This is a genomic window from Ochrobactrum sp. SSR, assembly GCF_030067775.1.
Taxonomy (GTDB): domain Bacteria; phylum Pseudomonadota; class Alphaproteobacteria; order Rhizobiales; family Rhizobiaceae; genus Brucella; species Brucella teleogrylli.
In genome coordinates this window covers 865,873-965,000 of record NZ_CP125970.1, presented here as the reverse complement: position 1 = coordinate 965,000, position 99,128 = coordinate 865,873, and the positions used below count along the sequence as shown (strand labels likewise).

Here is a 99,128-nt window from a genome sequence, read left to right as displayed (position 1 = left end):
CAGTGGCTTAATTGAGTAAAGTGGAACAACTTGGAAAAGTTGGCTAAAGTGGGTGATAGCCCCGTACACGCAACACGAAATTAAGTCCTTGAGTAGGGCGGGACACGTGAAATCCTGTCTGAACATGGGTCGACCACGATCCAAGCCTAAGTACTCGTGCATGACCGATAGCGAACCAGTACCGTGAGGGAAAGGTGAAAAGCACCCCGACGAGGGGAGTGAAATAGTACCTGAAACCGAATGCCTACAAACAGTTGGAGCCCAAGGTTCGTCCTGGGTGACAGCGTACCTTTTGTATAATGGGTCAGCGACTTAGTCTGACGAGCAAGCTTAAGCCGGTAGGTGTAGGCGCAGCGAAAGCGAGTCTGAACAGGGCGTTCAGTTCGTCGGATTAGACCCGAAACCAAGTGATCTAGCCATGAGCAGGTTGAAGGTACGGTAACACGTACTGGAGGACCGAACCCATATCTGTTGCAATAGATCGGGATGACTTGTGGCTAGGGGTGAAAGGCCAATCAAACTTGGAGATAGCTGGTTCTCCGCGAAATCTATTTAGGTAGAGCGTCCAGCGAATACCCCCGGGGTAGAGCACTGAATGGGCTATGGGGACTCACCGTCTTACTGATCCTAATCAAACTCCGAATACCGGGGAGTACTACTGGGCAGACACACGGCGGGTGCTAACGTCCGTCGTGAAGAGGGCAACAACCCTGACCACCATCTAAGGTCCCTAAGTTATGGCTAAGTGGGAAAGGATGTGAGGATCCCAAAACAACCAGGATGTTGGCTTAGAAGCAGCCATCATTTAAAGAAAGCGTAACAGCTCACTGGTCTAAATAAGGGTCTTTGCGCCGAAAATGTACCGGGGCTAAAGCCATACACCGAAGCTGTGGATGCACGTATGTGCGTGGTAGCGGAGCGTTCCGTAAGCCTGTGAAGGGACAGTCGTGAGACATCCTGGAGGTATCGGAAGTGAGAATGCTGACATGAGTAACGATAAAGGGAGTGAGAGACTCCCTCGCCGAAAGTCCAAGGGTTCCTGCTTAAAGTTAATCTGAGCAGGGTTAGCCGGCCCCTAAGGCGAGGCCGAAAGGCGTAGTCGATGGGAACCACGTTAATATTCGTGGGCCTGCAGGTAGTGACGGATCGCGTGTGTTGTAAGGTCTTATTGGATTGATCTTGCAGCGAAGCGGTTCCAGGAAATAGCTCCTGCATATAGACCGTACCCTAAACCGACACTGGTGGACTGGTAGAGAATACCAAGGCGCTTGAGAGAACTGCGTTGAAGGAACTCGGCAAAATGCACGCGTAACTTCGGAAGAAGCGTGACCTCCATGAAGGCAACTTTGTGGGGGTGGCACAGACCAGGGGGTAGCGACTGTTTACCAAAAACACAGGGCTCTGCGAAGTCGCAAGACGACGTATAGGGTCTGACGCCTGCCCGGTGCTGGAAGGTTAAGAGGAGATGTGCAAGCATTGAATTGAAGCCCCAGTAAACGGCGGCCGTAACTATAACGGTCCTAAGGTAGCGAAATTCCTTGTCGGGTAAGTTCCGACCTGCACGAATGGCGTAACGACTTCCCCGCTGTCTCCAACGCAGACTCAGTGAAATTGAATTCCCCGTGAAGATGCGGGGTTCCTGCGGTTAGACGGAAAGACCCCGTGCACCTTTACTATAGCTTTACACTGGCATTCGTGTCGGCATGTGTAGGATAGGTGGTAGACTTTGAAGCAGTGGCGCCAGCCATTGTGGAGTCATCCTTGAAATACCACCCTTGCCTATATGGATGTCTAACTGCGGCCCGTTATCCGGGTCCAGGACCGTGTATGGTGGGTAGTTTGACTGGGGCGGTCGCCTCCTAAAGAGTAACGGAGGCGCGCGATGGTAGGCTCAGAACGGTCGGAAATCGTTCGTCGAGTGCAATGGCATAAGCCTGCCTGACTGCAAGACTGACAAGTCGAGCAGAGACGAAAGTCGGTCATAGTGATCCGGTGGTCCCGCGTGGAAGGGCCATCGCTCAACGGATAAAAGGTACGCCGGGGATAACAGGCTGATGACCCCCAAGAGTCCATATCGACGGGGTTGTTTGGCACCTCGATGTCGACTCATCGCATCCTGGGGCTGGAGCAGGTCCCAAGGGTATGGCTGTTCGCCATTTAAAGCGGTACGTGAGTTGGGTTCAGAACGTCGTGAGACAGTTCGGTCCCTATCTGCCGTGGGTGTAGGAATATTGATAGGATCTGTCCCTAGTACGAGAGGACCGGGATGGACGTATCTCTGGTGGACCTGTTGTCGTGCCAACGGCATAGCAGGGTAGCTATATACGGACGGGATAACCGCTGAAGGCATCTAAGCGGGAAACCCACCTAAAAACGAGTATTCCCTATCAGAGCCGTGGAAGACCACCACGTTGATAGGCCGGGTGTGGAAGTGCGGCAACGCATGCAGCTTACCGGTACTAATAGCTCGATCGACTTGATCACTCCCATTATCTGTATCCATCAAGCTTCGCTTGACGAATACCAGCTTTAACTTCTGTCCTCACGCTGTCGCGGCTAAAGCCGCTTCGCTCCGGACAGGGCGCCGGAAAACCGGCGGCACGCAGTCGCGTGCTTATTGTTTATCAGTGCTCTATAAGAGCGTTGATGCCATCAGCACGAAAGACAACCAGCTTCTCAATTTGTGTTCTTCGCCGACCTGGTGGTTATGGCGGAGCGGCTGCACCCGATCCCATTCCGAACTCGGCCGTGAAACGCTCCAGCGCCAATGGTACTTCATCTTAAGATGCGGGAGAGTAGGTCGCTGCCAGGTCTGCCAAGCACACAAATCAAAACATCTTCTCAAATCATACAAAACACTCCAAACATGCGATAATCGCCAAAAATACCGACTACAACAAATAAGTGAGACAGGCTCGGAGCAGCCCGTTCGGCCTAAAATCGATACTCAATCGATTTTTTAACGGCCTCACCTCATCAGGCTACGCCTGACTGCGCTCCCGGGCCATTGAGGTCTGCACTTAATAACGCGGGGTGGAGCAGCCCGGTAGCTCGTCAGGCTCATAACCTGAAGGCCGCAGGTTCAAATCCTGCCCCCGCAACCAAACTTCCTAAATCACTTCCAAAACCAGATCGCACCGGCGGAAAAACTGCCCCGTCCTGAACACACTGTCACGTCTCCACCCTTGCATCATAACCTGAAGGCTGAGGAGGACAAGGAATTAATCCAGCGAATCAATTCCACGACGAACGGCGCTAGCCTGACTCCGCAACCAAATCATCACACCAAAAGCCCCGCATAAAACTGCGGGGCTTTTGGTGTTTTAAGGGCGAGTGAAAGGAAGGGGAGGGCAGATTGCGACCAGGGAAGCGCGTTCTAAAGCTTGTCGCATTTATTCGGCCTCATACCCAGCAGCCTTAAAGAAGTTCTGGCATTCATTGATGGAGAAGAGACTGATGATATCGCCAAGTGCTTTTGAGATGGCGTCGAAGCTGCGTGCTGCTCGCTTTCTCAGAAGTGCCTTGAGTTTTGAGAAAGCCATTTCGATTGGGTTCAGGTCCGGCGAATAGGGCGGCAGGAAGAGAAACCAAGCGCCCTTTGCCTTGACCAGTTGCTCAGCCTTCCGGCTTTTGTGGAAGCCGACATTGTCGAGGATGACTATATCACCGGCTGACAGTGTCGGCACAAGCTGTGTCTCGATCCAGGTTTCGAAGATGCGGCTGTTCATCGGTGCATCGACGATCCATGGCGCGGTCAGGCTATGGCAGCGCAGTCCGGCAATGAAGGTCTGTGTCTTCCATTTTCCGAAGGGCGCATAGGCGGCAAAGCGCCTGCCTTTGGCAGACCATCCGGTGCGTTTTGTCAGGCGCGTATTCGTGGAAGTCTCATCGATAAAGATGAGACGCGACAAGGCCTTGTTGAAGAACCGCTTTCGGCGATTGATCCAAAGATCACGCGCCTTGGCGATCTCTGGTCTACGCTGCTCGCTTGCCTTGAGGCTTTTTTTATTACTCAGCCCAAGTCGGTGTAGAAATCGCCCGACCGTGGCGCGGTGGACTTCAATACCGCGCTCCGCGAGCGCAACGCACAGTTCGTCCAAAGTCGTTTCGCCACGGGCGGACATCTGCTCGCGGACCCAATCACCATGAGCCAAAAGCTTCACACTACCAGGCGGGTGGCCCTGCCTGGCGGCGGCCAGACAGCCGGATGACCGATACAGGATCATCATGTTGTTGACGAACCGAGGCGAAACACGGAAATGCCGAGCGGCTTCCCGGTGACTATTGCCCTCATTCACAAACGCAACGACACGCTCACGCAACTCAATCGGATGCGGCTTGCCCATGGTGCATCTCCTTCCATGAGACAAGTGAATCACAGATCAAGCCAAACGGGAATCCCAAATCCGGTTAACAGCGACATGCTTTAAAAGTCGTGCCGCCTAGCAGATCGTCGAAACCTCAGCCATCAGCCAGTCGCGGAAGAGCTGTAATGCATGGTTTAAGGCAATGGTCTCATGGCTGCAAATGAACTTGTAAGATTCCTTGGGCTGGAAGAATTTCTCCGATACGATGCCGAGACTGCCGCGCTGCACGTCGCTTTCGAGAAGCGGTCGATGAGAAAAGCCAATGCCTTGTCCCGACCGCGCCGCCGCCAGAAGCGTGTGCTGGTCGTCGAAAAACAGATTTGAGTTTGCGGCTATATCACCAATGCCGTGGTGCGATATCCATCGCTTCCAATCGCTCATGTCGCGGTAGTGTAGGCGCGGAATGTCGGGGTTTGTGAGAAGGTCTTCCGGGTTTGCCACGCCTTCGAGAAGAGAAGGGCTACAGACGGGAACGAGCTTTTCGGTCAACAGGTCGATGCTGTAGGCACCGGCAGGGGCGTTCAGGCAATATTTGATCTGCGCGTCTTCTCTGTCATGCGCAATGGAATCGATCTCGAGATTGTTCAGATGCAGCTGTATACCCGGGTTCTGTTTGAGGAATCCAGCAATGCGGCTGGCAATGACTTCCATAGAGAAGAAAGGCCCGGCGCGGACGCGGAGAATTTGCGCCCTGTTGTCCTGACCGATAAGGGCCGTCACAGCACCGATTTCGTCAAGGGCACGCCCACAAACTTCGGCCAGCAATGCGCCCTCTGCGGTAACGGTCACGCCACGAGGCCCGCGAATAAGCAACTGGCAGCCCAAGGCCTGTTCGAGAAGTTTGATCTGATGACTGACCGCGCCTTGGCTGACCGCAAGCTCTTCCGCCGCAGCGGTAAAGCTCTGGCAGTGCGCCACGGCTTCAAAAGCCCGCAACGCTTTCAAGCTTGGAAGTCTTCTCCGCCCGGCTCGTGAATTCATAGTCCCATTAAATTTTCTAATAACATTGAATAGTTCTTTTGCATTGATCGGCTGCGGGCACAAGCATAATCGTCAATCAATAAAAGCTGCCCAAGGGAGCATTCCCACCGGCTGATGATCTCAGGTGACGCTGATTTTCTGGGATCAGACATTGCCGGGCAAGGGCGAATAACAGGAGATCGGAACATGCATAAGCACGCCAAAATGGGAATTATTGCAGCGGTTGTCGCCGTGTTCGGTGCTTTCCCATCCTATGCCGAGGAAATCCGCATGGGAGCCGAGGGCGCTTATGCGCCGTTCAATTACCTCGATCCCAATGGGAAGCTGCAGGGCTTCGATATCGACGTCGGCGATGCGATCTGCGAGAAACTGAAAGCGGATTGCGTGTGGAGCGCCAATGAATGGAGCGGGATTATTCCTGCTCTTCAGGCGAAGAAATTTGATGTGATGGCGTCGTCGATGGCTATCACGGAATCGCGCATGCAGCAGGTCAATTTTTCCAATCCCTACTACTACAATACCATGCGGTTTGTTGCGTTGAAGGAACTTGGCCTGAAGGACGTGACGCCGGAAAGCGCCAAGGGGAAGGTCATAGGCACCCAGACCGGCTCTATCGCGGTCGATGTTTTGCAGCGCTTTTTCCCTGATAATGAGGTGAAGCTCTATCCGACGCTGGAAGAAGCTTTCCTCGACATTGAAAACGGTCGCGTGGACCTCGTGCTTGAATCCAAGTTCGCGCTCAGCAACTGGATTTCTAAGGGAGCGAGCTGCTGCGAGTTTGTCGGTAACGAGTTCCTGCTCGATGGCACATTGGGCGCTGGCATGGCCTTCCGCAAGGATGATGAGGAGCTGCGCGCGCGCGTCAACAAGGCGCTGGAAGAGATCATCCAGGACGGCACCTACGACAAGATCCGCGCCAAGTATTTTGACTTCGACATTCGGGAAAAGCCGAAATTCGCCAGCGAAATCTTCGCAAAATAGTTCGTTCCGAAAGGGCCCTGATCTGAAGCACCACATCAGATCGGGTGCCCGCCTTGTGCCATGCGCAAGGTTGCGGCGGCGCGATCATGCTTCAGCCGTTACATTCTCGACCAATCCAGACTGGTCTTCGCCGACATAGAGCATTTCCAGCAAAAGTGCGTAGCGGTTTTGCGTAGGATAATGCGTAAAAACAAATAGATAGAGCGGTTCCACGATTCCGTTTTCACCGGAACCGCTCTAAGAAAGGTCGATCCCGTGTCCTATCGCGTTGCGATCATCGAACTCATCAATGAAAGTAATACCTTCACGAAAAATCGCACGAGTATTGGCGATTTCCGTGCGTCCCACTATTTCAAGGGTGATGAGATTCCGGCCAATTTCCGCGGCACCGGCTCGGAGGTCGGCGGCGCGATAAAGGTCGCGGATGAAAAGGGATGGACACCTGTTTATATTACTGCCGCCCATGCGGAGCCGAATGGCGCGGTGCTGGAAAGCGCACGTCTGGAAATCACAGGCGAATGCCTGCGGCGGTTGAAGGAATGCGGACCGTTCAACGGTATCTTCGTCGCTCTGCATGGTGCCATGGTGACGGAAACGGATCAGGATGGCGACAGCCAGTTCCTGCGCGAAATCCGCTCGGTGGTTGGGTATGATGTACCGATTGCCATCACGCTCGATCTTCATGCGAATATTTTCGACGAACTGGCCGATCTGGCGCAGATCGCGGTTTCATTCCGAACCTATCCGCATGTCGATATGAATGAGGTTGGGGTTGAGGCTTGTTCGCTGCTGGATCGGGCGATGAAGGGCGAGATCGAACCTGCTCTCGCCATCGCCCGCCCGCCAATGCTGCTCGGTTGCGATGACGGTCGCACGACGGATAATGGCCCGATGTGCCGTCTGCTCGAAAGCGCGGACCGCGAAATGCAGCAGCCGGGCATCCTCAATGTGGCGATCAATGCCGGTTTCACCGATGCCGATGTTTGGGCGGCGGGACCAAGTGTTATTGTCACCTTCGATGCGAAAAGTGTTGAACGGCAGGCCGCTTTCGATGTTGCAGGCAAGATGTGTGATGAAATCTGGTCCTATAAGGATCAGTGGACGCAGCCGATGCCTCTTGATGCGTGCATCGCGCGATTGAAAGAGGCGCGCGGCGCCAAGGGCACGATTGTTGTTGCGGACTTCTCGGATAATCCCGGCTCGGGCGCTTATAGCGATTGCACCGCGCTGATTGCGGCGATGCTGGACGCCGGTGTGACCGATGCCGCCGCTGGCGCGCTGCTGGACCCCGAAGCGGTGGCCGAGATTGCAGCCAAGGCAGTGGGCGAGACCCTCACGGTGACGATTGGCGGCAAGTCTGATCCAACGGTCGGCGGTGGCCCGCTGACGGTGACGGGCCGTGTCATGGCGATCAGCGAAGGCAGCTTCGTTTTCGAAGGGCCGATGTTTACGGGTCTGCCCGGAACGACCGGAAAATCCGTGTGCCTGCGCGTGGAGGGGATCGACATCATGATCGTTTCCGAACGGATGCAGATGCTCGATCAGAACATCTTCCGGATTGTCGGTATCGAGCCGAAGGAAAAGGCAATTGTTGCGGTCAAGTCGATGCAGCATTTCAAGGGGGCTTTCGGCCCGATTGCGGCGCAGATCATCGTGACCGATGCTGGTGGGTTGAGTTCGCCGGATCTTTCGAGACGCACTTATTCGCGCCTGCGGCGTCCGGTTTTCCCACTGGATACACTCTCGTGAGTACATCAGTGAAAGTCCCAACTGAATCTGTTGGACTTTTGCCAGCGAACAGGGAATTTAGAGCATTTCCAGCAAAAGTGCGTAGCGCCTACGCTGGGAAATCAGTCCACTGGACTGATTTCTAATCCCGCTTCGATGCGTAGGATAGTGCGTAAAACAAATAGATTGAGCGGATCCACGATTCCGTTTTAATCGGAACCGCTCTAGAACCGTTTCGATCTGACGTAATCAATCATACCCACGGATGGAGTATCCGATGCAGACAGCGCCAATTTTCGCCGGATTAAAAATCGAGGCGGCTGAAATACGGGTTATCCGGTTGCCGCTGCTCGTGCCTTTCGTGATCTCCACCGGCACGATGACTGAAAAGGTGATACCGATCCTCACCCTGAAGGCGGAAGGTCTTGAAGGCTATGCCGAAGGCGTGATGGACCCCTTGCCGGATTATCTCGAAGAAACCATCTCCGGCTCGCTCTCATTCCTGCGCGATGTGCTGCTGCCGCAGATTGTTGGAAAGCGTTTCAACGGTCCGGCTGATCTTGCCGCCATTCTCGATCCGTGGCGCGGGCACAGGATGAGCAAGGCCATGGTCGAAATGGCCGTGTGGGACTTGTGGGCGAAAGCGCTGAACCTGCCATTGAGCGTTGCGCTTGGTGGCGTTCGCGATGCCATCGATGTTGGTGTCAGCCTTGGCATCGCCGATATTCCAACGACGATTGACCGCGTCGCGGCTTCGCTCGACGCCGGTTACAAGCGCGTGAAGCTCAAGATCAAGCGCGGCCATGATCTGGCGATGCTGCAAGCCGTGCGCGACCGCTTCCCGGACGCCAAGCTGACCGTTGACGCCAATACGGATTATCGCCTGTCGGACCTGCCGCTTTTGAAAGCCATGGACGCATTCGCGCTCGATTACATCGAGCAGCCGTTGGCGTTTGACGACATTACCGACCATGTGCATGTGCAGGAAAAACTGCTGACGGCCATTTGTCTCGATGAAAGCATTCGCTCTTCGGTCGATGCGCGCAAGGCGCTCGTCGCGCGTGCCTGCCGGGTCATCAACATCAAGGTCGGGCGCGTCGGTGGCCACAGCGCATCGCGGGCCATTCATGATGTCTGCGCGGCTTTCGATGTACCTGTATGGTGCGGCGGCATGCTGGAGGCAGGCATTGGACGTGCGCACAATATCCATCTTTCGACGCTGGTGAATTTCACCAAGCCGGGGGATACCTCGTCCGCCAGTCGCTATTTCCCGCGCGACATTGTCAATGAGCCGCTGGAAGCCGAAAACGGCCGCATGGCTGTGCCGAAAAACGGCCCGGGTATTGGTGTGACGCTCGACCGCGCCTTCCTCGATACGGTGACGAACCATCGCGAGGAATTCGCAGCATGAGCGAAATAGTCATCCGCGAACTCGCATCGCTGGCCGAGATGAAGGATTCGGAAACTGTGCAGCGGCTTGTCTGGGGCGACGACGATCCTGTCGATGCCTCCGATCTGTTGCTTGCTATCCAGCATGAAGGCGGGCTTGTCGCCGGTGCCTTCGATGGTGAGAAGATGCTGGGTTTCATCTTCGGTTTCCCGACTGCGACACCGGGCATCCAGCATTCGCATCGTCTGGCGGTTTTGCCGGAAGCGCGGGGCCTGAAGCTTGGTGCGCGCATGAAGTGGTTCCAGCGTGACTGGTGCCTTGCGCGCGGCGTGACCCATGTGCGCTGGACCTATGATCCCATTCGCGCGGTCAATGCCGGGTTGAATATTGCAAGCCTTGGCGCCACGTCGTCCACCTATCACATCGACTATTATGGTCCGATGGTCGGCATCAATGCGGGCCTTCCGTCGGATCGCATCGTAGCCGACTGGCACTTGGACGATCCGCGTGTCGAAGCCCGTTCCAAAGGGCAGGCGCCTGAATTTCCCGCCGATATTCGTCGCGTCGAATTTCCCGGCGATATCGACCAGCTGCTTGCGACAGATCCAGCGGCGGCCATGCAGGCGCGCCTGTCGCTTCGCGAGACGCTGCGCGCAGCCTTTGCCGAAGGGCAGCGCATTGTCGGCTTCGATCCCAAAATACCTGCCTATCTGCTGCGCTGAAGCCAGCCCGCGCGCCCTTTTAAAAGCCCGCATCCGAGCATCGGTTGCGGGCTGACTTTTCCGCGCGGCGCTACTTATTACATGGAGCGGACATCCCCCACGCTTGCGATGGTTTTTGAAAGGCAGAGCAAGCGCTCGCGTGTATGGTGAGTCCTCGACAGGATGCAGGCGGCGAAAGGAAAAGCGAATTGGCTCAGCATCGCGTAGTGATTGTCGGCGGCGGTTTTGCGGGTTTGCAGCTGGCGAAAGATCTGCAAAGTCCGGATACATCGATCACGATCATCGATCGCAGAAACCATCATCTTTTCCAGCCCTTGCTCTATCAGGTCGCGACGACTGTTCTTGCAACATCGGAAATCGCCTGGCCGATCCGCTCCGTCTTTCGCAATCGCGAAGAGGTTTCCACCCTGCTGGCTGAAGTGACGGGCGTGGACACGCAGGCGCGCAAGGTGCATCTCCGCGATGGGCACGCCGTTGATTATGACACGCTTGTGCTTGCGACCGGTGCGCGGCACGCTTATTTCGGACGCGACGAATGGGAGCCTTATGCACCGGGCCTGAAGGCGCTGGAAGATGCGACGACTATTCGCCGCCGTCTCCTGCTGGCTTTCGAACAGGCCGAGCTGGAGGCCGATCCCGAAGTTCGCAAAGCGCTGTTGACATTCAGCATCATCGGCGCCGGGCCGACCGGCGTGGAACTGGCGGGGATCATTGCGGAACTGGCCCACCGCACCTTGGTCAAGGAATTCCGCAATATCGATACATCCACAGCCCGCATCATACTCATTGAAGCCGGGCCGCGCATTCTGCCGGTTTTCCCGCCGTCGCTTTCGGAATATGCGGAGAAGTCGCTGACGAAAATGGGCGTGGAGGTCAGAACCGGAACGCCCGTCACTGCCTGCGATGCCAGGGGCATTTCCATCGGTGACGAACAGGTCGCGAGCCGCACCGTCATCTGGGCGGCGGGTGTGCAGGCTTCGAAAGCGGCTGAATGGGTGGGCGCCGAACAGGATCGCGCCGGGCGCGCCGTGGTCGAGCCGGACCTGACAGTGAAGGGCCATCCCGAAATCTTTATCGTCGGGGATACGGCTCTGGTCAAAACCGCTGATGGAAAGCCAGTGCCGGGCATTGCGCCTGCCGCCAAGCAGCAGGGCAAATATGTGGCGAAGGTGATCAAGGCGCGGTTTGCCAATCATGCCGCGCCCGGTTCCTTCCGTTACAAGCATCTTGGCAACCTTGCCACCATCGGTCCAAGTGCAGCCGTCATCGATTTCGGGTCGCTGCGGCTCAAAGGCTGGATTGCATGGTGGATATGGGGCCTCGCCCATATCTATTTTCTCATTGGCACGCGCAGCCGTCTGGCGGTGGCGCTCAGCTGGCTCTGGGTCTTCATTTCGGGGCAGCACTCAGCGCGTCTGATTACGCAGAAAGAAACGCTGAAAAATGAAGTGTAGGCGTGTCGCCCACGGCATGTTTACGCCAACGCGATAGTGAATTTCGTTTCGCTGGACACATGGTTGTGTGCGCCATTCTTAGAGCGCGGTTCGATCTGATTGAATCAGATCGAACCGCGCTCTAATTTTCTGTTATAACGCGCATCTTCTCCGATAACCGTTTCACACTTTTCGGGATGCGCTCTTAACGAGGAGATATGAGAATGCGCTTGATGATGGGAATGCTGCTGGCGGGTGTCAGTATTTTGGGTGGGGCGAACCTGGCGCAAGCCGAGGAAAGCGTGGAAGTTCTCCATTACTGGACCTCGGGCGGTGAGGCGGCAGCGCTTAATCTCTTGAAGGAAAATCTTCAGAAACAGGGTATTGGCTGGGTCGATATGCCGGTCGCCGGCGGTGCGGGCGAGGCTGCCATGACGACCTTGCGCGCCCGTGTGACGGCGGGCAATGCGCCTGCCGCCGTGCAGATGCAGGGTTTCGACATTCTGGATTGGGCGGAGCAGGGCGTGCTCGGCAATCTGGATGAAGTCGCCGACAAGGAAGGCTGGGACAAGGTCATCCCGCCTGCAATCCAGCGCTTCTCGAAATATGACGGCCACTGGATCGCCGCGCCGGTCAATGTGCATTCCACCAACTGGGCGTGGTACAACAAGGCCGCGCTCGACAAGGCAGGCGGAAAAGTGCCGCAGAACTGGGACGAGCTTGTCGCGCTGCTCGACAAGTTCAAGGAACAGGGGATCACGCCGATTGCCCATGGCGGCCAGCCCTGGCAGGAAGCGCTTATCTTCACAAGTGTCGTGATGTCGTTCGGGCCGGATTTCTACAAGAAGGCGCTGATCGATCTCGATCCGGAAGCGCTGAAGAGCGATACCATGAAGCAGGTCTTCGAGCGGATGGCGAAGCTGCGCACCTATGTGGACGACAACTTCTCCGGACGTGACTGGAATCTTGCCTCATCAATGGTCATCGACGACAAGGCGGGCGTGCAGTTCATGGGCGACTGGGCCAAGGGCGAGTTCACCAAGGCCGGAAAAAAGCCGGGCGCGGATTTCGTTTGCGGTCGTTTTCCGGGAACGGAAGGTTCCGTGGCTTTCAATGCCGATCAGTTCGCTGTCTTCGAAGTGGGTGAGGACAAGCGCAAGGCGCAACTTGCACTCGCAGCCGCTGTGGAAGACGTCAATTTCCAGTCGGCCTTCAATGTGGTGAAGGGCTCGGCACCGGCGCGCACGGATGTGCCGACCACGGCATTTGACGAATGCGGACAAAAGGCGATCAAGGATCTGGCCGCCGCCGACAAGAGCGGATCGCTGCTTGGTTCCTTCTCGCAGTCGCATGCACAGCCAACCGCGATCAAGAATGCGATGTTCGATGTCATCACCCGTCAGTTCAATGGCCAGCTGACGGCTGATCAGGCGGTTGAAGAGCTCAGCTCCGCCATCGACATGGCGAAATAAATAAAAAAGCCTCCACCGAAACCTTCGGGGGAGGCTTTTTCGTTAGAGCGGTTCCAGTTAAATTGGAATCGCTGGAGCCGCTCTATCCATTTGTTTTCACGCATTGTCCTACGCAAAACCGCTTCGCACTTTTGCTGGAAATGCTCTAGATCGGCTTTTATGCCAGATCGAAACGGTCGGCGTTCATCACCTTGGTCCAGGCGGCAACGAAGTCCTTCACGAACTTCTCCTTGCTGTCGTCCTGAGCATAGACTTCGGCATAGGCGCGAAGGATCGAATTCGAACCGAAAACGAGATCGACGCGCGTTGCGGTGAACTTCGGCGTGCCGGTCTTGCGGTCGCGGATTTCATACAGGCCTTCGCCGGTCGGAACCCACGTGTAGCGCATGTCGGTGAGCGTGGCGAAGAAATCCGTCGTCAACGCGCCGACCTTGTCGGTGAAGACGCCATGCGCCGTGCCGCCATGGTTGGTGCCGATGGCGCGCATGCCGCCGACAAGGACCGTCATTTCAGGGGCGGTGAGGCCCATGAGCTGGGCACGGTCGAGGAGCAGTTCCTCGGCGCTGACCACATAGTCCTGCTTCTGCCAGTTGCGGAAACCGTCTGCCAGCGGCTCGAGCGGAGCAAAGCTTTCGGCATCGGTCTGCTCGGCTGTCGCATCGCCACGTCCCGGTGCGAAAGGCACTTCAATGTCGAAACCGGCGGCCTTGGCTGCCTGTTCCACACCGTAATTGCCAGCCAGCACGATGACATCGGCCAGACTTGCGCCAGACGCCGCTGCAATCGGTTCCAGAACCGAGAGAACACGGGCCAGACGTTCCGGCTCGTTGCCTGCCCAATCCTTCTGCGGAGCCAGACGGATACGCGCGCCGTTTGCGCCGCCACGGAAATCCGAACCGCGATAGGTGCGGGCGCTGTCCCAGGCGGTGGAAACCAGATCGGACACGGAAAGGCCGGAAACGGCGATCTTGGCCTTGAGGTCCTTCACGTCGTAATCCGTGCGGCCAGCAGGAACCGGGTCCTGCCAGATCAGGTCTTCCGTCGGCGCGTCAGGCCCGATGTAACGGGTCTTCGGGCCCATGTCGCGATGGGTCAGCTTGAACCATGCGCGGGCAAAGGCATCCGAGAACGCGTCGAAGTCGTTCATGAAACGCTCGGAAATCGCGCGATAGATCGGGTCTACCTTCAGCGCCATATCAGCATCGGTCATCATCGGGTTCAGTCGGATTGACGGGTCTTCCACGTCAACCGGCTTGTCCTGCTCGGCAATCGAAATGGGCTCCCATTGCGATGCGCCAGCCGGGCTCTTGACCAGATGCCATTCATGCTTGAACAGCATTTCGAAGAAACCGTTGTCCCACTTGGTGGGTTCCGTGGTCCATGCGCCTTCGAGGCCCGAAACCACGGTATCACGACCGATGCCGCGACCCTTGGTATTCATCCAGCCCAGCCCCTGATATTCAGGCCCTGCATCTTCCGGATCGGGACTGAGGTTAGCCGGATCGCCATTGCCATGGGTCTTGCCGATCGTATGGCCGCCAGCTGTCAGCGCCACGGTTTCCTCGTCGTCCATACCCATGCGGGCAAAGGTTTCGCGCATCTGCGCTGCCGTTGCCAGCGGATCGGACTTACCGTTCACGCCTTCCGGGTTGACGTAGATGAGGCCCATTTGGACCGCCGCCAGCGGGTTGTCCAGCGTGCTCGGCTTGGTCACGTCACCGTAACGGCCATCGCTTGGCGCCAGCCATTCCTTTTCATTGCCCCAATAGGTGTCTTTTTCGGGCGCCCAGATATCTTCACGGCCAAAGGCGAAACCAAAGGTCTTAAGACCGGCGACATCATAGGCAATCGTACCGGCGAGCGCGATCAGGTCGGCCCAGGAGAGCCGGTTGCCGTACTTCTTCTTGATCGGCCACAGCAAACGGCGACCCTTATCGGTGTTGACGTTATCCGGCCAGGAATTGAGCGGCGCAAAACGCTGGTTACCGGTGCTGGCGCCACCGCGACCATCGGAGGTGCGGTAGGAACCGGCGGCGTGCCAAGTCACGCGAGCCATCATGCCGACATAGCTGCCCCAGTCGGCAGGCCACCACTCCTGACTATCGGTCATGAGCGCGCGCAGATCGGCCTTGAGGGCTTCCACGTCGAGCTTTTTCAGCTCTTCTTTATAGTTGAAGTCCTTGCCCAGCGGATTGGTCTTGCTGTCGTGCTGGTGCAGAATGTCGAGGTTCAGCGCATTGGGCCACCATTCCATGACAGAACTGCCAAGCGCGGTATTGCCGCCATGCATGACCGGACATTTTCCGGCCGATTTCGTCTTAACGTCCATGATTGCTCTCCGATGGCTTTCCCAAAGATGGCTTTCGCTAAATTGAACGAGCGGCTGACACTGGCATGCCAAAGCGTCCGCTTTATGAAGGCGGACACTCCGGGCCACAGTCAGTTTTGGTACGGTAATCAATGCTTCCGATAAATTCCAATTGTATATTCTAAAGGCTGCGATATGCTCAGCTTATGATTGGCCTCTCCATGAAACACCTTCGCTATTTCGACTCGCTGGCGCGATTGAGCCATTTCGGGCGCGCGGCAGCGGCCTGCTCCATCTCTCAACCCGCCTTATCCTTGCAGATCAAGGAACTGGAAGACCTGATCGGCGCGCCTCTGGTGGAGCGTGGTGGCAGACAAATCCGCCTGACCGGGCTCGGTGAGGAATTCGCGGAGAGGGTGCGCGGCATTCTGCGTTCGGTCGACGAACTGGAAGAGCTGGCGCGGGCAGCGCATGGCCCGTTCACGGGGCGCCTGCGTCTCGGCGTGATCCCGACGGTTGCGCCCTATCTTCTGCCGGAAGTGATCAAGACGCTCACCCAGCGTTATCCGGGGCTGGAACCACGCCCGCGTGAGGCCATCACCCAGAAACTGATCGAAGACCTTTTGGAAGCCAGACTGGACGCGGCGATTGTCGCCTTGCCGATTTCCGAGCCTGCCTTGCAGGAAGTGCCCCTCTTTGAAGAGGAATTCGTGCTGATGCGCCCGCTGGAAGATGCGGGCAAGCCGGTTCCCAGCGCCGAAAAACTGCATGAAATGCGGCTTCTTCTTCTGGAAGAAGGGCATTGTTTCCGCGATCAGGCGCTATCCTTCTGCAATATTGCGAATGCGCCGCCGCGTGAATTGATGGAAGGCAGTTCACTGTCCACGCTTGTGCAGATGGTGGGTGCTGGCATCGGCATTACGCTTGTGCCGGAGATGGCGGTCTATACGGAAACACTCGCCGCGAATGTCTGCATGTTCCGCCTTGCCGAACCGCGCCCGTCGCGGACCATCGGTCTGGTTTGGCGCAAAAGCAACCCGCTGTCGTCGCAACTCTCGCAGATCGCCGAGATCGTTCGGGAAGTCGGGCTGCGCAATCAGGACCGGATGCAGGCTTTGTTGAGCCAATGAACCACCCGTCTGCGTCGGATCGGGCCTATTCTCCCACAATTTCGCCGACAACTTTGCCCGCTACAGACGTGCAGCGAAGATAGACCCGGTTCACGGCAACGCCGGGCAGGGGCTTTTCAAGAGCGTCGCGGGCGTGAAAGCCGTTTGCGTTATTCATTATAAGCAACCTGCGGCTTTCCTGCGGGATGGAATAGCGAAATTTGTTTTCTGATATGGCATTCACCATGTCAGTGACGACGTCATGGGATTGGGTATGCTCCTCGCCCACCTTCCCGTCGAACTGGCCGCTCATATAAGTTGTAATCGAGCCGTTCTGGTCATGGCTGAAAATGGTTGCCTTGACGCGATGTTCTATGACCATCACGTCATTTTGCCCGTCTTCATAGACAGTCGGATTGAGCTTGAAATAATACGCATCCGATAAGCCTATTCTGTCCACAAGCGCTGCCAGACCATCGAGTTTGCAGGTCGGAACCCAATGAAAATAGCCGCGTTCCTCGAAATTAATGGCAATGTTATAGACTGATATGTAGTCGGGAACGGCCACCTCTGTGCCGGTAAGTGCACTGTCGGAATGAAACTCCAATCGGTTCGTTGGCGTTAGATCCTGTAATCCGGCGCGTTCAAGTCTTTCGAGACTGTCTGCGGAAGTGGTGAAGACGGAAAACGGCGTCTGGTTTCTCCCGTCGGTTAACGTCGGCATAAGCGCCTGGGTCAGCGAAACGGCCAGCAGCGCACCCGCAATGGCATCCAATGTCGCATCGTCAAGGATGGACGGTATATCGACCGCGACGATCCCGATTTCCGGGCAATCCAACTGATACTGCAAATCTTTGAGCAAGTTTGCGAAGACATGTGCGGCCTGGTCGGCCAGATCCGCCGCGAGTTCCTTGTCACGCAAATCCGCGAGCGAAATCATGATGCCGCTCTTGGTGAGATAGTGCTCACAAAAGTCGCTTGCGGCCTGGTGAGGCAGCGAAAAGATAACCGGAGTTTCAAAGTGTTTCGTCATGAGAGTTATCTTTCCAGCGGGAAAATTAGGGAGTGAACTACCCCCTAATCTCCATCCAGAAGTTAGTAACGGGCGTTCTTAGCAGAGATAATATTATTTCTTCTTATTGTTGCAGTCATAAACATAAAGAAAATCAATACATCTGAGTGTTGAAGAGAGTCCCTTCAATACATCTTCAAATGCAATTGATTGCTTGCTTACGGTGTTGTTTGGATTATGCATTGAACTTCTCCCAATTTTTAAAATGTGCCTTTTTATGAAGGTAGCTTATTATTGAAGTCATTTATTATTTCGCGAAATAGCAAAGGAGCGCTGGCAATTTTATATCAGAGATTGCTTTTTATAGTGTTGATTCTTGCGGGCGAGTTTTTTGGTTCGGCGAAAGGATTCTGCCATACTGCGCCAGTCCCGCCGACAAAGCCTACCATGGCACCACACGCCTGCTCGCGAAATTTTGACGTTTACGGAAACGTCAAACTGCGCTAGTTTTGAGTCCGAACTGGTCGGCTGCGACCCGAGAACGGGTTAAGGCTGGCCAGAATGCTGCAAAAATGGCAGGTTTTCGAGTGAGAACGGTCCTTTTTGTTGCAGCATGCAGGTTGTCACGGCGTTTTGCCAGTTAAGCAGACAGCATGCATGAAACGCGGTTTGGAGCTGGTATCCGTCCGTTACGGGCTGGCTCAGGTGATGAATTTGGAGGATTTTGATGCCGAGCTATCGCGCGCCCGTTGAAGATACGAATTTCGTGCTCAACGACGTTCTGAACTATCAGCGTTACAACAATCTGCCGGGCTTTGCCGACGCGTCGCCCGACGTGGTCGAGGCAATCCTGTCGGAAGGTGCAAAGCTCGCTGAAGGCACCCTGTTCCCTGTCAATCACAGCGGCGACCGCGAAGGCTGCAAGCGCGCTGCCGATGGCAGCGTCACCGCGCCGAAGGGTTTCAAGGAGGCCTTCGATCTTTACCGCGAAGGCGGCTGGCTCGGTCTCGCCGTGCCGGAGCAATATGGCGGCCAGGGTCTGCCTTATCTGCTGCACACCGCCGTCGGCGAATATATGTCCTCGGCCAATATGGCGCTCACCATGTATCCCGGTCTGACGCAGGGCGCGATTGCCGCGATCCTTGCCCATGGCACCGATGAGCAGAAGGACACCTATCTGCCGAAGATGGTGGAAGGCACCTGGACCGGCACGATGAACCTGACCGAACCGCATTGCGGCACGGATTTGGGTCTCCTGCGCACCAGCGCGGCGCCGCAGGGCGACGGCTCCTACAAGATTTCCGGCCAGAAGATTTTCATCTCGGCTGGCGAACATGACATGTCGGAAAACATCATCCATCTGGTGCTGGCCCGTATCGACGGCGCGCCGGAAGGTGTGAAGGGCATTTCGCTGTTCATCGTGCCGAAGTTCATTCTCGATGAAAACGGCAACCCGGGTGCGCGCAACGGCGTTTCCTGTGGGTCTATCGAAGAGAAGATGGGCATTCACGGCAACGCCACCTGCGTCATGAACTATGACGATGCGACCGGCTATCTGATCGGCGAGGCGCATAAGGGCCTGCGCGCCATGTTCACCATGATGAACGAAGCGCGTCTCGGCGTGGCGCTGCAGGGGCTTTCGATTGCCGAAACCGCCTATCAGAATGCCGCGATCTATGCCCGCGAGCGTAATCAGGGCCGCGCCCTTTCTGGCGCGAAAGAGCCGGAAAAGAAGGCTGACCCGATTATCGTGCATCCGGATATCCGTCGCAACCTGATGACGATCCGCGCTTTCAACGAAGCAGGCCGCGCGCTCATCCTGTGGACGGCGCTGAATTCCGACATCGCGCACCGTTCCGGTGATGAGGGTGAGCGTCAGGCCGCCGATGATCTGGTCGGCCTGTTGACGCCGGTGCTGAAAGGCGTTCTGACCGACAAGGGTTTTGAACATGCCGTCATGGCGCAGCAGGTGTTCGGCGGTCACGGCTATATCGAAGAACACGGCATGAGCCAGTATGTGCGCGATGCGCGCATTGCGATGATCTATGAGGGTGCGAACGGCATTCAGGCGCTCGATCTGGTCGGTCGCAAGCTGGCGCTGAATGGCGGTCGTGCGGTCACGACCTTCTTCAAGGAAGCGGGCGAGTTCTGCGAAGCCAATCGCGACAACGAGAAGCTGTCCTTCTTCACCAAGCATCTGAAGAAGGGGCTCAACGACCTTCAGGCCGCCACCATGTGGCTGATGCAGAACGCCATGGCGAAGCCCGACAATGCCGGTGCAGCCTCCAATGACTATATGCACCTTTTCGGTCTGGTTGCTCTGGGCCTGATGTGGGGCCGCATGGCCAAGGTCGCCGAGGAAAAGCTGGCGGCAGGTGAAGGCAACAAGGCTTACCTTGAAGCCAAGCTTGTCACTGCCCGGTACTATTTCGAGCGTATCATGCCGGAAAGTGCCGCCCATCTGGCGCGCATCCAGTCGGGTGCGGATAGCATGATGGCGCTGCCTGCGGATGCGTTCTGATTTTCTGCCGATATTTTAAAGGTTAGGCCGGGTTCTTCGGACCCGGCGGGAAGGAGAAAAAATGGCTGAGGCTTATATTTACGATCACGTGCGGACGCCGCGCGGGCGCGGCAAGAAGGACGGGTCCTTGCATGAAGTGCCTGCTGTGCGTCTGGGCGCAAAGGTTCTGGAATCCCTGCGCGACCGCAACAACATCGATACCGCCAAGGTCGATGACATTATTTTTGGCTGTGTCGATCCGGTTGGCGAAGCCGGTGCCGTCATTCCGCGCTCTGCCGCTTTTGAAGCCGGATACGACTTCAAGGCCCCGGGCATCCAGATTTCGCGCTTCTGCGCTTCGGGTCTCGATGCCATTAATCTGGCGGCTGCCAAGGTTGCCTTCGGCGCCGATGATCTGGTGATAGCGGGCGGCGTTGAAAGCATGTCGCGCGTGGGTATGGGCATGTCGGGCGGCGCCTGGTACATGGATCCATCGGTTGGCTTCCCGGGCTATTTCATGCCGCAGGGCGTTTCCGCCGATCTGATCGCCACGAAATACGGTTTCAGCCGCGACGACGTCGATGCCTATGCTGTCGAAAGCCAGAAGCGCGCCGGCAAGTCGTGGGAAAAGGGTTATTTCAAGAATTCGGTCATTTCGGTCAAGGATCAGAACGGCCTGACCATTCTCGACCATGACGAGCATATGCGCCCGACGACCGACATGCAGGCGCTGGGCCAGTTGAACCCGTCCTTCGTGATGCCGGGCGAAATGGGCGGCTTCAATGCTGTCGGCATTCAGGCGCATCCGGAAATCGAAACGGTCAATCACGTTCATCATGCCGGTAATTCGTCGGGTATCGTCGATGGCGCAGCGGGCGTTCTGGTTGGCTCCAAGAAGGCTGGCAAGGCGTTCGACATCAAGCCGCGCGCCCGTATCCGCGCTTTCGCCAATATCGGCTCCGACCCGGCGCTGATGCTGACCGGCCCGGTCGACGTGACGGAAAAACTGCTCAAGCAGGCAAAGCTGAAGATTTCGGATATCGACCTGTTCGAACTCAACGAAGCCTTCGCCGCTGTGGTGCTGCGCTATATGCAGGCCTTCGACATTCCGCACGACAAGATCAACGTCAATGGCGGCGCGATTGCCATGGGCCATCCGCTCGGCGCAACCGGCGCGATGATCCTCGGTACGGTGCTGGATGAGCTGGAACGCCGCGATCTCAACACCGCGCTGGTGACCTTGTGCATCGGTGCTGGCATGGGCACGGCGACGATCATCGAGCGCGTATAAGGGCGAGGGAGGTTTTTACGAATGGCTTACACGAATTTCAAAGTTGAGACCGACGCCGACGGCATTGCCCTCGTCACCTGGGACATGCCTGAAAAGTCGATGAATGTTTTCACCGTCGAGGCGATGCAGGAACTGAACGCCATCATCGATGCGGTGGTTGCCGATGACAAGATCAAGGGCGTGGTCATCACGTCCGGCAAGGAAAGCTTCTCCGGTGGCGCCGACCTGACCATGCTGGAAGGCATGTTCAAGGCGTTCCAGAAGCAGAAGGCCAAGGACCCGCAGGGCGCGGTTCAGTCCCTGTTCGACAATGTCGGCAAGATGAGCGGCCTGTTCCGCAAGCTTGAAACCTGCGGCAAGCCTTGGGTTTCGGCCATCAACGGCACCTGCATGGGCGGCGCGTTTGAAATGTCGCTCGCCTGCCATGCGCGGGTTGTGTCGGATGCTCCGGGCGTGAAGCTTGCGCTGCCTGAAGTGAAGGTCGGCCTGTTCCCGGGCGCTGGTGGAACGCAGCGCGTTCCGCGCCTAGCCAACCAGCAGGACGCGCTTCAGATGATGACGACCGGCTCCAGCCTGACGGCGCAGCGCGCCAAGGCGATGGGCCTCGTCACGGAAGTCGCCCCGGCGAAGAAGCTGGTCGAAACCGCCAAGAAGCTCATCAAGGGCGGCCTCAAGCCGGTTCAGCCTTGGGATGAAAAGGGCTTCAAGCTGCCGGGCGGCGCGATCTATTCGGCTGCCGGTGCCAATCTCTGGCCCGCCGCAACCGCCATTCTGCGCCGCGAAACATCGGGCAATTATCCGGCGGCGCTGGCTATTCTGAAGTCGGTTTATGAGGGCCTTCTGGTGCCGTTCGATACCGGCCTCAAGATAGAGCAGCGCTATTTCACCGAAATCCTCCAAACAACCGAAGCGGGCATGATGATCCGTTCGCTGTTCGTGTCGTTGCAGGAACTGAACAAGGGCGCACGCCGCCCTGCGGATGAAAAGCCGACCAAGCTCAAGAAAATCGGCGTCATTGGCGCTGGTTTCATGGGGGCGGGCATTGCTTATGTGACCGCCAAGGCGGGCATTCCGGTGGTGCTGATCGACCGCGATCAGGAAGCCGCCGACAAGGGTAAGGCGCATACCGCCGATCTCGTCACCAAGGAAATGCAGAAGGGCCGCGCTACTGAGGCCGACAAGGAAAAGCTTCTGTCGCTCATCACCGCGACGCCGGACTATGCCGAACTCGACGGTGCCGATCTGGTGATCGAAGCCGTGTTCGAGGACCGTGAAGTCAAGCGTGTCGCGACCGAGAAGGCCGAGGAAGTGCTGGAAGTCTTCGGCGATCTTCGCGTCCAACACTTCGACCCTGCCGATCAGCGGTCTTGCCAAGGTATCGAAGCGTCCGAAGAATTTCATCGGCATCCACTTCTTCTCGCCGGTCGACAAGATGATGCTGGTGGAAGTGATCCTCGGCAAGAAGACCTCGGACAAGGCTCTGGCCGTCGCGCTCGATTATGTCCGCGCGATCAAGAAGACGCCGATTGTCGTCAACGACACGCGCGGCTTCTACGTCAATCGCTGCGTGCTGCGCTATATGTCGGAAGCCTACAACATGCTGGTTGAAGGCGTTCCGGCGGCCATGATCGAAAATGCCGCCCGCATGGCCGGTATGCCGGTCGGCCCGCTGGCGCTCAACGACGAAACCGCCATCGACCTGTCGCAGAAGATCCTGAAAGCCACGCTTGCCGATCTGGGCGACAAGGCCGTTGATCCGCGCCATGTCGAGCTGGTGGACAGGCTCGTCAACGAGTTCGACCGCAAGGGCCGCAAGAATGGCAAGGGATTCTACGAATACCCGGCCAAGCCCGCCAAGAAGCATCTTTGGGCTGGTCTCAAGGATCTCTATCCGCAGCAGAACCCCGACAAGATCGACGTGAACGAGCTGAAGCAACGCTTCCTCGTCACCATCGCTCTCGAAGCTGCCCGCGTGATGGAAGAAGGCATTGTCACCGATCCGCGCGAAGCCGATGTCGGCTCGATCCTCGCCTTCGGTTTCGCGCCTTATACGGGCGGTACGCTGTCCTATATCGATGGCATGGGTGCGAAGAAATTCGTCAAGCTTGCCAAGGACTTGCAGAAGAAATACGGCCAGCAGTTCAAGGCGCCGAAGCTTCTGCTCGACCTGGCCGAGAATGGCGAAAGTTTCTATCAGCGTTTCAATCCCTACAAGAGCGAAACCAAAAAAGCGGCTTGATCCGTAATCTCTTAAAGTCTGGAAGGCGCGGTGTGAAAACATCGCGCCTTTTAATTTTCCGGCGTCCCTTTCGATCTCGTTAGGAAATTTTCCCTGTTATTTCATGCGTCTTGCGTAAAACACCAATTTTCGGTAGGTTCTGACAAAAGTTGGTAAGGGTATTAGGTTTAAAATCCTACGCGGCGCATTCTCACGGCCCGAGTTCGCCATGGGACGATGCCTGCCTGAAATTGGCGGATAACACATGTTTTCTCACGACAGCGTCTGGGCGGCGATAGACGCACTGGCAGAACGCCATTCCCTGAGTGCGTCGGGCCTTGCCCGCCGCGCTGGTCTTGATCCCACGACCTTCAACAAGTCGAAGCGTTACGCCGCCGACGGGCGCGCGCGCTGGCCCTCGACGGAATCGCTGGCCAAGGTGATGGAAGCCACCGGGGCAAGCTTTGAAGAACTCACCCGCCTGATCGGCGGCGGCGTTAATACGAACCAGGGTTTCGGCGAATATACGCAGGACGCGCAACCGATCCCGCTTCTCGGCATGGCGGAGGCTGGCACGGGCGGCTATTTCGACGATGCGGGTTTCCCGGCGGGGCAGGGCTGGGACATTGTAGAATTTCCAGTGGGTGCCAGCGAAGGTGTGTATGCGCTGGAAGTTTCGGGCGACAGCATGTTGCCCCTTTACCGTGACGGCGATACGTTGATTGTCGCGCCCAATGCGCCGGTGCGTCGCGGCGACCGCGTGGTGGTGCGAACCAAGGACGGAGAAGTCATGGCCAAGATACTCTATCGCCAGACACCACGGACAATCGAATTGCATTCGCTTAATCCAGAGCATTCAAACCGCAGCTTTGAGACCAAGGATGTGGAATGGATCGCCAGAATTCTATGGGCCAGCCAGTAATGGCGCAGTCGCATACGAGAAGCCATTCGCGCATGGTCTATGGCAGTCTCGCCGGTTTGACCGGCGCGCTGTTGGCCGCTGCTTTCATCGCTCCGTTTTATGGCGCTCTGGATGGGCCCGTGCCGGTGATCGCTGCGGATAGCGGCACGACCGCGCCGACCGGCAGTTCGGGCAACGGCATCGTCGTCGAACAATTCGATTATGACGAGCCGGGTACCAAAACGGATGGTCAGCAGAACGCGCAATCCGCTCCTGAGACCACGCCGCAGCCGGGCAATTCCAGCGATGAGGCAAACGGGCTTCAGCGCGAAGCGCCGCGACCGCCGCTCAGCGATCTCGGTCTTGCGGCGACACCAAAGCCGCCGGAGCCGGTCGCTCCGGCTGAGCCGGTTGCGCCAACCCCTGCCGTGCCTGTCGGGGAGGGCGAGGACATGCAGCTGTTGCAGCGGCCAGTCGCGGTTGCCGCCGGGCGGCTCGAAAGTCAGGGACGCATGATCGATTTGCAGGGCATCGAGGTTTTGCCGGTCGAGCAGACCTGCCAGACCACATCCGGCCAGAACTGGCCATGCGGTATGCAGGCGCGGACGGCCTTCCGCCAGTGGCTGCGCTCGCGCGCCATCATGTGCCGCCTGCCGCAGAACGATAGCGGTGCCGCCATTGCGACCGGGTGCAAGCTTGGCAATGACGATGCCGCTGAGTGGCTGGTGACGAATGGCTGGGCCAGGGCGACGCCAGACGGTTCCTATGCTGATGCGGGACGCAAGGCGGAAGAAGCGCGCCTTGGCATTTTCGGAGACAAGCCGGATGCGTCCTTGCAAAGTCTGGAGCCTGATCCGGGCAACAGTCTCAGCAATCCATCGCCGCTGGCACCTGAGCCAGAGCCGCAACCCTCTGCGCCGTCTCCGCAGCAGGGTGAATTTCCGCCAGCGCCTGTTGCGCCAGCACCAACACCTGCAAACTAGGCTTCGGCTGCTGCCTTCGGGCTTCTGCCTGATACTGATTTCAGCGGAACGGTGATCACCACGAGGCAAGCGATCACCAGTACGACGCCGAGCCAGCCCATGGCTGGGAGACGTTCTCCCACAATAACTACGGCCAGCAGCGCGGCGACGACAGGCTCGACGAGTGTGATCGTCGTCGCCATGCTGACAGGAACCCGCGCAAGGCCGATGCCAAAGCAGACATAACCGAGGAACATCGGCACCGCCGCCATATAGATGCCGACGGCGGCATTGTTCCAAGAGGCGAGGAAGGGCGCGCCGGTCATCAGCAGCACCGGCATCAGCAACAGGCCGCCAATGCCGAATGTCGCGCCCATCGCGACCGATGAATGGATGCCGCGCAGGATCAGGCCGCGCGCAGTCCATGAATAGAGCGCATAGGTGAAGCCTCCAATCAGGCCAAGTCCAATGCCGATCAGCACAGAGTTGCCCGTCTGCACACCACTATGCGCCGATCCCTCGGCTATGGATATGAGGATCATGCCGAGCAGTCCGATCAGGGCACCCCACAGCCATTGTCGGGACAATCGGGAACCATCGAATACATATTCGATCAGGGCGGAAAGCAGCGGCGCGGACCCGAGTGTGACGACGGTCCCGATGGTGACCCCAGCCATACGCATCGAGGCGTAGAAGGCGAGGGGATAGATGGCGACGGCCAGTCCGCCGAGAACGAGGTTGCGCCAGTTTCTGGCCAGTTGCGGCCGTGCACGGATGATGCCGGGTCCGGCGAGAAGCGCCTGCATCAGCCCGCCGACGCCCATGGCCGCAGCGCCGATTGCCGCAGAACCCACCTCCGGGGCAAATGTTGCGGCTGTGCCAGTCGTCCCCCAGACGGCAGAGGAAAACAAAATGGCGGCGACGCCAATCGCATAATTGCGCGATGATGTGTTCACAATGCCCCCAACATGTCCGATGCCATAGCCCCCGCCTCCTGAATGCAGGCGCTGTTCCCCTCAAGTCCGGCGCGCGACATTGCCCCTTCCAGCAGAAAAGACAGTTGCCGCGCCAATGCAGCCGCTCTCTCAGGCGCGTCGGGCAGCAGTTCCGCCAGATGGCCCGCCAGCAGCGCTTCGACCTCGCGCTTGTGGTGTTTCACTGCCTGGCGCCCAATATCGCCGACCATCAATTCGGCAGCAGCATTCAGCAGCCCGCAGCCGCGAAAGCCGTGCTCATAGGCAAATTCAGCATGGTCCTGATAGGCGTCGAAAACCGCGAGAACCTTTTCCAGCGGTGTGACAGCTTTTTGCAGCCGCGCATCATAGAGGCCCAGCCATTCGGCATGGCGCACTTCCAGATACTGGTTCACCAGATCGGCTTTGGACGCAAAATTATTATAGAGGCTCTTCTTGGCGACGCCCGCTTTTTCAACGATGGCGTCAATGCCGGTGCCGCCGATGCCTTGATCGTAAAACAGCACGGCAGCAGCATTCAAAAGCTTTTCGCGCGCGCTTTCCGTGGAAGCCGGAAATGGTGTTTGAACGGACTTCATCGCAGTAATCCTTGTGATAGGTATACCGTTCTACCTACTACGAGATGCAGAGTCAATCGGAGCAAATGTGCCAGCGTTTCGGGCGCAAAAAAGCCCCGCGCCGGGTGGCTGCGGGGCTTGTCGTTTTGTTCGGCTATTGAGCGGCTCAGACCAGTTCGCCAGCCAGCGCCTTTTTGATCAGGGCGCGGGTTTCCTCGATGCCGTAAAGCGCGACGAAGGAGCCGAAGCGTGGGCCACGCTCCTGTCCGATCAGCACTTCATAGAGCATCTGGAAGAAGGAAACCGACACGCCGGGGCCGCCTTCCGGGCTCTTCTTGGTGTGATCCTGATAGCGTTCGATGGCGCGGGCGACGTCCAGAATGGCGTTCTGGATATCGTTGCCATCGGTCCCGGCAGGCAGGGTCGCAAGCTTGGCGTCCAGCGCTTCCAGTGCGCCGCGTTCCACGTCGTCCGGCGCACGGAACTGCTTGGTCGGCTTGACGAAATCGTTGAAGTAACGGATCGCGTAACCAACCAGCGCATCCAGTTCCGGATTGTTTTCCGGCGTGACGCCCGGCGCGTGGCGCGAGATGAAGCCCCACAGAACCGACGGGCTTTCCGCATTTGATGCGCTGACCAGATTGAGCATCAGCGCGAAGGTCACCGGCAGGTCAACCTTTGGCGGGTTGCCATAATGAATATGCCAGACCGGATTGTTCAGCCGGTCCTTCCACTCTTGACGGTTATAGGCCGACAGATAGGTGAAATATTCGTCCACCGCCTTCGGGATGACATCGAAGTAAAGGCGCTTTGCGGTCTTCGGCTTCTGGAAATTGTAAAGCGCAAGGCTTTCGGTCGGCGCATAGGCCAGCCATTCGTCAATCGAGATGCCGTTGCCCTTGGACTTGGAAATCTTCTGGCCAAGTTGGTCGAGGAACAACTCGTAAACGAAATGTTCCGGCGCGCGTCCGCCGAGAATTTCGCAAATGCGGTCGTATACGCCCGCATTGGTCTGGTGATCCTTGCCGAACATTTCGAAATCGACGCCGAGTGCCGCCCAGCGCATACCAAAATCCGGCTTCCACTGCAGCTTTACCTTGCCGCCGGTGACGGAAAGCGTGGTTTCGACGCCGTCTTCATCGTCGAATGTGATCGTGCCAGCCTTGGCGTCCACGCTCTTCATCGGCACGTAAAGCACGCGGCCCGACTTGGGCGAGATCGGCAGGAACGGGCTATAGGTCGCCTGACGCTCTTCGCCGAGCGTCGGCAGCATGACTTTCATAATGTCGTCATAGCGTTCGACGGCGTTGAGCAGCACCGCATCAAACTTGCCGGACTTGTAGTAATCTGTCGCGCTGGCGAATTCGTAGTCGAAGCCGAAAGTGTCGAGGAAGCGGCAGAGCATAGCATTGTTATGCTCGGCAAAGCTCTTATATTCGCCGCCGAACGGGTTCGGCACCGACGAAAGCGGCATTTGCAGATAAGGCTCAAGTGCTGCCTTGTCCGGCACATTGTCTGGAATCTTGCGCATGCCGTCGAGATCGTCGGAGAAGCAGATCAGGCGCGTCTTCACCTTGTCTTCGGTCAGAATACGGAAGGCATGGCGCACCATCGAGGTGCGCGCCACTTCGCCGAATGTGCCGATATGCGGCAGACCCGACGGGCCATAGCCGGTTTCGAAAATCACTGTGTCCGGCAGGCCGGTCTTGGCATAGCGCTTGAGGATTTTCTTCGCTTCTTCAAAGGGCCAGGCTTTCGCGTCCGCAGCCGCCGCGGTCAGTTCCGGGGTCAGCGTAATTTCGGGCAGACGATGCGAAGTCATGGTTTTGTCCTGATATCCTGTGAAGGGCGTTATTCTTGAAAAACGGTGCACGCATCCGTGCCTATGCTCTATGGCGCGACAACCCCGTGCCGTCAACGGCTGGTGCGGAATTTCCTTGCCTAACCGCGGGAGGCTTCCTAACTTTCCGGCAAATTGTAACCGGAAAAGCTGATTCCGATCATGGTGTCGCTGAGGAGTACCCGATGAAGAAAATCTCGCCGCAGGATGCACTCGTCTACATCATGATCACGACGTCGGCTGCCGACACGACGATGACCGACGCGGAACTGGAGTCCATCGGCAATGTGGTGACGCGCCTTCCGGTGTTCCGTGGCTTCGATACGGCGGAACTGCCGCGTCTTGCCAATGAATGCTACGCGCTGCTGGCCTATGAAGACGGTCTGGAAAAGATCCTCGACCTTGCGCATGAAGCGCTGCCTGAAAAGCTTTATGACACGGCCTATGCGCTGGCGGTGGAAGTGGCGGCTGCCGATCTCCATGTCGAGCAGGAAGAGCTGGAATTCCTCCAGATGCTGCGCGACCGCTGGACGCTGGACGAGCTGACGGTTGCCGCCATCGAGCGCAGCGCACGGGTGCGTTTCCGCAAGCTCTGAATAGTTTGCGTCACGCAATAAAAACGCCGGTCCGAAACAATTGGACCGGCGCTTTCTTTTGCGGGATAGGCTTACCAGGCAGGCTGAACCGAACCCTTGAAGGTTTCTTCGATGAAGGTCTTCACTTCCGGGCTGTGATAGGAGGTGATCAGTTCCTTGACCCAGTCGGCGTCCTTGTCGGCGGTGCGCACGGCAATGACGTTGAAGTAGGGCGCCTTTTCGCCTTCGCGGATCAGCGGGTCCTTGGCCGGGTTAAGACCGGCCTCCATGGCATAGTTCGTGTTGATGACAGCCGCCTCGACATCTTCCAGCGAGCGCGGCAGCTGTGCGGCATCAAGCTCGACGAATTTCAGGTTCTTGGGGTTTTCGGTCACGTCGATGACGCTGGCGCGTAAGCCCTTGGCCGGATCGATCTTGATGAGACCGTTATCGGCCAGCACCAGAAGCGCACGCGCGCCATTGGTCGGGTCGTTGGGGATCGCCACCGTCGCGCCATCGGCAAGTTCGGAGATGTTCTTCAGCTTCTTCGAATACATGCCCATCGGGAAGTTGACGGACTGTGCCACGCTGACAATATCGAATTTGCGGTCGGCAACCTGATTATCGAGATAGGGCTGGTGCTGGAATGAATTGGCTTCCAGCGCGCCATCGGCCAGCGCCATATTTGGAATGACGTAATCGGAAAATTCCTGAATATCGATTTCCAGACCCTTGGTGGCAGCGACTTCCTTCACCTTTTCCATGATCTGGGCATGCGGGCCGGGCGTGACGCCGACGCGTATGGTTTTTGCCATCGCCGATCCGGCTGTGCAGACGGCGAGAATAAGGGCGGCGGTTAGCAGCTTACGCATCGGAACTCCTGAGATAATTGGTATGCGACCTGGGGAGGATGATTTCATCAGGTCCGGTTCATAAAGCATTTCCAGCAAAAGTGAAAAGCGGCGGCCGACCTGTCATGCACAAAAAAGCGGGCGGGGAAAACCCGCCCGCCTGTCCGGTTTCACGCTATCAGCACACGACCGGAAGCCGTCGCGCCTTGCGTCGTTCCAAAGCCGCGCGCATCACATGGGCGGCTTCTGAGAAAGTTGCGTTTTCTTTCCAGCGTTCCGCATGAACCAGTGTCGACGGAACGATATCCTTCAATGCTTCCAGCGTGTGGCGCGGCACCATGTCGGTGCAGTTCCACAGGCGACGGAAGACAACGCTGATACGTGTAATCTTGCCATTGACCTGAACAACCGGCTCTGCCGTTTCCAGTGTCCAATCTTCATAAGCATCGACCGCATCTTGAAATGCGTGATGTAGATAGATCGGTGCGTGACCGTCATGAAGCGGGGGCAGCAAACTAGACATTTCTGTTTCCTCTCTTCCAATGTGGTTCAGCTTCAAAACTTGCAGCCGGATTTATCTATCGGGCCTGCAAGTGGGCGAAACAGGAGCGGGGGTAAACTCCTGTGGTCATGTGCTGGCCATATTCGGTTCTCTCTTCACGAAATACGACAACACATAATTAACCATGATCTATGCAAAGGCGCCCCTTTGGCAAGGGGAGAATTTCTTAAGATGGCAATTTTGTAAAAAATTAATTCAGCAGTATTCTGCAAAATACTGAACAATCAGTGAGCATATTATTGGATTATACTACGTTTATCTGTTGGTCAAAATTTCCCAAAAAAGGAAATGATTTTCAATATTTATTGTCGTGGTGACAGGTTTTGACCCTGTCATTCGGCCGTGGCTGCGATAGAAATAAGCCGATGGGAATAAAAATGCAGGGCAGGTGGGGTTATGTCTCGGTTCATTGCGTCGCGAAGAGGTTTTCTGGTCGGCTCGACCTTTCTGGCCGCATCGGTGGCGTGGCCGAAATGGGCGCAGGCGCAGAACAGTGCAGAAAAGGGCGGACGACTTGTAGTGGCGGCGGATTCCGAACCGCGTAATCTCAACCCGGCTATCGTCGCCTCCAATGGCGTGTTTTTCGTTGCAAGCAAGATCGTCGAGCCCTTGGCCGAAGCCTCTTTCGACGGCGAAAACGGCTTGAGCCCGCGACTGGCCACGGCCTGGGAAGGCTCGGCTGACGGGCTGACTGTGACGTTCCGCCTGCGTGAAGGCGTCACGTGGCATGACGGTACGCCGTTTACGGCGGCGGACGTGGCCTTCTCCGCACTGGAAGTCTGGAAGCCGCTGCAAAATCTTGGCCGCGTCGTGTTCAAGGCGCTGGATAAGGTGGAAACACCGGACGATCATACCGCCGTCTTTCATTTCTCGGAGCCGACGCCGTTTCAGCTCGTGCGCAACGCTCTGCCAGCGCTGACCGCGGTTCTGCCGAAACATGTTTTCGCGGGCACCGATATTGCGGCCAATCCGGCCAATGAAAAGCTCATTGGCACCGGACCGTTCAAATATGCCGAGCACAAGACCGGCGAATATTATCGACTGGTCCGGAACGACGCCTATTGGGGCGAGGGCGAACCTCATCTCGATGAGATCATCTATCGTGTTCTGCCGGACCGGGCTGCCGCAGCCGGAGCGCTTGAAGCGGAAGAGATTGATCTGGCGGCTTTCTCCGCCGTGCCGCTGGCCGACCTCGACCGCATTTCGAAAGTGCCGGGGCTAGCGGTTATTTCCAAGGGCTATGAGGCGCTGACCTATCAGCTTGTCGTGGAAATCAATCATCGTCGCAAGGAACTGGCGGACCTGAAGGTTCGTCAGGCGATTGCCCATGCGATCGACCGCGATTTCGTGGTCAAGACCATCTTCCTTGGCTACGCCAAAACCTCGACCGGCCCCGTGCCGCGCTATGACAACCAGTTTTATACGCGTGATGTGCCGTCCTATCCGTTCGATGTGGCCAAGGCGAATGAGCTTCTGGACGAAGCGGGTTACAAGCGCGGCGGGGGCGGAACGCGCTTTGCGCTGAAGCTTCTGCCCGCGCCCTATTTCAACGAGACCAGACAGTTTGGCGATTATCTGCGTCAGGCTCTGGCTGCGATTGGTATCGATGCGCGCATCGTCAACAATGACGCGGCGGCGCATCAAAAGGCGGTCTATACCGATCACGATTTTGACCTTGCCATTGCGCCGACCGTCTATCGCGGCGATCCGGCCATCTCCACCACCATTCTGGTGGAAAGTGGCATTCCGGCGGGTGTGCCGTTCTCCAATCAGGGCGGCTATACCAATGCCGAACTGGACGCCCTGATCGCCGCCGCAGCACGCGAGATCGATGAGACGAAACGCACGGCGCTTTATCACGAGTTCCAGCAAAAAGTGGAAGCGGATCTGCCGCTGATCAATGTTGCCGAATGGGGTTTCATCACGGTTGCCAATGAGCGGGTGAAGAATATTTCCAACAATCCGCGCTGGGCGGTTTCCAACTGGGCCGATACCTGGGTTGAACCGCGATAGAGCATTTCCAGCAAAAGTGCGTAGCGTCTACGCAGGGAAATCAGTCCACTGGACTGATTTCTGATCCTGCTTCGATGCGCGGGATAATGCTTAAAACAAATAGCTAGAGCGGTTCCACGATTCCGTTTTAACCGGAACCGCGATAGACGGTGACGAAGCTTCGTGTTGATTGTATCGTCGCGACGTGGCGCAGATTCTAACCCTTCTCCGGAAACGTCTGATCGGCAGCATCCTTGTGCTGCTGATTGTCGTTGTCGGCTGCTTTCTGATGCTGGAACTGGCGCCGGGCGATGCGGTGGACGCCTATGCCGTCAGCTTCGGCGGTGATGCGGCGCAGATTGCGGAAATGCGTGCCCGCTGGGGGCTGGACCAGTCGGTCTGGTATCGGCTTGCCGCCTATCTTGCCTCTCTCTTGCAGGGCAATCTTGGCTGGTCGGTCAGTTTCAACCGCCCTATCCTCGGCGTCATTCTGGAACGGCTGCCCAATACGCTGCTGCTTATGGGTGCGGCGACGGCACTGTCCTTTGCCATCGGTACACTGCTTGGGCTTGTCGCCGGATCAAGGCCGGGCAGTTTGCGCGACCGGTTTCTGTCGGTTACCTCTCTGGTGCTCTACGCCATTCCGGGTTTCTGGCTGGCGCTGGTGCTGGTCATCCTGTTTTCGATCCGGCTGCGCTGGTTACCGTCGAGTGGCATCGAAACCATTGCATCCGGCAAGCAAGGACTGGCGCGGGCAGGCGACATAGCGCGCCATCTGGTGCTGCCGGTCATGTCGCTGGCGCTGATTTATCTGGCGCTTTATCTGCGGGTCATGCGCGCCGCGATGGCCGACATATGGCGGATGGATTTTGTGCGAGCCTTGCGGGCGCGCGGCATTTCGCGACCACGCATTGTGTTGCGCCATGTGGCGCGCAACGCGTTGTTGCCGCTCGTTACCCTGCTCGGATTGCAAGCGGCCAGCATGTTGGGCGGCAGCGTGGTGATCGAAAGCGTCTTTGCGGTTCCCGGTCTCGGACGACTGGCGCAGGAGGCCGTTGCAAGCCGCGATACGCCCTTGCTTCTGGGCGTCATTCTCACAAGCGCGATCATGGTGATCATGGTCAATTTGCTTGTCGATCTTCTCTATGTCTGGCTCGATCCGCGTATTGCCCAAAGGCCGACAGGAAAGGCCAGCGCATGACGGTTTTTCTGCGCAGTCTCAAGACGGGCGAGGGTCTGGCAGGTTCGCTTATCCTGACGATCCTCGTCGCAGCAGCACTTTTCGCGCCGCTGCTCTTTCCTGGTGATCCGCTGCGGATTGTCGCGTCTCCCTTGCTGGCACCGTTCGAAAACAGCGCCTTTCCGCTTGGCACGGACCGGCTTGGGCGCGATGTGCTGGCCGAACTTTTCCACGGCGGGCGCACCTCGCTGGTTGTCGGGCTTGCGGCGGCTGTGGCCTCCATCCTCGTCGGCAGCACGGTCGGCGTGCTGGCGGGTTTTGCAGGCGGGATCGTCGATGAAGTCCTGATGCGGGTTACAGAGGCGTTCCAGACTGTGCCGGGCTTTTTGCTGGCGCTGGCGCTGGTTAGTCTTGCCGGGCCGTCATTGCCGGTTCTGGTCGCCGCAATCGTACTCTCAAGCTGGACGCAGGCTGCACGGCTGACGCGCGGGCAGGTGCTGTCCATCCGCGAGCGCGACTATGTGGCCTCGGCGCGGGTCATAGGCATGCATCCGCTGGAGATCGCCTTTCGCCAGATATTGCCCAACGCCCTGCCGCCGGTTCTGGCGCTGGTGCCGGTGATCGTCGCTTCGGCTATATTGATCGAGGCCGCACTGTCCTTTCTCGGCCTTGGCGATCCGAACCGTGTCACATGGGGCGGCATGATTGCGGAAGGCCGCACGGTTCTGCGCTCTGCACCGTGGCTTTCCATTGTGCCGGGACTGGCATTGGCGTTGACCGTCGTTGGCGTCTATCTGGCGGGCGAGGGCGTGACTGCCGCCGCGGCACGGCGCGAGGTGCAATCGTGAGCCTGCTCGTGAAACTGGATAACCTCTCGGTCACCTATGGGCGCGAAACGGCGCTGGGCAACGTTCAGCTCGATATAGAGGCGGGCAAAACGCTTGCCATTATCGGCGAAAGCGGCTCCGGAAAAAGCACCCTGGCGCTGGCGCTTGCAGGCCTTCTGCCTGCCAATGCGCGAGTATCAGGGCGGATCGACTGGGCCGATGGGCCGATGAAGCCGGGACGCGATATCGGCTTTGTCTTTCAGGACCCGGCATCAAGCTTCGATCCGCTGATGAGCATCGGCGCGCAATTGGTCGAAACCATTCGCGCGCATGAAAAGCTGGATTGCCACACCGCGAGGATGCGGGCGCTCGCACTGCTTGAGCGCGTGCATATCCCCGATGCGGAGGATAGTTTTCACCGCTACCCGCATCAGTTCTCTGGCGGGCAAAAACAGCGTATCGCGATAGCGCTCGCCATCGCCGCCAATCCGCGTGTGCTGATCGCCGACGAGCCGACAAGCGCGCTCGATACGATTGTCCAACGGGAAATCGTGGCGCTGCTGCGCAAGCTGGTGCGTGAAGACGGCATGACGCTGATCTTCATCACGCATGATATCGCACTCGCTTCCGGGCTGGCGGATCGCATCGCGGTCTTCCGCCGGGGCGCGCTGGTGGAAAGCGGCGATGTGCGCGCAATCATCGGCACACCGCAGACGGAGTATACGCGCGCACTGATTGCCGCCGTGCCTGCACTGGAGTTGGCGTCCCATGACTGAGGCTTTGTTGCAGGCGGACGGGCTGGTGGTGCACTATGGCGCTGCATTGGCGCTCGATCATGTCGGCCTTGCGGTCAACAGGGGCGAGACACTGGCGCTGGTCGGCCCGTCGGGCAGCGGCAAGTCTACGCTCGCGCGTGCCTTGCTGCGCTTGCAGCCGCTGAAGAGCGGGACAATCCGCTTTGAGGGTGAGGATTGGCTGGCATGGCAAGGTGCGGCGCTGCGCAGGCGTCGCGCAAGGATGCAGATGGTGTTTCAGGACCCGCTATCGGCTTTCAACCCTCGCGCCAGCGTGGGCGATCTTCTGCACGAACCGCTGCGCATTCATGGCATCGACCGCGATATCGCAGACCTGTTGCAAACGGTCGGGCTTGATCCAGCGCTTGCTCGGCGCGGTGTGCATGAAATTTCCGGCGGCCAGCGGCAGCGGGTGGCAATTGCCCGTGCGCTTGCGACATCCCCGTCGCTGATCGTGCTGGATGAAGCGGTTTCCGCGCTCGACGTGACCGTGCGCGGCGCAATTCTCGACTTGTTGCAGGAGATACAAAAGGCCGAGCAGACGGCTTATCTCTTCATCACCCATGATCTCGCGGTTGCTGCACAAGTGGCGGATCGCATTGCGGTGATGGAGCGCGGGCGGATTGTTGAAAACCGCCCGACGCGGGAGCTGATCCTGAAACCGCAAGCGCCTGTCACCAGAGCGCTGATTGATGCGGTGCCGAGACTTGCTGATTAGGCCTTGCCGAGTTCCACCGAACGCTTGCGCGCTGCTTCAACGGCCTCGGCAACCAGCGTTTTGAGACGGTCGCCACCCATCAGCACGTCAAGCGCCGCCGCCGTGGTGCCGTTCGGGCTCGTCACCTGCTCGCGCAGTTGCGACGGGGTGTCGGTGCTGGCGTCGGCAAGCGCGCCCGCCCCCATCACGGTCTGCATGGCAAGAAGTGCCGCCGTTTCGCGTGGCAGACCGGCCGTAACACCAGCATCGGTCAAGGCTTCGATGAAGTGGAACACATAGGCCGGGCCTGAACCCGAAACCGCCGTGACGGCATCCATCAGCGTTTCGTCATCGACGCTGGCGACCTTGCCCGACGTTGCGAGCAGGCGTGCGACGAACGCCTCGTTGTCGGCGGTCACATTGGCGTTCTTGAAGGTCACCATCATGCCCTTGCCGATGGCGGCAGGCGTGTTGGGCATGCAGCGGAGGATGGCGGCGTCGTTGCCCAGATGATTTTCAAACAGCGCAACCGGAATGCCAGCTGCAACGCTGACAAAGGTGGCGGCAGGCGCAAAGCGCTTATAGGCAGGCAGGACGGCGTTCATCACCTGCGGCTTGACGGCAACCAGGATCATGCGCGGCTTAAGGTCAGCAGGCAGCGCATCCGCGCTGGCATAGGCGTGAACGCCGGCGCCAGCTGCACGTTCGCGCAGCGCATCCGTCGGCTCGACGACGTGAACATCGCCTGCTTTCAGAATGCCATTGTCGAGCCAGCCTTTGAGCATGGCAAAGCCCATATTGCCGCAACCGACGAGAATTACCGTGTCCTGCATATTGATTGTTCCGCCTGTCTGAATGTGTCGGCGCCGTTGCGCCAGGATTGATCAAAGCCGGTATAGCCTTGCGCCTTTGCAATCTGCAAGGCGGCGCGGCCAAATTTGATCGTTGCGCGCGGACAAAACATAAAACTGCGGAAATTATAGCTTTATTGCCCGTAAATTATTGATGCCTCATAAATTATCGACCAGTATGTCCCGACGAAATTGCATGAAAGAGCGGATAATTTGCTTATCCGCGCTGCTGTTGGAATGAGGGGCCAATGGATCCGTCTTTGACTACAGGTATTCCGCCAGCGGAGGCATTCGGTCACGTTCGCATCATCATCGGTATCATTCTGGGCCTGTGCGTATCGCGCCTGCTCACCGGCTTTGCGCGCTTCATCCAGCATCCCGGCAAACAGATAATCTATCCGGTACATCTGGCCTGGGTCGCCTTCGTGCTGTTGTCGGTGGCGCATTTCTGGTGGTTCGAGTTCGGCCTCAGAACCATTCCGCTATGGACGTTCGAAAAATATCTTTTCGTGATCTTTTATGCCGGGCTTTATTTCCTGCAATGCACGCTGCTGTTTCCCGACAGCATGGAGGAATATACTGGCTATCGCGATTATTTCATGTCGCGGCGCAAATGGTTTTTCGGCATTCTGGCGCTGATCCATGTGGTGGATGTGCTCGACACATTGCTGAAAGGCGTGGATCACTATCAACTCTACGGGATCGAATATCCGATCCAGACGGTCTGCTTCATCCTGTTCAGCATCATCGCCATGTATACGGATAGCCGCCGCTATCATGGGATATTCGTCACATTCGCCTTGCTCTATCAGATCATCTTCACGCTGCGGCATTTCGCGACGCTGAACTGATCACTTCTGCCGCTCCGCATTGCGCGCGGTTTGCGCATCCACCACGGCGCGAAACTGGCGCAGGAGCGGGTGGCGTTCGGTCTGCTTGAGGCCGTAGCCAAGATTGAACGCATAATCGAAATCGGGCGGGTTCAGCCCGATATTGTGTTGCAGCATGGTCTCGATCTTGTCGAACCCCTTGGCGAAGATCGCCTCCGGGGAGACACCGCGATTATAGTCGGTCCAAAGGTCGAGAATTTCCGCCCGCAGATCATCGGGCAAAGGCGCGCATAGCTCGATGAGATCAGCCTTTTCCCGTTCGGCGCGGCCATCATCGGCGCTTTGGTGAATGGCCGGAACATCGCCGGAAATCGCTTCGCCCAGATCATGTACGAGGCACATTTTCAGAAGGCGCAGCCGGTCGCAATCGCCAAGTTCCTTGTCGAAAAGCGTGACCAGCAGACTGAGCCGCCAGCTGTGTTCGGCAGTGCTTTCCGGGCGGCCCTCGGCAGTATGGCCGGAACGCAATGTGCTTTTCAGGCGTTCGGCTGCCTGAATGAACTCAATGATGCCCTCAAGGCGTTTCATATCGACCGGATGTTCCATTTTGGTTTGCATCGAGGGTTCCTCAAGTTGCGCATCGATATGAATCATTATGGAAAACTACAATTTTAACGGTTTGTTTGCCATGATGGATGCCATAATTCTCATGGTCTGTGATATGGGCAGATCATGGGTGGATGGTCCGGGCAAAGGGGCCAGTCAATGGGCTTGGATAGGCATCGGGAAAAAGCGATGGTTGAGCAAAAGAACAAGGGACAAGCTGCTGCCGCGCGCCCCTTATTGGCTTATGCTCCCGAGTTTCTGGTCAGGACACCGGATGTAGGGCCGACCAAGACCACTGCCGAACTGGCCGAGGAATTGCTGACCGAGCGCGAGCATCGAAGGCGGCGTGAGGAACTTTTGCGCCGCAAGCAGGAAATGCTGGACGGCGAACCGGCTGCCCCTTCGGCGGTCCATGATCCTGCCGCCGATATGCGCCAGCGCATGAGCGCGATCAGGGCCGAATTGCAGTCCCGGCTTGAACCGGAGGAAGCGCCAAAGCTGCCGATGCCAGCGCCGGAGCCAACAGCGCCCGCCGCTGTCGCTCCGACCGGTGATACACCGTCCGCCAAACCGCGCAGGCGTTGGCGCTTGCGCTGGGGTCGCATCGTGGGTTTTACCGTGCTGGGCGGTTTGCTTGGGCTTGGTTATGCCATGCTGGAGCCACAACATTATCGCGTATCGACATCCATGCAGGTGTTTCCTTCCGAACGTCGCAGCGAGATTGCATCCGAAGCGGTGCTGAACCGCGCCGCGCAACTGGCGCATATCCAGTCGCCACGAGATTTCGGGCCGCCGCCGCTTCTCGATCAACTGCGGCAAGCCCTTGCCCGGTTCACCACAGCCGAAGGCGAGGCTGCGCCCGCAGCACAGGCCGCGCAAACGGGTGCGGCCATTCTGCGCCCGCATCTGGAATTTTCGCAGGCGCTCGATAGCGGCATCGTCACGGTCGAGGTGAAGGCCGCGAAGCCGGAAACAGCAGTGGCGGTTGCCAATGCGGTGACACAGGCCTTCCGTGACCAGCTGACGGGCAGCACGGGCGCGCCGGATGCCGGTCTGCCCGAGCGATTGCAGGCTCTGGAAGCTGATGCGACTGCGGTTAAGGCGGCGGTTGAAGCGTTCCGCGCCAGCCGGAATTTCGGCGACGGCGACCAGGCGGCGCTTGAAAAGGCCTTTGCCGAGGCCAAGGCCGAAACGGCGCGGATTGTCGCCGAGGCTGGCCGCTTGAGCAGCATGACGGCGGAAAGCCTGTTGCGGGATGGCCTGCCGGAAGATATGCGTTCCGGCGCGTTGGGCCGGCTGGTCGAACAATATCGCGCAGCCGGGCAAAGCGAAGCGGCCAAAAGCCTTGCCACTGAAATCGATACGGAAATCGCCAATCAGCGCAGTCTGATTCAGGCAGATTTGCGCAAAGCCGTTGAAAACGAGCAGAAGGCGGCATCGGCCATGACCGGGCTGAATGCGCCTCCAGCTAGCGATGAAGACCGCAATCGTCTGCAAGCGATGCAGCGCGATCTGGCGGCGCGGCAGGCGCTTTATGAAGATGCGCAAATGCGCGCGGCGCAAGGCGACATGAGCACCCTGTCGGCGACGGGTGCCACGGTGCGCCTTGTTCCGCCAGCCAAGGATTCATACGGCTGGCGCGGCGTGTCCTTGCAGACTTCGGTTCTGGCCGGACTGCTCGGCGGCCTCTGGCTTGGTCTGTTTTCGTGCCTGTTCGGAAACAAGCACGCGCCCGTTGCAGAAAAGCGGGAGCGGGAGGAGCCGGAAGTCGACGACGTGCTTGAGACCTATGGCGAAACGCGGCTTGCCGCCGTCATTCGGGAAGCGAACGAGCGCTGGGAAGTCGAAAACAATCGCGCCCATACAGCCGCAGAAGCGGATGAATTGCAGCGCACCATCGACGACGTGCGCGCAAACCGCGGCGTCCGGTTCTGAAACTTCTGAAATCCTGCCCTGATTTTCGCCTTTGTCGCGTATTCGGTAATTGTCATCGGGCGTCATGACGCTTATTGGCATGTATGCCCGACGGATGTGATGTATCTCCCAGACATTCCGCTCCGTTATTTCGCAAAGCCGATATTTCGAAAAGAAAGAAGCGCTCGCTATGGCCCAGTTGATCGATGGCAAGAAGCTCGCCGAGGATGTGGTTTCCACGGTGAAGACCGAAACCGAAAAGCTCGTTGCAGCGACCGGCGTGGTTCCCGGTATTGCCGTGGTGATCGTGGGTGAAGACCCGGCGAGCCAAGTCTATGTCGCCTCCAAGGGCCGCAAGGCCAAGGAATGCGGCTTCCATTCCATCCAGCACGATCTGCCGGACACCGCCTCTGAGCAGGAGCTTCTCGACCTGATCGAAAGCCTCAATAACGATCCGGCGATTCACGGCATTCTGGTGCAGCTGCCGCTGCCGAAACACATTGATTCAGGCCGCGTCATCCAGACCATTTCGCCTGACAAGGACGTGGATGGCTTCCACTTCATCAATGTCGGCAAGCTCGGCACTGGCGAGGTCGATACGGCGTTCGTGCCCTGCACGCCAGCCGGTGCGATGATCATGATCGAGCGCGTTCACGGACGCGATCTTTCCGGCCTCAATGCCGTGGTGATCGGTCGCTCCAATATTGTCGGCAAGCCTATGTTCAATCTGCTGCTCGCCGCCAATGCAACGGTCACGGTTGCTCATAGCCGCACCAAGGACCTGCCGGCGATTGCACGCACGGCGGATATTCTGGTTGCAGCCGTTGGCCGTCCGCAGATGGTCAAGGGCGATTGGGTCAAGTCCGGCGCGACGGTGATCGATGTCGGTATCAACCGCATCCCGGCACCGGAAAGAGGCGAGGGCAAAACCCGTCTTGTCGGCGATGTCGATTTTACGGATGCAGAAAAAGTTGCAGGCGCAATCACGCCGGTTCCGGGCGGTGTCGGCCCAATGACCATCGCCATGCTGATGGCCAATACGCTGACGGCGGCCTGCCGCAGTGCTGGCGTAAAAAAAGCCCGTTTTTTGACATAATTGAGAGGCGTTTTCGCGCCTCGTTCCCGCAATTTGATGCGATTTGAAAGGCAAAGCGGTGCAAAACCCGCTTTGCCTTAATTGCTTCAGAACACCGAAGCGCCTTCATCGGCCCGCCCGGCAATCTGCCGGAAGGCGCGGAACAATTCACGCCCCATGCCATGTTCGTTGGCGGAAAGGTCGGGGCGTTCCTCCAGTCGGGCGTCGAATGTCGCGTGATTGATCAAAACTTCCAGCGTACCATTGACGGCATCCAGGCGGACAACATCGCCTTTGCGGATTTTGCCGATTGCGCCGCCATCGAGTGCTTCCGGCGTGACGTGGATTGCGGACGGCACCTTGCCCGATGCACCTGACAAGCGACCATCGGTGACAAGCGCCACGCGCTGGCCGCGATCCTGCAAGATGCCGAGAACGGTCATCAGCTTGTGCAGTTCCGGCATGCCATTGGCCTTCGGTCCCTGATAGCGAACCACCGCGATGAAATCGCCGGTCAGGTCGCCCGCCTTGAAGGCAGCCTGCAACTCGGCCTGATCGTTGAACACCTTTGCGGGCGCTTCGATCACATGGCGCTCGGGCTTCACAGCGGAAACCTTGATGATGGCATTGCCGATATTGCCGGTCAGAACCTTGATGCCGCCGGTTGGCTGGAACGGCGCATGGATTTTCGCCAGTACCTTGTCGTCGCCGCTCTTTTCGGGGACGGGTTCGCGCAGAACCGTGCCATCGGCACCGAGCTTCGGCTCAATGGCGTAAGGACGCAAACCCTCGCCCCAAACGGTGCGCACATCTTCATGAAGGATGCCGCCGTCCAGAAGCTCGCGGATGAGGAAGCCCATGCCGCCTGCGGCATGGAAATGGTTCACATCGGCAAGACCGTTCGGATAGACGCGGGCGAGCAGCGGCACCACGTCCGAAATCTCGGAAATGTCGTGCCAGGTCAGCTTGATGCCCGCTGCCGCAGCCATGGCGATCAGATGGATCGTATGGTTGGTCGAACCGCCGGTGGCATTGAGGCCGATGATGCCATTGACGAAAGAACGTTCGTCCAGCATTTCGCCGACAGGCGTATATTCATTGCCGCAGGCCGTGATGGCGAGCGCGCGCTTGGCGGCTTCGCGCGTCAGCGCATCGCGCAGCGGCGTGCCCGGGTTGATGAAGGACGCGCCCGGCAGATGCAGGCCCATGATTTCCATCAGCATCTGGTTGGAATTAGCCGTGCCGTAGAAGGTGCAGGTGCCAGGACCGTGATAGGACTTCGATTCCGATTCCAGCAGTTCCGCGCGCCCGACCTTGCCTTCGGCATAAAGCTGGCGGGTCTTGGCCTTCTCGTCATTCGGCAGGCCGCTGGTCATCGGACCGGCAGGAACGAAGACCGCAGGCAGGTGCCCGAAAGTCAGCGCGCCAATGATGAGGCCCGGCACGATCTTGTCGCAGACGCCAAGATAAACGGCGGCATCGAACATGTCGTGCGACAGGCCGACAGCTGCTGCCATGGCAATGACTTCACGCGAGAAAAGCGACAGTTCCATCCCCGCGAAACCTTGGGTGACACCATCGCACATGGCAGGTACGCCGCCCGCCACCTGCGCCACGCCGCCCGCATCGCGGGCCGCCTGCTTGATCAGCTGCGGGAAGGTTTCGAACGGCTGATGCGCCGAGAGCATGTCGTTATAGGCGGTGATGATACCCAGATTGAGCACTTCGTCGCCAGTCAACGCCGCCTTGTCATGCGGCCCGCAGGCCGCAAAACCATGAGCCAGATTGGCGCAGGCCAGAACCGTTCGGTTCGGTTTTTTCAACGCCGCCTCGCGCACGCGGCCAATATAGGCCTCGCGGGTCGGTTTGGAGCGTTCGCGAATGCGCGCGGTGATTTCCTGAATGCGTTTGTGAGCGGATTGCATGGGCATGGGTATCACCTGTGCCAATCTGGCCTGAATAGAATTAACTGGTCCAGTAAAGCTGGATGGGGGTGCGGGCATGGTGGAAAACCGCCCGTACCGGCATTTCATGTTCGTCGTCGCCGGACAGCGCCTTTTCCAGCGTCGCCTGCTTGGCCGCGCCTTCGATGTGCAGCACCAGCATGTCGGCCTCTGCAACCAGTGGCAGGGTCAGCGTCAGGCGCTTTTCACCAGCACCTTCGGCATGGATTGGCAGAACGAGCGCCCGTGTTGCCGGGTCGATCGCCTGATCGAGCCGGTCGGCATTGGGGAAGAATGAAGCGGTATGACCGTCATTACCCATGCCAAGCACCACCACGTCGAAGGGACGGCGCAATGCGTCGATGCGGCTGGCCGCGGCCAGCGCCGCCGTTTCGGCCGTCGCCGCCGGATTATAGAGGCCGACGAATTTGGCCACGCCCGCATGATCGCGCAAAAGATGGTCGCGGACCAGCTTTTCGTTGGAACGATCGCTGTCTGTGGCCACGAAACGCTCGTCAACGAGGGTGATCGTGACGAGGTTCCAGTCGATCATCTTGCGCGACAGCACTTCGAACAGCCTCAGCGGCGTGGTGCCGCCGGAGACGGCGAGCGTCGCCTGTCCCCGCTCAGCGATTGCGGCAGCCAGCTTGATTGCAATTGCCTCCGAGAGCGCTTGCGCCAGTTCCGTTCCGCTGGTGAAATCGTGCCGTTCGATGGTCATGCTGTTCCTTTCAGGGTCCTTTATAACGTTTCGTGCCAGGTGCGACCGTCGCGTTCAATCAATGCGATGGACGACGATGGCCCCCACGTTCCTGCGGTGTAACCCTGGACCGGCTGACTGTTCAACTCCCATCCCTGAAGGATCGGATCGACCCAGCGCCATGCGGCCTCGACTTCGTCGCGACGCATGAACAGGGTCTGATTGCCGCGAACCACATCCATGATCAGCCGTTCATAGGCGTCCGGATTGCGCTCGTTGAAGGATTCGGCAAAGCTCATATCGAGCGGAACGTGACGCAGGCGCATGCCGCCCGGGCCCGGATCTTTGATCATCAGCCACTGCTTGACGCCTTCATCGGGCTGCAGGCGGATGACGAGCTGATTGGCAATGACCTTGCCAGCACTTTCACCGAAGATCGAATGCGGAATTGGCTTGAAGGTCACGACGATTTCCGAAACGCGGGTCGCCAGACGCTTGCCTGTGCGCAGATAGAACGGCACGCCCGCCCAACGCCAGTTGGCGATTTCGGCCTTCAACGCCACGAAGGTTTCCGTGTTGCTGGTGTCGCTTTCGAGGTCTTCGAGATATCCGCGTACCGCTCCGCCCGCCGAAGCGCCCGCGCGATACTGGCCACGCACGGTCACATCCTCGACATTGGCATTGGTGATGGGCTTGAGCGAGCGCAGCACCTTGACCTTTTCGTCATGCACCGCGTCCGCTTCAATCGACGAAGGCGGTTCCATGGCCACAAGGCAGAGCAGCTGGAGAATATGGTTCTGCACCATGTCGCGCAGCGCGCCGGCCGTGTTGTAATAACCGGCGCGACCTTCAAGGCCGACGGCTTCGGCAACGGTGATCTGCACATGGTCGATATGGGCTGAGTTCCAAAGCGGCTCATAAAGCGCATTGGCAAAGCGCAGCGCCATCAGGTTCTGCACCGTTTCCTTGCCCAGATAGTGGTCGATACGGAAAATCTGGTCTTCGCGGAACACGCTGCCCAGCGTGTCGTTGAGCGCCATTGCCGAATCCAGATCACGGCCAATCGGCTTTTCAACGATGATGCGGGTGTCGCGGGTGATGAGGCCATGGCTCTTCAGGCGCGTGGCGATATCGCCGAACAGGGTCGGGCTGACTGCGAGGTAAAAGGCGCGAATCTTTTCCGGCTTCTTGCCGATCAGGGTCTTGAGGGCATCCCAGCCCTCTTCGGACTTGGCGTCGACAGCGACATAGCTGAGACGGGTCAGAAATTCTTCGATCTGCTTTTCATCGATTTCGGCAGGCTTGACGTGCTCATGAATGGCATCGCGCGCAAACTTCCGATATTCCTCATCGGTCATGGGGCTGCGCGAAGCGCCGATAATGCGCGTCGGGTCGGAGAGCTGGCCTGCACGCTGCCGCTGATACAATGCCGGGATCAGTTTGCGTTCGGCTAGGTCGCCCGAGCCGCCAAAAACGATGCAGTCGAAAGGCTCTACCGGAATAGTCTGGCTGGTCATCTGTCGCTCTCTTCTTTCGTTCGCGCAAATCAGTCTGTCAGTCATAGCCTACTATGACAACGGTGCCATATGCGCGGCCCATCTTTATAATTTAATCGATTTAAATTCAACCGTCCGATTGCCGCATTCTCGTGAATTTGAACTGGGCGTCAAATGTGGGCCAGATATCGGGATATGACCGCGCATGGAGGCAGCCTGTCGGTTTTGTCGGGTTAACCGCTTATGCACACATGACATGTTCATCTTAAAGCCATATTGGAACAAACAATCGTGTTTCAAGTGATTTGCACACAAAGTCTGAAACGGCTTTGTCAAAGGAGAATGACATGAAGAGGCTGCAGGATAAGGTCGCAATCATCACCGGTGCCGGATCGGGTTTCGGTTCAGGCATGGCGCACCGATTTGCAGCCGAAGGCGCGAAAGTCGTGCTGGCTGACGTCAATGTGAAGCGCGTAGAAGACGAGCTGGCGCATATCGGCAAGAATGCCTTGTCCGTGCAGGCGGATGTGTCGCGCAAGGACGATGTGGAGCGCGTGGCGCGTGCGGCCTTCGAGGCCTTCGGGCGCATCGACATCATGGTCAACAATGCCGGTTTCACGCATCGCAACATGCCATTGACCGAGGTGGATGAGCACAATTTCGATCTCATCCATGCCGTCAACATGAAGGCGCTCTATTATTCGACGCAGATCGTCGTGCCGATCATGGAGCATCAGGGTGGCGGCGTCATCATCAACACTGCTTCGGCGACCGCGCTGCGCCCGCGCAAGGGGCTGGTCTGGTATAGCGCGTCCAAGGGCTGGATCATCAGCGCCACCAAGGCGATGGCGCTGGAACTGGCCAACAAGAATATTCGCGTCAATTGCATCTGCCCGGCGGAAAGCGACAGTGAAGCGCTGAAGCTGTTTTTGGAAGACGATACGCCGCAAGCGCGTGAAGCCTTGAAAGCAACCATCCCGCTCGATCGCTTTTCGACGCCGGAAGATGTTGCCGAAGCTGCCCTTTGGCTCGCATCCGACTCCGCCGCGATGGTCACGGGGACGGCGCTGAGTGTCGACGGCGGCTATTCTATCTGAGATTGCGGCTCTGGCCGCCTGCAAATGGCGTTGTTTTGCGCTTCCGGTGCTCATGTACCTTTAAGTACACTCCGCTCCGGTTCTCAAACTCCACCATTTTCGGCTGACCATAACCACAATCCATCTCATGCACCTGCTTCCGCGAGAAAATCATCATAGATGGCTTCCAGCCGCTTATGGCGTTCGGCGGCCATGCGCCGTCCGGTTTCCGTTCTGAAACCGGAGGCAAGCTTGAACAGCTTGGTGCGGAAATGGTCGAGCGCAAAAGTTTTATCGTCGAACGCGCGGTCTTCCGCGCGCGGGTCGCGCCAATCATAAAGGGCGCTTCCCATACGGCCTGCTATATAAAAACAGCGTGCTGCGCCGATCACGCCAATGGCGTCGAGCCTGTCGGCATCTTGCAAGGTCTGTGCCTCGATGGTCACAGGCTCGATATTGGCTGAAAAACTGTGCGCTTCAACCGCATGGGCGACGCGGTCAATGCGCTCATCGTCCCAGCCGAGGCTGCGCAGCAGTGCGGAGGCCTTGTCGGCTGCAAGGCGGGAAGCCTTGTGCCGGTCGGGGGAATTTTTCTCCACACTCACGCAATCGTGCAGAATTGCCGCTGTGCAAAGAATTTCGGCGTCGCCGCCTTCCACGCTTTGAATGGCTGAGGCATTTTTCCAGACGCGGGCGAGGTGGGACAGGTCGTGCGATCCGTCCTCACCATGTTCCAGCGCATGCGGCAGAAGTTCAGCTGCAAGCGCTTCGAAGGGCGCGAAGATATGGTCTGTCATTCAATGTCCCAGAATCATGGAATCGATGGAATGACAGCCAGTATCCCTTGGTTGCGTCAGTTCTGTGAAGCGCGGCGCAGCACGATCCAGTTATAAAACGCGCCAAACGCCATCATCAGGCAGGTGCCGAGAAAGACGGCGCGCATCCCGAAATGGCCGCCGACAAAGCCACCTGCCACCGGGCCTGCGACCTGTCCGACATATTGCGCCGAGACCGAATAGCCGAGTATGCCGCCAGCAACCCGGTCCGGCACATTGTGCCGGATGACGCTGGTGATGCAGGGCAGGAGGCCGCCCAGCGCCAGTCCCATCAGAAAGCGCAAGCCGATCAGTTGCCAGGCTTGTGTGACGAATGCCTGCGGGATCAGCAACAATGCGGAAATCGCCAGCGCACCGATGATGACATATCTGTGCCCGATGCGGTCGGCCAGTCGTCCGAGGCGCGATGAGGACAGGATGCTGCCCAAGGCTGCCGCCGCCATCACGACGCCGGAAATCAGCGTAACCTTGGTCTGGTCGTCCATCAGTTGTATGACATAGACAGTGATGATCGGTTCGATCGACATATTGGCGAACAGCAGCAGCATGCCCGTCACCAGCATGGCCAGAACAGGCTTTCTGTCGGGGATCGCAGCCCAGATGGATTCCGCCCTCTGTTCCTTGGTCGGTTTCGGCGGCTTGCGCTCTTCGCGGATCAGGAAAGTTGTGGCGAGGAAAGTCAGGAAGATCACACCGCCCGCCAGCCAGAAAGTGGCGCGGATGCCGATCAACGGCGGCAAAGCGCCGCCGAGCAGCGGCCCGGCCAGATTGCCCGCCATGATGCCCGCCGAAAGCGCACCCAGCGCCCAGCCGGTTTTGTCTTTCGGGGTCTGCGTCGCGACGAGGATCATTGAGCCGGAGGAATAACCGCCCGCAATGCCGACGAACAGGCGTAGCGCGACCAGCTGCCAGACGCTCGTTACCATGCCGATCAGCGACATGGCGATGGCCATGCCGAGACTGGCGCGGATCAGCATCAGCTTGCGACCATAGCGGTCGCCAAGCTTGCCCCAGAGCGGCGCGACGAAGGCGGCGGCGAGAAAGGTTGCGCCATAGGCGATGCCGGACCATTGCACGATGGCCGCATGGTCGGACACGCCAAGCTGCTCCACATAAAGCGGCAGGAAAGGAAGCAGAAGCGACATGGCCACAAGCGTGGTGAACGAACCGATGAGGCAAATGAGGAGGTTCTGTTTCCAGTAGCGCTCGTGGTTTTCCTCAGCCTGTTTCGGGCCAGCCAAAGGGCCAGTGGTGCCGTCTAACGCGGCGGCGTCCCTGGCGGCAGCTTGGGTCGTACTCATGTCATGTCCTGCGAATGAATGCGGATGCGGGAATGGGATTGTATTGTATTCCATTTTGGGATACCAAAGCGGAATACATGCATGCGCCTGTTGCTTCGTCTTGTCAACTCCCGTCAGGAACAAGCATTCACGGTGTGGTGAACGAGAGCATTTCCAGCAACAGTGCGTAGCGGTTTTGCGTGGGATAATGCGTGAAACAACTAGATAGAGCGGTTCCACGATTCCGTTTTAACCGGAACCGCTCCAGGAGACCGGTCGGCAATGTCACAGATGAGGCAAGTGGAAACGCAACTCCGCGACATGATCCTGGGGCTTGAGCTTGGGCCGGGCGAACGCCTGACCGAGCGCTGGGTGGAGACGCAGTTCGCCGCCTCGCGCACGCCGATCCGCGCCGCGCTGTTGCGGTTGGAAGCCGAAGGGCTGGTCTGTCGGGAAGGGCGCGGCTGGACGGTTTCGCCGATCAATCTTGCTGAAATCGATCAGATCGGCGTTTATCGTGAGGCGCTGGAAGTGGCGGCGATCCGGCTGACTGCGACGCTTGATGAGCGCAGCGGCGTCGAGCCGATTGGCGCGATGCTGGACAGTTGCGACGCCGAAACCTCGCGGGAGGAATGGCATCGGGTCGGCATGGATTTCCACATCGAACTGGCGCGACTGTCGGGTAATGAGTTTTTGAGCCGTGGCGTGCGTGATGCGATGCAGCGCCTGTCACGAGCGCGCTGGCTGGAAGTGCGCGACGAAGCGGCCCTTGCCCGCGCATGGCGTGAGCATCACGCGATCCTTGATGCGGTGCGCGAAGGCGACGCCGACGAGGCGGCGAAGCTGTTGAGCGCGCATCTGGGCGGCAGCCGCGACCGTCTCGTCAGCAGTTTGCACGAGGATCGTCGCGGCCTGAAGGCGCGGGGATTTGCCGTTATCAGCGCTTGAGTTAGCGCCAATCCGGCAGTCTGTGTCCGCCGCGCGGGAGGCGGGAGGTGCGCCCTTCCATGAGGCCAAGGTCGCGCAGCAGATAGTCGGGCGAGTGTTCGCTGACGACATAGGGCGCTGGCTTGCGCTGAAACAAGCGGGTGAAAAGACGATACCAGCCTGTGGTGGCTTTGCCGGCAGGGCCAGACGCAGCGCAAGCGCCTGCATGGGCTGGTGCATTGATCTCGATATTTTGCATGGTTCCGGCTTTGCTTTTGTGAACTGTGGGAGACAGCTCAGTTAAATTCTGCCTATAGATATGGCCGGAAAAGCTGTTGTTTTCCAATTGAACGTCGATTACCATACATAAGGAGGGCTTATGTATCATGGTGTCGTCGCTACCCCTTTATCCGCCATTCGCGTCTTTGAATCCGCGTCCCGTCATGCAAGCTTTACCAAGGCTGCGGAAGAGCTTGGCATGACGCAGGCCGCCGTCAGCTATCAGATCAAGATGCTGGAGGAGCGGGTCGGCGCGCCCTTGTTTCTGCGCATGCCGCGACAAGTGAAACTGACCGAGCTTGGTGAGCGACTGGCGCCGTCCATTACAGAGGCTTTTGAAACGATGCGCACGGCTTTCGCCACGTTGCGGGAGGATGCGGAAGGCGTGCTCACGATCAGCTCGGTCGCCACTTTCGCCGCCAACTGGCTGGTTCAGCGCCTTGGTTCGTTCCAGATGGAGCACCCGCTTCTGGCGGTGCGGCTCGATACCAATGACCAGCTGATCGATTTCACCCAGAGCGAGGTCGATCTCGCCATCCGCACCGGCACCGGCCACTGGCCGGGGCTGGTCAGTCATGAGCTGATCAAGGCGCAGTTCACGCCCATGCTGAGCCCGAAACTTGCGGCAAGCATTGGCGGGGTGCGCGAGCCGGCTGATCTGTTGCGCCTGCCCGCCATCGATGCCAGCGATCCTTGGTGGCGGCTGTGGTTCGAAGCCGCTGGTGTTCCTGATCCGCAACTGCGGGGCAACACGCAGAACCGACTGGGCGCGCAGCATCTGGAAGGGCGGGCGGCCACGGCAGGCCTCGGTATGGGTATCCTCACCCCTGCCTTTCACACGGCGGAAGTTGCGGCGGGTCTGTTGATCCAGCCTTTCGACCTCCTCTGCGATGATGGCCGTTCCTATTGGTTGGTCTATCCCGAATCCCGCCGTAACGTGCCGAAAATCCGGGCTTTTCGGGCATGGATTATGGGAGAACTTGGAAAATAACGCCTATCGGCAAAAATTTTTTTGCCCACATGTCACATTCAGCGATGCTCGCTCGTCATGTCTTTCGAACCATCAAATCAAACCCGAAAGGAACGAGACCATGACTGCCACGCTGAACCCATTCAATGCTGCTCCTGCCCTGATGAAATCCTGGATGACCACCTCGCAAGCCGTTGCTGCCAGTCTGGAAGGGAGCCTGATCGAATTGGTCAAAATCCGCTCGTCGCAGATCAATGCCTGTGCAAACTGCATCAACATGCACACGATTGAAGCCCGCGCGCTGGGCGAAACCGAACAGCGCATTTATTTGCTCTCGGCCTGGCAGGAAGCGCCATGCTATTCTGAGCGGGAACGGGCGGCTCTTGGCTGGGTGGATGCGCTGACGCGTCTCTCGCAGGGGCATGATCTTGTCGAAGCGCGCAAGGCCCTGCAGGCGCAGTTTACGGAGGAGGAACAGGTGAATCTCACGCTGATGATCAATATTATCAACGGCTGGAACCGCATGGCCGTTGGCTTCGGCCTCTGGTTTGAACCAGCGGCGGCAAAGGCTCCGGCCCAAAAGACTGCTGAGGCGGTCGCCTGATGGCAGGGGGGCGGCGCATGACGATGCAGCGGAGATTTTCGATCCGCTGCGTTCGAAACTGATCCGTGTCGCCTATCGCATGCTCGGCTCCGTCGCCGATGCGGAAGATATGGTGCAGGAGGCGTTCATCCGCTGGATGAACGCCGACCGCAGCGCGGTGCGCGAGCCGGAAGCCTTCCTGCGGCGCACGGTGACGCGGCTTTGTCTCGACCGGCTTAAATCCGGCCAGCGGCAGCGCGAAACTTATTTCGGCCCGTGGATTCCAGATCCGGTGGTCGAGGAGGAAGAGGAAGACGACGATGTGACCCTGCCGTTGATGCTGGCGCTGGAGCGTCTTTCACCGCTGGAACGCGCGGCCTTTCTGCTGCACGATGTCTTCGGTCTCGACTTCGACGAAATAGCGAAAACAATTCAGCGCGATGCGGCGGCCTGCCGACAACTCGCGACCCGCGCGCGCAAGCATGTTCGCGAAGAACGACCGCGTTTTCAGGTCGATAGAGAGCGCGGGATTGAGCTGGCGCAGGCTTTCTTCACGGCATCGCGTAGCGGCGACATGAATGCGCTGGGCACCATGTTGGCCGCCGACGTGCATATGCATGCGGATGGCGGCGGAAAACGCCCGGCCTTCCCGAAGCCGATTTTCGGCTTTACCGATGTTATGGAAATTCACGAGAAGCTTGCCGGCTATTTCAGGGCCAATGGTTCAACGCTGGTGCGCACCACCTTCATCAATGGTCTGCCGGGCTTCATCTCGCTGGAATCGGATGGTCAGATCCAGACCACGGCGCTCGATATCGAAGACGGAAAGATTGCGGCGATCTATGTCGTCCGCAATCCCGACAAGTTGCAGCACCTGCACTGACCTGTGCTGCCGCTATCCGATCAGGTAGCGGCAGAGACCGGCAGCACCGATGCCGATGATCACGGTCGGCAGCATGGAAAAGCGCGTGGCGGCGAAAATGGTGATCGCCAGAGCCAGAAGATCGGCGGGCTTGTCGGAGACGAAATCCGGTGCGATCACCGATATCAGCACACAACCGGGCGCGGCTTCCATAACGGCGGTCGCGCGTTTGCTGAGTGTGCGATTGCGCAGCAGTACATATCCGCCGATGCGGGTCAGATAAGTGACGCTGGCCATCAAAACGATGGTGAGAACGGCTAACGGATCGATCATTCTTCACCTGCCAGAAGATAGGCGGCAACGAGGCCGGAGAGTGCACCGGCGGCGACATACCAAGCGCCGGGAATGGTGAGATAGGTAACGGCGGCGACAACAAGGCTGACCAGCCACGGGCGCGCTGCGGCAAAGCCCTTCCACATGCCTGCCAGCAGCACCAGAAACACCGCCGGAAACGCCATGTCGAAACCATAGGGCCGCAAGTCGCCCATCATCGGGCCAAAGGCCGCGCCCAGCGTGGTGAAAAGCACCCATGCAATGTAGAACGGGATGGCGACACCGGCATAGAATTTGAGGCTCAGCGCCGGATTGACGCCCTTCGCCTGACGGCGCTTCGCATCGGCGAGGCCGAGCGCCCAGCTTTCATCGCACATCAGAAACAGGCTGGCGAAAGCCTTGCGCTTTGGCAGATGGCGGATGAAAGGCGCAAGGGCGGCACCCATCAAAAGATGGCGGCTGTTGACCAGAAGCGTGATCGCGGCAATGAGCAAAACATGCGGCGGCGAGGTCCAGAGCTGGATCGCGGCAAATTCAGAGCCGCCCGCGAAATTCAGGCCCGTCATCAACGGCACTTCGAGGACGCTTAGGCCCTTTTGTGCAGCCTGCGCGCCCAGCACCAGAGCATAGGGAATAATGCCTAGCAAAACCGGTAGTCCGGCGGTGGCACCCCGACGGAATTCCGACGCCGGTTTACTTTGCTGTGGCACATAGGCCTGTGAAATATCCATAAAACCGCCGTTGGCTGGCCTCGCGGCTGCCCCTTGTCTATTACCCCAGCATCTTTGCTTGAGAGCGAACGGCAATATAGCCAATGTCTTGAGCAATCGGGTTGCAAAGATTGGCCGATTGCAGCAATATTTGGCAGTGAATGCCAACAATATCGGCATAAATGGAATTCGTGGCCAATGAAGCGCGGGGCGATATAGAAGCTATCCGATAAAGTGGCGGCAAAGACCGGCAGTGCCGATGCCGATCAGCACGGTCGGCAGCATGGAAAAGCGCGTGGCGGCGAGAACGGTAATCGCCAGCGCCAGAAGATCGGCGGGCCTGTCGGAGACGAAATCCGGTGCGATGACTGAAATCAGTACGCAGCCGGGCGCGGCCTCCATCACCGCCATCGACCGTTTGCTGAGTGTGCGATTGCGCAGCAGTACATAGCCGCCGATGCGGGTCAGATAGGTGACGCTGGCCATCGCGATGATGGTGAGCAGGACTAAGGGGTCAATCATTCTGCATCTGCCAGAAGATAGGCTGCAACGAGGCCGGAAACTGCGCCAGCGGCGACATACCATGCGCCTGGAATGGTGAGGTAGGTGACTGCGGCGACGGCGAGGCTGACGAACCACGGACGCGCTGCGTTAAGGCCTTTCCACATGCCTGCGAGCAGCACCAGAAAGACCGCCGGAAACGCCATGTCGAAGCCATAGGGGCGGAGATCCCCCACCATCGGTCCGAGGACAGCGCCCAACGTGGCGGCGGACAGCCATGCCACGTAGAATGGGATGGCAACGCCCATATAAAATTTCAGGCTCAGCGCCGGGTTGACGTCCTTAGACTGGCGGTGCTTCGCATCGGCTAGACCAAGCGCCCAGCTTTCATCGCACATCAGGAACAGGCTGATGAAGGCCGTGCGCTTCGGCAAATGGCTGATGAAGGGCGCAAGGGCGGCACCCATCAGCAGATGGCGGCTGTTGACCAGAAAGGTAATCGCCGCGATGAGCAGGACATGCGGTGGCGACGTCCAGAGCCGGATTGCCGAAAACTCCGAACCGCCCGCGAAGTTCATGCCGGCCATCAACATGACGGACAACAGGCTGAGGCCTTTGTGTACAGCCTGCGCGCCCATAACCATGGCATAGGGAAAAGCACCCAGCAGAACCGGAAGCACGGCAATGGCTCCGCGGCGGAATTCTGACCTTCTAATTTGATGGCTGCTAAATGTGCTTTCTTGAGATGCATAGAACGGTGGAATATCCATAAAAATCCCGTTGGCTGGCCTCGCGGCTGCCCTTATCCGCGTGGTTCCCAGTCCAGACACAGCTGCTGGAACCACTTGATCTCTTTCTGGCTTTGCGCGGCAAACTGGCCGCTTCATAACCTTTGCCGGAAATTCGCGCATGCGGTGCGCTGGTCTGGAAGTATTCGCTAATGTAATCAGTATCTTGAGCAATTGCCTTGTGGGAGCTAGTGTATGGCATTAATATTTGGCAGAAAATGCCAATAGTTTGGGTGTAAATGAAATCGGTGGCCAATGAAGCTGGACGAGATCGACAAGCGGATATTGCGTGTGCTGCAACGCGACGGGCGCATCGCCAATAATGATCTGGCGCGCGAGGTCGGGCTGTCGCCGTCGCCGTGTCTGCGGCGGGTCAAGCTTCTGGAAGAGGCGGGCGTGATCGACCGCTATGTTGCGGTGCTTAATCCGGCCAAGATCGGCAAGGGGCTGACCTTCTTCACCCGCATCCGGCTGGACAGGCAGGATGAGGAAACGCTTCAGGAGTTTGCACGCGAAATATTGAAGCTGCCGCAAGTGCTGGAATGTTATTTCATGCTGGGCGATTACGACGCGATGATCCGCGTGGTCGCGGCGGATATCGAGGAATATCGGCGTTTCCAGTCGGAATATCTAAGCCGCATCAAAGGCGTGCAGAACCTGAAGACCGACGTTCCGAGCCAGACGGTCAAGCAGACTTCGGCGATGCCGCTTTAGGCGTTCCGGGAAGCGCGAGCAGGCTCACAAGCGCTATGGCCGAAAGGATCGCTCCGGCGAGGAAGGTCGAGGACGAGCCATAGGCTTCCCATAGCCAGCCAGCGCCGACATTGCCCGCCAGCATGACAAAGCCGGTGATCACATTGAAGATGCCGAAGGCGGTGCCTTTGAGATGCGGGGGTGCGGTATCGGCGATAAGCGTCGCCAGAATGCCTTGTGAAAAGCCCATATGCAGGCCCCACAGGACAATACCCGCCAGAAACGGATAGATCGTCGTTGAATGAGCGATCACCAGATCGGCGGCAACGAGAAAGCCGAGGCTTGCGGCGAGCAGGCCCTTGCGGCCCATCCGGTCCGACAGGCTGCCGACGGGATAGGCGGTCAGCCCATAGACGGCATGCATGACGACCATGGTGATTGGCACCCAAGCGGCGGTAAAACCGGCTTCCTGCGCCTTGAGCAGCAGAAATGCTTCGCTGAACCGGGCAAGCGTCAGGACCGACGCGACGGCGATGACGATCCAGACGGCGGTGTTCAGTTTTCCCGTATCGGCAAAACGGGGCAAGCCTTTAGAGCGGGCAGGGGGTGTTTCCGGCTCGCGAATACCGACGATCAAAAGCGCAACCGCAAGGAAGGCCGGGATAACGGCAATCCAGAAGATCGCGACAATATTGCCGCCTGTCGCCACCATCAGGCCGATAGCGACAAGCGGACCGACAAAGCCGCCAACCGTATCGAGTGACTTGCGCAGGCCAAAGGCCGCGCCGCGAATTTCCGGCGGCGTCACATCGGCAATCAGGGCGTCGCGTGGTGTGCCACGTATGCCCTTGCCAACGCGGTCGATGGCTTTGGCGGTGACGATGCCGCCAGCCGTGGTGGCAAGCGGAAAGATCAGCTTGGAGAGGGCGGCGAGACCATAGCCTGCCACCGCGAGCGGCTTTCTGCGGCCAGTCCAGTCGGATATCACGCCGGAAAAGAGCTTGGTCACCGTGGCGATGGCAACCGACAGGCCTTCGATAAAGCCGATCGTCATCGCGGATGCGCCCAATCCCGCCACCAGATAAAGCGGCAGCAGCGTCTGCACCATTTCGGATGAGATATCCATCAACAGGCTGACAACGCCCAGAACCCACACGGTTGAGGGGATTGCGTGCGTCTTGTCGGTGGAGGCTGAACCTGTCGCCATGCAGAAAATCCGAATCTGTCGAAGGATTATGTGTCTGATAGCACGGGTTGATGAAATATGAGCGCTGTGCTCACATTATTTGAGATAGGCGCGAACCACGTCCACAAGTTCGCCAGCGCCTTCGTCGCGCTCCTTCTGCGGCAGATCACCATCGGCGACATGCATGAGAATATGATCCTCGATCACCTCGGCCATCAGCCCGTTCACCGCGCCGCGCACACCGGCAATCACCTGCATGACTTCAGAGCAGCCCTTTTCCTCCTCAAGCATCCGCTCCACACCTTCAAGCTGCCCGCGAATGCGGCGCACGCGGTTGATAAGCTTCTGCTTTTCGCGGAGGGTATGGGTCATGGGGACTCCTGATTTTGCGATATGTCAGGCGAGGCGGACTTCCACCTCCACCGTCACATGCGACAAATCGTGGATCGCTGCAAGCTTCTTGCGGTAATAGGACGGCGCCTTTGGCGTGGCCGTGACAATCGACACGATGGCGCCGTGATGGCCCGGCCCAAGCTGCCAGACATGCAGATCGGCGATTTCGCCGCCTTCCTTCTCAATGATTTCACTGATCTCTTCGGGGAGGTCCTCGCCTTCAGGGATGTAATCGAGAAGCGTCGCGCCCGCATCGCGAATAAGGCCCCAGGACCAGCGCGCAATCACCAAGGCACCGACAATGCCAATGGCCGGATCGAGCCAGAGCCACCCGTAAAGACTGCCGAGAAGAAGGGCGGCAATCGCCAGCACCGAAGTCAGCGCGTCGGCCAGCACATGAATATAGGCGGCGCGCAAGTTCTGGTCGTGACCGCTTTCGTGGTGATGGGCGTGGTCATGTCCGTGGTGGTGATGCGCGTGATCGTCTTTCAACAGCCAGGCGCAGACGAGATTGACCGCGAGGCCGAGGCAGGCAATCAGAATGGCTTCATGGAAGTTGATGGCGACCGGGGCGCTGAAACGCAGGAAACTTTCCCAGCCGATCAGCAGCGCAATCAGTGCTAGAACGATGGCGCTGGCAAAGCCCGCCAGATCGCCGAGCTTGCCGGTGCCGAAGGTAAAGCGCGGATTGTTGGCGTGCTTGCGGGCATAGAGATAGGCGAGTGCTGCGATGAGCATCGCTGCTGCATGGGTGGACATGTGCCAGCCATCGGCAACCAGCGCCATGGAACCATAAAGGTTCCCGGCAACGATCTCGATCACCATCATTGCGGCGGTAATGGCGATGACGATCCACGTGCGCCGCTCGTTGCGCCGGTGGTTGTCACCCAGAAACACATGGTCGTGCCGCGCTTCCAGCTGACGTTCATACGGATGATGCGTGCCCATATCGCGGCCTCCTATAAAATAGGGGGGTATATTATTTTTGACGTTTCGACAAGAAGTGGAATCGGATGTTTCAGATGATGGGAATTAATCTCGATCAGTTCGCACTGCTTTGAGACGGACGGGAAAATGCCAAAAACCTGCACCTTTGGAGGTAGGTTTTACGCCTGTTTATGGAGGGTTTCGTCCGTTTTGCCGGAATATTCAGCGGGGCATGATCGGCTAAGATCAGAAACGTAGTCTTGGGGCAAAGCGTTCGAAACGACGAATTTCCACGTAATGGCGAGCGGCGTTTCGGGTTTTCAATCTGCGCATCGTGCTTTGCAAAACTCCGCACTGGTTTTCTGGCCGATGTTCAACTGCATTTCCGGCAAAAGCGCGCGGCGCTTGATGCTGGCGATGCGTCGAAACAGACAGACGGAGCGGAGGGATTTATGTCGACAGAACAACAAAACAGGCATTCACCACGCAATCGTGCGCGACGCCATTTTTTAGGAGTGGCGGGCGCTGCTGCCGCAAAGGCCGCTGCGCTTGGCGCTTTGGCGTCGTCTCTCACAACGCCAGCCCGCGCCTTGGGGACGAAATGGTGGGAGGATGGCGGCGGTGACGGCGGCGGTGGCACCAACTGCCTTTTGAAAGGCACGCTGGTTGAAACAATGAGCGGACCCGTTGCCGTTGAAAAACTGGCCGTTGGCGATCTTGTCGTGACCGCCAATTGCAAGGTGGTGCCGGTGAAATGGGTCGGCTGGCAGCGCTATAGGAAGGGCGGTGCGGAATGGGGCGAGGACGTGATGCCGATCCGCATTGCACGTCACGCGCTCGACCGCATGACGCCGCGACGCGATCTTTATCTGTCGCCCAACCATGCGCTTTTCATCGACGGCGTTTTGATCCGCGCCAAGGATCTCGTCAACGGGCGTTCCATCACGCGTGTCCCGATGGAGCAAGCAATCGACTACTACAATATTCTGCTCGACAGCCATGAAGCGATATTCGCCGAAGGGGCTGCGGTGGAGACCTATCTGCTGCTGGGCGACAGCTATAAGAGCTTCATGAACTTTGCGGAATATCAGGAGCTTTATACCGACGAGCCGAACATCGTGATGCAGCCCTTCGCGCCGATCATGGGCTATGAGGGCGGACGCGAGCATATGCGCGCTTTGTTGTGCCTGAGCGGTGTTCTGCCGATGCGTGACGTGGTGGAGGAAACCTATCAGCGTCTGGCTTTGAGGGCCGGGGAGCAAATAGTGTAAGGGGAGCGGTCTGCAAAAATGCAGGTCGAAGAAAGGCGAGGCGCCAAATGGCGCCTCGCCTTCATTTCATATCCGATCCATCAGCGCATACCATGACAGCGCAAGGAAGAGCAGCGGCGCGCGGAATGTGCGCCCGCCGGGGAAGGCGGGAATGCGCAGTTCTTCGAACAGTCTCAGTTTGTCGCGCTTGCCGGAAATGGTGTCGGCATAAAGCTTGCCCATGAAATTCGCCAGCATCACCCCATGGCCGGAATAACCGCCTGCCGATATGACGCCGGGCATCACTTCGCGGACAAAAGGCTGGCGCGGCATGGTTATGCCGACCGAGCCGCCCCAGGCATGGGTGATCTCGACATTGCCGAGTGCGGGATAGATTTCAGCGATCTGGCGGCGGATATGCGTGCTGATCTCACGCGGATTATCCGCCGTATAGGCTTCGCGACCGCCGAACAACAGTCGCCCATCTTTCGAGCGGCGGAAATAGCGGACCACAAAGCGGGAATCGTCGACGGACTCGCCGCCCGGTATCACCGGGCTGTCGTCGCCCAGCGGCACCGTCGCGCCGATGAAGGAGCGGATCGGCATGACATGCGATGCGCTGGTCGGTTCCAGCGTCCCGCCATAGGCATTGACCGCGATGAAGGCATGTTTCGCAACAATTGTGCCCTTTGTGGTCGCGACTTCCACACGCCCGCTGGACGTGCTTATCCCCGTTGCCCTGGTGTTTTCATAAAGCTGCGCACCCGCCGCTTTCGCCGCCTTGGCCGTGCCGATGAGCAGCTTCAGCGGATGGATGTGGCCGGTGCCCGCATCATAAACGCCCCCGTGATAGCGGCTCGACCCTAACAGTGAGGCGGTTTCATCGCGGGTGACAAAACGCAAATGCGGATAGCTGAAGCGGCTCTGCATCAGTTCCGCATGGCGCTCATATTGCTTGAGATAGCGCGGCTTGTGCACGACGGAGATCTGTCCGGGGACATAGTCCATGTCGATCTGATGTTCGCTCGCAAAGGCGAGCAGATAGGCTTTCGCTTCTTCGGCCACATCGAACAGGGCCTTGGCGCGCTCGAAGCCATATTCGGCTTCAAGATCTTCGGCCCATGTGCGCTGACCGGTGCCGAACTGGCCGCCATTGCGCCCCGACGCGCCATCGCCGAAGCGTTCGGCCTCGATCAGAACCACATCTGCGCCCTGTTTCGCCAGATGATAAGCAGCCGAAAGCCCCGTATAGCCGCCGCCGATGATAACAACATCGGCCTGCCGCGAACCGTCAAGTTCCGGATATTCTGGCCGCTCGGGCACGCTCGCTTCGTACCACGAAAGGCCGGGGGAGATTGGGGACTGGTGGGGCATCGGCGATTCCGCGCTTTAAGGAAGTAGGGGAATAGGGGAGTAAGGGAATAAGGGAATAAGGGAGTGTGTTAGCCGTCCGATAGCTTGCGAATGAGAAGCCTAAGTAATTTTCCAATACTCTCACTCTTCGCCATGATCGGATCGATAGTGTCTTGTTTGATGAATCCCAATCTCTCAGCAATCAGTATATGGGTTTCCACTTCTTTCAACGAACCTTGCGCGATACGCAAAAAGTTCTGGTAGGCGCCACGTGTATCCCGCCCGTAACCTTCCGCTATATTCGCCGGAATTGATACTGCTGCGCGACGCACCTGACTTGTCAGCCCATAGACCTCTTCTTTTGGCCACATCTCCGTCGATTTATAGATTGCCGTTACCAGCTCCATTGCCTGCTGCCACGCAAGAATATCGCGATAAGAATTGATTGCCATATCTATGCCCCCCGCATATTTTCTACTCCCCTACTCCCCTACTCCCCTACTCCCCTACTCCCCTACTCCCCTAACCTACACATTAAGCAACAGGAACTCGCGTTCCCACGGGCTGATGACTTCCATGAAGGTTTCGAACTCGGCGCGCTTGATGGCGGCATAGGTCGTGACGAAGGAACTGCCGATCAGATTGCGCAATTCGTCGTCCTTTTCGAATAGTTCCACGGCGTCGATCAGGCCGCGCGGCAGTTCCACTTCCTTGGTGTTGACGCTGGTGGTGGCGGGCTGTTCCGCCTCGATCTTGTTGACGAGACCGATCAGGCCGCAGGCAAGCGAAGCTGCCAGCGCAAGATAGGGATTGGCGTCGGAGGAGGGGATGCGGTTTTCCACGCGGCGCGCATTGGGGTCTGAGCGCGGCACGCGGAAGGCCGTGGTGCGGTTGTCATAGCCCCATTTAACGTTGACCGGCGCGGAAGCGTCCGGCGTCAGGCGGCGATAGGAATTTACATAGGGCGCGAACATCACCAGAGCATTCGGCACATGGCGCTGCATGCCGCCGATGAAGTGGCGGAAGGCTTCGCTTTCGCTACCGTCTTCGTTGGTGAAAATGTTGCGGCCTGTTTTCTTGTCGACGATCGACTGGTGGATATGCATCGCCGAGCCCGGCTGGCCCTGAATGGGCTTGGCCATGAAGGTGGCATACATGTCGTGCTTGAGCGCCGCCTCGCGGATCGTGCGCTTGAACATGAAAACCTGATCGGCCAGTTCGACAGGATCGCCATGGCGCAGGTTGATTTCCAGCTGACCGGCGCCTTCTTCGTGGATCAGCGTGTCGATCTCCAGACCCTGACCCTCGGAGAAATGGTAGATATCGTCGATCAGTTCGTCGAACTCGTTGACGCCCGCAATCGAATAGCCCTGTCCGCCGCCAATGGCGCGGCCCGAGCGACCGACCGGCGGGGTCAGCGGATAATCCGGGTCGGGGTTTTTGCGCACCAGATAGAATTCGATTTCCGGCGCAACAACCGGCTTCAACCCGCGCTTGTTGTATGCGGCGACGACATTGCGCAGCACGTTGCGCGGGGTGAATTCGACCAAGCGTCCGTCCTGATAGACCAGATCGCAGATTACCTGCGCCGTCGGGTCAGATCCCACGGAACCGCCGACAGGGTGGAGAGGTCGGGCAACAGTCTGAGATCGCCATCGTCTTCGGGATAGTGGAAGCCGTAGCCGTCTTCCGGGTAATCGCCGGAAATCGTCGTCATGAAAACGGCGGACGGCAGGGCCAGCGATGTGTTGGACGTGAACTTCTTGGACGGCATCATCTTGCCGCGCGCAACCCCCGCCTGATCGGGGGTGATGCATTCGATGTCTTCGATATCCCGCCAGGCCAGCCATTCGGTTGCCTGCTTCCAGTTCTTCACCCCACGCAGGGATTTGACATAGGCAGGCGTACGGCGACGCGGCGCACGCGTAACCTTCTTTTCCGTCGTATCAGCAGACATCCATCACCAGAAAATGATTTCGATGGGTGCATGATAGCTGCGTCGGCTGTGGTTGACAAATGGGGCCAGCAGGCTTTTTTGGGAGCCGGAAAACGGGTCTGGCTGGCAGGGTTGTGGTGGTCTTAAAGGCCGAACCGCGCCTTCAATTTCCGAAAATGCTCTTTGATCTCGTCCGCGAGGAGGTCGTCCAGTTCCCGAATGTGACTGAGGGCATGCAAGCCGACCTGCCTGATCTGCTCCATGGTCAGACCGATTGCTTTCAGCGCGGCGAGCCCCTTCAGCAATGCGCCGATTCTCTCGCCCGCAACACTGCCGGCTGCGTTGGCGACCCAGCTGAGCAATCCGCCTTCGGTGCTTCGTGCCATGACATCATTGGCGTTTGCCAATTCCGCCGCGCCCGGGATTTTGTCGAACAGGCGCGCCGCAAGGTCTGGCCTCTCATGTTGCACGACGGAGAACATGATCCCCGCAACGCGTTCGGCGACCGCAGAGTCGATGCCGGTCTTCAATGCGACGCTATCGATGATGGACTGGACGGACATTTTATCCTGCGTGATCCGGGCGGTGTTGAATGCCCAGAATGATCAGGATCGTTGCGGCTTTCTACGGTCAGAAAAGACAGGAGCATGCAGGAGCACCGGACCGCAACTGTTCTGTCCTTGACGCCCGGGTGATGAGGGGCTGATGCGATTGCCGTTACCATTGAGACCAAGCTGCGTGGAGCCTTGGGAACAGGTAATCCGCCGGACCTTCCGCATCCTGGCAATTACCTGCTGACGCGAGAAGCTTGGGCTGATGCCCAAGCTCCATCTGTGAGTTCTTACTTAAATGGGCACCACTTGCCGAAAGGTGTTACGATGCAAATAATGCTCTTGGCCTGGCCGTCCGCGGAAAGCTGGCTCTGAGAATCCTGAAGAGGGCTTGCATAAGATTGCCCAGCAGTAGCAGCCATGGTTGCAAGTGCAAGTGTCGTGTATACAAAATATTTCTTCATAATATAGATCCTAATGTTAATTTTAAAATTAAATGTTAATTAATGCATCTAGAGTTAAGCACAATGTTTTTCGATTTATACATTCCAATAATGAATTATTTTTTTTGCAAGATATTTCATATTCGTTTGAAATTGATCTTATTGGCATGCTTTGTCAAAAAAGCACGGCGTCAATAACGATTGAGTGCGGCCTGAAATTTCTGCGTAAATCTGTGGCGCTGTCTGGAACGCCCGGTGTTCTTCCCTTCGCGAGCGTCAGCATGTCGTCTGACTGATATGGGATAGAATAAAGAAAAATCTGCGGGAGGCGTTGGCGGAGGACGTTCATGCGCTACCCGCAGACAATCGACCTCTTTATAGTCCCGATTTGCGGGGCGAGCATAACTCTCGGCTATCAACGCATATGGGAAGCTTGAGATCTGCGGAATTTGGGTTCGATACTTGCTGCGCTTTTAACGCGTTAGCATTCGCATCTTTAACAAACGAATATTTTTGCCCGAATGCCAGTGCTATAAGCGCCGTCGCCAGAAATATGAGAAGTGAATTCATAGGAATATCCTTATGCTTATTGGGTGCCACTTGCGTTTATGAATACCAGCATTCGAGATGGAGAAATCCCTTCTCGTAGAAGCAAAACAAATCGTTGATAAGGCCGCGCACCGCTTGATCCGGGCGCATATCTGCAGTCATTGCAGCGGCGGCGGAATAGTTTGTTTCGGCAATTAAAGCGCTTGAAACAATTGAAAGAATGAAGATATACTTACGCATATTTTTCTCCTTTTCGCTATATTGCGATTTTATTGAAAACACATAATTTATTTTACTTCGATATCCAATATAGAATTAAATTTATATTCACAATTATTCAAATTTCGATAAATGCTGTATTTATTGAAATAGCGTCTGTCGGCTGCCTGTTTTTCTTTTCCGGTGCAAAAAAATCCCCGGCTGGAGGGGGCAGCCGGGGTGGAGTTCAGGCAAGGAAGGCATGGGGCAGAGAGCCGGTCAAAGCCTTTTGAAGGCGTTGGCCGGGGTGGGATTGCTGCCGCCGCCACCGGCATGAAGAATAGTTATGGTGGCGACGGCGATTGTCAGGATCGTCATCATTTTTCGTGAGTGACGATGACGGGGATCAAGAGATCGCCCCAGTTACCGCCGCCATTCCCGTGTTGCCGAAGGCACACAAAATAAAAGAACATGGTGGCGACGGCGATTGTCAGGATCGTCATCATTTTTCGTGGGTGACGATGACGGGGATCAAGAGATCACCCCAGTTACCGTCGCCACCATGATGCCGGGCGGAGCGGACCAGTTCCACCGAGACGCCTGCCTCGACCGCCTTCATGACGGTGTAGTTGAGGCGATGCAGATCGTTGGCGAGCATGCGGATAACGGTCTGCTGATCCGTGGTCATGCTTGACGATTGTTCTTCTGCTCTTTCCTTGACGCGTGCTGGCGAATTCATGGAACTGTTCCTCCTGTTTTATGGCCGGTGTTACTCAGCAGCCGGTCTGAACTGTGCTGTTTCAGTTGATTCCTTCATGGCGGTGGTCGAAGACTGGCCGCCGGTGATTGCAAGCGACACGGCATCGAAATAGCCGGTGCCGACTTCGCGCTGATGCTTGGTCGCGGTGTAGCCGTTGGCTTCGGCTGCGAATTCCGCCTGTTGCAGTTCGGAATAGGCTGCCATCTGCCGGTCCTTGTAGCCGCGTGCCAGTTCGAACATGCCGAAGTTGAGCTGGTGGAAACCGGCCAGCGTGATGAACTGGAACTTGTAGCCCATCGCGCCCAGCTCGCGCTGGAACTTGGCAATCGTGGCGTCGTCGAGGTTCTTCTTCCAGTTGAACGACGGCGAGCAGTTATAGGCGAGCTTCTTGCCCGGATGCACCTTGTGCACGGCTTCCGCGAAGCGGCGAGCCTGTTCGAGATCCGGCTTGGATGTTTCCATCCAGATCAGATCGCAATAAGGCGCATAGGCAATCGCACGGGCGATACATGGCTCGATGCCGTTCTTCACCTGATAGAAGCCTTCCGCCGTGCGGCCCGCATCGTAATCGACAAAAGGCTTGTCGCGCTCGTCGATGTCCGAGGTCAGAAGCTTGGCAGCTTCCGCATCCGTGCGGGCGATGACCAGCGTGGCCGTGCCCATCACATCTGCCGCAAGGCGCGCCGCGTTGAGGTTACGGATATGCGCTGCCGTCGGGATCAAAACCTTGCCGCCAAGATGGCCGCACTTCTTTTCCGAAGCGAGCTGGTCTTCATAATGCACGCCTGCTGCGCCGGCCTCGATGAAAGCTTTCATGATTTCAAAAGCGTTCAGTGGTCCGCCAAAGCCTGCTTCGGCATCGGCGACGATCGGGGCAAACCAGGTGTCGACCGAAAGTCCCTTGCCTTCGGCGGTTTCGATCTGGTCGGCGCGCTGCAAGGTCTTGTTGATGCGCTTGGCCAGTTCCGGGGCCGCATTGGCCGGGTAGAGAGACTGGTCCGGATACATGGCCGAGGCCGTGTTGGCATCCGCCGCAACCTGCCAGCCGGAGAGGTAGATCGCCTTCAGTCCGGCGCGAACCATCTGCATTGCCTGATTGCCGGAAAGCGCGCCCAGCGCGTTGACGAAATCTTCCTCATGGATCAGCTTCCAGAGGCGGTTCGCGCCCATTTCAGCCAGCGAATACTTGATCTCCACCGAACCGCGCAGCCTTTTTTACATCTTCGGCCGTATGCGCACGTTCGATACCGTCGAAACGACCCTTGGGCGCCGAAGGAATAAGGCTGTAAAAATCTGTCATTTCGGTGTCTCCTCACACTTATCACTGGTTTTTCAAGAGCGGTTGGTCGCTGCTCTTTCTGTGACTGAATTTACATTCGCAGTCGGTGGGACGCTAGAAAAAGCAGCAAATACGCCTGATAATTGAAGTTAAGCTGTCGGAACTTTGACGGACTGGCTCTGTAAATTTGTAAAGATTGTCAAAAGTAGAATTTACGGCTATTTTGTCATGAATTGTAAAAGTCGCCGTTGCGGGTTTGGGAGGACGGAGTTGAGCGAACGCAAGATTTTTGCCGGACCGCGCATCAGGCGTATTCGCAACGAGCGGTCCCTGACGCAGACGGCTATGGCCGAAGCGCTCGGCATTTCACCGTCCTATCTCAACCTGATCGAGCGCAACCAGCGGCCCTTGACGGTGCAGCTGTTGTTGAAGCTCGCCAGTGTTTACAAGCTCGATCTCGATAGTTTGCAGGCAGAAAGCGGCGCGACGATCACCGGACTGAAGGAAGTGTTTTCCGATCCGCTTTTGACCGGCGAATTGCCGGGCGATCAGGAACTGGTGGAGATTGGCGAGGCGGCCCCCAACGCAGCTGTGGGTATAATGAAGCTTTATCGCGCCTATCGCGAACAACAGCAGCGCCTGTCCGATCTCTCGCAATTGCTGTCGCATGAGGGGAGCGCTGCGCAGCTTTCCGCCACGCGCCTGCCGCTGGATGAAGTGCGCGATGTGATGGCGCGACGGCCCAATCATTATCCGCGTATCGAGGAAGAGGCGGAAAGTTTTTTCGCGTTGTTGAAGCCGGATGGCGATCTGTCGGCAGCTTTGAAGGATTGGCTGCGGCGTGAGCATGGCATCACGGTGCGCACATTGCCTGTCGCTACCATGCCCAATTGGCGCAGGCGCTATGACCGCCATTCGCAACGCCTGTTCATTTCGGAGCGTCTGTCGCCTTTCGATCAGTTGCAGGAAATCGCCATGGAGGCGGCGCTGATCCGTATGCAGGTGGTGATCGGCGCAGAGACCGAAGGGCTGAAACTGTCTTCCGGTGAAGCAAAGCGCATCGCCCGGTTCGAGCTGGCGCGCTATGCCGCGCAGGCGCTGATGATGCCCTATCGCCAGTTTCGCGATGCTAGCGTGCGGATGCGCTATGATGTCGATGCGCTGCGCTCGCGATTTGGCGTTTCGTTCCAGCAGGCGGCGAGCCGGCTGACGACCTTGCAGCGGCAGGGGGCGAGCGCGCTGCCCTTCTTCGTGATGGAAATCGACCATGCCGGCAATCGGCTGCGCGTTGCAGGCGCCGAGGGGTTTCCGGCGCGGTTTGGCGGCCAGTGCCCCAAACTGCCGGTCTATGCGGCTTTTGCGCAGGCGGGGCAGGTGCTGGTCGAACCGGCGGAACTGCCAGACGGGACGGCATTCCTGACCATTGCCCGTACGCTCGAAGGGCCGCAAGGCGCATTTAATGAGCGCCCGCGCCGCACCGCGATCCTGCTTGGCTGCGCGCTCGATGCGGGGGAGGAAACCGTTTACGGCGGAGCTATCGCCAAGGCTGGCAATACAGGGATCGGCCCCGCCTGCCGTTTGTGCGAGCGGCAAGGCTGCGTGACCCGCGCCGAGCCGCCGCTGACGCGTCCGCTGGGGCTGGACGAGATGGTGGCGGGGCTTTCGGCATTCGACTTTCAGTGACCATAAAAACACGAGTGCATTTTTTATGTTCGTGATGGCCGCAGGCGGTTGACGAAACCGGTGCAATCTAAAAAAGTGCAATCAAGGAATAGTATATCCAAACCTGTACCTGCACCGGAAATGAGCGTGTAGAATGGAGCAAAAAATGGGGATCAAATCCTTCCTTCTGGCCACAACCGTCGTGACGAGCGTTGTCGCCGCCGCCACATTCTCCGCCAGCGCGCAGGAGCGGGTGGTCAATATCTATAACTGGTCGGATTATATCGACGATTCCATCCTGAAGGATTTCACCAAGGAAACCGGGATCAAGGTCGTCTACGACGTCTATGATTCCAACGAAATCCTCGAAACCAAGCTTCTGGCTGGTGGCAGCGGTTACGATCTCGTTGTCCCGTCGGGCGAATTCCTGGGTCGTCAGATTCCAGCTGGCGTGTTCCTGAAGCTCGACAAGGACAAGCTGCCGAACCTCAAGAACATGTGGGATGAAATCTCCACCCGCGCTGCCACCTACGATCCGGGCAACGAATACTCGGTCAATTATATGTGGGGCACGACCGGCATCGGCTACAACAAGGCCAAGATCAAGGAAGCGCTCGGCACGGATACCATCGATTCTTGGGATGTGCTGTTTGACCCCGAAAAGTCGGCCAAGCTGAAGGATTGCGGCATTTATCTGCTGGATTCCGCCAGCGAAATGCTGCGTCCGGCCCTGAATTATCTCGGTCTCGATCCGAATTCGCCGTCGCCGGACGATCTGCAGAAGGCGCAGGACCTTTATCTGAAGATCCGTCCGAATATCCGCAAGTTCCATTCGTCGGAATATATCAATGCGCTGGCCAATGGCGATATCTGCATGGCGATTGGCTATTCGGGCGATATTTTCCAGGCGCGTGACCGCGCCGAGAAGGCCAATCAGGGCGTCGAGATCGGTTACTCGATCCCGAAGGAAGGCGCTTTGATGTGGTTCGACCAGATGGCGATCCCGGCTGACGCCAAGCACGTGCCGGAAGCGCTGGAATTCATGAATTACATCATGCGTCCGGAAGTGGCGGCCAAGGCTTCGAACTATGTGTTTTACGCCAACGGCAACAAGGCGTCGCAGGAATTCATCGACAAGGAAATCCTTGAAGATCCGGCGATTTATCCGACGGACGACGTCATGAAGAAGCTGTTCGTGCCGACGCCTTACGACACCAAGACCCAGCGCGTCGTTACCCGTGCCTGGACCAAGATCGTCACAGGCCAGTAATAATCGAACGCTAGAGCATTTCCAGCAAAAGTGCGTAGCGGTTTTGCGTAGGATAATGCGTAAAAATAAATAGATAGAGCGGTTGCCCGATTCCGTTTTAACCGGAGCCGCTCTAAGTCGGGGTGTGATCCCGGAATGCCCTTGGGCATGACATTGTGAAGAGCGGCTCACTGTTGGACAGAGAGCCGCTCTACGTCTTGTAAAACCTGACGAAACATCGGGCACGGCTAGATCGATAGGGGAACGGAATGGAATCTTTTGGCAGCTTTCGCCGCAAATTTGCACCCTGGAACGATCCGGCGGCCAAGCCCTATATTTCTTTCGCGAATGTGACAAAAATCTTCGGCGATTTCACTGCCGTCGATGATCTGTCGCTGAATGTTTTCAATCGCGAATTCTTTGCGCTGTTGGGTGCTTCCGGCTGCGGCAAGACCACGCTGATGCGCATGCTGGCAGGCTTTGAGGAGCCGACATCGGGTCGCATCACGCTGGACGGTCAGGACATGCGCGGCATTCCGCCTTATAAACGCCCGGTCAACATGATGTTCCAGTCCTATGCGCTGTTTCCGCATATGACGGTGGAGAACAATATCGCCTTCGGCCTCAAGCAGGACGGCATGGCGAAATCTGAAATCGATGCGCGCGTTGCCGAAATGCTCAAGCTGGTGAAGCTGGAGCAATATGGCAAGCGCAAGCCGCATCAACTGTCGGGCGGCCAGCGCCAGCGCGTCGCGCTCGCCCGCTCCGTCGCCAAGCGCCCCAAGGTGCTGCTGCTCGACGAGCCGCTTGGCGCGCTCGACAAGAAGCTGCGCGAGGAAACCCAGTTCGAACTGATGGATTTGCAGGTCAAGCTCGGCATGACCTTCATGGTCGTGACCCACGATCAGGAAGAAGCCATGACCATGTCCGACCGTATCGCGGTCATGGACAAGGGCCGCATCAAGCAGGTGGCGACGCCAGCGGAAGTCTATGAAGCGCCGCGTTCCAAATTCGTGGCCGACTTCATCGGCAATGTGAATATCATCGAAGGTGAAGTCGTGAAGGCCGCCAATGGCGAGGCGGAAATCGCCACCGAAAAATTCGGCTTCCATATCCAGACCGAAACCCGCGAGGAGCTCAATCCCGGCCAGAAGGTCTGGTATGCGGTGCGCCCGGAAAAGACCCGCATCTCGCGCAGCAAGCCGGAAGAGGCTGCGGTCAACGCCGTCGAGGGCGAGCTTTGGGATATCGCCTATTTCGGCGACATGACGGTTTTCCACGTCCGCCTCGACAATGGCCGCACCATCAAGGCCGCGAGCCTCAACGCGGTCCGCAAGACGGAAAATCCGCTGACCTATGACGAGCGCGTCTGGGTCTCTTTCGATACCGATGCCGGTCTGGTGCTGACCGCCTGAGGAGGGCAAGACCATGCAGAAGCTGATCGCTTCCATTGCCAGCCGCCTCGTCATCACGGTGCCCTATTTCTGGCTGCTGGTTTTCTTTCTCGTCCCGTTCTTCATCGTCTTTAAGATTTCCCTGTCGGAAGTCGCGATGGCGATCCCGGCCTATATGCCGACTTTCGATCTGACGCAGGGCTTTGCGGCGAACTGGGAGAAGATCAAGCAACTCTCCTTCGATAACTATTTCTGGCTGCTCGACGATCCGCTTTACTACAAGGCCTATCTGTCGAGCGTCCGCATCGCAGCCATTTCGACCTTCCTCACGCTGCTTTTGGCCTATCCGATGGCCTATGGCATTGCGCGCGCGCCGACGACGATCCGCCCGACGTTGCTGATGCTGGTGATCCTGCCGTTCTGGACCTCGTTCCTGATCCGCGTCTATGCGTGGATCGGGATTCTGAAGCCGGAAGGTTTGCTGAACCAGTTCCTGACGTGGCTCAACGTGATCGATACGCCGCTCAACATTTTGAACACAGATACGGCGGTCTTTATCGGCATCGTCTATTCCTATCTGCCCTTCATGGTGCTGCCGATCTATTCGTCACTCGAAAAGATGGATTATTCGCTGATCGAAGCGGCGCAGGACCTGGGCTGCACGCCGTTTGCCGCCTTCTGGAAAATCACTTTTCCGCTGTCGCTGGCCGGTGTTCTGGCGGGCTGCTTCCTTGTCTTCATCCCGGCTGTCGGCGAGTTCGTGATCCCCGATCTTCTGGGCGGATCGCAGACCTTGATGATCGGCAAGACGATCTGGAGCGAGTTCTTCTCCAATCGCGACTGGCCAGTGTCGTCCGCTGTGGCGGTGGTATTGTTGATCCTGCTGATCGTGCCGATTGTGATCTTCCAGCAGGTGCAGGCGCGCCAGCAGGAAAAGGGGAAATAAGCGATGAACAACAACTGGTCCCGTTTCAATATCGCATCGGTGGTTGTCGGCTTCGCCTTCCTCTATCTGCCCATCGTGCTGCTGGTCATCTATTCCTTCAACGGATCCCGGCTGGTGACCGTCTGGGCAGGCTTCTCGACCAAGTGGTATGGGGAACTGTTCCGCAATCAGGCGCTGATGGATGCGGCATGGGTGACGATCCGCGTCGCCTTCCTGTCGGCAACGATTGCAACCGTGCTGGGCACGCTCGCGGCACTGGCGCTGACGCGCTATACCCGCTTTCGCGGTCGCATCCTGTTTTCCGGCATGGTCTATGCGCCGCTGGTCATGCCAGATGTCATCACTGGTCTGTCGCTTCTGCTGCTTTTCGTGGCGATGAATTTCGACCGCGGTTTCTGGACGGTCACGCTGGCGCATATCACATTTGCCATGTGTTTCGTCGCCGTCGTGGTGCAGTCGCGTCTGGTGAGCTTTGACCGTTCGCTGGAGGAAGCGGCGATGGATCTTGGTGCGCCGCCAGTTACAACCTTCATGAAGGTCACCCTGCCGGTGATCCTGCCTGCCGTGGTGTCCGGCTGGATGCTGGCTTTCACCCTGTCGCTCGACGATCTGGTGATCGCGAGCTTCACGTCAGGGCCGGGCGCAACCACCCTGCCGATGAAGATTTACAGCCAGGTGCGCCTTGGCGTGACCCCGGAAATCAACGCGATCTGCACCATCCTGATTGGGCTGGTGACCACAGGTGTCATCGTCGCATCCATCGTCAACAAGCGCCGCGAAGTGCAGCGCCGCCGCGATGAGCAGGCGGCATTCCGTATGTCTTAAACAGGGGGGAAGGGGCTTTATTGCCCCGATCCGCCCGATCCCGCCGATCCCATTGAGGACGGGGAAATGAAAGGCCGGTCCCAGGAACCGCCGACAAAGAAATGCAGCGGCGGCTTGGCGGGCGTGGCGTTTTCAGCTGGCGCGGGCGCTGGCTGGCCTTCCGTTCCTGCCTGCGGTTGCTGTTGCGGCGTTTCCGGCTGGCTGTTGGGGAAGATGACTTCGCCGCTCAGCGCAAGACTGCGATCCACGAAAGGCACGATGCCCGCCAGATTGAGCGTGCCATCCGATGTGTCGAGGCGCGCGCTTTCCAGCGATGCCACGCCTTCGGAAAGATTGGCCTTGAGGTCGAGCCGGTTGAAGGCCAGCGCAACATTATCTTTCCGTTCCAGCGCGAAGAAGCGCTCGCTCTCAGCCTTGGTCAGAAAATCCTGAACGGCAAATCCCTGCATCTGACCGTTGTTCAACTGCACGGATACATTGCCCTGCGCGCCGGAAAGCAGGCTGGACCAGCGATTGACCGGCCCCTTCATGAACAGCGAAACATTGCCCTTGCCGCTGATGAACGGCTTTTCGAAACCAAGCGCGGTGAGAAACTGTGTGCTTTCAATATCGCTGGCGTTGAACCGCAATTCGCCCGTGGCGCTCTTGAGATCGCGCACGATCTGCACATTCGTCTGCAAGGTGCCATTGAACGCTTTGGCGTCGCCAATGTCGAAAATTGCGCGGCCACCGCGAATCTGGATCGCCGCCGCAACACCCGTCAGCGCCACAGGGCCTGCCGTAGCATTCTGGGCGGAAAGGCGCAGGTCGAATTCGGAGCGGTCGAAGAAGCTGGTATTGATGGTGTCGACATTGCCGCGATCATTCGGCGCGCGCGCGGTTGTATCCGGCAAGGGCACGAAAGCGGCAAAAAGGCTGCGCAGGTCCAGCTTGTCGAAGGCGAGTGTGCCCGTGACGGCGGGCTGTTCCTGTTCGAGGCCGATCTCGATCACGCCTTTGGCGAGGCTGTCACCGGCGGTCATGTTCACATCGGCAAATTTCCAGCGCTTTGGCGTGGCGGTGATGGTGGATTCCAGCGAGAAAGCCCCGACTTCCGAGCTGCCGGCAATCGGCGGCAGGCTCAGCCACCGCACCGCGCCGCTCAAGGACGGCGTCTTGGCGCTGAGGTCCCCTTCGAAGAAGCGGTCTTCCGAAATATTGGCCTTGCCCTGAAAGGTCAGGCTCAGCGGATTGGCCGTGAGGCTCGCCGTTACGTCGGACGTGCCGCCTGCCAGAAGCGGCAAAGCCTGCGCTGCCGTGATGCTGAATTGCGATTCTTCGTTGCGCCATTTGCCGCTGCCGCGCAAGGTCGCTGCGCTCGACGTCTGGGGCCATTCCAGCGTCATGTTCACATTGGTCAGCTGTTCGTCTTTCGCGGTGTCTGCGCCGTTTTCGGCACGCGGAAACGAAACCGTGCCATCGCGCACCACCACACGGCCAAAAGGCTGCGATGCCTGTTCGGTGGCCTGCGTGTCGTTGTTCGTGCCGCGCTGTTGCAAGGCGCGCTGGGCGCGGATGGCCGTGCCAAGCCGACCGTTGGAATTGGCAATGGCATCGAGCAAGGCAGGGAAATTGGAAACCGGCCCATCAAGATTGACATGCGGGCGCACGATCTGCGTTTCCGAAAAGGAGATATGCCCCATGATCGCATCGAGCGGCGACAGTTCCACATCGATGCGGGCAGCGCTCATGAAGGGTTTCTGGCCCTGATCCGTCATCTTGCTCAAGGTGACGCCGTTCAGCGAAGCGCGCAGCATGGGGAACACTTTGAGGCGCGGGGCTTCGCGCAATTCGACACTATAGCCGGTCCAGGCGCTTATTTCCTGCGCCACACGCACGCGGATTGCGTCGGTCGAGACGATGAAAGGCACCACGGCCAGCAAGGTCGCTGCTGCCGCGGCACAAAGAATGACGAGCGCGATGACAAGGCGTGCGAATTTAGGCCAGCGCATCAACCATCCGATCCCTAATTCCCCTTACTATCGTTTAAACGAGCGAAATCACAAAGCAAAGCCGCCTTCGCAGATTCGGTTTAGAACGGTTCTTCCTTCAAGGGAATCGCTCAAATTGTTTTCGCGCAGTTCCTGACGCAAAAGCGTGTCACAATTTTGCTGACAACGCGCTATGGTTAATCAATTGTGTGCGGAAATTTAACCCTGATTTTACAGTGGCTACCAATGCGTAAATTTGGAACGATGAAATTAAGACCGCATTAACTGGCATCGTGTGAAAAAGCATTAACACAACGGGTGATGATCGAGCCGCCGTTTCCGGCATCCTCTTGCAAGTTGCTATTGTGTCTTTGTCTCTGAGTTTCTCGTAGCGCCGGTTTTATCCGGCGCTTTTTTTTGGTCTGGTTATGCTGAGACTGATTAGTCAGCCAGAACCCTTGTTGGCGGGAAAAGGATTTCCACAACAGTGCCGCGTCCAGGCGTCGAGTCGATAGCGAACTGGGCGCGGTTGGCTTCGACCATCGCCTTGGTGAGCGGCAGGCCAAGGCCGGTGCCCTCATTGCGCCAGTCGCGCGACTGCTCGCTTTGGCGGCGCTGCGAAGCGTTCACCTGACGGAACGGCTTCAATGCCTGTTCGACTTCAGACTTGGTCATGCCGATACCGGTGTCGCGCACCCGCATGGCCACGTCGCCATTCATCTCATAGCTGGTCGAAACGATCACCTGACCACCGGGCGCGGTAAACCGCACCGCATTGGACAGGAGATTGAGCGCCACCTGCTTGATCGAACGCGCATCGGCGACGATGTCGGGTAGATTGGACTGGAAACTGGAGCGGATGATGATGCGCTCGCGGTTCGCCTGCGGCTGCATCAGCGCAATCGCCTCGGCAATCGCATCGTTGAGCGACACCGCTTCAAACTGCATTTCCAGCGCACCGGCTTCGATCTTGGAAATATCCAGCAGGTCGTTGACGAGCGCCAGCACATGATTGCCCGAGCGGTTGATATCCCGCAGGTAATCGCGATAGCGGTCATTGCCGATGGGGCCGAATTTCTCGTCGGCCATCAGTTCGGAAAAACCGATAATGGCGTTGAGCGGCGTGCGGATTTCATGGCTGATGCGCGCCAGAAAATCGGTCTTCTGGTTGGAGGCGCGTTCGGCCTCCTTGCGCGCATTGGTCAGTTCTTCCTCGGTGCGCTTCCACTGCGTGATATCGCGCAGCACGGCGCAGAAACCACGCTTCTGCGGCAGCTTGCCAATGGTCATGAAGAGCGGGATGAAGCCGCCTTTGGCTTCACGACCGATCACTTCGCGTCCGTCATTGAGCACGCTCAGCACGCCATTGCCCGAAAGTCCGCTCAGATAATCCATCGCGGCGCGCTGGCTTTCAATGGCGAACAGCATAGAGAAGAACTTGCCTTCCGTCTCGTCGCGGTCATAGCCGAAAAGTGCGGATGCCGAATGGTTCATCGACCGGATGCGCCCTTCCGGGTCGATCAGCACCACGCCGTCGGTTGCCGTGTCGAGGATGGTTTTCAACTCATCCACATGGGCTTCCAGCGCCTGCTTTTCTTCGTCGTCCGTGACGGATTGCGGCACGGTTGCCTCGACAGGTGCTGGCGCGGCTGGGGTTTCTGCAACCGGCATGAGGCTCAGCAACAGGGCGCGACCGTCCTGCCAAGCAATCGCATTGAGATGCGCATCGACCGGCTGCTCGCTGCCATCGGCACGACGCAACACCATGCCCTGGCGGGGCGCATTGTCGTCGCTCTCGCTGTTGAACAGCGCTTCCACGCCGCCCGCATGGCGAATGTCTTCAATGGCGTCATAGCCGGTCAGGTCCAGCAGGGCCTGATTGACGTAATGCACTTCATCGCCGGAATGAATGATGACCGGAACCGGCAGATTGGCCAAAAGGGCTGTCTCGTCGATGGCAGCCGGTTCATGCGCGGCATGATCCGCCTGCGGCTCTTCGACCTGTGCAAGGGGGATATCTGCAACCGGTGGAACCGGCGTCGTTTCCGCCGCCACGTCTTGCGTCTCAACGGCAGGCGCCTCGCTCTGTGTGCTGGAAAGTCCCTGTTTGCGCAGGCGATCGGCGATTTCGCGGAACGCATTGCGCTCGGTCTTGGTCAGCCCGCCTTCGGGACGCTGTTCGCGTTCCCTGACTTTCAGGAGCTTCGCCTGATCGGCGGCCACCTTTTCCTGTGCAGCCGCATTCAGAAGGTTGATCACCTTGTCGGAATCGCGACGACCGGCTGTCGGCGCAATATTGAGCGGCGGCTTCGGCAGAATATCACCGGGATGATCGTCATTGGCGATTTCTTCGGTCAGCGCCAGCACGTCGTCATCGGGAGCATCGGCGTTGATGGCATCCTGAATTTCCGGTTTGCGCTTTTGCGGAATGCCTCCGGCCAGAGCGAGGCCGATTTCTTCCGGGTCTTCCACCGCTTCGTCAGGCCGCACGAGACCAAAACCGCGAAAACCGATGAACACGCGATCACGGGAATAGACCGGTAAAGCGGCCAGTTCCACCGGCACGCGCAGATTGGTGCCTTCGACCGGCCACATCAGCCGCTTGCCCGACCAGGTGTCGCGTTTGTTGAGCAGCGAAGCAATGCTGCCATCATGATCGAAGCCGAACACATTGGCGACATCGCTGAAACGGCGTCCGGTGACATCAGCCGCGTTGGGGCCGACGGTTATGCCGAACTCCGGCGAAATTTCGCTGAACACAGCGTCGGCGCTGGTTTTCCAGATGAAGCGGGCAGGCGGCGCATCCCGGTCGAACTGGAAGCCCTGTGGCTTTGGCGTTTCGACTGCGGGTTCGGCGACCGGCTCTTCCCGAAGGGTTGTTTCCTGTTCAGGGAGCATCTCTTCAAGAATTTCTTCCGCGCCTTCAGGCTGCTGGGCAGCTGGCTTCGCCACGGCCTGCGCCGGGGCTTCAGCAACGATGCACAGAAGATGCAGAGCGGGTGCGTCGATCAGCCGGGCAATGGCGCCCGGAACCGACTGGCGGCCAGCGCGGATGCGGCGCTTGACGATGCGGTCAGCCGCATCGGCGACTTCCACGACCAGATCTTCAAGCGTTCCGGCGGAAATATCGAGCGCGGCGAAGCGCGGGCTTGCGGCAATGACCTTGCAGTCGGCATCGATCAGCGCGACATGGGTGTCGTCATCGCTCAGACCGGCAATGATGTCTTCCGCGTCGCTCGATGTGCCGCTGGTGGTCATCGCAAGACCGGCCACGCCATCGGGCAGGACAATATGGGATATCCAGAGACGCGTCAGTTCCGAACGCAGGCCACCGCCAAGACGCACGGACACGGAGCGGGGTTCAGCGCTGTTATCGTCGCTGGCGGCTGCAATCTGCCGGCGTGTTGAGACGGGCAGATCAATGGCGCTGCCGATCATATCCTCGATACGGTCAAAGCCGAACAGCCGGGCTCCGGCACCGTTCACCCAAAGCACAGCCGACAGGTCGCGCGTCAGCACGATCTGCGCATCGCCCTTGGCAAAGCCCTCGCGGATAGTATCCAGCGCGGCAATATCGATGAATGGGTATGATCCAGACATACCGGTCCTTATCTGTTCTTTCGACCGCCCCGTCGTAGCCATTAACCGCCTGTTAATAAGCTCACTGAGGCCGCGGGTCCATATTTCCATACGGTATGAGCCCGATTTTCTGTTTCATTAGTTAATGCCGGAAAGGCAATTTTACAGGTTGCGGTCAATAATCCGGTTGTTCACAGCCAGCCAGCCGCGATGGTTACCAGTCTGTCTAGATTATCGGTGGCATTGGACATTGAATCCGACAATTGGGAATTTCTGAAAAAAAGAGCGCTATAATCGCTTGCAATATGGATCGATTCTCCGTATGTGACCCCCTGTCGGCGGCGCTGAGGCGCTTATCCCGGCAAAGGTACGCGGTCGTAGCTCAGTTGGTTAGAGCGCAGGATTGTGGCTCCTGAGGTCGTTGGTTCAACTCCAACCGACCGTACCATTACTTTCAGCCATTCAACAAAAATTGTGTAACAATATCAACCGCTTAGGCGGATTTTTTATTGTTGGTTCGATCTTAAACGTACCGTTTTGTGATACAAACTGTGCTACAAAATGCGCTACAATGTGTGTCACACTATGTTATCATGCCTATATGGCTGGCTATCGTATCAAAACTGATCCACACCGATATCTGAAAAACCGCGACGGCGTTTATCAGTATGTTCGCCGCGTTCCCACGTCTGTTGCAGACAAGGATAGTCGCGCTCCCATCATCCGCATAAGCCTGAAAACAAACGATCTCGCTCGGGCTATGACGAAGCGCAACGAATACGAATCTGCTGACGACGCGTTATGGGCGATGCTGAAGGCTGGGGCTGATGGCGATAAGGCAAGGGCACTTTATGATGCCGCCATTAAGCGCGCAGAAGCCATCGGAATTTCATATGTGCCAGCCGACAGGCTGCTTTCGTTTACGGATGACGCGCTAGCGGCCCGACTAAACCACGTAACTGGCAATCCGGTTGAAGATGCGGCGATGGTGGGCGCGGCAAGCACCCCGTCGGTGTCCGTGACGCAAGCCCTGAAAATCTATTTTGATGAGATAACTCCCGACGAATTGACGGGTAAGAGCGAAATTCAGAAAAAGCGTTGGCGTGCGCATAAGCAGCGGGCGATCGATCATTTTGTGAAGATTGTTTCAGATAAGGCTATCGCGGACATAACGCGCGAGGACGCCCAGAAATTCTATAAGGTTTGGCTGCAAATGATAACGAAGCCAGCCAAAGGGAAGCAGCCGATATCGGCCAGCATGGGCAACCGCATGATGGGCGGGATGCGCGTTCTCTTTGCTGAGTATTTCAAGCACATGGGCGATAGGGATCGGCCAAACCCTTTCCGCGATTTGAGCTTTGCAGAGAAGGTCGAAAAGTCACGCCCACCGATCCCGACGGATATCATCAAAGGGAAGTTCCTGACCTATGGGCCCCTCGTCAGCTTAAACGAAGAGGCTCGTGGTATAGTCCTGGCCATGATCGAGACGGGCTGTCGACCAAGCGAACTTTGCAACATTACGGCCGAGCACATATTCCTGGCCGACAAGGTTCCGCATATCCTGATTGCGCCCCGAAAAGACGCTGCAGATCCGCGCGAGATTAAAACTGCTTCGTCTGTTCGCAAGCTGCCTTTAGTCGGTATAGCGCATGAGGTTTTTAAGAAGCATAGGAATGGCTTCCCTCGTTACAAAAACAAGGAAGACACACTATCAGCGACGCTGAATAAATATTTCAAGGACAACGAGCTGTTTCCGAAGGGTGCTGGCTATACCGTCTATTCGCTTCGCCACTCATTCGAGGATCGCATGAAAGAGGCTGGCTTAGACGATGAGTTGCGCCGGATGTTGATGGGCCATACAGTTGATCGCCCGCGATATGGCACGGGCGGTTCCTTGGAATGGCGGAAAGAACAGATGGAAAAATTCACGCTGCCGTTCGACGCAGCCGTGATTTGATGCGGTCGCGAATATTATCGTTCGCAGTGAGATTGCGCTGCATGCCTTCCACACGCTCTTAAAGTGGCAATAGATTGTGTTCCGTTTCTGGGAAGCAGGCAATTACACCGGCTATGGCGTCCAACCATCGTTCGGTGTCAGCAAAGGTGTAAGCCGTCATCCTTACTCACCTTCCTGCGATGCGACATGCCCTGCTTTTTCTGCCGCCTCTTGCGCTTCCCGTATGGCTTTCGAAACGTCCTCGTTGGACGCGCTTCCGCCCTCGTAGCTGCCTTGGGCGCGCTCTCCGATGTAAATTTGCGGAATCTGCTGGTAGGCGAGGAATATGGCTACGAGCGCCGCGATGACGATAAATACTCGCTTGTAGTCTCGCGCTGACATCCTCACTCCCTTTCCCGCAGTGCGGCGCGGCCTGCTTCGGTATGCGATAAGCGGTCGGGGAGAGCCATAGCTACTCCTACGAAATGGCTGATTAAATCTTCCCAATTCATGAGCTTTAGCGGAACCATCGAGGGTCCTCCAGCGTTAGAGCGCGGAATGAAATGATGGAGAATTTTGCACATGCTGAAGGGCGGATTGCTTTGGCTCATTGGATTACCCCTCCCTGTAATTCTGGTGCTCTGGTTGATGGGTTACTTGTCCTAATAATCGAATAGCTGGAGAAATAAGATGTCAAATGCACGGTGGCGAGGGTTGGAAATGACAACTCATTTTTATTACATTTCTCAACAACCAGATGGTCTTTGGTCAGTACAAGAAACAGTAACGAACCAACCTGTCTCCCTTCATGGCCAATTGTGCTGTTCTCTCCGGAAGAGAGATGCGGAAGAGCTCGTTGAATACCTAATGAACCTTGATAGAGATATCGCAGCTTAGGTGCTTCGAGCTCTTACTGCCTCCGCGCCCGGCGGCGGTTGTCGTTGGCCGGGCTGCGACGCTGGCGGGGAGCGCCATAGCGGAACCGAACGCAGGTAATGCGCGCCAGTTCGAAAGCGGTGTCGCGCAGCCTCTCAGCCTCGGAATGATAACCGAGCGCTCGGACGGCTTTTGAAATCGATAGGACTTGCGCGGCGTTCGTGCCTTGCTGCTGGAATTCGGCGGCGGTCAGGATGGGTGCCATAGCGGCGTGTGTGATGCATCTGGACATAGGGTCTCCTCGTGTTTTGGTGGGTGCAAAAAACCGTGGCGCAAAAACGCGCAAGGCTGTCATTCTTTGAGGTTCGGGGGCCTAAGCGCCCCGTCGCTATCTTTCGCGCCTCATGCTACAAGCCCCAACCCAACGCCGCACGCGGCAACGCAAAAGGCTACAACAACGGTCATCTCGACCGCTTCGCGTGCCGCATAGCGCAGCCACGGCTGTGGTCGGCCATGCTTGCGGGCCTTGTAGTCAGGGCGGCGCATAGGCTCGGCATTGTAGGCCTTCGGCGCGTCGGTTTCCGTTTCGAACTCGTCGTCGGCGAGCAGCTCAAGCAAAGCGCGATTCATGCTGCAGCCCTCCGGTCTGGTGCCGCCCGATCCGCTGCTGGAACGTTGTCGTTAGCGATAGGCTCAAGGTAGTAAAAGCCCTGATTGCCGCGTCCGCAGCTTTGTTTTGGAATTGTCCATCCGTGGGGTGGCAGCATCTTGCGCAGGCGACTGATTTGCACTCGCACAACGTTTTGCGCGCCATCAGGACCGCCGTTTGGGTCAAAGGCGTAGACGTTGTCGACTAGATCGTCGATGTAGATGCGACGCGGATAAATAGCTGTCAGCGCATCGACGATATTCTTCTGTCCGCGCGGGAGGGGCGCGGCTTCGAGTTCCGTGGCTGGGTTCCGTTCCATTTTACGCAGCCTCCGCCAGATCTACCGGCGTGCAGCAGGCTACGGCGCCGCTCGTCTGGAAAACTTCGAACGTCTCGCCGGGGCACAGGGCAGCGAGACGTGTCGCTTCTGCCAAGGCCTGCTCAAACGAGCCGTGTTCGTATGGCATGGTGGTGAAGACGCCAACGCGGCCAGTCTTCTTGCCGCGGCGGAATACAAAGAATCCGCCGCCGATGATTTCGTTCAGGCGAGGTTTTGAGCTTCTTCTTCTCGGTGCTGTTGCTGACATTTGGGTTTCTCCTCGTGTTTTGGTCGGTGGGTCAGCAGATCAAGCTGGTGAGGCTGTCTTCGTGCTGCTGGGGAGGTATATACGATAAACGTATTAAAAGGTCAAGCCGGAAATACGAAAAGCGTATATGACATAAATATACGATTATGCGATAACGCTTTTATGGATAGCGAAGTAATTAAGTGGTTTGCGGAGGCCTTAGAAGCCAGCGGGCTCACCCAAGAGCAAGTAGCGAAAGAGCTCGGTCTCGGTCGTCAGCCTACCATTAGCGAAATACTCAAAGGCAAGCGTCAGCTTAAAGCTCATGAAATGGTCGTCATGAGCCGATTGAGTGGGTTGCCTATGCCGGATCGCAAATCTGTGATTCCAGTGCTAGGCTATGTCGGGGCAGGTGCGGCTGTATATCCAATTGATGATGGTGATCCGTTATATGAGGTTTCTGTAGCGGCAGCGCTGCCGCAGGGTACGGTCGGCGCTATCGTACGTGGCGACAGCATGTATCCGATATTCGAGGATGGCGACCTAGTTGCCTATTCGGGGAAGGAGTTGACTGCGGACGATGCGCTTGGCCAGACGTGCATGGTTCGCCTTGAGGACGACAGGATGCTAATCAAAACGATCCGCCGCGGATCGGAGCCTGGGCTATTCACGTTATCTAGTACGAATGCACCAGACATAGAAGATGTCCGGATCGTTTGGGCTCGCAAGCTGGTGATACGCATTTCGCGGGAATTCTGGCGCCAGTTTTAATACGCTAATCGGATAGTAGTAAAGGGTCGCTATAGCGGCCCTTTTTTGTAGTCACAGCGGAAAATACGAAAAACGTATGTAATAAGTTGACGAAAATACGAATCGCGTATATAACCTTTCTCATCAACCGGCCCAAAGAAGACCGGAGCACAGAAAAGGAGAATGAGTTGCACAAAGAGAAGCCGGAGCTTCCGCGACCGGACAGATAGTACCAACCTAAGATTGACCGACCAGAAAACACGAGGAGAATGACGATGGACACCAGACCAGCAGACAATGACAACCGCCCACCGTAGGACAATAGGGACGCTGCTAGCCTGAGATGGCTAGTGGCGTGCGACGCATGCTTATTAGCAGGCGTCGGTGGGGACTAGCCGGTTTGTAACGCCAGCCTAGAAATCGAAGGCCAGTTGTCCCGGCCATGACCGCCAATGAGCACACACATGCTCAAGTCGGCCAAATCGCAGACGCACGTAAGCACGAACTGCGATCAACTTAGGTTTCAGCATAAGCCAATACCTCCACGCTCTGACGGTTAAAGCCGCCTCTCAGCGAACGCAGTGATGCGCCGCTTCGCCTACATGAGAACAGCCGAAGCTGCAGAGTGGCTATTTGCTCCCCACCGACGTCTACACATAAGCATGCCGAAAATTGAAACACAACCATGAGGAGAATGACATGCAGATTGTACAAGCTAGAGGCCGGGAAATACCGGTGACAACCCGCAGCAAGAGATACACGCCAGAGCGCGCTCGTGCCGAAGCGCTGTTTAATAAGCCGGCCTTCATTGCGAAGCCGCGTATTCTTGAGGACCAGCCGAAGGTGGCCACCGCTGGCCTCGCCACTCGAGCGATAGCAGTCAAGCCAGCATCGCCGAATGAAACCGAACACGAACGAGTATTCCGCCTCGTGCAGGAGCGGCAGTTTGAAAACGCTGCTCGTATTGCCGCGCGCCTGATCAATGCTGATAATGATGACGGTTTTTTTGTATTCGGCAACACGCAAGAATTCGACAAGGCAAAAGCTTGGCATCGCCGAATGATTATAGATGGCGATCCCCACGCCAATGTACATATCATCACGCCTGAGCGGGCTCAGATCCTTCTGCTGAACAATGAAGGTAACCGCCGAGTGCGGTCCGCCAACCTCGCCAAGATCATGCGCGACATCGCTGATGGCCGGTTTGAGGTTAATGGAGAATCGATCATCGTATGCAAGGATGGATCGATGAATGACGGTCAACATCGTTCATTCGGGGTCCTCCTGACCGGGAAGACGATCGAAACTGTCGTTTCTTATGGCGTAACAAAGCGCTCAATGCGCACAGTAGATATCGGCGATAAGCGTCAGGCAAAGGATCGCCTGTCCCCGTCCTCATATATGGTCGGCACCGTTTGCTGGCCATGCAGTTACTCGGACGCGAAGTGATTGAATGTGAAGTTTACGAGGTCGACGATCTTCGCGCCGAGCTTATGGAGATCGACGAAAATCTTGCACGCGCAGAACTGTCGCCTGCCGAGGAGGCGGCACATATCGGTCGTAGACAGGAGATATGGAAAAAACTTCAATCGGACGGAAACCGTTCGATTGAAAGTAAAGGGAAGATGGACGTGGGCACCGTCCAAAAGAGTTCGCGTCAGAATTGTCTGAGTTAACTGGCGACAGCAAGACGCAGATCAATGTCAAAATCGCCCGTGCCCGCGATCTCGGCTCCGACATCAACCGCATTGTTGGCACCAGCCTTGATAAAGGCGTCGAAATGGACGCCCTAGCAAAACTGCCCACCGAGCAACGCGAAAACCTTATCAACCGAGCAGAGCGTGGCGAAAAGGTTAGCGCACGCCCAGCGCCGGAGCTCAAGCCAATAACCGCCGATAAGGCACTAGAGATTATTGCCGAGGGCACCGCAAAAGCAGTGACATCAAACAAAGCCAGAAAGCGTCAAGCGTTCTGGGATGCATGGGCCGCGCTGGACGAAGCCGATCGGCAGGAATTCGCCGCGATTATCTGGTCGCAGTATAAGACGGCCATCTAAAAAGCAGGCTGTTATGGGTCGGCACCACCCGTTACCCCAGCCTGCCCGTACGTCGCGGTTAACACGAGGAGGGCCGAAGCCGCTTCTACACCGCGATTTCCTTGCCCAGTACCACCCGGGCCGACCAGACAGATGCCGTTAGACGCGGCACTTGTCAACCGTCACCAACCGACACGAGGAGACATGCAGCATTCATCAAGACACGAACTGCAGGCGACTGCCGCCGCGCACCGTAAGAAGGGCGCGTCATTTGGGAAGATCGCGGAATTGATGGGTATTACCAGAGGCCATGCTTGGTCGCTGCTTTCGGAAAGAACGCCCACGCTACCGCCGCCAAGCCCGACTGAGAAGACCGTTGTGCGCCGCACAACTTTTAATGGCGGTTATTCGGGAGGATGCATGGACATTTATGTCTCTCTGCCCCGCATAACCATTTTGGACGGGCCGTTTACAGGCACAGTCCACTAGCCTTTTGAGGCAGGCCGACCGCGAGGATGACGGGGCCGACGACTAACCTCCCTATGAGGAGGCAATCTTGAAAACAAAATACACGCGAACTGGCGAGCGGGACATGACAAACCGCAAGCCTTACCGGACAGCTGCGCAAAAAGCAGAAGCACGTGCGTCGGCACGTCTTATTGACGGCCGTTACGTTTCCAGCGCGCCAGTCACTTACCACCGCGCACCGAAAAGAGGTGCCGCATGACCTGCGAATGCGGTGAATGCTGGGATTGCCGCTACCAACGGCATACCGCAATCAACACGAGGAGCTCACATGGCACGCAACCGCAACCAACCAAACCAAAACACGAGGATGAGATATGCGAATTCAAAAAGCTGGTGATATTTACCTGAATGAAGTTGGCTCGCCCGTTCGAACGTATCAGCGTTCTTTTGAGTATCGGGATATTTCGGATGGCAAACTGAAAGCCGTTGATGATCTGATGCTGGAAATTGACGCACATCAGTTCGTCAACGAGACAAGTGCGCGTAGGATCGGATTTGTTGACGGGTATTACCGACAATACGACGCTTCTAACGATAATTTGCAGGTGCCGGTGAGCGAGTATCACCCACGGATGAAGGGTGATCACGAATATCGAACCGACACCAGGTTTGAACGCGATGAAAACGGCAAGTACACCCTTCGTGCAGTGGAGCCGACAAAGGAAGATGAAAAGCCGAAGATTATCCGCACTCCCGAAGATCGAGCATCTGGCCGAGATTTCGCTGGAAATAAGAGAACCATAGAAAGGCGGGCTCTCACACGACTGCGAAAGAAAATCGAAAAACGCCAATCCATTGGTGATCCGAACTGCGTTCAATCGCGTGATGAGGATTTCCCGCTCCTTGCGGTCCTGCGCAGGGATAAGCGCCCAGATCTGATTGCAGCGGTATTGCAGTATCGTCAGTTGGTGGCGTTGTGCGAATCCGAGCCTCTGAAGGGCCAGAGCTATGGCGGGGCCGATGGCTCGGCTACGGTGTTTTATTCAAGCTTTGAAGATGGGGAACTGGTTCACTCGTCGAAGGTGCGGCGGTCTAAATCCGCTTACGACATTCCTGCGGTTCGGGTTCGAGCGTCAGTTATCAATGATCGAGGGGAGCAGGTGTCAGGTCGAACCGAGAGCCTGCACGTTAAACTAAACGAGGACACACTCGCTGACTATATCGACAAGAAGCCCGTACTGGCACGCATCAGGTCGGCCCTGGGCGCTTTGCTGGACCCGGTTGAAGACGCCGTTCTCGGTGGGCAAACTTTACAAGCTGTCGGCGAAGCTGAGGGGTTTAAGGGAACAGCAGCATCATTGGCCGGGAAAGGGCTCGTTTATCGTGGCCTTACGGTTCTTGATGGATTTTTTTCGCATCAAAAACCCAAGGCGGATAACGATAACTATCCGATAAATAACAACAAATCAGTATCATTTTAAGTAACGCGCACTCAAGTCACCTATGGGTGAGAAGAGACTAGAAGATTGGCCCGCCGTGTGCGGGCCTTTTTATTGGGCGTTCTATGCCCCCCGGTCCACGACCGGGTAACTATTCCAGCGCCGTTTCTCCTCCGGCGGCTGGTTCGGCGGGTTGAGCCTATTGCGGTAGGCTCCCCGCCGATGGTTTTATCGGTATCGACTGCCGCGGCCCTTCATTAGCATGCATGCAACCAAGGCCACGAGTCCGACGGATGCCCATGCCGATGCTGTGCCGGGATTTTCGCGTGCGTATTGCACAGCACGTTGACCATGTTCACGTGCGCCTTCGGCCAGCACATTCACAGCGTCTTTCGTGGACGCGAGGGCGTCGTCGGTTGCGCCGGATAGATTTCCGAGATGATCTGACAGTCGGGACGATAGGCTGCTGATTTCCTTGCGCAGTGCGTCGATCTGTTCGGAAAGCATGCCCTCGGTGGTCTGTGCCATTTCATTCTCCTTTTCGATTACGAGGAGAGAACGGGAATGTGCATTCAATTGTTCCATTCTATTTCAGCGGGCGAAAGCGCTGGTTTGCTCGCCGGTCTCATAAGCCGGATATGATCGGTTCGATCCCGATGCGCGCAACCAATTTAGGAGCAGCTGACTCTTAAGCAGCTGTGCGAAGGTAAGCATGGCCAGACTTGATCAGCGCAGCACCGAAGCAGCTGCTTACCGCAAGCTTTACAAGACATCACGCTGGCAGCGCTTATCCCTGATTGCCAGAACCCGGGCGCAACGCCGCAGAAGACTGGCGTCCCCGGGATCAAGCAGCGCACCTTTACCGGCTCCGGTAAGTTCGTGGCGGGCGCGAACTCCGCGTACTTTATCGGCAAGGTGAACGACGCCGCGATTTTCAACGCGATCGTAATTGTTCCTGGCCTTGGTTCGTATGAAGGCCCGTGGTTCGTGACGGACTTTGAATTCTCCGGCGAGCAGGAAGGCAATATGGACTTCAGCGCTACATTCGAAGCGGCAGGCCCGCTCACGTTTGAGGCTGAGGTCACTCCATGAAGCCTGAAGTGAACGGCGCGCGGGGTGAAGTCGAGCTAAAGATTGCGGACATCGATCTGGTAATCGCGGCTACGATGGGCGGCTTGTCTGTGGTCTCCACTCGACTGGAATGCAAGTCATTGCAGGATTTGTTTGTGCGCCTGTCAGGTACAGAGGTCGCAGCGACGCGTGTCGCTATCGGCGCGTTGACCGTCAAAGGAGATGCTGAACAGGCGCTGGAAAAGCTCAAGCTCAAGCATTTCCCAGCAATCGCCGAAGCTTTTTCCAAGGCGCTCGCTCATCATTTCGAGGATGATGAGGGAAACGCCGAAGCCGCCAAGACGGCAAAGTAGAACCTTTCCCTTGGCGGCAGTGGCAAGCCGCAGCGTATGGCGCATTACGTTGGACGCCAGAAACATTCTGGCGTTCAACTCTTACTGAGCTCGTGATCGCCATTGATGGATATTGCGAAGCGAAGGGCATCAAAAAGGCATCATCTGGTCCGTCGCAGGACGACCTGGACGCACTGCTGGCGAAGTATGGGTGATGATGATATCACGGCAAATGATATGTCTTTCCAAGCAGTGCACCACTGGTAATAGACAGGCTTGTGTAGTCCTGTTTATATTGACTATCTAGCGGCCAAGCCGTATATAAAGGTCACTTCAAGGGTCTAGCTGAACCTCCTAATCAGTGAATACGGAAAGCTCGCAGGGGTGATGACCTAGCGGGCTTTCTCCGTATTTGACCACCAGATACGACGGGTATCTGGTGGGTATTTCAACTACTAACGCTTAAAGCGGTCGTAGATCTGGATGGCTGCCCACATGGCTGTCGGCAAGGCCAGAACCAGTATAGCTACTTCAAGGATTGTGAACCTCCTTTCTATACAGGCAGGGTTGGATTATCCCTTGATGAGGGGGATCCCCCAGCCATACACGCCGCACTTTGTCCCGTGCCATTATGCAACTCTCCTGTGTATGACTGTTGCCATATGGATTTTATCGCAAGTATCGCGAGAAAAGAGCAAGCCTCAGCACATCAAAATAGTTTCGTATCAACATGTTTCGAAAAAATATATAAAAAAAACAATAATTTACGTAACTACTATACTGACACGCATCCGGACTGATTTCCGCATAAAAGACGCGAATCACGCGCAATAAGGATACGTGACTCAACAAAAAAGCCCCGCTTCGGCGGGGCTGCTTACTTGCTGCATGGTGCGGCGAGTGGTTTAAACCACTCCTGAATCGTTTTGCGATGCCAAATTATCCCGTAAAGATTCAAGGCTCTCGAGCAACTCTTCGTTTGCGTCGTCTTTCGTCTGGAAAAGCTTAATGATGGCGTTTGAAAAAGCTAATTGGTCGCTATTGCTTATAGGAACGCCGCGTAAAAATTCTCCGCCAATATGACTAATCGTTCTTCGGCATACTGCCCACGATAGCGTCGACCTCCTTACGGATCGATTCAAAGTTTTTATATTCGAACTCGCTAATTGATTTGACTGTGGATGCGTTGCGGTTAACGGCTGAGGAAAAATCTGCAACCTGCGCTTCAGAAAGTTTGCCGCCCTTTAAGATTTCAACCAATATGGATGTAAGACTACGGAAAAGATCTTGCGCCTCATCCCATTTTATCCCGCGATTAATCAAGAGGCGCATAGCCTCAGCGCGCGACGGGATATGATTCCGATATCGCCACTCATCGATAACTTTGGCTTCTGACGCCGTCACCATAAACGGTAGGCGTACATCTTTTGGTTCGTCAGTCATGGGTACAAGATGACACAGTTGTAGCGTTTGCACAAGTTGACTTGACAAACGTTGTTTCTCTTGTAGCATTTGGTTCACTTGTGCAAATCGCACAAGCGGCTGGCATCGCGGTGCAACGCGAAAACCAGCCTAGCTCCAGATAAGGATTGGACCATGACCAGAGCTAATGTGGTTGATACCAGAAGAACGTTTACAATTGCAGACCTAAACACAGAAATTGACGATGAACCTCGCATCAAGGACCTGCGGCTAGGTGAAGGATTGGGCTTTTCCCGCCCACGCGCAATTCGTCAAATAATTGAAAGAAATCTCGCAGAATTAGAGACTTACGGTTCTAGCGCCACACGGCGTGGCGCTTACCGAGGCCAGCCATTTTCAGAATATTACTTGAACGAGGGTCAAGCGCTTCTCATCTGCATGTTCGCCAAGACGGTTGCAGCCGCAGCCGTCCGTAAAGCCCTGATCGACGTTTTCATGGAATACCGGCGCGGCAAGGTTGGGAAACCCGTCCACGTTCGCGAGCACGATCGCCGCACATCAACCAAGGTCGATGACGCTATCAAACTCAAGCGCAATATCGACAGACTCGAAACGGTTGCGGACACGATTGCTCCGAAGCCTCAAAATGTCTGCGCGATGATTATCGACGGCGAGCCTGTCTGGGTTGATATCAATAAGTACGATGGATCGGGCATGCGATTGCCAAGGATGGCCCCGGCGCCAACCACGACGCCAACCTGACGCCGATACTCGAAGCCATGTGCGGTTCGTGGGTGGAGCGTGTTGACGGCGAATTCCCGATTGCGGGCGCTCCGCAGGCCAACGTTGCAACCATCACCGACGCAGACATCAAGCGTGGTGCACCGCTTCGCTTCAGCGCGAAACGCAAGCGCACCGAGCTAATCAACACGGTCGCGGCCTCTTACGTTTCGCCGGATGACTTCTATGAAACGAAGGACGCCGCAACCCGTATCGATGCCGGTGCATTGGCTGAAGATCGCGAAACGCTTGCCAGCGCCATTCCATATGCAGCCGTCACTGACGTGCGGCAGGTGGACAGGCTGGCAGACATTGCCATTCGCGGCGCTCGTTATCAGGCATCAGCGGAAATCGTCGTTCATCCGAAATTCCTCGACACGATCAAAGAAGGCCGGTGGGTTCGCTGGAATAGCGCCAAGTATGGCGACCGCACGTTTCAGGTTCTGACGCGGCAGCTTGGCGGGATCAATACTGATGGTGCCCGCGACATATCCCTCTCGTTGCAGCAGATCAGTAATGGCGTTTTTGATCCGACAGCCTACGAAACAAACCCGCCGAACATCATCGTAATCCCACCACCGCAATATCTGGCCGAGGTGCAAAATTTCTTCGCCATTCCAATTGTTGTCGTTGCAGATGGACAAGGCGAACTGCCCGCTGTGCGGCTAATCTGGGATCCGATTGATGATATCTCGGTCGTCGGCGTCGATATCGAATATTGGCCAGCGAACGACCCGTCGCAGGTGTTTACCAAGTTCGTGACTTGGGACGTAATCAACGTCCCAATAGTTGAAGGCCTGACTTCGCTGACTGACTGGTTCGTCCGGACTCGGTTGCGTGTCGACAATGGCCGGTCGGTCGCTTGGTCGACAGAAACGCCATTCACGACACTTAAGGCGGCAGGCGATGATAGCCCAGTCGATTACGAGCGCCTCGACGGTGACGTGAAAGGCCTCATCAACTGGATGACAGGCGACCGACGCGAGATTATCCGTCAAGCTCAGGAAAACGCCACCAAGACCGCTGACGGCATGCTGGCCGGTTATGCTGATAGTCGTTCTCTTCGCCGCGAACTTGCCAGCACCTACGGCAAGGCAAAGGCTTCGTGGTCCGAAGACATCTATGTGGCTACCGGGCCAAACAGCGCCATTGTCCAGCAACTGACCCAGTTGAACGCCGAACTTGACGATAAGGCGGATGCCAGTGTCGTGACGCTTCTGTCTACGCGAGTGGATAATGTCGAAGGGCAGTACACAGCCGTCGCAGATGCGATCACTGACGTGAATGCCTCGGTTGACGGAACCGTGGCTAACTCTGGCTGGCGCATGACATCCACAGTCGGCGGCGGTGGCACTTCGGCCAGAATATCTGCCTATGCCCGCATCAACACTGGCGACACTTGGAAACAGGCAGGCTGGTTCATCAATGTCACGCCGACGGGAAGTCAGTTCATTGTTGTGTCCAACCAGTTTGCGATTGCCGATCCGAACAATAACGGCACCTTCACTTATCCGTTCGTTGTGCAGAATGGGCAGGTCTACATTCAGAATGCCCGTCTCGGAACGCTGTATTTCGACGTGCTTCAGTCCAACAACGGCAAGATGATCATGCGCGGTTATGACAACTTTGCCGATCTGCGGATATTCACATGACCCAGACATTCATTGGCTACAAACCGGGTGTCGGCCCGGTTCTGAAGTGCCTGAAATATGACACGGATGATCCACTGACGCTGGCAAACACGGCATTTGACAGGTTCTTCTTCAATTCGGAGACACAGAACCTGTCCTATGTCTTTCCGACGAACCCGTTTTTCTATCGTTCGGCAGAGCTATCCACCCTCCCGGCGAGCTTCAACATCACCAATGATCGGGGCAATGTCGTTATCTCAGGTAGCAATATTGGCAGTACGGGTGACGCGTTTTTTAACGTCAATACGTTCTATCGAATAACAAATGCGTACCCAAATATGGGGTATGTTCCGATGTCTGAATTCAGACAGGTTGATCTTCTGACCAATCGAGTTGAATGCGGTGCTTTTCAAAGCTACTACGCACTGGTCGGATCGACAAACCACAACGTTGTCACAGCAAGACAGTTTTATACTGTCATGGGAAGATTGGTTGGGACCACTAGCGGACAAACGACTTTCCCGACGGTCTACAATGGGATTATCAGCAGTTCACAATCCGGTTTCGTTGGGATGGGCGAGTGGTTTGTTTGGAAACAGCAGTTAATCTATAACGACAATAGAAATCCCAACGCCATTTATCCAAGTGTATGGGACTTGCCCGCCGACGCATCGGCCATGCGGACTTATACATCTGCTCCGAACCTCTTGTCGCTGGAGGCGAGTTCCAGCCGGTTTGTGCTGTCCAGACCAGGCTATGATGTGAACACGACCAATGAGTTCGGCACGATCATAAGCTCCAACAATCGTTCACCGGCTCTCTGCGTCATGAACGGAACTGAAAATAGTATCCCGGCCAATGGATCGAGAACGATTGCAGCACCGGCTGGCGTCATTCTCTCGCAAAGGGCGGTTGTTGACGTGATGTTTCGTGTCTCCGGGCAAACGTGGCGCGTACCTGGGCTGCTGACCGATACAACGGCGGCGGGAACTTGGCAGCTGTCCTATGCCGTGTCAGGCAACAGCATCACGTTCTACAATTCTGAGAAAGACGCGGTTGACCTGCGGTACGTCGTCTTCAACGTGGATGACCAGCCGAAATCGACGGGCGGCAATCAGGTCATCTTCCGTGGCAATGATGGATTGCGTGACTATGTGCAAATCAAAAAGCCGGGCACAAGTGACCCGGCAAGCCGTCCGAACGATATCTTGTTTGACAGCCGCTATCCGCAATTCCAGATCATCGAACAGGGCTTTATCCCGATATCGAGCTTTGGCAATTCGTCGGCAGGGGACGCGGTATATAAGGGCGCGAGAACCTATCGGCTTAACTTCAACAATGCCGGTTTTGTGCCTTACCTGAAATATTCAACCGTGTTCCCGAACTGCGTCACGACGCCGATCTACAGAGCCGAGCGCGGGGTAGACGTTTCCAACATTTCCATGCTGGCCGAAGTAAACGACACCTATGTCGATTTCTTCTGCTCGCCAGACAGCGGTTGGTCCGATGCTTTCAGTCAGGCTGGCAGCTGGACGCGCCCTGATTACGGTGCCCGTATTCAGGGTGTCCGGTACTACATCTTCGGCATAACGCCCAACTGATCTCAGGAGAAAAATCTATGGCTACTTTGTCCGACTACATGTCGGGAACGATTTCGCTCGCCAATGGGTCAGTGACGGTAACCGGTACCGGGACGCTGTTCGAGGTAACGCGGTTTCGCGAAGGTGACACGCTTCAAATCCAGAACCTGACGGCTGTCATTGCCAGTGTCGACAGCGACACCCAGCTGACGCTTACCGAACCTTGGACGGGAGTGGACATTGTTGACGGCGCATATCGTGCGCGACAGCTTGGCGACGGCACGCGGGTTTCGACGCAAGCCGCAACCATTATCGAACTGCTTGGCAATGGCGTGTTGATGAACTTGGCCGAACTCGGCGTCGAGGAAGGGAAGGTGCCAGTCGGTGGGCCGACGGGTGAGTATGAGTTGACGGACTTCGTTCAGGACCCGAACGGCAATCTTGCGGAACTGGCCGCGCTTGTACTGGCTGCTCGCCAAATTCTGCAAACCGATGAGGCCGGGGCGCTCAAGCAGATAGCGCTAGCTGCAAACAAAGCCCTCGTGACAGATGCTAACGGCGATGTGGTGCCGATTGATATCGGAACGCTTGGCCGCATCTTGCTTGCACTCGCGACCGGCACAAATGCGCAATACATCCAAGGCGACGGAACGTTGCAGGCCAAGGCTGGCTTGCCGGTCAGCACAGCAACGCAAACAGCGCTGAACGCAAAGGCTAGTCGGAGCGGCGATACCTTTACAGGCGATGTCACAATTGCAAAAAATGAGGCCCGCATAGCGTTGGTTTCAGCCGGGTTCGTCTACGGCACAACGATTGAGGCTTCGGTTTCCGATGTGTCGAACTTCGGCCTTCGCTTCCTCGACAGCGGTACGGAAAAAGTACGCATCGGCGGAAGTGGAGCGCCGTCAATTCAGGTTTACGGCAATGCTTCAATTTCCGGCACGATTTCAAAGGGCGGCGGCACATTCACAATTGACCACCCGCTTGATCCGTACAATCGCAACCTTCGCCATGGCTTCGTTGAAGCGCCTCGTTATGACCTGATTTATCGAGGCACTACGCAGCTTGTGAGTGGTCGCGCTACCGTCGATATCGACGCCGCCAGCAACCTAACGCCCGGTACTTTTGCCGCGCTCACCACGAATGCGCTTGTTACCAGTCTGCAAAACCAGGACGGTTTTGCGCGGCTGAAACCGGGGGCGATCAACGGCGGGGCTTTCGAAATCATCAGCGAGGATGACAACTGTATCGATCATGTTTCGTGGGTCGTAATTGCTGAGCGCAATGACCCGTTCGTCAAATCTGACCTTGATCAGAACACCGATAGCGAGGGCCGCTTCGTGCCAGAGTTCGAAAAGGAAGATGCATAATGTCTGCCACAGAAAAAGTTATCGACAGCAACCGCATTGGGAAGAAGGGCTACCCGATGCACTATGCCGCACTCGGTCTTGAGCCTCCGATGAAGACCGTTCCGGTTGAAGACGGAGTGCCGCAATTTAGCCACCCTGGATTAACACCTGAAGCGATTGAAAAGCTGGAAAAAGGATAAAGGCTGCGTTACTCGATGGGGTGTTGTCCAAATCCTCTCCAGTTCAAAGTGTGTAAATGACCGAAATTAAGACGCTGAAATCTAAAATTGTTTACGAAAATCGCTGGATGAAAGTTCGCGAAGACGCGATCCGTTACCCTGACGGCAGCGAAAGTATCTATGGGGTCGTCGACAAACATGATGCAGCGATGGTTTTCGCGTTGGACGATGATAACAACGTCTATTTAGTTGAACAGTTTCGTTATCCAGTCGGTCAACGGTTTTGGGAACTGCCCCAGGGTGCTTGGCAAGGTCAAGATGGTGTTGACCCTCTTACTCTTGCGCACGGCGAATTGCAGGAGGAAACTGGGTTAACTGCTGGAAGAATGACCTTCATTGGGCAGACTTTTGAGGCGTACGGCTTCGCGGCACATAAGTGTCACATCTTTTTGGCTCAAGATCTTCACCCCGGTCGGCAGAGCCTTGATGCTGAAGAGCAGGGATTAATCTGTCGCCGTTTTCAGGTAGGTGAGGCTGTTGACATGATTTTCAGAGGTGAAATCAGAGACGCTGGCACGATTGCCGCGTTCGGATTGTTGCGCTTGAAAAATATAATCTAGGATCATTCAAGAATTTGCAGAGCCGTCCAGTGAGACGGCTTTTTCTTTACCGAAAGGGAAAAAGAAACCCCGGATGGAGGTCCATACCGGGGTTCTGCGCACCGTTCTGAAAGCGGGAACTCCGATTGGTGCGCGATAAAACAATATCGCAGCCTCAGGAAATTACAATGTCACGGCCTGTCACATTCTGGCACTCCGCCGTTTCTAATCTCAGGAAAACACCATGAACTTGTATCTAGGCGATACCCGCCTTTCGGCTATGCTGAAAGGAAAAGCCCCGGCAAGGTTTCATTAACCGGGGGCAGGCGCCTTGGGAAATCTAGCTGAAAGCAACGATAAGCGCCCCGTCCCACATTAAAGGCACGATTGTTAAGATTTTAATTCCTGCTCAAAAAAAACCTCGGTGCGCGGAACGTCACATCCGAGGTAGCGCTGCAAGGGAGGGTAACCTCAGCGCGCTAACCCCAATTATCTCACAATTTAAAGTATAAACAACTGGCGGCTGTAGTGTTTACAGCGTCCATCCGTACATAGCGAGAGCAACGCCGCCGACCGCACCGATGACTGTCCATCCAATCATGCTGATACCCATGAAGCTGTGATACGTGTCCGCTGAAATCTTCTTGAAAGCCGCAACCGCCAAAAGGTTTGCTAATGCGCCAGCAATGAGACCGATACCGTTTGCGACATATGCCGCTGGATGAAGTGCCATGGTCTGCATAAAATACGGTCTCAGCAGGAAAGTCGCTCCCAGCATACCTGCGATCAACACAAAAACGGAAACCATTCCGAAACCGGACCATCTTACGAGCATTTGGTGAATTACCTTTGTCTTGGAGAAGATCAGGCGGTAATGGCCCTTGCTCGCTCACCGGGCAACCCACCGATGACAAAATCCTCAAGAAAAACCCCGGAACAAGCCAGGGCTATTTGTCAGCGAACCTGCAGTACCTCGCCGGAATACCGGTCGATGACTACCCGCATTTCATCATCATAACGGTCCACTCCACGGACGATATAGACATTGCGTTTACGTGAGACGCTGTCAATTTCATCCATACCCTCTCTCTGAGCGATGCGTGCCGCACGACGTTCGCTGATATCTTCGCGATATCGCGGGCGATCACTTTCAGGTTCTACTAGGCGGATGCCGTTCGGGCCGATTTCTATACTCTGCGCATGCGCAGGAAGAGCGGAAGCCAATACTGTTATCAGTGCTGCGAAAGCTGCAGTTTTGTACATTGTCTATCCAACATTCAGTGGTTCATATCGCCCGCCAATTACCGGCGATTGTGTACAACGGCCCGATCCCCGCTGAACACCGGGTTCTCTCTCAATTTTCCTAACAATGAGAACTATCCTGTTATCTTCCTCGAGCGTCGACAGGAAAAGAAAACCCCGGACTAGCCGGGGTCGGTTCTTCTCACTTGCCGCCTGGCTTTTGATCGGCAGCCCGCCCGCCGCACGAAGAGCCATCGCTCGCAGTCTGCCATGAATGATCACAGCTGCCAGCAAATGCCCCAGAAGAAACTGCTGCTGCGAGCAATACGCCCAAAATTACCTGTTTCATGATTTCCCCCAATAAAGCGCAGAATTCGCGCACCCCACATAAGCATACTTCTAAGCGCAGAAGAAAGACTATTTTTCGCGGGTCCTAGGGTCTGCATTCATCTTCATTCTTACTTACCAAGGACATCCCCATGAACCAAACAACGTTCTTCGCGTATGCGAGGCGCGCGCCTTTTGGCGGGCGTTTGAGCCAAGCGCAGGTAGACGGCACGTCGGCAATTCTGGCTGAAGCTGAGCGCCGAGGCCTGCCTGACGAGCAGACCGCTTATGTGCTCGCGACGGCATTCCACGAGACCGGCGGCAAGATGCAGCCGATCGAAGAAAACCTCAATTATACCAGTGCAGCACGCATCCGGCAGGTCTGGCCGTCGCGCTTCTCCACTGTGCAGAGCGCCCAGCCTTATGTGCGCAATCCGCAGGCTTTGGCCAACAAGGTCTATGGCGGGCGCATGGGCAATACCGGCGCCAACGATGGCTGGTTATACCGCGGTCGCGCCTTGGCGCAGATCACTGGCAAAGACAATTACAAGAAGTACGGCCTGGGCGACGCGCCAGACAAGGCGCTGGAGATGGCGACAGCTATCCGAATCCTTTTTGACGGGATGATCAATGGGAAGTTCACGGGCAAGCGGTTGGCTGACTACTTCAGCAACGGTAACGCTAACCCAGTGGGCGCCCGCGCTATCGTCAACGGCACAGACAAGGCTAGCCTTATTGCGGGCTATTACCGCAACTTCCTCGATAGCCTCGTGGCGGCCCGAGAAATGAAGCCTGCCGCCGCCGAAGACGCCAAGCCTGACGATGTGCCGCTGTTCGAAAGCCCTGCTGTGAAGCTGATTCTGACCGGTGGTGCGGGCACGATGGCGACTAGCCTTATTGGCGCCGTGGCTAACCCATGGGCGTTCGCAACTGTCGCGCTTCTGCTGGTCGCAGCAGGCGCGGGCTTCTGGCTCTGGAAGAGCGGCAGGCTTGAGCTGAAGAGGGTGGCGGCGTGATTCGCGTGGTGATCGAGTATGACGCCGACGCTGAAACTGCTGTCGTTCAATACGTCGGCAAGACGCAGGAATGGCGCGACGCCAAGCTGACCTTCGCTCAGGGAATCACCGAGACACGGGACGGTTATCTGATCCGCCGCGAACGCGACGGCAGTGCTTCCATTATGTTGACAGGAGTGCCGACATGACCTGGCTCTTATCCCTGCGCTCCAGGATCACAGGCTGGGCCGTGGCTATCGCTGCGGCCCTTGCGATTCTGACGGGTGCTTACCTCAAAGGCAGGGCGGACAACGCAACGAGCGCGACTGCCGACCGGCTGAAGGTCGCCAACAAAGCAAGGAAGATCGAAGATGAAACCAGCAAGCTTGGCGGCGCTGATGTTGACGCTGCTCTGTCTCGGTGGATGCGTGACAGCCGCTAGCTACTGCGATGTGGCGCGGCCTGTCCGACCGAGCGTCGAGGACAGCCTGACCGACGGTACGAAGCGTCAGATCCTCGCGGAAAACACCAAACTGGAAAAGCTGTGCGGGGTGCGGCCGTGAGGGCGCGAATGTGGCTGGCCTGCCTTTGGCTGGGTGTGGCAGCAAGGGGGATTATCGGATGACCGGCGCTGAAATCATGGCCGTTGTCGGCTTTATCGTGATGCTGATGGGCTTTTTGTTCGGGCTTTGGAAGTACGTCGAAAGCCAGATCGCGAAAGCTGAAACGCGCAACGCGGCGAAAGCGGACGCTGCAACCGCTCTTGCCAGCCTGACGCGGCAAGAGCTTTCCGACTACAAGCTGCGCGCGGCGGAGACGTTCGCCACGAAGGCAGGTATGCAGGAACAGACGTCCCAGATCATGCGGGCCATTGAAAGTGTGGCGCACCGTATCGACGGGCTAACCGAGCGGATTGATAATCTGATGCAGCCAAAATCGGTGAGAAGTAGAAATTAATTCCTAAAAAGTGGGAAC

The 99,128-nt window shown here is 57.2% G+C and carries 89 protein-coding genes, 2 tRNA genes, 2 rRNA genes and 4 pseudogenes (1 of these 97 running past the window's edge); 55 read left to right on the top strand and 42 right to left on the bottom strand.

Annotated elements, in window-relative coordinates:
- The 3 genes from QLQ11_RS16005 to QLQ11_RS15995 all read left to right on the top strand — a co-directional run.
- Positions 1–2,484, top strand: a 23S ribosomal RNA gene (locus QLQ11_RS16005); it begins 328 nt to the left of the window's first position.
- Positions 2,485–2,697: 213 nt separating this feature from the next.
- Positions 2,698–2,812, top strand: a 5S ribosomal RNA gene (rrf, locus tag QLQ11_RS16000).
- 215 nt (positions 2,813–3,027) lie between these two features.
- A tRNA-Met gene (locus tag QLQ11_RS15995) sits at positions 3,028–3,104 on the top strand.
- A gap of 288 nt (positions 3,105–3,392) precedes the next feature.
- Here the strand turns inward: QLQ11_RS15995 and QLQ11_RS15990 are convergent.
- Both QLQ11_RS15990 and QLQ11_RS15985 read right to left on the bottom strand, forming a co-directional pair.
- Positions 3,393–4,346, bottom strand: a complete 954-nt coding sequence (locus QLQ11_RS15990; protein ID WP_283736220.1) for an IS630 family transposase — start codon at positions 4,344–4,346, stop codon at positions 3,393–3,395.
- 96 nt (positions 4,347–4,442) lie between these two features.
- Positions 4,443–5,411, bottom strand: a complete 969-nt coding sequence (locus QLQ11_RS15985) for a LysR family transcriptional regulator (RefSeq protein WP_283736219.1) — start codon at positions 5,409–5,411, stop codon at positions 4,443–4,445.
- 123 nt (positions 5,412–5,534) lie between these two features.
- On the opposite strand from QLQ11_RS15985, the gene QLQ11_RS15980 reads away from it, so the two are divergent.
- The 6 genes from QLQ11_RS15980 (at position 5,535) to QLQ11_RS15955 (ending at position 13,074) form a co-directional block, all read left to right on the top strand.
- The gene (locus QLQ11_RS15980; RefSeq protein WP_235859018.1) at positions 5,535–6,329 is read left to right on the top strand and encodes an ABC transporter substrate-binding protein; all 795 of its coding nucleotides are present in this window, start codon (positions 5,535–5,537) and stop codon (positions 6,327–6,329) included.
- Positions 6,330–6,584: 255 nt separating this feature from the next.
- Positions 6,585–8,078 carry a M81 family metallopeptidase gene (locus tag QLQ11_RS15975; RefSeq protein WP_109366993.1) on the top strand — a complete coding sequence of 498 codons (1,494 nt, stop codon included), beginning with the start codon at positions 6,585–6,587 and terminating at the stop codon, positions 8,076–8,078.
- 256 nt (positions 8,079–8,334) lie between these two features.
- On the top strand, positions 8,335–9,468 hold the full coding sequence (gene menC, locus QLQ11_RS15970) for an o-succinylbenzoate synthase (RefSeq protein WP_109366994.1): 1,134 nt from the start codon (positions 8,335–8,337) through the stop codon (positions 9,466–9,468).
- Positions 9,465–10,169 (top strand): GNAT family N-acetyltransferase, encoded by a 705-nt coding sequence (locus tag QLQ11_RS15965; RefSeq protein WP_109366995.1) that lies wholly within the window; start codon positions 9,465–9,467, stop codon positions 10,167–10,169. Before menC ends, QLQ11_RS15965 begins: the two co-directional genes overlap by 4 nt.
- A 188-nt stretch (positions 10,170–10,357) precedes the next feature.
- Positions 10,358–11,623, top strand: coding sequence for an NAD(P)/FAD-dependent oxidoreductase (locus QLQ11_RS15960; protein ID WP_209445998.1), 1,266 nt, complete (start codon positions 10,358–10,360; stop codon positions 11,621–11,623).
- A 203-nt stretch (positions 11,624–11,826) separates the two neighbouring features.
- A complete protein-coding gene (locus QLQ11_RS15955) occupies positions 11,827–13,074 on the top strand; it encodes an ABC transporter substrate-binding protein (protein WP_109366997.1) in 1,248 nt (415 codons plus the stop codon).
- A 157-nt stretch (positions 13,075–13,231) separates the two neighbouring features.
- On the opposite strand, the gene katG is transcribed toward QLQ11_RS15955, so the two are convergent.
- Positions 13,232–15,403, bottom strand: a complete 2,172-nt coding sequence (katG, locus tag QLQ11_RS15950) for a catalase/peroxidase HPI (protein ID WP_109366998.1) — start codon at positions 15,401–15,403, stop codon at positions 13,232–13,234.
- Between the two features lie 185 nt (positions 15,404–15,588).
- Between katG and QLQ11_RS15945 the strand changes: the two genes are divergently transcribed.
- Positions 15,589–16,512 (top strand): hydrogen peroxide-inducible genes activator, encoded by a 924-nt coding sequence (locus QLQ11_RS15945; protein WP_109366999.1) that lies wholly within the window; start codon positions 15,589–15,591, stop codon positions 16,510–16,512.
- 25 nt (positions 16,513–16,537) lie between these two features.
- On the opposite strand, the gene QLQ11_RS15940 is transcribed toward QLQ11_RS15945, so the two are convergent.
- A complete protein-coding gene (locus tag QLQ11_RS15940; protein ID WP_109367000.1) occupies positions 16,538–17,524 on the bottom strand; it encodes a hypothetical protein in 987 nt (328 codons plus the stop codon).
- Positions 17,525–18,230: 706 nt separating this feature from the next.
- Between QLQ11_RS15940 and QLQ11_RS15935 the strand changes: the two genes are divergently transcribed.
- The 5 genes and pseudogenes from QLQ11_RS15935 to QLQ11_RS15915 all read left to right on the top strand — a co-directional run bounded on the left by QLQ11_RS15935 (position 18,231) and on the right by QLQ11_RS15915 (position 25,396).
- Positions 18,231–20,024: an acyl-CoA dehydrogenase C-terminal domain-containing protein gene (locus tag QLQ11_RS15935; RefSeq protein ID WP_109367001.1), complete on the top strand. Its 1,794-nt coding sequence runs from the start codon at positions 18,231–18,233 to the stop codon at positions 20,022–20,024.
- A 61-nt stretch (positions 20,025–20,085) separates the two neighbouring features.
- Positions 20,086–21,294, top strand: coding sequence for an acetyl-CoA C-acetyltransferase (locus QLQ11_RS15930; RefSeq protein WP_109367002.1), 1,209 nt, complete (start codon positions 20,086–20,088; stop codon positions 21,292–21,294).
- A gap of 21 nt (positions 21,295–21,315) precedes the next feature.
- Positions 21,316–23,533 (top strand): annotated as a pseudogene (locus QLQ11_RS15925) (FAD-dependent oxidoreductase).
- A gap of 244 nt (positions 23,534–23,777) precedes the next feature.
- On the top strand, positions 23,778–24,434 hold the full coding sequence (locus QLQ11_RS15920; protein ID WP_109367004.1) for a helix-turn-helix transcriptional regulator: 657 nt from the start codon (positions 23,778–23,780) through the stop codon (positions 24,432–24,434).
- Positions 24,434–25,396, top strand: a complete 963-nt coding sequence (locus QLQ11_RS15915) for a thermonuclease family protein (protein WP_109367005.1) — start codon at positions 24,434–24,436, stop codon at positions 25,394–25,396. The genes QLQ11_RS15920 and QLQ11_RS15915 overlap by 1 nt, the downstream gene beginning before the upstream one ends.
- On the opposite strand, the gene QLQ11_RS15910 is transcribed toward QLQ11_RS15915, so the two are convergent.
- The 3 genes from QLQ11_RS15910 to QLQ11_RS15900 all read right to left on the bottom strand — a co-directional run bounded on the left by QLQ11_RS15910 (position 25,393) and on the right by QLQ11_RS15900 (position 28,728).
- A complete protein-coding gene (locus QLQ11_RS15910; RefSeq protein WP_209445999.1) occupies positions 25,393–26,331 on the bottom strand; it encodes a DMT family transporter in 939 nt (312 codons plus the stop codon). The genes QLQ11_RS15915 and QLQ11_RS15910 overlap by 4 nt on opposite strands.
- On the bottom strand, positions 26,328–26,927 hold the full coding sequence (locus QLQ11_RS15905; RefSeq protein ID WP_283736217.1) for a TetR/AcrR family transcriptional regulator: 600 nt from the start codon (positions 26,925–26,927) through the stop codon (positions 26,328–26,330). The genes QLQ11_RS15910 and QLQ11_RS15905 overlap by 4 nt, the downstream gene beginning before the upstream one ends.
- A gap of 145 nt (positions 26,928–27,072) precedes the next feature.
- The gene (locus QLQ11_RS15900; RefSeq protein ID WP_109367007.1) at positions 27,073–28,728 is read right to left on the bottom strand and encodes a lysine--tRNA ligase; all 1,656 of its coding nucleotides are present in this window, start codon (positions 28,726–28,728) and stop codon (positions 27,073–27,075) included.
- A 203-nt stretch (positions 28,729–28,931) separates the two neighbouring features.
- Here QLQ11_RS15900 and QLQ11_RS15895 point away from each other — a divergent pair, with 203 nt between their 5' ends.
- The gene (locus QLQ11_RS15895; RefSeq protein ID WP_109367008.1) at positions 28,932–29,342 is read left to right on the top strand and encodes a tellurite resistance TerB family protein; all 411 of its coding nucleotides are present in this window, start codon (positions 28,932–28,934) and stop codon (positions 29,340–29,342) included.
- Positions 29,343–29,413: 71 nt separating this feature from the next.
- Here the strand turns inward: QLQ11_RS15895 and QLQ11_RS15890 are convergent, their stop codons facing one another.
- Entirely contained in the window at positions 29,414–30,193 is a 780-nt protein-coding gene (locus QLQ11_RS15890) for a MetQ/NlpA family ABC transporter substrate-binding protein (RefSeq protein ID WP_109367009.1), read from the bottom strand.
- 157 nt (positions 30,194–30,350) lie between these two features.
- Positions 30,351–30,695 (bottom strand): hypothetical protein, encoded by a 345-nt coding sequence (locus QLQ11_RS15885; RefSeq protein ID WP_109367010.1) that lies wholly within the window; start codon positions 30,693–30,695, stop codon positions 30,351–30,353.
- Between the two features lie 435 nt (positions 30,696–31,130).
- On the opposite strand from QLQ11_RS15885, the gene QLQ11_RS15880 reads away from it, so the two are divergent.
- The 5 genes from QLQ11_RS15880 to QLQ11_RS15860 all read left to right on the top strand — a co-directional run bounded on the left by QLQ11_RS15880 (position 31,131) and on the right by QLQ11_RS15860 (position 36,245).
- Entirely contained in the window at positions 31,131–32,747 is a 1,617-nt protein-coding gene (locus tag QLQ11_RS15880) for an ABC transporter substrate-binding protein (RefSeq protein ID WP_283736216.1), read from the top strand.
- A 169-nt stretch (positions 32,748–32,916) separates the two neighbouring features.
- Positions 32,917–33,927 (top strand): ABC transporter permease, encoded by a 1,011-nt coding sequence (locus QLQ11_RS15875; RefSeq protein ID WP_109367012.1) that lies wholly within the window; start codon positions 32,917–32,919, stop codon positions 33,925–33,927.
- Positions 33,924–34,754 carry an ABC transporter permease gene (locus QLQ11_RS15870; RefSeq protein WP_109367013.1) on the top strand — a complete coding sequence of 277 codons (831 nt, stop codon included), beginning with the start codon at positions 33,924–33,926 and terminating at the stop codon, positions 34,752–34,754. Before QLQ11_RS15875 ends, QLQ11_RS15870 begins: the two co-directional genes overlap by 4 nt.
- On the top strand, positions 34,751–35,509 hold the full coding sequence (locus QLQ11_RS15865; RefSeq protein WP_109367014.1) for an ABC transporter ATP-binding protein: 759 nt from the start codon (positions 34,751–34,753) through the stop codon (positions 35,507–35,509). The genes QLQ11_RS15870 and QLQ11_RS15865 overlap by 4 nt, the downstream gene beginning before the upstream one ends.
- Complete coding sequence (locus QLQ11_RS15860; protein WP_109367015.1) at positions 35,502–36,245, top strand: ABC transporter ATP-binding protein; 744 nt, start codon at positions 35,502–35,504, stop codon at positions 36,243–36,245. Before QLQ11_RS15865 ends, QLQ11_RS15860 begins: the two co-directional genes overlap by 8 nt.
- On the opposite strand, the gene proC is transcribed toward QLQ11_RS15860, so the two are convergent.
- Positions 36,242–37,057 carry a pyrroline-5-carboxylate reductase gene (gene proC, locus QLQ11_RS15855; protein ID WP_109367016.1) on the bottom strand — a complete coding sequence of 272 codons (816 nt, stop codon included), beginning with the start codon at positions 37,055–37,057 and terminating at the stop codon, positions 36,242–36,244. The genes QLQ11_RS15860 and proC overlap by 4 nt on opposite strands.
- 266 nt (positions 37,058–37,323) lie before the next feature.
- On the opposite strand from proC, the gene QLQ11_RS15850 reads away from it, so the two are divergent.
- Positions 37,324–37,926, top strand: coding sequence for a hypothetical protein (locus QLQ11_RS15850; protein ID WP_109367017.1), 603 nt, complete (start codon positions 37,324–37,326; stop codon positions 37,924–37,926).
- On the opposite strand, the gene QLQ11_RS15845 is transcribed toward QLQ11_RS15850, so the two are convergent.
- Positions 37,927–38,523 carry an HD family hydrolase gene (locus tag QLQ11_RS15845; protein WP_109367952.1) on the bottom strand — a complete coding sequence of 199 codons (597 nt, stop codon included), beginning with the start codon at positions 38,521–38,523 and terminating at the stop codon, positions 37,927–37,929.
- Between the two features lie 177 nt (positions 38,524–38,700).
- On the opposite strand from QLQ11_RS15845, the gene QLQ11_RS15840 reads away from it, so the two are divergent.
- A complete protein-coding gene (locus tag QLQ11_RS15840) occupies positions 38,701–40,446 on the top strand; it encodes a lipopolysaccharide biosynthesis protein (RefSeq protein ID WP_121539082.1) in 1,746 nt (581 codons plus the stop codon).
- A gap of 169 nt (positions 40,447–40,615) precedes the next feature.
- Complete coding sequence (folD, locus tag QLQ11_RS15835; RefSeq protein ID WP_283736215.1) at positions 40,616–41,521, top strand: bifunctional methylenetetrahydrofolate dehydrogenase/methenyltetrahydrofolate cyclohydrolase FolD; 906 nt, start codon at positions 40,616–40,618, stop codon at positions 41,519–41,521.
- Between the two features lie 86 nt (positions 41,522–41,607).
- Here the strand turns inward: folD and edd are convergent, their stop codons facing one another.
- Genes edd through zwf form a run of 3 tightly spaced genes read right to left on the bottom strand, consistent with a single transcriptional unit; the run spans position 41,608 to position 45,660 of the window.
- Positions 41,608–43,431, bottom strand: coding sequence for a phosphogluconate dehydratase (edd, locus tag QLQ11_RS15830; RefSeq protein ID WP_283736214.1), 1,824 nt, complete (start codon positions 43,429–43,431; stop codon positions 41,608–41,610).
- Positions 43,432–43,465: 34 nt separating this feature from the next.
- Entirely contained in the window at positions 43,466–44,164 is a 699-nt protein-coding gene (gene pgl / locus QLQ11_RS15825) for a 6-phosphogluconolactonase (RefSeq protein ID WP_109367021.1), read from the bottom strand.
- A 20-nt stretch (positions 44,165–44,184) separates the two neighbouring features.
- Entirely contained in the window at positions 44,185–45,660 is a 1,476-nt protein-coding gene (gene zwf, locus QLQ11_RS15820; RefSeq protein ID WP_109367022.1) for a glucose-6-phosphate dehydrogenase, read from the bottom strand.
- A 326-nt stretch (positions 45,661–45,986) separates the two neighbouring features.
- On the opposite strand from zwf, the gene QLQ11_RS15815 reads away from it, so the two are divergent.
- Positions 45,987–46,736, top strand: coding sequence for an SDR family oxidoreductase (locus tag QLQ11_RS15815; protein WP_109367023.1), 750 nt, complete (start codon positions 45,987–45,989; stop codon positions 46,734–46,736).
- A gap of 125 nt (positions 46,737–46,861) precedes the next feature.
- Here QLQ11_RS15815 and QLQ11_RS15810 read toward each other — a convergent pair whose 3' ends face one another.
- The gene (locus QLQ11_RS15810) at positions 46,862–47,512 is read right to left on the bottom strand and encodes an HD domain-containing protein (protein WP_109367024.1); all 651 of its coding nucleotides are present in this window, start codon (positions 47,510–47,512) and stop codon (positions 46,862–46,864) included.
- Between the two features lie 56 nt (positions 47,513–47,568).
- Positions 47,569–48,852, bottom strand: coding sequence for a multidrug efflux MFS transporter (locus QLQ11_RS15805; RefSeq protein ID WP_121539123.1), 1,284 nt, complete (start codon positions 48,850–48,852; stop codon positions 47,569–47,571).
- Between the two features lie 261 nt (positions 48,853–49,113).
- On the opposite strand from QLQ11_RS15805, the gene QLQ11_RS15800 reads away from it, so the two are divergent.
- A complete protein-coding gene (locus QLQ11_RS15800; protein ID WP_109367025.1) occupies positions 49,114–49,779 on the top strand; it encodes a GntR family transcriptional regulator in 666 nt (221 codons plus the stop codon).
- 1 nt (position 49,780) lies between these two features.
- Here the strand turns inward: QLQ11_RS15800 and QLQ11_RS15795 are convergent, their stop codons facing one another.
- Positions 49,781–50,017: a hypothetical protein gene (locus QLQ11_RS15795; RefSeq protein WP_109367026.1), complete on the bottom strand. Its 237-nt coding sequence runs from the start codon at positions 50,015–50,017 to the stop codon at positions 49,781–49,783.
- 120 nt (positions 50,018–50,137) lie between these two features.
- Between QLQ11_RS15795 and QLQ11_RS15790 the strand changes: the two genes are divergently transcribed.
- From QLQ11_RS15790 to QLQ11_RS15780, 3 genes are all read left to right on the top strand, one after another.
- Complete coding sequence (locus tag QLQ11_RS15790) at positions 50,138–51,028, top strand: LysR substrate-binding domain-containing protein (RefSeq protein ID WP_371835967.1); 891 nt, start codon at positions 50,138–50,140, stop codon at positions 51,026–51,028.
- Positions 51,029–51,128: 100 nt separating this feature from the next.
- Entirely contained in the window at positions 51,129–51,611 is a 483-nt protein-coding gene (locus tag QLQ11_RS15785; RefSeq protein WP_109367028.1) for a carboxymuconolactone decarboxylase family protein, read from the top strand.
- Positions 51,595–52,473 carry a sigma-70 family RNA polymerase sigma factor gene (locus tag QLQ11_RS15780; protein WP_283736293.1) on the top strand — a complete coding sequence of 293 codons (879 nt, stop codon included), beginning with the start codon at positions 51,595–51,597 and terminating at the stop codon, positions 52,471–52,473. Before QLQ11_RS15785 ends, QLQ11_RS15780 begins: the two co-directional genes overlap by 17 nt.
- Before the next feature lie 12 nt (positions 52,474–52,485).
- Here the strand turns inward: QLQ11_RS15780 and QLQ11_RS15775 are convergent, their stop codons facing one another.
- The 4 genes from QLQ11_RS15775 to QLQ11_RS15760 all read right to left on the bottom strand — a co-directional run bounded on the left by QLQ11_RS15775 (position 52,486) and on the right by QLQ11_RS15760 (position 54,766).
- A complete protein-coding gene (locus tag QLQ11_RS15775; RefSeq protein ID WP_109367030.1) occupies positions 52,486–52,785 on the bottom strand; it encodes an AzlD family protein in 300 nt (99 codons plus the stop codon).
- Positions 52,782–53,516, bottom strand: coding sequence for an AzlC family ABC transporter permease (locus QLQ11_RS15770; protein WP_109367031.1), 735 nt, complete (start codon positions 53,514–53,516; stop codon positions 52,782–52,784). The genes QLQ11_RS15775 and QLQ11_RS15770 overlap by 4 nt, the downstream gene beginning before the upstream one ends.
- 201 nt (positions 53,517–53,717) lie before the next feature.
- Positions 53,718–54,017: an AzlD family protein gene (locus tag QLQ11_RS15765; RefSeq protein ID WP_109367032.1), complete on the bottom strand. Its 300-nt coding sequence runs from the start codon at positions 54,015–54,017 to the stop codon at positions 53,718–53,720.
- On the bottom strand, positions 54,014–54,766 hold the full coding sequence (locus QLQ11_RS15760; RefSeq protein ID WP_109367033.1) for an AzlC family ABC transporter permease: 753 nt from the start codon (positions 54,764–54,766) through the stop codon (positions 54,014–54,016). The genes QLQ11_RS15765 and QLQ11_RS15760 overlap by 4 nt, the downstream gene beginning before the upstream one ends.
- A gap of 273 nt (positions 54,767–55,039) precedes the next feature.
- Between QLQ11_RS15760 and QLQ11_RS15755 the strand changes: the two genes are divergently transcribed.
- Positions 55,040–55,498 carry an Lrp/AsnC family transcriptional regulator gene (locus QLQ11_RS15755; RefSeq protein WP_109367034.1) on the top strand — a complete coding sequence of 153 codons (459 nt, stop codon included), beginning with the start codon at positions 55,040–55,042 and terminating at the stop codon, positions 55,496–55,498.
- Here QLQ11_RS15755 and QLQ11_RS15750 read toward each other — a convergent pair.
- The 3 genes from QLQ11_RS15750 to dmeF form a co-directional block, all read right to left on the bottom strand.
- Positions 55,470–56,684, bottom strand: coding sequence for an MFS transporter (locus QLQ11_RS15750; RefSeq protein ID WP_121539084.1), 1,215 nt, complete (start codon positions 56,682–56,684; stop codon positions 55,470–55,472). The genes QLQ11_RS15755 and QLQ11_RS15750 overlap by 29 nt on opposite strands.
- Positions 56,685–56,759: 75 nt before the next feature.
- Complete coding sequence (locus tag QLQ11_RS15745) at positions 56,760–57,035, bottom strand: metal/formaldehyde-sensitive transcriptional repressor (protein ID WP_109367036.1); 276 nt, start codon at positions 57,033–57,035, stop codon at positions 56,760–56,762.
- 24 nt (positions 57,036–57,059) lie between these two features.
- Positions 57,060–58,004 carry a CDF family Co(II)/Ni(II) efflux transporter DmeF gene (dmeF, locus tag QLQ11_RS15740; RefSeq protein ID WP_109367037.1) on the bottom strand — a complete coding sequence of 315 codons (945 nt, stop codon included), beginning with the start codon at positions 58,002–58,004 and terminating at the stop codon, positions 57,060–57,062.
- Positions 58,005–58,435: 431 nt separating this feature from the next.
- Between dmeF and QLQ11_RS15735 the strand changes: the two genes are divergently transcribed.
- Positions 58,436–59,254, top strand: coding sequence for a Hint domain-containing protein (locus QLQ11_RS15735; protein WP_109367953.1), 819 nt, complete (start codon positions 58,436–58,438; stop codon positions 59,252–59,254).
- Between the two features lie 66 nt (positions 59,255–59,320).
- Here QLQ11_RS15735 and QLQ11_RS15730 read toward each other — a convergent pair whose 3' ends face one another.
- The 7 genes and pseudogenes from QLQ11_RS15730 to aceA all read right to left on the bottom strand — a co-directional run bounded on the left by QLQ11_RS15730 (position 59,321) and on the right by aceA (position 66,323).
- Positions 59,321–60,607 carry an FAD-binding oxidoreductase gene (locus QLQ11_RS15730; protein WP_109367038.1) on the bottom strand — a complete coding sequence of 429 codons (1,287 nt, stop codon included), beginning with the start codon at positions 60,605–60,607 and terminating at the stop codon, positions 59,321–59,323.
- Between the two features lie 68 nt (positions 60,608–60,675).
- Positions 60,676–61,038 (bottom strand): four helix bundle protein, encoded by a 363-nt coding sequence (locus QLQ11_RS15725; protein ID WP_109367039.1) that lies wholly within the window; start codon positions 61,036–61,038, stop codon positions 60,676–60,678.
- A 75-nt stretch (positions 61,039–61,113) separates the two neighbouring features.
- A pseudogene (locus QLQ11_RS15720) lies at positions 61,114–62,543 on the bottom strand (glutamine synthetase family protein).
- Between the two features lie 122 nt (positions 62,544–62,665).
- The gene (locus tag QLQ11_RS15715) at positions 62,666–63,085 is read right to left on the bottom strand and encodes a hypothetical protein (RefSeq protein ID WP_109367041.1); all 420 of its coding nucleotides are present in this window, start codon (positions 63,083–63,085) and stop codon (positions 62,666–62,668) included.
- Between the two features lie 1,037 nt (positions 63,086–64,122).
- Positions 64,123–64,305 carry a hypothetical protein gene (locus QLQ11_RS15710; protein ID WP_109367042.1) on the bottom strand — a complete coding sequence of 61 codons (183 nt, stop codon included), beginning with the start codon at positions 64,303–64,305 and terminating at the stop codon, positions 64,123–64,125.
- Between the two features lie 460 nt (positions 64,306–64,765).
- Positions 64,766–65,002 (bottom strand): hypothetical protein, encoded by a 237-nt coding sequence (locus QLQ11_RS15705; protein WP_006473055.1) that lies wholly within the window; start codon positions 65,000–65,002, stop codon positions 64,766–64,768.
- A 30-nt stretch (positions 65,003–65,032) separates the two neighbouring features.
- Positions 65,033–66,323, bottom strand: a pseudogene (aceA, locus tag QLQ11_RS15700) (isocitrate lyase).
- A gap of 249 nt (positions 66,324–66,572) precedes the next feature.
- Between aceA and QLQ11_RS15695 the strand changes: the two are divergent.
- The 5 genes from QLQ11_RS15695 to QLQ11_RS15675 all read left to right on the top strand — a co-directional run bounded on the left by QLQ11_RS15695 (position 66,573) and on the right by QLQ11_RS15675 (position 72,378).
- A complete protein-coding gene (locus QLQ11_RS15695; protein ID WP_109367044.1) occupies positions 66,573–67,985 on the top strand; it encodes a short-chain fatty acyl-CoA regulator family protein in 1,413 nt (470 codons plus the stop codon).
- Between the two features lie 145 nt (positions 67,986–68,130).
- Entirely contained in the window at positions 68,131–69,234 is a 1,104-nt protein-coding gene (locus tag QLQ11_RS15690) for a polyamine ABC transporter substrate-binding protein (protein ID WP_109367045.1), read from the top strand.
- A 248-nt stretch (positions 69,235–69,482) separates the two neighbouring features.
- The gene (locus tag QLQ11_RS15685; RefSeq protein WP_371835966.1) at positions 69,483–70,628 is read left to right on the top strand and encodes an ABC transporter ATP-binding protein; all 1,146 of its coding nucleotides are present in this window, start codon (positions 69,483–69,485) and stop codon (positions 70,626–70,628) included.
- Positions 70,629–70,641: 13 nt separating this feature from the next.
- Positions 70,642–71,553: an ABC transporter permease subunit gene (locus QLQ11_RS15680; RefSeq protein WP_283736211.1), complete on the top strand. Its 912-nt coding sequence runs from the start codon at positions 70,642–70,644 to the stop codon at positions 71,551–71,553.
- 3 nt (positions 71,554–71,556) lie between these two features.
- Entirely contained in the window at positions 71,557–72,378 is an 822-nt protein-coding gene (locus tag QLQ11_RS15675) for an ABC transporter permease (RefSeq protein WP_371835965.1), read from the top strand.
- Between the two features lie 17 nt (positions 72,379–72,395).
- On the opposite strand, the gene QLQ11_RS15670 is transcribed toward QLQ11_RS15675, so the two are convergent.
- Together QLQ11_RS15670 and pdhS are read right to left on the bottom strand one after the other, a co-directional pair.
- The gene (locus tag QLQ11_RS15670) at positions 72,396–74,369 is read right to left on the bottom strand and encodes an AsmA family protein (protein WP_109367049.1); all 1,974 of its coding nucleotides are present in this window, start codon (positions 74,367–74,369) and stop codon (positions 72,396–72,398) included.
- 420 nt (positions 74,370–74,789) lie between these two features.
- On the bottom strand, positions 74,790–77,948 hold the full coding sequence (pdhS, locus tag QLQ11_RS15665) for a cell-division control histidine kinase PdhS (RefSeq protein WP_109367050.1): 3,159 nt from the start codon (positions 77,946–77,948) through the stop codon (positions 74,790–74,792).
- Between the two features lie 350 nt (positions 77,949–78,298).
- On the opposite strand from pdhS, the gene QLQ11_RS15660 reads away from it, so the two are divergent.
- Positions 78,299–78,375: transfer RNA gene (locus QLQ11_RS15660), tRNA-His, on the top strand.
- Between the two features lie 153 nt (positions 78,376–78,528).
- Positions 78,529–79,884: a site-specific integrase gene (locus QLQ11_RS15655; protein WP_319080784.1), complete on the top strand. Its 1,356-nt coding sequence runs from the start codon at positions 78,529–78,531 to the stop codon at positions 79,882–79,884.
- A 162-nt stretch (positions 79,885–80,046) separates the two neighbouring features.
- Here the strand turns inward: QLQ11_RS15655 and QLQ11_RS15650 are convergent, their stop codons facing one another.
- The 5 genes from QLQ11_RS15650 to QLQ11_RS15630 form a co-directional block, all read right to left on the bottom strand.
- Positions 80,047–80,265 carry a hypothetical protein gene (locus QLQ11_RS15650; protein ID WP_124916080.1) on the bottom strand — a complete coding sequence of 73 codons (219 nt, stop codon included), beginning with the start codon at positions 80,263–80,265 and terminating at the stop codon, positions 80,047–80,049.
- A 508-nt stretch (positions 80,266–80,773) separates the two neighbouring features.
- Complete coding sequence (locus tag QLQ11_RS15645; protein WP_283736208.1) at positions 80,774–81,031, bottom strand: hypothetical protein; 258 nt, start codon at positions 81,029–81,031, stop codon at positions 80,774–80,776.
- 110 nt (positions 81,032–81,141) lie between these two features.
- Positions 81,142–81,369, bottom strand: a complete 228-nt coding sequence (locus QLQ11_RS15640; RefSeq protein WP_266035548.1) for a hypothetical protein — start codon at positions 81,367–81,369, stop codon at positions 81,142–81,144.
- A complete protein-coding gene (locus tag QLQ11_RS15635) occupies positions 81,366–81,707 on the bottom strand; it encodes a helix-turn-helix domain-containing protein (RefSeq protein ID WP_283736207.1) in 342 nt (113 codons plus the stop codon). Before QLQ11_RS15635 ends, QLQ11_RS15640 begins: the two co-directional genes overlap by 4 nt.
- A gap of 1 nt (position 81,708) precedes the next feature.
- Positions 81,709–81,975 (bottom strand): hypothetical protein, encoded by a 267-nt coding sequence (locus QLQ11_RS15630; protein ID WP_283736206.1) that lies wholly within the window; start codon positions 81,973–81,975, stop codon positions 81,709–81,711.
- 162 nt (positions 81,976–82,137) lie between these two features.
- Between QLQ11_RS15630 and QLQ11_RS15625 the strand changes: the two genes are divergently transcribed.
- The 4 genes from QLQ11_RS15625 (at position 82,138) to QLQ11_RS15610 (ending at position 86,688) form a co-directional block, all read left to right on the top strand.
- Complete coding sequence (locus tag QLQ11_RS15625; RefSeq protein WP_109367056.1) at positions 82,138–82,725, top strand: S24 family peptidase; 588 nt, start codon at positions 82,138–82,140, stop codon at positions 82,723–82,725.
- Between the two features lie 678 nt (positions 82,726–83,403).
- On the top strand, positions 83,404–84,153 hold the full coding sequence (locus QLQ11_RS15620; protein ID WP_283736205.1) for a hypothetical protein: 750 nt from the start codon (positions 83,404–83,406) through the stop codon (positions 84,151–84,153).
- Positions 84,154–84,367: 214 nt separating this feature from the next.
- On the top strand, positions 84,368–84,760 hold the full coding sequence (locus QLQ11_RS15615) for a hypothetical protein (RefSeq protein WP_283736204.1): 393 nt from the start codon (positions 84,368–84,370) through the stop codon (positions 84,758–84,760).
- 821 nt (positions 84,761–85,581) lie between these two features.
- Complete coding sequence (locus tag QLQ11_RS15610) at positions 85,582–86,688, top strand: hypothetical protein (RefSeq protein ID WP_283736203.1); 1,107 nt, start codon at positions 85,582–85,584, stop codon at positions 86,686–86,688.
- A 186-nt stretch (positions 86,689–86,874) separates the two neighbouring features.
- Here the strand turns inward: QLQ11_RS15610 and QLQ11_RS15605 are convergent, their stop codons facing one another.
- A complete protein-coding gene (locus QLQ11_RS15605) occupies positions 86,875–87,174 on the bottom strand; it encodes a hypothetical protein (RefSeq protein ID WP_241084472.1) in 300 nt (99 codons plus the stop codon).
- A gap of 243 nt (positions 87,175–87,417) precedes the next feature.
- Here QLQ11_RS15605 and QLQ11_RS15600 point away from each other — a divergent pair, with 243 nt between their 5' ends.
- The 3 genes and pseudogenes from QLQ11_RS15600 to QLQ11_RS15590 all read left to right on the top strand — a co-directional run.
- Positions 87,418–87,738, top strand: coding sequence for a phage tail tube protein (locus QLQ11_RS15600; RefSeq protein ID WP_349496910.1), 321 nt, complete (start codon positions 87,418–87,420; stop codon positions 87,736–87,738).
- Entirely contained in the window at positions 87,735–88,070 is a 336-nt protein-coding gene (locus tag QLQ11_RS15595; protein WP_371835964.1) for a hypothetical protein, read from the top strand. The genes QLQ11_RS15600 and QLQ11_RS15595 overlap by 4 nt, the downstream gene beginning before the upstream one ends.
- A 17-nt stretch (positions 88,071–88,087) precedes the next feature.
- Positions 88,088–88,264: pseudogene (locus tag QLQ11_RS15590) on the top strand (phage tail assembly chaperone); the annotation flags it as partial.
- An 868-nt stretch (positions 88,265–89,132) separates the two neighbouring features.
- Here the strand turns inward: QLQ11_RS15590 and QLQ11_RS15585 are convergent.
- Entirely contained in the window at positions 89,133–89,492 is a 360-nt protein-coding gene (locus tag QLQ11_RS15585) for a hypothetical protein (RefSeq protein WP_283736201.1), read from the bottom strand.
- Positions 89,493–89,645: 153 nt separating this feature from the next.
- Between QLQ11_RS15585 and QLQ11_RS15580 the strand changes: the two genes are divergently transcribed.
- From QLQ11_RS15580 to QLQ11_RS15555, 6 genes are read left to right on the top strand one after another with little or no spacing between them, the layout of a single operon-like run.
- Complete coding sequence (locus QLQ11_RS15580; protein ID WP_283736200.1) at positions 89,646–90,233, top strand: hypothetical protein; 588 nt, start codon at positions 89,646–89,648, stop codon at positions 90,231–90,233.
- A gap of 17 nt (positions 90,234–90,250) precedes the next feature.
- Positions 90,251–91,903: a DUF1983 domain-containing protein gene (locus QLQ11_RS15575; protein ID WP_283736199.1), complete on the top strand. Its 1,653-nt coding sequence runs from the start codon at positions 90,251–90,253 to the stop codon at positions 91,901–91,903.
- Positions 91,900–93,483 (top strand): hypothetical protein, encoded by a 1,584-nt coding sequence (locus tag QLQ11_RS15570; RefSeq protein ID WP_371835963.1) that lies wholly within the window; start codon positions 91,900–91,902, stop codon positions 93,481–93,483. The genes QLQ11_RS15575 and QLQ11_RS15570 overlap by 4 nt, the downstream gene beginning before the upstream one ends.
- A 17-nt stretch (positions 93,484–93,500) precedes the next feature.
- The gene (locus tag QLQ11_RS15565) at positions 93,501–94,832 is read left to right on the top strand and encodes a hypothetical protein (RefSeq protein WP_283736196.1); all 1,332 of its coding nucleotides are present in this window, start codon (positions 93,501–93,503) and stop codon (positions 94,830–94,832) included.
- Positions 94,832–95,011: a hypothetical protein gene (locus tag QLQ11_RS15560; protein WP_283736195.1), complete on the top strand. Its 180-nt coding sequence runs from the start codon at positions 94,832–94,834 to the stop codon at positions 95,009–95,011. Before QLQ11_RS15565 ends, QLQ11_RS15560 begins: the two co-directional genes overlap by 1 nt.
- A gap of 56 nt (positions 95,012–95,067) precedes the next feature.
- Positions 95,068–95,610, top strand: coding sequence for an NUDIX hydrolase (locus tag QLQ11_RS15555; protein WP_124916265.1), 543 nt, complete (start codon positions 95,068–95,070; stop codon positions 95,608–95,610).
- 511 nt (positions 95,611–96,121) lie between these two features.
- Here the strand turns inward: QLQ11_RS15555 and QLQ11_RS15550 are convergent.
- A complete protein-coding gene (locus QLQ11_RS15550; protein ID WP_283736194.1) occupies positions 96,122–96,397 on the bottom strand; it encodes a hypothetical protein in 276 nt (91 codons plus the stop codon).
- Between the two features lie 146 nt (positions 96,398–96,543).
- A complete protein-coding gene (locus QLQ11_RS15545; RefSeq protein ID WP_121538146.1) occupies positions 96,544–96,852 on the bottom strand; it encodes a PepSY domain-containing protein in 309 nt (102 codons plus the stop codon).
- 458 nt (positions 96,853–97,310) lie between these two features.
- On the opposite strand from QLQ11_RS15545, the gene QLQ11_RS15540 reads away from it, so the two are divergent.
- The 4 genes from QLQ11_RS15540 to QLQ11_RS15525 all read left to right on the top strand — a co-directional run bounded on the left by QLQ11_RS15540 (position 97,311) and on the right by QLQ11_RS15525 (position 99,110).
- Positions 97,311–98,174 carry a chitinase gene (locus tag QLQ11_RS15540; RefSeq protein WP_283736193.1) on the top strand — a complete coding sequence of 288 codons (864 nt, stop codon included), beginning with the start codon at positions 97,311–97,313 and terminating at the stop codon, positions 98,172–98,174.
- Positions 98,171–98,362, top strand: coding sequence for a hypothetical protein (locus QLQ11_RS15535; RefSeq protein WP_283736192.1), 192 nt, complete (start codon positions 98,171–98,173; stop codon positions 98,360–98,362). Before QLQ11_RS15540 ends, QLQ11_RS15535 begins: the two co-directional genes overlap by 4 nt.
- Positions 98,359–98,595, top strand: coding sequence for a hypothetical protein (locus QLQ11_RS15530; protein ID WP_283736191.1), 237 nt, complete (start codon positions 98,359–98,361; stop codon positions 98,593–98,595). The genes QLQ11_RS15535 and QLQ11_RS15530 overlap by 4 nt, the downstream gene beginning before the upstream one ends.
- Positions 98,596–98,774: 179 nt before the next feature.
- Positions 98,775–99,110, top strand: a complete 336-nt coding sequence (locus QLQ11_RS15525) for a hypothetical protein (RefSeq protein ID WP_283736190.1) — start codon at positions 98,775–98,777, stop codon at positions 99,108–99,110.
- Positions 99,111–99,128 lie beyond the last annotated feature (18 nt).

Excerpts from the sequence above, each read along its gene's own strand:
- QLQ11_RS15990 (WP_283736220.1), bottom strand. The coding sequence starts at position 4,346 with ATGGGCAAGCCGCATCCGATTGAGTTGCGTGAGCGTGTCGTTGCGTTT.
- QLQ11_RS15980 (WP_235859018.1), top strand. The coding sequence starts at position 5,535 with ATGCATAAGCACGCCAAAATGGGAATTATTGCAGCGGTTGTCGCCGTG.
- menC (WP_109366994.1), top strand. The coding sequence starts at position 8,335 with ATGCAGACAGCGCCAATTTTCGCCGGATTAAAAATCGAGGCGGCTGAA.
- QLQ11_RS15965 (WP_109366995.1), top strand. The coding sequence starts at position 9,465 with ATGAGCGAAATAGTCATCCGCGAACTCGCATCGCTGGCCGAGATGAAG.
- QLQ11_RS15955 (WP_109366997.1), top strand. The coding sequence starts at position 11,827 with ATGCGCTTGATGATGGGAATGCTGCTGGCGGGTGTCAGTATTTTGGGT.
- katG (WP_109366998.1), bottom strand. The coding sequence starts at position 15,403 with ATGGACGTTAAGACGAAATCGGCCGGAAAATGTCCGGTCATGCATGGC.
- QLQ11_RS15945 (WP_109366999.1), top strand. The coding sequence starts at position 15,589 with ATGATTGGCCTCTCCATGAAACACCTTCGCTATTTCGACTCGCTGGCG.
- QLQ11_RS15940 (WP_109367000.1), bottom strand. The coding sequence starts at position 17,524 with ATGACGAAACACTTTGAAACTCCGGTTATCTTTTCGCTGCCTCACCAG.
- QLQ11_RS15935 (WP_109367001.1), top strand. The coding sequence starts at position 18,231 with ATGCCGAGCTATCGCGCGCCCGTTGAAGATACGAATTTCGTGCTCAAC.
- QLQ11_RS15930 (WP_109367002.1), top strand. The coding sequence starts at position 20,086 with ATGGCTGAGGCTTATATTTACGATCACGTGCGGACGCCGCGCGGGCGC.
- QLQ11_RS15920 (WP_109367004.1), top strand. The coding sequence starts at position 23,778 with ATGTTTTCTCACGACAGCGTCTGGGCGGCGATAGACGCACTGGCAGAA.
- QLQ11_RS15915 (WP_109367005.1), top strand. The coding sequence starts at position 24,434 with ATGGCGCAGTCGCATACGAGAAGCCATTCGCGCATGGTCTATGGCAGT.
- QLQ11_RS15905 (WP_283736217.1), bottom strand. The coding sequence starts at position 26,927 with ATGAAGTCCGTTCAAACACCATTTCCGGCTTCCACGGAAAGCGCGCGC.
- QLQ11_RS15900 (WP_109367007.1), bottom strand. The coding sequence starts at position 28,728 with ATGACTTCGCATCGTCTGCCCGAAATTACGCTGACCCCGGAACTGACC.
- QLQ11_RS15895 (WP_109367008.1), top strand. The coding sequence starts at position 28,932 with ATGAAGAAAATCTCGCCGCAGGATGCACTCGTCTACATCATGATCACG.
- QLQ11_RS15890 (WP_109367009.1), bottom strand. The coding sequence starts at position 30,193 with ATGCGTAAGCTGCTAACCGCCGCCCTTATTCTCGCCGTCTGCACAGCC.
- QLQ11_RS15885 (WP_109367010.1), bottom strand. The coding sequence starts at position 30,695 with ATGTCTAGTTTGCTGCCCCCGCTTCATGACGGTCACGCACCGATCTAT.
- QLQ11_RS15880 (WP_283736216.1), top strand. The coding sequence starts at position 31,131 with ATGTCTCGGTTCATTGCGTCGCGAAGAGGTTTTCTGGTCGGCTCGACC.
- QLQ11_RS15870 (WP_109367013.1), top strand. The coding sequence starts at position 33,924 with ATGACGGTTTTTCTGCGCAGTCTCAAGACGGGCGAGGGTCTGGCAGGT.
- QLQ11_RS15860 (WP_109367015.1), top strand. The coding sequence starts at position 35,502 with ATGACTGAGGCTTTGTTGCAGGCGGACGGGCTGGTGGTGCACTATGGC.
- proC (WP_109367016.1), bottom strand. The coding sequence starts at position 37,057 with ATGCAGGACACGGTAATTCTCGTCGGTTGCGGCAATATGGGCTTTGCC.
- QLQ11_RS15850 (WP_109367017.1), top strand. The coding sequence starts at position 37,324 with ATGGATCCGTCTTTGACTACAGGTATTCCGCCAGCGGAGGCATTCGGT.
- QLQ11_RS15845 (WP_109367952.1), bottom strand. The coding sequence starts at position 38,523 with ATGCAAACCAAAATGGAACATCCGGTCGATATGAAACGCCTTGAGGGC.
- QLQ11_RS15840 (WP_121539082.1), top strand. The coding sequence starts at position 38,701 with ATGGTTGAGCAAAAGAACAAGGGACAAGCTGCTGCCGCGCGCCCCTTA.
- folD (WP_283736215.1), top strand. The coding sequence starts at position 40,616 with ATGGCCCAGTTGATCGATGGCAAGAAGCTCGCCGAGGATGTGGTTTCC.
- edd (WP_283736214.1), bottom strand. The coding sequence starts at position 43,431 with ATGCCCATGCAATCCGCTCACAAACGCATTCAGGAAATCACCGCGCGC.
- pgl (WP_109367021.1), bottom strand. The coding sequence starts at position 44,164 with ATGACCATCGAACGGCACGATTTCACCAGCGGAACGGAACTGGCGCAA.
- zwf (WP_109367022.1), bottom strand. The coding sequence starts at position 45,660 with ATGACCAGCCAGACTATTCCGGTAGAGCCTTTCGACTGCATCGTTTTT.
- QLQ11_RS15815 (WP_109367023.1), top strand. The coding sequence starts at position 45,987 with ATGAAGAGGCTGCAGGATAAGGTCGCAATCATCACCGGTGCCGGATCG.
- QLQ11_RS15810 (WP_109367024.1), bottom strand. The coding sequence starts at position 47,512 with ATGACAGACCATATCTTCGCGCCCTTCGAAGCGCTTGCAGCTGAACTT.
- QLQ11_RS15805 (WP_121539123.1), bottom strand. The coding sequence starts at position 48,852 with ATGAGTACGACCCAAGCTGCCGCCAGGGACGCCGCCGCGTTAGACGGC.
- QLQ11_RS15800 (WP_109367025.1), top strand. The coding sequence starts at position 49,114 with ATGTCACAGATGAGGCAAGTGGAAACGCAACTCCGCGACATGATCCTG.
- QLQ11_RS15795 (WP_109367026.1), bottom strand. The coding sequence starts at position 50,017 with ATGCAAAATATCGAGATCAATGCACCAGCCCATGCAGGCGCTTGCGCT.
- QLQ11_RS15790 (WP_371835967.1), top strand. The coding sequence starts at position 50,138 with ATGTATCATGGTGTCGTCGCTACCCCTTTATCCGCCATTCGCGTCTTT.
- QLQ11_RS15785 (WP_109367028.1), top strand. The coding sequence starts at position 51,129 with ATGACTGCCACGCTGAACCCATTCAATGCTGCTCCTGCCCTGATGAAA.
- QLQ11_RS15775 (WP_109367030.1), bottom strand. The coding sequence starts at position 52,785 with ATGATCGATCCGTTAGCCGTTCTCACCATCGTTTTGATGGCCAGCGTC.
- QLQ11_RS15770 (WP_109367031.1), bottom strand. The coding sequence starts at position 53,516 with ATGGATATTTCACAGGCCTATGTGCCACAGCAAAGTAAACCGGCGTCG.
- QLQ11_RS15765 (WP_109367032.1), bottom strand. The coding sequence starts at position 54,017 with ATGATTGACCCCTTAGTCCTGCTCACCATCATCGCGATGGCCAGCGTC.
- QLQ11_RS15760 (WP_109367033.1), bottom strand. The coding sequence starts at position 54,766 with ATGGATATTCCACCGTTCTATGCATCTCAAGAAAGCACATTTAGCAGC.
- QLQ11_RS15755 (WP_109367034.1), top strand. The coding sequence starts at position 55,040 with ATGAAGCTGGACGAGATCGACAAGCGGATATTGCGTGTGCTGCAACGC.
- QLQ11_RS15750 (WP_121539084.1), bottom strand. The coding sequence starts at position 56,684 with ATGGCGACAGGTTCAGCCTCCACCGACAAGACGCACGCAATCCCCTCA.
- QLQ11_RS15745 (WP_109367036.1), bottom strand. The coding sequence starts at position 57,035 with ATGACCCATACCCTCCGCGAAAAGCAGAAGCTTATCAACCGCGTGCGC.
- dmeF (WP_109367037.1), bottom strand. The coding sequence starts at position 58,004 with ATGGGCACGCATCATCCGTATGAACGTCAGCTGGAAGCGCGGCACGAC.
- QLQ11_RS15735 (WP_109367953.1), top strand. The coding sequence starts at position 58,436 with ATGTCGACAGAACAACAAAACAGGCATTCACCACGCAATCGTGCGCGA.
- QLQ11_RS15730 (WP_109367038.1), bottom strand. The coding sequence starts at position 60,607 with ATGCCCCACCAGTCCCCAATCTCCCCCGGCCTTTCGTGGTACGAAGCG.
- QLQ11_RS15725 (WP_109367039.1), bottom strand. The coding sequence starts at position 61,038 with ATGGCAATCAATTCTTATCGCGATATTCTTGCGTGGCAGCAGGCAATG.
- QLQ11_RS15715 (WP_109367041.1), bottom strand. The coding sequence starts at position 63,085 with ATGTCCGTCCAGTCCATCATCGATAGCGTCGCATTGAAGACCGGCATC.
- QLQ11_RS15710 (WP_109367042.1), bottom strand. The coding sequence starts at position 64,305 with ATGCGTAAGTATATCTTCATTCTTTCAATTGTTTCAAGCGCTTTAATT.
- QLQ11_RS15705 (WP_006473055.1), bottom strand. The coding sequence starts at position 65,002 with ATGAATTCGCCAGCACGCGTCAAGGAAAGAGCAGAAGAACAATCGTCA.
- QLQ11_RS15690 (WP_109367045.1), top strand. The coding sequence starts at position 68,131 with ATGGGGATCAAATCCTTCCTTCTGGCCACAACCGTCGTGACGAGCGTT.
- QLQ11_RS15685 (WP_371835966.1), top strand. The coding sequence starts at position 69,483 with ATGGAATCTTTTGGCAGCTTTCGCCGCAAATTTGCACCCTGGAACGAT.
- QLQ11_RS15680 (WP_283736211.1), top strand. The coding sequence starts at position 70,642 with ATGCAGAAGCTGATCGCTTCCATTGCCAGCCGCCTCGTCATCACGGTG.
- QLQ11_RS15675 (WP_371835965.1), top strand. The coding sequence starts at position 71,557 with ATGAACAACAACTGGTCCCGTTTCAATATCGCATCGGTGGTTGTCGGC.
- QLQ11_RS15670 (WP_109367049.1), bottom strand. The coding sequence starts at position 74,369 with ATGCGCTGGCCTAAATTCGCACGCCTTGTCATCGCGCTCGTCATTCTT.
- pdhS (WP_109367050.1), bottom strand. The coding sequence starts at position 77,948 with ATGTCTGGATCATACCCATTCATCGATATTGCCGCGCTGGATACTATC.
- QLQ11_RS15655 (WP_319080784.1), top strand. The coding sequence starts at position 78,529 with ATGGCTGGCTATCGTATCAAAACTGATCCACACCGATATCTGAAAAAC.
- QLQ11_RS15650 (WP_124916080.1), bottom strand. The coding sequence starts at position 80,265 with ATGTCAGCGCGAGACTACAAGCGAGTATTTATCGTCATCGCGGCGCTC.
- QLQ11_RS15645 (WP_283736208.1), bottom strand. The coding sequence starts at position 81,031 with ATGTCCAGATGCATCACACACGCCGCTATGGCACCCATCCTGACCGCC.
- QLQ11_RS15640 (WP_266035548.1), bottom strand. The coding sequence starts at position 81,369 with ATGAATCGCGCTTTGCTTGAGCTGCTCGCCGACGACGAGTTCGAAACG.
- QLQ11_RS15635 (WP_283736207.1), bottom strand. The coding sequence starts at position 81,707 with ATGGAACGGAACCCAGCCACGGAACTCGAAGCCGCGCCCCTCCCGCGC.
- QLQ11_RS15630 (WP_283736206.1), bottom strand. The coding sequence starts at position 81,975 with ATGTCAGCAACAGCACCGAGAAGAAGAAGCTCAAAACCTCGCCTGAAC.
- QLQ11_RS15625 (WP_109367056.1), top strand. The coding sequence starts at position 82,138 with ATGGATAGCGAAGTAATTAAGTGGTTTGCGGAGGCCTTAGAAGCCAGC.
- QLQ11_RS15620 (WP_283736205.1), top strand. The coding sequence starts at position 83,404 with ATGCAGATTGTACAAGCTAGAGGCCGGGAAATACCGGTGACAACCCGC.
- QLQ11_RS15610 (WP_283736203.1), top strand. The coding sequence starts at position 85,582 with ATGCGAATTCAAAAAGCTGGTGATATTTACCTGAATGAAGTTGGCTCG.
- QLQ11_RS15605 (WP_241084472.1), bottom strand. The coding sequence starts at position 87,174 with ATGGCACAGACCACCGAGGGCATGCTTTCCGAACAGATCGACGCACTG.
- QLQ11_RS15595 (WP_371835964.1), top strand. The coding sequence starts at position 87,735 with ATGAAGCCTGAAGTGAACGGCGCGCGGGGTGAAGTCGAGCTAAAGATT.
- QLQ11_RS15585 (WP_283736201.1), bottom strand. The coding sequence starts at position 89,492 with ATGACTGACGAACCAAAAGATGTACGCCTACCGTTTATGGTGACGGCG.
- QLQ11_RS15580 (WP_283736200.1), top strand. The coding sequence starts at position 89,646 with ATGACCAGAGCTAATGTGGTTGATACCAGAAGAACGTTTACAATTGCA.
- QLQ11_RS15575 (WP_283736199.1), top strand. The coding sequence starts at position 90,251 with ATGTGCGGTTCGTGGGTGGAGCGTGTTGACGGCGAATTCCCGATTGCG.
- QLQ11_RS15570 (WP_371835963.1), top strand. The coding sequence starts at position 91,900 with ATGACCCAGACATTCATTGGCTACAAACCGGGTGTCGGCCCGGTTCTG.
- QLQ11_RS15565 (WP_283736196.1), top strand. The coding sequence starts at position 93,501 with ATGGCTACTTTGTCCGACTACATGTCGGGAACGATTTCGCTCGCCAAT.
- QLQ11_RS15560 (WP_283736195.1), top strand. The coding sequence starts at position 94,832 with ATGTCTGCCACAGAAAAAGTTATCGACAGCAACCGCATTGGGAAGAAG.
- QLQ11_RS15555 (WP_124916265.1), top strand. The coding sequence starts at position 95,068 with ATGACCGAAATTAAGACGCTGAAATCTAAAATTGTTTACGAAAATCGC.
- QLQ11_RS15550 (WP_283736194.1), bottom strand. The coding sequence starts at position 96,397 with ATGGTTTCCGTTTTTGTGTTGATCGCAGGTATGCTGGGAGCGACTTTC.
- QLQ11_RS15545 (WP_121538146.1), bottom strand. The coding sequence starts at position 96,852 with ATGTACAAAACTGCAGCTTTCGCAGCACTGATAACAGTATTGGCTTCC.
- QLQ11_RS15540 (WP_283736193.1), top strand. The coding sequence starts at position 97,311 with ATGAACCAAACAACGTTCTTCGCGTATGCGAGGCGCGCGCCTTTTGGC.
- QLQ11_RS15530 (WP_283736191.1), top strand. The coding sequence starts at position 98,359 with ATGACCTGGCTCTTATCCCTGCGCTCCAGGATCACAGGCTGGGCCGTG.
- QLQ11_RS15525 (WP_283736190.1), top strand. The coding sequence starts at position 98,775 with ATGACCGGCGCTGAAATCATGGCCGTTGTCGGCTTTATCGTGATGCTG.